A 115,343-nucleotide genomic window follows, 5' to 3' on the forward strand; every position below is an offset into this window, starting at 1 on the left:
CTTTTCAATAATGGAATTATGATATCATCCGCCGTGTTGAACTTTTTTCGTTTTTTTGCCCAAGCGTCGATTGGAAATGTAATCTGTCCTCCCGTATCAATCAAATAATTACCGCGATTGAACGGCAGGATAATTAAAATGGAGTCCCCTTGTCCAACGTCGATGATCTGCACTTCACCAAAAGGTGAGAATCTTTGCAAATTATATTGCAAAAGTAAAAGGACAATTAATATTCCGCACCAGATTTTACTTTTTTCAAAAGATACATCCCAAGTCAGGTATAACCCTAAGAGGGAAATAACAAGTAATGCCATCATGATGAACGGTGGTTTTCCAAACGTAATGGAGGCAAGCGGCAAATCCGATGCTGCATCCGCAGCTTTGTTGCAGAGTATGAAGGTAAAATTCAATATTGATATGAGGGGTTGCCCCAAGGAAGGCAGTAATAAATGAATGAAGAGGGAAATGAGTGAAAATGGCAGCAATATGATGGAGTAAAGAGGAACATACAATACGTTCAGAAACACGCCAAGAAAGGATACTTCAAAAAAGTGAAAAAGCAAAATCGGAAGGGCTGCCAATTGGCAGATGGAACTGATGATGAATAGCTGCATCGTTTTCTTCGGGTATTGCAAGAAAATGCTTGAAGACATGATGATGGAGAAAGTGACCGCGAACGAAAGCTGAAAACCTATATCATAGAGCATATTAGGCCGAAAAAACAAAAGTGCCATATAAGCCGATCCGATTGCAGTACCCGCCGAGATCCGCTTCTTGAATAGCAGGAGCAGAAAGAAAAGCATGGCCATTAAACAGGACCTCACCACTGATGGACTGGCACCTGAAAGTAACATGTAAACCGGAAGGAAGATTAAGATGGCCACCATCATTCTTTCCCGTGTAATCCCAAGCCTGATGCCGAAGTAAAATAGCATCCCCGTTAAAAAGCTGACATGAAGACCTGAAATCGCCAGTAAATGAACCAGACCGAGACTCTGATAATTAGTAAGGTCGCCTTCATCTATATATGTCTGGTCTCCGAATATGAGGGCTGTGACAAAACCGCTCGATTCTTCCGGAAAGTGTTCTCTAATATACGTAATCCCCTTCAGGCGCAAATTAAGTATCGAAACTAGAATCGGTTTTCCAACCTCTTTACATTCTTGAAATGAAATGGAATCCGCTTTGAATATCCAATGGGTTCCTTGGCGCAGAAGATAACGCTGATAATCGAAACTGTTTTCATTCCTGTTTTTGTCGGGAATTTGCAATGTCCCTTCGGCAGGACATGATAAACCGATTCGCAGAAACTGACCCAGCTTTTCCTGTTCCAGTTCAGTGGTGATTTTATAACGAAGCACTAACCGTTCGCCTTTCTCACTGGCAACGAATCCTTTTAATGAATTTCCATCTATATTCGGTTGATCGGTAAATGTGATGGTAAATTGGTTTTCCGTTCCATGATAGGCAGTTTGGTTGCGGTGATCGGTGAAGGAGGCGGCCCCAAAAAATATCCCCATGATCATCAAATGAAAACTAAGGGCCTTCACACTTAATCCCACCGAAAAATAAAGAAAACAGAGAAAAATAACGATAATGATCAGCAGCCTTATATTAAAAAAAGAATGGGCCGTAACACCAAATGTGGCCGAAACGGCTAATAAGATAAGGTGTCGAGCCATGCCTGCCCCCCGTCCTATTTAATTTTCAAATATCTGATTGGCCTGCTTTTCCAGCTCCGATAAAGCTTCTTTTCCCAGGCCAGTTTGTTCAAGTTGAGCTAACAATGAGAATACAAAGTCCTTTTTTTGTTTTCCATTAACATCGATGGCCCCTTTTGCTTCAACCTTCTCGGTCTTGACACCAGCCTGTTTAAATAATTCCAGAGCATATGGATGATTTTTGTAATCCTCCGCATAATAAACAGCCTTAATGCCAGCTTGGATTAGTGATTTACAGCACTGAAGACACGGAAAATGCGTCACATATATTTCTGCCCCATCAGTAGGCACCCCAAATTTCGCGCATTGTAAAAGTGCATTCATTTCTGCATGTATCGTTCTGACACAATGATTATCAATTACATAACAGCCGTCATCAATACAATGCGTACCTCCCGCAATGGACCCATTATATCCCCCCGCAATGATTCGGTTGTCCCTGACGATCGTCGCCCCTACAGTGAGGCGTGTACATGTACTTCTTAAGGCTAATAAATGGCTTTGCGCCATGAAATATTGATCCCAACTAATTCTGTTCATGTTGTATCCCCTTACCACTAGAATGATTTTCTTCAATTTTACCCTCTTCCTGTCCATTTGTGTAGCATATTCAATCATTCATTTCACCGAAATGGAATCACGTAACCTTTCAAACGTTTTATCGCCGATTCCCGTTACCTTCTTCAATTCATCGACCTCCTTGAATTTCCCTACCGTTTCCCTGTATTCCAGAATCGCATTCGCTTTGGATGGTCCAATTCCCGTCAAGGTTTCCAAATCTTCCTGTGTAGTTGTATTCAAGTTCACCAGTCCTACTGACGTCCCCTTAGCGGGGGCATCACCTGACGACCCGACTTGTACATTCTCCAGGTTCCCCGTGACTTCTTCACCGATTTCCGGAACATAAATGACCATTTGGTCTTCGACGATTTGGGCAAAATTCACTTTATCCTTATCGGCCTTGTCCGTAAAATCGCCTGCAGCCGAAATTAAATCAATCACCCGGTCACCTGCCTGTGCAGTAAATATGCCTGGGGACTTGACCGCTCCTTTAACGTCTACTTTAATGATCACAGGTTCGGCAGCCGTTTCATTTTCACTTTGTTCGATTTCAGCTTCTTTTTCAGTAATGGAAAATATATCTTCCGTATCAGTTGGATCCTCCCCTTGTTGCAAAAAAAAGTAAATGCCCGCCGCAACAAATGCCACGGCAACGGTAATCATCGTCATTTTCCTTTTTAAAATTTCATCCATTTTCTTTTCCTCCTTGTTGGATTTTGCACGATACATTGTCATAGGACAGATTAAAAATACATAGTGTTTTTAGGAGAATCAATCGCTTTAAGTGAGAGGAGTTGATCGGAATTGAAGAAAATCGGTGTTATTGGAACCGGAAATATGGGTACCATTTTAATCGAGGCATGGCTGGAGGCAAAAATATTGAATCCGGCAGATCTAATCATTACAAATCGTACGCTTTCCAAAGCATTGGCGTTGAAAGAAAAACATCCTGGTATCAAGGTTGCGGAAAGCGCAGCCGAAATCGTCCAACAAGCGGACTTTATCTTTCTCTGTGTAAAACCATTACAAATTAACAGCCTATTACAAGGCATCAAACATCATATAAAAAGGGATCAGCTGGTCATTTCCATCACAAGCCCGCTTTCAGTCTCCCAGCTTGAATCGGCAGTGAATGCCCCCTGTGCCCGTTTTATACCGAGCATAACGAACCGTGTCGGTTCAGGGGTATCGTTACTGAGTTTCAGCAAGAGCTGCAGTAAGGAGAAAGTGTCAGCTTTATATGATTTGGCCTCCGCCATATCGGCACCGGTCATCATTGAAAATGATATCACCCGGGTAGCTTCCGATATCGTCAGCTGCGGTCCTGCCTTCTTCAGCTATTTAGCACAAGCTTTTATTGACGCGGCTTGCCAAACGACGAAGATAGATAAAGAAACGGCCACGACTTTGACTGAGAATATGCTGGTTGGCTTAGGGGAACTTCTTGGTAAAGGGGTTTATACATTGCCGACCTTGCAGGAAAAGGTTTGTGTAAAGGGTGGAATAACGGGTGAGGGGATCAAGGTTTTAGAAGCTGAAACAGGGGAAATGTTCCATCATCTTTTTCAGGCGACACATGAAAAGTTTGCAGAGGACCTTCACGAGGTTGAAAAACAGTTCGGCCATCCTTATTAATATTCGTAATCAATATCTCAATTCCTTCTAAAATTAAAAAAAGAAGAGGTCAGACCTCCACTCGTACAGTAGGATGTACGAACGGGGATTCTGACCTCTTTATCATTTACTGGCTACAAACAAGATTCTTTCGGTTTCCGTTACGAGCGGTGCTTCTTCAAGATCCGCCAGAATTTCAGAAACCGTAAAGCCTGCTTGCTCCAACCACCTTTTATATTGTTCAACCGGATAGGTCCGTTGATAATGCAACTCATCAAAACGGTCATACAGACCGCTTTCATCGTCCCTTACGAAAAAACTTAAATCATGCTCAACACTGTAAGGTTCTGCACCCGGGAAGCAGTCCCATATATAGGATACTTCTTCACCATTGACAGCAAACGTATTATCCCGAAAGATTTCTTCCATTTTATAAATGGAATGGATATCAAACAAGAATAATCCGCCATCCTTCAAATGCTCATGAACCCGGCTGAACGTCTTGACTATATCCTCCTCATCGCGAAGGTAGTTCAGCGAATCACAAAAAATCGTGACACAATCAAATTGGCCAAGTCCCTCGAGTTCTGCCATATTCTGTTGGAAAAGCGGAATTGATAATCCAAGCTTAACCGCTTTTTCATTGGCAACAAGAAGCATTTCATCAGATAAATCCACGCCGGTGACTTCGAATCCGTGTTGCGCCAATTCAACGGTCATTTCCCCGGTTCCACACGCTAAATCCAGGACTTTCCTTCCATCAATTCCATACTGTTCCAGCTTCGCCGTAAGGATCATCAGCCATTTTTCATAAGGTGCGTCCTTCATCAATTCATCGTATACATAGGCAAAGCGTTCGTAAGTCATGAAGTCAGTTCACTCTCTAGATCTTCAAAAGGTGCATCTCCCCATAAACGTTCGAGGTTATAGTAGTTTCTTTCATCTTTATGGAAAATGTGGGCCACTACATCGCCAAGATCCACAAGCACCCATTTCGCCTCGTCAAAACCTTCAAGACGTTTTACATTGATTCCTGATTCATCAGCTTTGCTCTTCATTTCACGAGCTATTGCTTGTACTTGTTTTTCAGAATTACCGTGACAGATCAAAAAGTAATCCGCTACAAGGGAAATCCCCTGCATGTTAAGAGCCACGATATCCTCCGCTCTTTTATCATCCGCCGCTTTTGCTGCAATTACAAGAAGTTCACGTTCAGTCATTACATCTTCTCCTTCAAATTCATGATCAAATCATTATATGTCTTAAATGTGTCAGGGTAAATTGCCTGATTTCTTTTCATTAAAAAAACAACTGTATTCCTTAAAGCCTGGATCACAGCATGATCCAAATTTTGCTTTGCTGTCTGCCTGACTTCGTCGACACCGGGAAAAGAACGTCCCGGCTCAATATAGTCGGCAAGGTATACAACTTTATCCAAAAGGCTCATGCCTACCCTGCCAGACGTGTGATAGGCAATCGCATCCAAGATTTCAGCGTCCTGAATGCCAGCTTCCTTTTTCACCAGGTAAGCCCCGACAGGAGCGTGCCACAGCTCCATATTGTATTCAAGTAACGCCGGGTCCATTTTTTCAGCGATTATAATTTGCTCCATTTCCTCTTTTGGACGGAATTTTGCATAATCATGGAAAATGGCTGCCAGTTCAGCTTTTTTGACGTCGGCACCATACCGTTCAGCAAGTTCAATCGCTGACTCGACCACACCCAAGGTATGAATGTACCTGCGCTCGGTGATTTGTTCTTTGACAAGCGCCAATGCTTCCTCACGATTCATATAAACCATTCCCTTTAATATACTTCACCACTGGATCTGCTATTAAATATTTAACGGTTTTCCCCGTTCTTAACTTCCTTCGTATCATGGAAGACGAAATGAACATCTGGGGGACTTTCACCATCGTGATTGGGTATACGGTTTTTTCATTATAGCCAGGGCGCTTCACCCCGACGAAATTAACCATATGCACCAGCTCGTCGATACGGTGCCAATTCGGTAAGTACTCAATCATATCTGCGCCAATGATGAAATAGAACTCATTGGTTGGCTCAAGCTCTTTCAGCAATTTTATCGTGTCATACGTATAAGATGTGCCTTTTCTTTCTATTTCAATACCCTCAATATAAAAAGATGGGTTTCCGGCTATCGCGTTTTCCAACATAGCCAGCCTGTCCATATCTGTTACTTCCTCCGATTTTTCCTTATGTGGAGGAACGTGATTTGGCATGAATCTGATTTCATCTAGCTCAAGGGCATCCAGCACTTCATTCGCTATAATCAAATGCCCGATATGCGGAGGATTGAATGTACCGCCAAGAATTCCAATTTTTTTCATAGATAGGTTCCTTAAGGTAATTTAAGTTGTTTGTTTTCTTTTGATTCTTTATACAGCACAATTATGTTGCCGATAATCTGAACCAATTCCGCCCGTGCACCTTTTGATAAAGAAAGTCCCACATCTTCGCGGTCCTCTTCACAGTTTTGCAGGATGCTGACCTTGATTAATTCACGTACTTCAAGCGCCTCACCAATTTGCTTGATGAGATTATCATTGACGCCGCCTTTACCAACTTGAAAAATTGGATTGAGGTGATGGGCCTTTGATCGTAAAAATCTTTTCTGTTTACCTGTTAACATGTGTTACCTCCTAGTTTGTTCAAGACAATATCTGTCATTCTTGCTGTATCCGGCATAATGCCTGTCCATATCTCAAATGCGAGCGCGGCCTGGTTGATGAACATCCCCAGCCCATTTTGCGTTTCCGCCCCTTTTTCCCCCGCTTCACGCAGCAGCTTGGTTTGCAGAGGGTTATAGATGATATCACTGATAATGGCACCGGTTTTAAGCTGGTCGACCTTCAACGGTGAATGATCCAATTCCGGACTCATTCCAGAAGAAGTCGTTTGGATGATTAAATCATATTGTGATAAGCTTTCTTCCGCTTCGATAATCGAGAGTGCCTTCGATACTTTATCATATGGGCAATCAGAAACAAGCTGGGCCGCCCTTTCCTTTGTCCGGTTTGCAATATCAATTTGCTTTACCCCTTCTTTTACGAGGGTAAAATAAATCGCACGCGCAGCACCGCCCGCTCCGATCACTAACGTTTTTTTAGCCTTGATGTCACCTGATATTTCATCGCATAAAGATTTGAAAAATCCTTTTCCGTCTGTATTATACCCTATAAACCGACCATTTTTGTTAACAACCGTATTTACAGCCCCGATTGCAAGGGCCAGTTCATCCACTTCATCAAGGAAAGGGATGATTGAAGTCTTATGAGGAATCGTGATGTTAAACCCTTCTACACCAAGGGCTTTCATGCCTTTTACGGCATCGTTCAAACCTTCTTTCGTCACATGGAAATGATGATAAACCGCTTCTATATTTTCTTTTTCAAATGCATCATTATGAATGTCAGGTGACATCGAATGTGCAATTGGATCTCCCATTACCCCATATATCTTTTTCATAGACTAGACGACCCCTATATTTAGATTAATGATTTGCGAACGATCACATTGACGCCCTTTGGAACATGTGCAACGATTTTCGCTCCTGGCTCATTGACCGTCACCCAGCCAAGACCGGAAAACACAATATCCATTTTACCATCTTTCAAGGAGAATTCATGTGGAATCAGCTTCGGAAACTCCTCGATTTGTTCAGGCCGTGGGGGCGTCAATAATTCCCCGGCATGGTTTTTATACAATTCATCGGCATTTTCCAGTTTCGTACGGTGAATATTCAATTCATTCGAAAGGTAGCAAGTCAATGAACGCCTACCGCCTGAGACATAGTCCAGCCGGGCCAGCCCTCCGAAAAATAGCGTCTGTCCTTCATTCAGCTGGTAAACCCTCGGCTTGATTTCCTTTTTCGGCATAATCACCTTGAAGTCCCGTTTGTCCACATAATGAGCCATTTGATGATGATTAATGATTCCTGGTGTATCGATCAATGCCTGATCATCATCCAAAGGAATTTCAATCATATCCAAGGTTGTTCCAGGGAAGTGGGAAGTGGTGATGATATCACTTTCACCGCTCACTTCTTTTATAAGACGGTTGATGAAAGTAGATTTACCTACATTCGTACAGCCCACCACATAGACATCTTTACCTTTGCGATACCGCTCAATCGCATCAGCCGCTTCCAGTATGTGCTTTCCTTTTTCCGCACTGACAAGAAGGACATCAACCGGGTTAAGACCCAATTCCTTGGACGATTGCTTCATCCAATTGATCAACTTGTTCGGTTTTACGGATTTAGGCAATAAATCGACCTTATTGCCGATCAGAAGAACATCATTTCTTCCTACAAATCGATGAAGGCCAGGCAGCCAGCTTCCATTGAAATCAAAAATATCGACGATTTTGACGATCAAAGAGTCGGTTTCGCCTACTTTATTCAAGATTTTCAAGAAGTCATCGTCTGTTAAGGATACATCCTGAACTTCGTTATAATGTTTCAATTTAAAGCAGCGCTGACAAACGATTGTCTCTTTTTCCAGAGCTGATTTAGGGGCAAAGCCCAACTCCTTCGGATCTTCAGTCTGGACCTTCACACCGCAGCCGATGCACACTAATTCTTGATGATTGTTCAATTGTGATCCTCCCATTCTATCATTCCTTTTCGTTTAAAAAACGCCATGATCTTTCTTTCGAAATAACGATTGATCCTTGTTCTGAATTCGTCGGTTTGTGCGACAGGGAGCACTAAGATCGTATGAAACCCGCCTCTGTTCCCTCCCAATACATCCGTCAATAACTGATCGCCGATTACCACCGTTTCTTCCAATTTCAATCCCATTGACTTACGGGCTTTATGGAAAGCTCTTGCCATCGGTTTTCTGGCCTGGAAGATAAACGGAATGTGAAGCGGATCGGAAAAAGCCCGAACCCGATTTTCATTATTATTGGACACAATCGTCACTAAAATCCCATGATCCCGCATATTGTCGAACCATTTGATTAAATCGGGGGTGGCAGTTGGCCTGTCCCATTCAACGAGAGTATTATCCAAATCGGTAATGACTCCCTTGATCCCTCTTTTTTTCAATTCTTGAGGATCTATATTAAAAATGCTTTTAACATGTTCACTCGGCAAAAATAATTTAAGCATATTGACACCTCTATATTTTCATTAAAATTTACCGTCTCCATCATATCGAATTTTCAGCTCACTTTCAAAAAAATTAGGAAAGAAGGGCTGACGGTAAAGAAATATCATAATGTATGTTTTCTGATATGGAAAGGCATTTTTTATTAAATAATGGGAAATTTGCAGGCAGACCAGAACCAAAGAACTAATTATTCATAAAAGATTTCGACAAAAATTTCATTTATTCAACCTGTGGATAACTTTACTAACATTTTCCATACTGATGTGCACCATTTCGTCTACCTTGTAAACAACTTAACCACAGGTTATCCACTTTCAACTGTGGATAACAGAACGATTGTTCTCCACGTTTATTTCTGATACAGTAGGGGTACATCAAGGATGACTTATCAATATATGTAAGTAAATACCAAATTATTCCTCGCAATCCCTACTGGAGGTGAGCAGCCGTAAGTGGCGTTCTGATGCAAAAACTATCTGATGACCTGTTGCTTGAATCCTATTTTAAAGCACAGAATTTAAAGTTGAGTACCGATTTCATCCGCCTCATAGAAACGGAAATTCATCGAAGATCCCTAACACATAAAATCCGATCCATATTTTAATATGAAATACATAGGCTGACATCAAATGTCAGCCTCTTATTTTCATTTGAAGTTAGACGGCTCTCATGAATCCGATCGTTTCACCTACACGGACATCTGCGGGAATGGATATGTTTCCTGCAGGTTCAAAACTGCCTTTTTCAAAAAGAAGCACCACTGTCGATCCGAAGCTGAAATAAGAAAATTCCTGCCCTTTTTCCAATTCATCAGATTCATCAGTAATGACGATCGAATTTATGAACATGGCCCCGACTTTCACCATCGCCAGACTTCCCGCTTCATTTTGCAGTTCAGTTATTGTCCGATAGTTTTTTGATAAAGGCTCTTTTCCATATTTCATCCCCCATTTATTGACTGGGTACGATTTCCTTCCAAGGGTCCAGCGTTTGACTACAGAACCCTTGATTGGTGAATGGATCCTATGGTAATGACTCGGGCTTAAGTATAGCACGAGATATTTGCCGCCTAAGTACTTTTCCAAAAAAAGCTCATCCCCGAGCATTTCCTCCATTGAATATACCTTTCCCTTAACGACGATCTTTTTATCAGCGCGTATCTCCCCTGAATCCTCGAGAACACCGTCCACAGGACAAGCTACCGCAGAAGGAACTGCCGTAATTGGCCTGGCGTCCTCCTTTAATTGCCTTGTAAATAGCTCGTGCAGATTGGTATAAGCTTTTAACTCCTTACCAAATTCTTGTTGATTAAGGTTGAATGTTTTTACATAAAATAAAATTAAGGGCCTGCTCCAACGAGATTGGCTAAAATGCTTTAATAATCCTGATGAATACTGACCATTCGTCAGTTCAATAAGAATGCGATACAAAGACTGAAACAAATAAAACCACTCCAAATTGTAAAATTATTCTAAAATTCCCTTGCATAAATTGTGTTAAGTAAAATATTATTATATAATAAATACTTATGTTTACTATATTATGTTTTAATTTGTTTCATTTGAAAGGAGTGAAAAGATGTTTTTATTACACGCCCTCGATCAAACCATTAAAAAATTGAAAGCACAAACAGCAAATATACTTACACTAATGAACTTATCCCTTGGTGGATTTGCGATAATTGCCGTGATGCACGGCCAATTGAATTTAAGCCTGCTTTTAATCTTCCTGGCTGCCCTTGCAGATCGCTTTGATGGTATGGTTGCACGGAAGTTCAACATTGAATCGGAATTGGGTAAGCAACTTGATTCCATGTGTGACATCATATCCTTTGGCGTCGCACCAGCTCTATTATTATACCAAGGAATATTGATAGAATTCGGAGCACCTGGCACACTCTTCACGGTTTTCTACATTGGCTGTGGCGCATTTCGTCTCGCCCGCTTCAATATAAGTGAAAGCAATGGATATTTTACAGGAGTGCCAATTACGGTTGCGGGCTGCATCGCTACTTTAAGTTATCTCGCCATTCCGTATTTCCATCCGGTCTTTTTCTTATCCCTCATGATTATATTATCATTACTTATGGTCAGTCCATTTAAACTGAAGAAAGTTTAAATAAGAAAGCGGATGTCCTAAACCGGACATCCGCTTTTTTTCGTTCATATTCAGCCTAAAACCCATCTTATGCTTTTCGGACTAAGGGGTCGGTCAGACGCATGAATTCTTCAACATCCTCCATACAGGCATTGACCGCTTCTTCCCAAAAATCCCGGGTTTTCAAATCGACGCCTAAATGTTTCTCCGCCAGGTCCTCGACCTTCATGGAGCCGGTATCCTTTAATAGGGCGATATATTTTTCTTCGAATCCTGCAGGTTCTTTCAGGGCATTCGCATATATGCCTAATGAGAATAAGTAACCGAATGTGTACGGAAAATTATAAAATGGTACACCTGTAATATAAAAATGGAGCTTTGAAGCCCAGAACGTTGGATTATAATCACTTAAAGCATCGCCATAAGCTTCTTTTTGTGCATCGACCATCAGTTCATTCAACCGTTCGGCACTGACATACCCTTGTTTCCTCTCATCATAAAACCTTGTCTCGAATAAGTAGCGGGCATGGATATTCATCAATAATGCCACGGAACGCTGAATTTTGTCTTCTAAAAGCGCAAGCTTTTCTTCCTCACTGGCCGCTTCCTTCACAGCGGCATCCGCTACGACCATTTCAGCAAAGGTAGAGGCGGTTTCTGCCACATTCATGGCATATGACCGATTCAATGGATGGATATCCCTCATTGCATAAGAATGGAATGCATGTCCCAATTCATGAGCCAATGTCGATACATTGGATGGGGTGCCGGAATACGTCATGAAAATCCTTGACTGCTTATTTAATGGAAAGCCGGTGCAAAAACCGCCTGGTCTCTTACCTGGTCTGTCCTCAGCTTCAATCCAGCTGTCTTCAAAAGCTTTTTGGGTGAAGCTTGCTAATTGAGAACCGAACTTAGAGAATTGCTGTATGATGAAGTCAGCACCTTCTTGATAATCCATTACTTTGGACTGTGCTGTAACAGCAAGCGGTGCATCCAAATCCGCCCAACTTAATTTATCCAAATCCAATAACTCCGCTTTCCTTTGTAAAAACCTCACAAGCGGCTCCTTATGATCGGCAATTACATTCCACATGCTTTCGAGGGTTTCTTTTTTCATCCTCCCTATTTCAAGAGGCTCTTTCAAAATATCATCCCAGCCCCTTTTTTCATTTACACTGAGACGGAATCCAGCCAAGTGGTTCAAAGTCCTGGCAAAAAGGTCACTTTTTTCCTCCCAAGCCTGTTCCCACGCAGTAAATAATTCTTTCCGGGACCTTTCATCAGGATCAGAAAATTTATTCGCCGCTTGGCCTACAGAAAGCCTTTCACCCTTATAAGGGATGGTCATTGAACCGACGATCGTATCATACATTTGGCTCCAACCTTCGAAACCGTCCATGGCCAATTGGGTGATCAATGATTCTTCCTTCACGGAAAGCTTTTCCTTTGCCTTTTCCCGACGTTCATTCAATACGAATTTCAATTCATTCAATGGTTCTTTTTCGAGGATTTTTTTAAAAAACGCATCATCTAGCTGTATCAACTTTTCATCCAGCTTGCTTAACACCATTTTTAGTGAAGCGACTATCTTCATTTGTTTGATCCGCAGCTGACCAGCCTTTTTATCCTGCGCATTTTGAGCTTCCAGGCATCCAATGTACGCACTGGCCTGTGACGATTTCATATTTGTATTTTTATAAAGATCAAATGCCTGGATTAAACTTCTTTCATCATTTCCTTCTGGATTGATATTGCTTACAAGCCGGTCTAATTCTTTTACCTCTTCGTTAATTTCTTCTAAAAAAGTCAGGAACTCGTTAGAAGAGCTTCCTCCTTTAAAAAAAATATCCAAATCCCACGTCAAAGAATATCCCATCCTGCATTGCCCCCTTTTTATCACTAATCCCATTATAGAGGTAAATTCAATATTTTTCTAATTAAAAGGAATTTTCAGTATTTTTTCAGAACATTTTTCTATATCCCAGATTAAAAGCATGTTATGATGAATATATTCTTGGGAAAGGGGTGGTTGATTCATATGAAATTCTTTATTCACATGTCTGCCATCATCCTGCTCCTTTGGACGCTGCCCATACAGTTCCATCATCATGCACAGCAGCTAACCATTGAAGAACATACCGATGTTCACCATTGGGATAAGGCCGACAAGAAACAGCCTTTCGTGCCTTCCTTCAATTCCTGGCAGTCACTTATCATTATTCTCATTTTCGAATTTTCCATTTTGAGTTTTCTTTATTTTCACTCAAATCTTCGCCGACGATATCTCAGTCCGGTTTTTTTCCAGGCGAATTACGTAGCCTTACGCTCTGACATTTTATAAAAAAATAAAATGGAGGAGTGATTCATATGTGGTTCCGACTAATTATGATAGGGGTCTTTTCTTTAACCGCTTCACGACTGTTCCTTTTTCAGGGAATCGAGATTTATCATGCATTTACAGATTTGATCCGAAATAAATATTAAAAAAAGAGTGCGGGGAAATTTCCCCGCACTCTCTTTGACTTTATCATTCCTATCCTTTAGCTTTCTTTTCCTTCTCTTTTTCTGCCCTGTAAAATTCGTGGAACATCTTCATCAAGGCACGTTTTTCGATCCTTGATACATAACTGCGGGAAATGCCAAGCTCCTTAGCGATTTCCCTCTGGGTTTTTTCCTTTTTCAAATCCAATCCGAACCTGCCTACAATGACTTCCTTTTCGCGTTCATCCAAAATATCAATATACTTTTTCACTTTTTCAATTTCCATATTGAGCTGAATCGTATCGATGACATCTTCCGATTCCGATTTCAGTACATCGATTAAACTGATTTCATTTCCTTCTTTATCCTGACCGATCGGATCATGCAGGGAAATATCTTTCTTCGTTTTCTTTGTCGCTCGTAAATGCATCAAGATCTCATTCTCAATGCATCGCGCAGCATATGTGGCCAGCTTCGTACCCTTCCCATCCGAATAACTCTCAATGGCCTTTATCAAACCAATTGTCCCAATCGAAATCAAATCCTCTGTATCTTCGCCCGTATTCTCAAATTTCTTGACGATATGGGCAACAAGCCTGAGATTATGCTCGATCAGGATGTTACGGGCATCACCATCACCCTCACTCATAAGCTTCAAATATTTCTTTTCATCCTGAGATGACAGAGGCTGGGGAAAAGCGTTGTTTTTCACATAGGAAACGAATAAGTAAAATTCTTTGATAATATAACCGACAACTGTAAGTATTCCGGGCATTGGTTTCATCCCCCGTTTCTTTGGTTTCCCTATTCATACCTATGCAGCAGTGGGCTTGTTCGTGTCTGTCCCACTAAAAGAAATCATGAAAGCATTAATTGTTTCAAACCAGCCTGGATGAATTCCCAAACGAACGAAGGCAAATGTTCATATAATGATAGGGAATTTTTTAGGGAAAGGGGGTTTTTACGATGGGATATAACTATGGACCATACGGATGCAGCTATGGTTATCCGGATCCTGCGCCTTGCTATGCAGGATCCGGTTACGGCTTTGGTTATGGCCTGTTTATCATCCTCTTGATTTTATTGCTCATTTTCGGGTTTTGGTGGTTGCCGGGATGTGGATTTGGTTATGGAGGATCAGGTCCGTGCTGCTGATTCAGGCAAAGAAAAAACTCGGCCCGAGTGCCGAGTTTCCCCTTTTACATATTCATTTCTACCATTGGTTCTGCACCGGCAAATCCGTTAGCCGGTATCCTTCTCCTGCCAATAGCAACGCTTCTCCCCTTTTACGTATAACAAGTTCAACATGTTAACCTCCACCTTTCTTAAAATTTATTTTAATGAACGGGATACCGACCTCGTATGTTTTTAGATAAAAGGACGATGCTTCATCGCTTTATCTAGATGTTCTTCTCGAATCTTGTGGATTCTCTCCTGTTGCAAACATTCCTCGGCAGTCATTTTTTTCATTTTAATCGTGATTGTGAAAAAAAGCATATTCAGTGTCATAATATCACCTCCTTTAAGGGAGCGGCCCAACAAAAAGGCATAAAAAGGCCGCAGAAAGTTACGTCCTCCTGCGGGTTCTTTTAGAAAATATAAAAAGGCCGCAGGATAAAACACTTCTCCCTGCGGCCGCTATGTCTGAATGATTAATAAAGCCAAATTGCTTTAGAAATATTCCGCTTGGCACAGGTCGAATGGTATGTGATTGTCATTTGAAACGTACCGGCTAATAGTGACGACTCCAGACAGATACAATGTCATTTTCTTCGACCTCCTTTGGAATATTTTTTATTACTTGGTAAGTATATCCATAAATTCGATTTTTGTAAACGGTTTTTGCCTATTTTTTTGAAATTTCCATCTTTTCTCCCACTTTCAAGATCAATTCTCACCCAAAGTAGGCATGTAGCATGATAAAGCTGCCCTATCCGGGATATAACGATAGAAAAACAAAAAAACCTGATTCCTTTAAAGAATCAGGTTTGCTTCTATTGTTTTAAAGAGTCCTGGTCATCCATATCGGCCAAGATCTTTTTATATTTTTTGGATAATGAGAAAAATACTATGGATATGCCCAGGAACATTATTGTCGCTCCCATATAGACATATGTGTCAATCATCGCTTTGTCGCCAGAGGGAAGGATGGTTCCTATATAGAAGAACGAACCCACACATAACAAAGTGATCGCAAATTGTTTAAAATCGACCATTTTCGAACGAAGCATTGCCGCCGTTTGTTTTTTGCGGTTTTTCATGCCATTCCACCTTCTTTCAAGCTAATAAGATATCGATATCTCATTCTACCATATTTATTCCAAATGACAGGGTGTAAATAATGGCAGCCAGCTTGGAAGCGGCACCTCTCCAATTATCCTTGCAGCGCTTGTTCCAGGTCTTCCAACAAGTCTTCAACATCTTCCAGGCCAACTGAAATGCGAATCAACCCATCGGTTATTCCAAGCTCTGCACGGCGCTCAGCCGGAATGGAGGCATGTGTCATCAAGGCTGGAACCGAAATTAAGCTCTCCACTGCTCCCAGACTTTCCGCAAGTGTAAAGAATCTCACTTTATTCAAAACGGATGCGGCTTTTTCGGCACTGCCGACATCAAATGAAACCATACCACCGAATCCACGCGATTGTTTTTTGGCAATATCATGATTTGGGTGGTTTTCCAGACCTGGGTAATAGATTTTCGAAACGTCTTTATGCCCGGATAGGAAGCGGACGATTTCGGATGTATTTTTTTCATGTTCTTCCATCCGGATACCCAGCGTTTTAATGCCTCGCATCAGCAGCCATGAATCCTGGGGCCCTAGCACGCCTCCTGTAGAGTTTTGGATGAAATGAAGGTCATTGCCGAGTTTTTCATCATTCACGACGACAAGACCCGCTACAACATCGCTGTGTCCCCCCAGGTACTTCGTAGCGCTATGAAGCACGACATCGGCTCCAAGTGTAAGTGGATTTTGCCAGTACGGCGTACTGAAGGTATTATCCACAATGGTCAGGATGCCGTTTTCTTTAGCTATTTTTGATACTTCTTCCAGATCGGTGATTTTCAATAATGGATTCGTCGGGGTTTCGATGAACAGTGCCTTCGTATTGTCCTTTATCTCTTTTTCGATCGAGTGTATGTCACTCGTATTGATGAACGTAGCTTCCACCCCGAAGCGATTAAGCACTTTAGTGATGACCCGGAAAGACCCTCCATAAACGTCATCGGTCATCAGTACATGATCACCTTGATTGAATAGCATCATAACCGCGGTCATCGCCGCCATTCCCGATCCGAAGGCGAAACCTCTTTTCCCTTCTTCGAGATCCTTGATCAGCTCTTCAAGGGCATGGCGGGTTGGGTTGCCTGTACGGGAATATTCATATCCCCGGTGATTCCCCGGTCCATCCTGTTTATAGGTGCTCACTTGATAAATCGGCACCGAAACCGCTCCTGTTTTTTCATCACCAAAAATGCCGCCATGGATCAATTGTGTTTTTTTTCTCATTTTTATATACCTCCCTGATAAATGTTTTTGCTTAAGTATCGTTCACTGGAATCCGGAAATATGACGACGATATTCGCCCCACGGGAAGCCTTGGCTGCTTCTTTCATGGCCGCTGCAAATGCCGCGCCCGAAGAACTGCCGACAAGGAGGCCTTCTTTAACCGCCAATTCCCTTACCATATGGAAAGCGTCACGATCGCTTATCGTATGGATTTGATCAAAATACGTTTCATCCATATAGGCAGGCAAAAATTCCATCCCGATGCCCTCTGTTTTATGGGGTCCTGCTTTGCCACCGTTTAAAATCGATCCTTCTGGTTCGACAATGACCGTTTTGACAGCAGCGTTCTTTTCTTTTATATATCGCGATGTTCCCATGAATGTCCCGCCCGTCCCGGCACCGGCAACAAACACATCCACATCGCCTTCCATCTGTTCCCATATTTCAGGTCCCAGCGTTTTATAATATGCATCAGGATTGGATGGGTTGGCGAACTGCTGAGGACAATAAGACCCCGGAATTTCAGCCAGCAGCGCCTTAGCCTTGGCGATTGCTCCTGTCATTCCTTCCTCTGTCGGGGTCTGGATCACATTCGCTCCAAGGGCACGCATCAATTCCTGCTTCTCGGCACTGAATTTCTCCGGAACGCAAAAAATCACGTCCACTCCACTGTTTATCGCAGCCAACGCCAAGCCAATTCCAGTATTTCCGGCAGTCGGTTCGATGATCGTCCCGCCCTTTTTCACCTTCCCTGTCTGTAGCGCTTGGGCTAACAGTTCTTGACCAAGCCGATCCTTCACACTGCCTCCCGGATTAAAGTATTCCAGTTTGGCAAAGATACGGACTTCATCCGGAAGCCGGAAATGGGTGATTTCCAGCATCGGTGTTTCCCCTATCAACTCATGAATGCTTTGAAAGACTTTCATATTCGGACATCCTTTCATAGTTATCCTACCAATTTAATAGGAATTATGCAATAAAGATTGATCAGCGGAAAAAGGCATCCGCTGATCACTTACCATTCATTTCATTTTTTCGACCATTTTCAAAATCAGTGCCGCTGAATGTAGAGCCGCAGTTTCCAGGAATTTATCAAAGGAAATATTGGACTCCTTACCTGCGATATCCGAAAGGGAACGAATGATGACAAACGGTGTTTTGAATTGGAAGGCTACCTGTGCAATGGCTGCCGCTTCCATTTCCACCGCGTATAAATCTGAGAATTTCCCTCTGACGAATTCAACCCTGACAGGATCATTCATGAAAGAATCCCCCGTAACGATCAACCCTTTCGCCACTTGAATATCCTCGATTTCTTTTGCTGCTTCTTCTGCAATTGCAAGAAGCTTTTCATCCGGGATGAAAGCTGCCGGAAGCTGAGGGACTTGACCGTACTCATATCCGAAAATCGTCACATCGACATCATGGTGGCGAACTTCCGTGGATATGACCACATCCCCTACATTAAGTGCTGGATGGTAACCGCCGGCAGAGCCAGTATTGATGACTGCATCCGGTTTGAATTTTTCTAACAGGATCGTTGTGGACATTGCCGCATTCACTTTACCGATTCCCGATTTAAGCAAAATGACCTCGACACCATTCAGTGTTCCTGTATTGAACTCGGAACCGGCAATGGTCACCCGCTCCAAACCTTCCAATTTATCACGTAAAATCGTAACTTCTTCTTCCATTGCTCCGATTATGGCTACCTTCATTAGTAAAAACCTCTTCCTATAATTTTTCCGCCTCCATAATCCAGACAAATTGATTGCAGCGCTCGAAGTTCACTTTGTATCCATTTGCTTCAAGTGCTTTTTCCAAAAAAGGAATCGTAGTATAATATTCCGTTTGCAAATCGTTCGCCAAATTATGAAAGCCTGCCTGCCTTGCATCTTGAATCGCTCGTTCATGCGCTTCCCTTGATTGATACATCGTATCCGCAAACACTATTTTACCACCAGTATTCAGTAACTTTCCATAGTTGGCTATCGCTTTTTCTTTTTCTTCATCGGTTAAATGATGAAACGCATACGTGCTCACGATCGAATCAACCTGTTCCGGCTTCGGAAAATCGATAAAATCCCCATCTGTAATTTCTGTTTTTCCATACAGCTTGCTTACCGCTATTTCCCTCATCGCAGGTGAAGGTTCTATTCCCGATACCTTTAGGCCTTTCCTTAGAAGCCTTTCCGTCAAGTTCCCGGTACCTACACCGAACTCCAGCACATGACCATGAGCCCGATCCGTGACGCTATCCAATATCCTATCATAATGTTTAAAAACCTCTTGATACTCAATATCGTGTCCACTAACCGTATCATCATACGATTTCGACCATTCTTCAAATAAATCGATAAATTCTCTGCCCATTTTTAATCACCTTTTTATGATAAGATAATAAAACCTATAAGCATAATATGAAATAAACACAGAAACAGTTCTTGTTTTTTAGGCAAATCCATCATTCGGTTCAGATTCGGAGAAAATGGTGTTAAACTAACAGTATCTAAATGTTGGAGGGGAACAGTCATGAGTTTTCAACTTGACTTAAACTTATTCGAAGATAAAATAGAATTTTTCGAGGCAGAAAGTATCAAGAATCTTGAAGAAAGAATCCAATCACAAATTGAAATCAATAAAGCGATCATGCTTCAGGTAGAATCCGTGTCACACCAAATGTATGTTAGTGAGGAAGGCAGACGTTTTTATAGTGCAGTCGTCCACTTTAAAGCAAAAAAGTGATCACGATGAAAAACCCCCGAAAAGCGGAATACCTTTCGGGGGTTTTTCGTTTATAATTTGAACATTACCTTTTATCGTTTGTCTTCAGCTCTTCGACTTTTACAGGTTTCCAACCTGATCCGTCCACCCATTCAATATAAACACGGAAGGTTTTAGGATTATCTCCTTCGGAAACGGTTCCGATTGCCGTGTTGGGCGAACCGCCGTTTTGCAGCCACCATAGTCTCATGCTGCCTTCTTCGATTCCGGCTCCACTTGCAATGGCTTTACTCATTTCATTCCAATCGACCGAGCCCTTTTCGAAGCTTGTAGTGTGCTCCCCGGATTGCTCAGTTCCTACTGGTTCCCAGCCCTCACTTGTATATGTAGCCGCAACATTGCCATCTCCGCTGCCTTCCACTTCCACAAGTTCGGCATCCCCTGCTTTTTCTGGATCTGTACCATCTTCTGCCTTTTCTTCTGAATCTTCCTCTGTTGCTTTACTATCTTCTTCTACTGCATCTTTTTCTGTTTCTTCACTATCTCCTACTGCGTCTTCCTTCTCAGAATCCAATTCTTCCTCTTTGCCAGCAGGCTTGTCCGCTACTTTCCCCGAATCTGTATCGGCGATTTGCTTTGGTTCAGTCGTGGCTTTTTTTGTTTCGGTGCCATCATCACTTAAGAAAATCGTGACTGCGACAATGACGATTAAAACGGAAACGATGGTGATTGCAATATTATATATTTTATTTACTTTTCTTTTTTGATCTCTCTGATTAAAACGTGAGCCCAAGGTCCATTCCTCCCTTACCTTTTCTTACTGCCTCATTTTAACATGATTTAGCTTAAGATAGAAGGGAAGGGTTTCCTACACTTTTCGTCAATTCTCGCTTTTGTCCTGGTCCTTGGAGTACAGGACTTTTACAATATCTGAAAAAAGAGGCGTCATGCTGGAACTGTTTTCCTTCGTTTCAAAACTTACGGTAACAAGAGCATATTTGGGATCTTTATATGGAAAGTAGCCTGCAAACCATTTATTGAGCTCCCCTTTTTCGATATTGGTCTGAGCTGTTCCAGACTTGCCGGCGACCTCCACAGGCAAATTTCTCAAGTAAGCGCCCGTCCCTTTCTCTTCCGTCACGACCTTCCTAAGAAGATGCTGCATCTTCATCGCAGTATATGGAGACAGTGTCTCGCCGCCAATACTTTGATTGGGAAAATCGACTACGGTCGTACTGTTGTTAAATTCGACCTTTGAAACGGCTTTGACCTGTTCCTTCTTGCCGCCGCGTGCAATCGTAGCCATCATATTCGCTATCGCGAGCGGTGTCGTTTGGACATCCTGCTGGCCAATGGCTGTTTTGGCAATCATTTTGGGATCTTTTTTTAAATCGTCATCATGCCAGACCTTACCGGTTTGTTCATGATGCAACTGAGTGACTTCAGTGTGATATACGTCCCCTTGCCAGCCCGTTTCACCAACCAGCCCTAACATTTTAGCATATTTCTCCAAAAAGTCCGGATCCTTCTCAGCTATTTCCTGTGACAATTCGGCAAACGTCCTGTTGCAGCTTTGGGCAAAGCTATTTTCAAAATTAAGAATGCCCAGTTCCCTCTGTTTATCCGTTTTCCCGTCTATCGTCAAATTACAATTAAATGTCCGGGTGGGGCTAGCGGCATCATAATCGATGGCAGCTGCTGCCGTTACCGTTTTGAAGACGGAACCCGGCGTTTTTTGAGTAAGCATCATATTGACGGCCCCTTCGCCATTCGGATCTTTTATATTAAGCGCCGGACGTGATACCATTGCGACGATTTCACTTTTTTCGATATCGATCAGTACGAGACCGCCTTTTTTTATCCCGCGTTCATCGACGAGCTTCTCCGCTTTTTCCTGAATTTCTTTATCGATCGTCGTCACGACCTTCACCGGGTAAAGCGGATTTGCAGGTTCCACATATTTAACATCGACACCGAACATTGGTCCTCCACTGGCGTCCACGTGAAAAACGAGCTTTGATTCCCCAGCGGAAAGCAAGAACTCATCGAAGGTCCTTTGCAATCCCGTATTGCCTATTTTCGTTTCAGGAGATAAATTCATGTCCGGATAACGTTTTTTCTTTTCCGCATCCGATATATTCGTCGTGCCGATCAATTGCGCTGCAGGGGTTTGATCATGATATAATTTCTCGTTCACGGCAAAGACCCCGGGAATCTTCAATTCATTGATTGCCTTCGATTGGCTGGACGTCAACTCTATCGGTTCATCCCCGCCAAATACGAATGGCTCCTCCGCTTGTTCTATCGCCCGTTTTAACTCCGCTTCCGATTTGCCTATTATCGAGGCCACTTCATCTATAGGCCATGTCATTTTTTTCAAAAAAGGAAATAGGACGAGCGTCGGGATTTCTTCATGTGCCAGCGGTTCCCCATTTCTGTCATAAAACTTTCCGCGTCCATCATCAATCTTTAATATCTGTGAACGCTGATTCACGCTTGCTTCTAACAGGTTCACATCATGCTTTGAAAAAGATTCTGTCGATACAAGTTGGATGTAGGCAAGCCTGCCTATCAGCATCAGCATACAAGCGGTCAAAAAAAGAGCCAGCAACCTCATTCGTTTCTTTTTCATAAAATACACCTCGTAACCATTGTTGACGAGGTGCGAATTTTTAAACAATTATGAACAAATTTAACGAGCCATTTTTCCGATTAAAAAGAGGATGCCCCCATGGACATCCTCTTTGGCATTTAATTAGTCGATGGATACAATCTTGACGCTCATTTCGCCGCCAGGTGTCATGATCGATACCTTGTCGCCGACCCTTTTCCCTATCAGGCTTTTCGCGATCGGGGAGTCATTGGAGATTTTCCCTTCGAATGGATCCGCTTCAACGCTTCCTACGATCGAATATGTTTCTTCGTCACCATTTGGAAGTTCGACGAATGTTACCGACTTTCCAAGTGAAACTGTATCTGTATTCGAATCATTGCCTTCAATGATTTTTGCATTACGGATCATGTTTTCGATTGTTGTAATACGTCCTTCAACGAAAGCCTGCTCTTCTTTTGCGGAATCGTACTCTGAGTTCTCGGAAAGGTCCCCAAAACTGCGGGCGATTTTGATTCTTTCCACCACTTCTTTACGTTTAACCGTTTTTAACTGTTCCAGTTCCTGTTCAAGCTTTAACTTACCTTCAATAGTCATTGGATATTCTTTTTCAATTGCCAAAACCCTTCACTCCTTCAAATTCTTTACAGCAAGCATTCGCTGTGACAAGTTTATGTACTATATAGTGCTTAACCCTGAAATCGAGTCAGAATATATAATTGCGCGCCTTAAAAAGTACGCGCTTCGATACTAAGAAACAATCCGTTCCTTAGTATATAAACCGACTGCTGTGAGCAGCCGGTTCGTTCTGTATCAAGAATAGAGTATTGCGTTTTCCAACATTTGTCCAGTCTTTCCCAATAAATAAATGGGATTATTTAAATAAACGGAGGAAAATGGCACCTATCATTATTTATGCTATGTTATTACAAAAAAGACTTTTGTTCAAGGATTGTTTGAATTTTTGTCACCATGAGGTCAATCGCCACATGGTTCTGACCGCCTTCTGGAATGATGATGTCGGCATACCGCTTCGTCGGTTCTATGAACTGATTATGCATCGGACGGACGACACTGATGTATTGTTCGATGACGGAATCTATGGAACGGCCGCGTTCTTTAATATCACGGGTCATCCGACGAAGGATCCGCAAGTCTGCGTCCGTATCAACATATAGCTTCATATCCATCAGGTCTCGTAGGCGCTCATCCTCCAGCACAAGAATCCCTTCAAGGATGATGACATCCTGGGGCTCAACTGTGATGACTTCTTCTGAACGCGTATGGATTGAATAATCATAAACCGGTTTTTCTATCGTTTCATAGCGCAGCAATGCGTTAATGTGATCGATTAGCAAATCATTATCAAATGCAAGCGGATGATCATAGTTCGTTTTCAAGCGCTCTTCAAAAGGCAGATGACTTTGATCTTTATAGTAATAATCTTGTTCGATCATCAAGATGGAATGTCCTTGAAAGAATTCAAAAATGGAACGGGTAACACTTGTTTTACCTGATCCAGACCCTCCGGTAACTCCGATGACCACTGGTTTCTTTCTTGTCATGTCAATTCTCCTTCCGCATCATATTGTTCACATAAACCCTATTATCTACTTGAATGCGGACAATTTGAAGCGGATGGCGGGCTGCCTCCAGCTCCTTACCTGACTCATCCCAGATCGTACCGATTTTTTGAGTGAAGTTTTCGATTTCCGGTCCAAAAAACTCCACTTCATCTCCAGGCTTGAAGAAGTTACGTTGCTGCATTGTTGCGATTTTAGTTTCCTCGTCGTAATCAAGCACCAACCCAGCGAAGTCGAAGCGAGTCTTTACGGTATGATTCCCGAACATTTGCTGTTTATACCCAGGAATTTCCCCTTCCATGAACGATGATGCCGTCTCACGGTTCGCACACTTATCAAGCTCTTCCAGCCATTCTTGTTTAATCTTGAAATTGTCCGGATCGGCACAATACGCATCAATCACTTTACGATAGACGCTGACAACTGTAGCAATATAATGAATGGACTTCATTCTTCCTTCGACTTTTAAGCTGTCTATGCCAATTTCAATCATGCCTGGCAGTGATTCAATCAGCTTCAAGTCTTTTGGACTCATTGCGAATGGAGCATCTTCTTTATCGAATAAAGCCTTTTCCCCGTCTTGATCCAACTCATATAAATCATAATCCCATCGGCAAGACTGACAGCAGCCGCCGCGGTTCGAATCACGCGCAGTCATATGGTTCGAAAGGGTGCAGCGTCCAGAATAGGCAATGCACATGGCCCCGTGAACGAAAGCCTCGATTTCGATATCGACCTTCTCCTTCATTTCACGGATTTCATCAGCACTAGTTTCTCGTGCCAAAACAACCCGCTCCAATCCTTCCTCTTTCCAATACTGAACAGCCTTCCAGTTCGATAGCGATTGCTGTGTGCTTAAATGGATCTCGACGTTCGGAGCGACCCGTTTACAGGTTTCGATGATTAATGGATCGGCGACGATGATACCATGAACCCCAGCCTCCTGAAGTCCTTCCAGGTATTCATCCAGGCCATCGATATTTTCATTATGCGCGAAAATGTTTGTCGTTACATAGACTTTAGCGCCATAATTTTTCGCGAATTCGACGCCTTCCTTCATTTCCTCAAACGTGAAGTTGCCGGCATTGGAACGAAGACCATATTCCTGACCGCCAATGAACACGGCATCCGCGCCGTAATGAACGGCAATTTTTAATTTTTCCAGGTTGCCGGCCGGAGCCAGCAATTCCGGTTTTTTTACAATGACTCTCTTTCCATCAACGATCTTGGAAATTTTATCAGCAATAGCATTCAAGGCTATTCCTCCTCTTTCTCTTACCCTTTTCTTTAATAAACCGATTCTTTAAAGAAGAACCCGGTATCCAACTCACGGTTATCCGGCTGAACCGCCTTGACTTTTTCAAAGAGCCCCGACTTCATATCATCATAGCGATCAGGGTCTTCAGCACATACGTCAATCGCTTCCCGATATAGCTTTGTCATTTCAATGATATATTCCGGTGTTTGTAATAACCCTTCGATTTTCAATGAATCAATTTCCGCTTCAATCAATTCCTGAAGTTCATCAATCATGCACATATCATTCGGACTCATGATATGTGTACCATTTTCATCTTCATAAATCGGATATTTATTTTCACGTTCCTTATCATGCAAGAACATATTTCTATTTTCCTTCCGATTTTCCACTTCCAATGCCTTACCTTGGTATTCAAAGTAATTACCTAGAAGCGTACGCTTCGATTGGAACATGCATGTCATGCCGTGCACTTGCACCTCAATCTCCACTTCGGCATTTTCCTTCATTTCCACTATCTCGTCCAGACTTATCTCACGGGCAGCCACGGCACGGACAGCACCGCGTTTCCCCCAATAATTACATGTGTACCAGTTAGTTACCGTCATCTCTGTATTCCAGTGCAGGGGCATATCAGGTGCCACGGCACGGACAGCCATTAAGACTGCGGGATCACCGAATATGATCCGGTCGGCACCAGCCTCTTTAAGGAAAGTGACATACCCTTCAAGCTCGTCCACTTTTTCATTATGAAATATGGCGTTCATGGATACGTACACTTTCTTGCCCGCGGCATGTGCAAGCTCAATCGCCTTCTCGACATCTTCACGTTTGAACTCCCCTGCCAGCCTTAGCGCATAACGCTGTTCGCCAATGACGAAGGCGTCAGCACCAGCATCGATGAGTTCTGTTATATGATCGACACTTGTCGGAGTCACGAGTAATTCAGGCTTTTTCATTTTTGTCACCTCTATGTTTACTTATGGCCACACCATCACCAATTGGTAAAATTACGGTATCGAAATTTGGATGGTCATGTAACCAGATGTTAAAGTCTCTGATTTTTTTGATGAGAGCTCGCTTTCTTCTCGTCATTTCCATTTCTTCAATGTTTTCGGCAACCAGGCCTTTGAATAAAACATTATCAGTAATGATGATCCCAGCATCAGCAAGGAATGGTTCAAACAGTTCAAAGAATCGCTTGTACTGCCCTTTAGCTGCATCAACGAAGATGATATCAAACGGACCATGTTCCATGACTTTCGGTCCCGCTTCAAGGGCATCCCCTTCAATGAGGGTGATCCTTTCCGACAGTCCCGCCTTCTTGAAGTTAGCTCTTGCCTGCTCAATACGGGCTTCATTCCGTTCAAGTGTGACGATTCGAGCTTCCGGAAGGGTCTCGGCCATCCTTATGGCCGAATAGCCAATCGCCGAACCTACCTCCAATATCGCCTTAGGCTGATGAAGCCTTAAAATCTGTAGCAGCACCTCAATGCCTTCGGGCTCCATGATCGGCACATTATTTTCCATCGCAAAATCTTCCAACTCCTTAAGCAAACCCGTACGCTCCGGAATTAAGGAATGAAGATATTGTTCTATTTTTCCGTTCAAAACGTTTCCTCCAATTATAAGGAAAACAAAAGCGCTTGGTCAGTAACATGAAGAAATTGATTGGTCAATTTCTTCACAAGGAGCAGCTGAAACAAGCATGCTTGACGATCTACATTTCCTTATCTTTCAAAATAAAACCCGGCATTCGCCGAGTTACGTCACCGATAGGAACCGGATCTAAAATTCACTTGTACTATTCTATCATAAAAACAAGGGGAAAGTAATATCTCTCCCCCCTCGGTCTCATTGCATTTTTTTATTTATTTATTGGAAATATGCTCTGCCTTTTTGATATTGTGGTCATCCAAGGTCTTCGAGTAAAGGACTTCCCCTTCAGGTGTTGCCAAAAAGTATAGGTAATCCGTTTTCTCAGGTTTCAGTACCGCATCGATCGATGTCGTTCCGGCATTTGCAATCGGCCCTGGAGGCAGCCCCTTGTTCTTGTACGTATTATAAGGGGATTTCACCTCAAGGTCTTTATAATACACCCTGCTCTTATGTGAACCTTTCGCATACAAAACGGTCGGATCCGTTTGAAGCGGCATATCTTCCTCAATACGATTGAAAAAGACGGAAGCTATTTTTCCGCGATCGACCTGTGCCGTCGCCTCTTCTTCAACAAGCGAAGCGAAGGTCAGCATCTCGTGTACGGAATAATCGTTTTTGTCCATCTGGGTCTCGTATACCTGCAATGTCTCTTCGGTTTTCTTCAGCATCTCGATGACGATCGATTCCAGGGTTGGCTTTTCCTCATAAAAGTCATAAGTAGCTGGGAAAAGGTATCCTTCAAGCGGATATAAAACCTTTTCATTTTCAATTTCCGACGTCAAGAGCTGCGGAAATTTCTCTTGCATGGAATTAACGAATTTCTTATCATTCAATTTCTTAAAAACCTTTTTCGGATCTTCACCCGTCTTCACTGCGATGATATCGGCAATTTGGATAAGCTGCTTTCCTTCAGGAATCGTTATCTTCATGGCAGCTTCCTTCATGAGTTTTCCGGTTTTGATGCTTGTGACGATATCTTCAATTGACATGGAAGGTGATAATTTATACTCACCTGCCTGAAAACCGGATTCATTGCGGAATTTAATATAATATTTGAATACACGTGCGTCCTTGATTATCCCCTGCTCTTCAAGCAGTGTTGAAATTCCGTTAACGGAAGAACCGATTGGGATTTTCACTTTCTTGATGGTGTCATCATCGGGATCGACCGGTTTCATGGCTGAGTTGATATATAAAAAGCCCACAAGACCAACTATACCAATTAGTACAATAAGCGAAGCTATCGTAATCATGATGATTTTACGAACCAGCTTGGCTTCTCCTTGCTGTTCTAACAATTTCATTCGGATATGTTCCTTTTTAGATAAATTTTTATCTTTTTCATCCATTTTCATTCCCCCTGCAAACTCCACACCAACTACAGAATGGTTTCTAGATGATGCTTTCTCTAATTAAGCTTTGCTTCGAACATTATACTAAAATCAACAAATAATTACATGTTTTTTGCAAAACTACATTCATCACTACTCTATTTATGGCAAAAAGGCACTAGTTTTGTCAATATACAGGTCTTATTTTATAGGAAAATAGTGATATCTTTGTCTACAGTTTTTTGAGGGTTGTAGTTAATTTACACTCCAGGCACTCGCTTCCGCGGGGCGGTCCGCCTTCGGCCCTTTGCGCCTGCTGGGTCTCCCCTTGGACGCTCTTTCCCCGCAGGAGTCTCGTACACCTGTTCCAATCAAATTTGTTTTGAAATTTAGATGGAACCTCTTTTGTAACTGTCTTGAATCGAATGTTGATTTTTCCACTCCAGGCACTCGCTTTCCGTGGGCGGTCCGGGAGCCTCCTCGGCGCCTTGCGCCTGCGGGGTCTCCCCTCGACGCGCTTTTTCCCGCAGGAGTCTCGCACACCCGCTCCAATCAACTTTGTTTTGAAATTTTAGGTAAAACCCCTTTTGTCAACAAACTCAAACCCTATGAAATTATGGTGCACAGGGTTTTTTTGTATGAAGAAGAGTAAAGCTGACTACCTTTATTAATTGGCATGTTCTTTCTCTTCTTGTTTTTTGGTCATTTTACTTGGCCAAAAGGCATGGCGGCCAAGCAGGGCGGTGATCGCAGGAACAAGGAACGGGCGCACAATGAATGTGTCCATTAACACACCAATAGCAGTAATGAGCCCGAATTGAACCAATACTTGAATCGGAAGTGTGGCTAGAACGGAAAAAGTGGCCGCCAAGATTATTCCGGCGGAAGTGATGACACCGCTAGTTTCGGCAACGCCTTTTCTGATGGCCTGCTTGATTGGCATCGTTTCTTTCTTACGCCAAATGCTTGAAACCATGAAAATATTATAATCTTCTCCAAGTGCAACAAGAAATACGAAAGAATAAAGTGGGATTGTCCCCTCTATGGCATCGACACCCATTAAATAGTGCAGGATTATCCAACCTAAGCCCATAGCAGCAAAGAATGAGAGAATCACTGTTCCCATTAAATACACCATGGCTGTCACAGATCGCAAGTAGGCTAAAAGGAGCAAGGAAATCAGGACGATGATGATCGGGATGATCATGAATTCATCGGCTTTTACGGTATCCCTTTTATCGAATTGTGTCGCAGTTTGCCCGCCGATCCAAACCTTATCTTCGACGGAAGATATATTGGCGGCCTTCAATTCTTTCTCCGCCATTATGCGGTTTTCCGGAATGGAATCAATTGCCTCGATATCATATGGATTGATGTTGAATGTGACCTCATAGGATTGCAGATTTATTGGATTTACTTGTGACTGGATCGGCAACACCTTCAACAATATTCATACCTTCTAATGCCGGCGTTAAATCGATATCTTCACCATCCGTGTCGACAACGACTGTGGCCGGTGCCAGTTCGCCCGGTGAGTACGAGTCGGAAATGACAGAATAGCCTTCACGGGAGTTCATATCTTCAGGGAAGGAAGAGAGAATATCATATGAATATTTTATTTGTGAAGAATATCCAGCTAATACACTGAAGATGATCAAGCATGTAAGAATGACGGTCCAAGGCTTGGTTGTAACGATATGACCAATCCAGTTACCGATGCGGCCTTCTTTATGCTTTTTGACGGCTGTTCCCTTTTTCTTGGCCCGTGTTTCTTCCATTTCTAGTGTACGCGGAACGATTGGGAAGAAGGAGGCCCTTCCGAATACAGAAAGCAATGCGGGTACAAGTGTTAAAGCTGCCAGCATCATGATTAAAATGGACAAGCCGAATGGTACAGCGAAACGGTGGTAGGCACCGTATTTGGCTACAAGCAATGTTAGCAGGGAGATGACGATCGTAAGTCCGCTCATCGCAATGGCGCCTGATGAATCTTTAAATGCGGCGATCATGGCTTTCCGTTTGCTTTCATGATTTCTTAATTCACTTCTGTAGTGAGAAATTAAAAATTGACAATAATCCGTACCGGCACCGAATAATAATACGGTCATGATTGAAATGGCCTGTGAATCGACTGTAATCCAACCATGATCTGCCATGAATCCAAGGATCGGGCTTGTGACAATATAGGCGAAGCCTACTCCGATTAAAGGAATGATGGCTAAAAGCGGGGAGCGGTAAATGAGTAATAACACGACAAGTACAAGTATTACTGTCGCTAATAGCAATTTGAAATCAGCACCTGAAAATAATCCCGTTGCATCGACGGATATCCCTACAGGGCCTGTTACTCGAAGGGATAATTCATCTGAATCTGTCGGGACCTTGAATGGGTCCGATCCAATCCGTTCCGATACTGTTTCATTAATGCTTTCAAGATTTTTTTCGAGAATTTCCGTCTCGGTCTTTTCTTTAAAGAAAAGCGGCTGTACGAAAGTCGTTCCATCTTCTGAAACCGATCCTTGAAGAGCAGGCAACGGAATTTCATGAAGCGGCGGTAAAAAAGATTGCTGTGTCAATGGGTTATCTGTCAGTTCTTTGGAAAGGTACTGTATTTCGCCCAAGTCGGCCTCTGTCAGTCCACCTTCCCGATGCCATGTAAGCAGGGCAGGTAATCCAGAGGTATTTGGAAACTCTTCTTTAATAAGTTCATCAGCCACGACAGAAGGTGAGTCTTCAGGTAAGTCAACGGCATTATTTGCTGTTCGATCATTAACGGCAGGCAATGTGATGGTTAATAGGATTGCTGCAATTATCCATGCAGCAATGACAACCCAACGACTGATTGTTCCGGTCATCATCCTGCCAAGTCTTCCTAATATTGATTCGTCCAATGACGGCACCCCGCTTTTTGAATTTTTTATCCTTAGTTCATTATAATGGTGTGCTGTTGACATATACAAAAATGGGTATACTCACTCCATGTTTCCACTAAATGCTTCAAGGCTTTCTTATCATTATATGATTCAGACTAGTTGTTCATGGCATGAATATATGCTCATCGATAGATAGGGGAAAAGTACTTATTTAAATAATTTCTATTAAATTTGAAGATTGAAGAGTGAAATATAGGGAATAGGGGAAAGTATAGTAGTATTGTGGCTTTTATTAACAGAGGAGGGATTTTTTTGTCTGATAAATCCAAAAAAACAAATGAAGAATCGGAAGAAACTTTAACGAACAGGCAAGGGCACCCGGTAACGAATAACCAGAGTATTAGAACTGTAGGGAACAGAGGTCCTAGTACACTTGAGAACTATGATTTCCTGGAAAAGATCAGCCACTTCGATAGGGAGCGCATTCCTGAGCGGGTCGTGCATGCCCGCGGTGCAGGTGCACATGGTTATTTCGTTCCGACCGGTAAAGCGGGGGACGAGCCGATTTCAAAATATACGAGAGCGAAGGTTTTTCAGGAAGAAGGTAAAAAGACCCCGGTATTCGTGAGATTCTCATCCGTTATTCATGGAGGGACGTCCCCGGAAACGTTACGTGACCCGAGAGGATTTGCCGTTAAATTTTATACGGAAGATGGTAACTGGGACCTTGTAGGCAATAACTTGAAAATTTTCTTTATCCGTGATGCCATGAAATTCCCGGATTTGATTCATGCCTTCAAACCGGATCCGGTCACGAATATTCAGGACGGCAGGAGGATTTTCGATTTTTGCGCGAGTTCGCCTGAAACATTCCATATGGTTACCTTTGTGTTTTCCCCATGGGGCATTCCAGCTAACTACCGCATGATGCAGGGGTCAGGGGTCAATACTTATAAATGGGTGAATGAGGAAGGGAAAGCAGTGCTTGTCAAGTATCATTGGGAACCGAAACAAGGGATCAAGAACCTGACACAGCAAGAGGCCAATGAAATTCAAGCTACGAATTTCAATCATGCCACACAGGATCTATATGAAGCGATCGAACGCGGGGATTATCCTGAATGGGATCTCAACGTACAAATCATGAGTGATGATGATCATCCTGAGTTGGATTTCGATCCGCTGGATGATACGAAGATCTGGCCGAAAGATGAGTTCCCATGGCTGCATGTCGGTACCATGGTATTGAATAAAAACCCTGAAGACTACTTCACTGAAGTCGAACAGGCTGCATTCGGCACTGGTGTCCTAGTGGATGGACTGGACTTTTCTGATGACAAGATGTTACAGGGGCGTACATTCTCTTATTCCGATACACAACGTCACCGTGTTGGAGCGAATTATCTGCAATTGCCGATCAATGCTCCAAAGAAACGAACAGCCACGAATCAGACTGGCGGACAGATGCAATATGAAGTTGGCAGAGGCAGTCAAAGCCCCCACATCAACTACGAACCATCTACTATCGGCGGCTTGAAGGAAGCCAAGCAGACGGGCAAGGAGCATACACCTATGGTGGAGGGGAAACTTGTTCGTGAGACGATCGATCGCCAAAACAATACGAAACAGGCCGGGGAAACATTCCGTGAATTCGAGGATTGGGAAAAAGATGATTTAATTTCCAATTTAGTGGCGGCATTGGCTCCTGCCGACAAGCGCATTCAGGAAAAAATGATAGCACTTGCCGAGGAGGCCGATGAAGAGTATGGCCGCAGATTGAAAGAGGGACTGGCCTCGGCTTCTGAACATACAGACTCTTCAAAACCTCTGGGTGGGACGGATAACCCTGAGGACGCCGTTAGAAAAGGACATGAAGCGGATCCATATTGATTGGACTGAAAAAGAGGCAAACTTTCCTTTAAAGGGGTTTGCCTCTTTTTTTAATGGGCATAATTGATGGATGTGTGGAATGTTCTTCTGATGATGCCTTGAAAATCAAGTGGGAATACATTGGCAAAAAACATGATAATCATTTAAACTGAAACTACTCTATTTTTCTCTTATAAAGGAGATGAAAAAATGATTAAAATTCTTTCTGCCCTTTTCCTTCCTTGTCTACTTGTCATGCTATTTTCAAGAGTCACCTATAACAATGTCGTGGGCCTTGTTTTAACTGTTGCCTTGATTACAGCTTCCGCATATAAAGGTTATACGCATACAAACTTATTGATCATCGTCGATGCCTTATCCCTTACTGTGGGATTTTGGTTATCAAAAAGAATGATGAAACGTACATCCAAGAGCGCCTGACATCAAAGGTGCTTTTTTTGTACCCAGCCTTGTCATTCCCCTCAACACACCATGAAGTCCATAAAACAAAAATAGAATGGATGTTCGCTTATTGCTGGTTTGTTTTAAGGCTATTGTGGTAGAATGTGTATATATACTTTATCAAACCGGAATAAATAGAAGGGATATAGGCATGTCCCGTTTTCATATAAAAATATTTCAATAGGAGGCTATGCTTGGTGAAGGATAAGTTTGAGTTAGTCTCAAAATACTCTCCTCAAGGAGATCAACCGGCAGCAATTGAAATGCTGGTCGAAGGGATTAAGGAAGGCAAGGAAATGCAGACGTTATTGGGGGCAACGGGGACAGGGAAAACGTTCACCGTTTCCAATGTGATTCAACAAATCAATAAACCGACTCTTGTCATTGCCCACAATAAAACGTTGGCAGGGCAGCTTTACAGTGAGTTTAAAGAGTTTTTCCCTAATAATGCCGTCGAATACTTCGTTAGCTATTATGATTACTACCAGCCAGAGGCTTATGTTCCATCCACGGATACATTCATCGAAAAGGATGCAAGCATCAATGATGAAATCGATAAACTGCGTCACTCGGCGACCTCGTCTTTGTTCGAAAGGAAAGATGTCATCATCATTGCCAGTGTTTCGTGCATATATGGACTCGGTTCTCCAGAAGAATACCGGGAGATGGTCGTTTCCCTCCGAACAGGCATGGAAATAGACCGGAATGCCTTGCTGCACAGACTCGTTGATATTCAATATGAACGAAATGATATTGCTTTCCAACGGGGGACCTTCCGCGTTCGCGGCGACGTGGTCGAAATTTTCCCGGCCTCACGTGATGAACATTGCGTACGGGTCGAGTTTTTCGGGGATGAGATTGACCGTATCCGTGAAGTCGATGCCCTGACTGGTGAAATTACCGGTGAACGTGAACATATCGCCATTTTCCCGGCTTCCCACTTCGTAACCCGCGAAGAGAAAATGCGGATAGCCATTCAAAATATCGAAACGGAACTGGAAGAGCGATTGAAGGAATTAAGGGAAGATGAAAAACTCCTTGAAGCACAGCGCTTGGAGCAGCGGACCCGTTATGATTTGGAAATGATGCGGGAAATGGGCTTTTGTTCAGGGATCGAGAACTATTCCCGCCATTTGACACTTCGTCCCTCAGGTGCGACACCATACACTTTAATCGATTACTTTCCAGAGGACTTCCTATTGGTCGTGGATGAATCACATGTAACCCTTTCGCAAATCCGCGGAATGTTCAATGGAGATCAGGCGCGTAAGCAAGTGCTCGTCGATCATGGCTTCCGTCTGCCGTCTGCAAAAGATAACCGCCCGTTAAGATTTGAAGAATTTGAAAAAAAGGTCCATCAATCCATATTCGTTTCGGCAACTCCGGGACCATATGAACTCGAACATACGCCAGAAATGGTTCAGCAGATCATCCGTCCTACCGGATTGCTGGATCCGACGGTAGAAGTGCGGCCGATTGAAGGGCAGATAGATGACTTGATCGGTGAAATACAGGAGCGCGTCAAAAAGAACGAACGTGTGCTCATTACGACCTTGACGAAAAAGATGTCTGAGGATTTAACTGATTATTTAAAGGAAATCGGCATCAAGGTCCAATACCTTCATTCGGAAGTTAAGACCTTGGAAAGGATAGAAATCATCCGGGAACTTCGAATGGGCAAATATGATGTACTCGTTGGAATCAATCTTTTAAGGGAAGGCCTGGATATTCCGGAAGTGTCGTTAGTGACCATTCTGGATGCCGATAAAGAAGGGTTCCTTCGCTCGGAACGTTCTCTTATTCAAACGATGGGCCGTGCAGCCCGTAATGCCAACGGCCACGTCATCATGTATGCAGACCGCATCACAAATTCGATGGAACTTGCCATCAATGAAACGAGGCGGCGCCGCGAAATCCAGGAAAATTATAATGAAGAGCATGGAATAATGCCTCAAACCATTCAAAAGGATATCCGTGACTCCATAAGGGCGACTCATGTAGCCGAAGAAAGCGAAGAGTATAAGGAAGACCTTGCACCAAGCCTCGCGAAGCTTCCTAAAAAAGAGCGTTTAAAAGTGATGGCAAGCATGGAAAAAGAAATGAAGGAAGCGGCAAAGGCACTGGATTTCGAGCGAGCTGCCGAGCTGCGTGATTTATTACTAGAGTTAAAAGCGGAAGGGTGACGAAACATGGCAATGGATAAAATTGTGATAAAAGGCGCCAGGGCCAACAATTTAAAGAATATTGATATCACGATACCGAGAGACAAACTTGTTGTGCTGACCGGATTATCCGGATCTGGAAAGTCTTCCTTGGCTTTTGATACGATTTATGCAGAAGGGCAAAGACGTTATGTAGAATCACTGTCCGCTTATGCTCGTCAATTCTTAGGCCAAGTGGATAAACCGGATGTCGATGCGATCGAAGGTTTGTCACCAGCCATTTCCATAGACCAGAAAACGACCAGTCGAAATCCTCGTTCAACCGTAGGGACTGTTACGGAGATCTATGATTATTTAAGGCTGTTATTTGCACGGGTGGGCAGGCCGACCTGTCCGATCCATAATATTGAAATCACCTCACAAACGATTGAGCAAATGGTGGACCGCATTCTTGATTACCCTGAACGAACCAAGCTTCAGGTATTGGCACCGCTTGTCTCAGGCCGAAAAGGGACACATGCAAAAGTTTTGGAGGAAGTTAAGAAACAAGGATATGTCCGCATTCGTGTGAACGGGGAAATGCATGATCTCAGTGAGGAAATCACTCTCGAAAAAAATAAAAAACATTCGATTGAAGTCATCATAGACCGGATTGTCATTAAAGAGGGTATCATGGCCCGGCTTGCAGATTCATTGGAAAGTGCTTTGCAGCTTGGCGAAGGCAAAGTCATCATTGACGTCATGGGTGAGGAAGAGCTGCTGTTCAGTGAACATCATGCTTGTCCATACTGCGGATTTTCGGTTGAAGAATTAGAGCCGAGGATGTTCTCCTTCAATAGCCCGTTTGGAGCCTGCCCGGATTGTGATGGCTTGGGGGCGAGGCTTGAGGTGGATCGTGATCTGGTCATCCCCAATCACGATTTAAGCCTCCGTCAACATGCGATTGCGCCATGGGAGCCGACGAGTTCTCAATATTATCCGCAGCTCCTTGAAGCGGTAGCCAACCATTATGGGATAGATATGGATGTGCCAGTTAAAGAGTTGCCGGAAGAGAAGATGGATAAGATCTTGCTTGGTTCAGGTAAAGATAAGATATATTTCCGTTATAAAAATGATTTTGGAAGAGTGCAAGAAGGATATATTCCTTTTGAAGGAGTTTTGAGAAACATTGAAAGGCGCTTCAAGGAGACGAGTTCAGATTATATTCGTGAGCAAATGCAGAAATATATGTCAGAACATCACTGTCCAACTTGTAAGGGTCATCGATTGAAAAAAGAGAGTCTTTCCGTGCTCATTCAAGGGGTCCATATAAGTGAAACGACAGCTTTATCAGTGGAAGAAGCGTTAGTATTTTTCGATGAGCTTGATTTGACTGAAAAGGAAGCTGCAATTGCGAGATTGATTTTACGTGAAATTCGTGAGCGTCTCGGTTTCCTGGCTAATGTAGGTTTGGAATATTTGACGTTGAGCAGGGCAGCAGGAACATTATCAGGCGGTGAAGCGCAGCGAATAAGATTGGCGACGCAGATCGGTTCCCGATTGACGGGAGTTCTCTATATTTTGGATGAACCTTCAATAGGGCTGCATCAGAGGGATAACGATCGATTGATCGAAACATTGAAGAATATGCGCGAAATCGGCAACACACTGATTGTTGTCGAGCACGATGAAGATACGATGATTGCTGCGGATTATTTGATCGATGTTGGTCCTGGAGCAGGAGCGCATGGAGGGGAAATAGTGGCCGCTGGAACTCCGGAAGAGGTCATGAATAATCCTAAATCCTTAACGGGCCAATATTTAGCAGGGAAGAAATTTATTCCATTGCCATTGGAACGCCGGAAAAATGATGGTCGTGTCATCGAGATAAAAGGTGCCAAGGAAAATAATTTGAAAAACGTTAATGTGAAATTCCCACTTGGGGTCTTTACGGCCGTAACAGGAGTCTCGGGGTCAGGGAAAAGTACATTAGTGAATGAGATCCTCCATAAATCATTGGCTCAAAAGCTGAATCGGGCAAAAGCCAGACCAGGCGATTTCCGTGAGATCAAGGGAATTGAGCATTTAGATAAAGTCATTGATATTGACCAATCACCGATTGGCAGAACCCCACGATCGAATCCAGCTACCTATACGGGTGTATTCGATGATGTTCGTGACGTGTTTGCCTCGACTAATGAAGCGAAAATCCGCGGTTATAAAAAAGGGAGGTTCAGCTTCAATGTAAAGGGCGGCCGCTGTGAAGCATGCCGAGGTGATGGCATTATCAAGATAGAAATGCATTTTCTCCCTGATGTCTATGTCCCGTGTGAAATCTGTCATGGGAAACGTTATAACAGGGAAACTCTTGAAGTGAAATATAAAGGGAAAAATATATCCGACATTCTCGATATGACAGTCGAGGAAGGCGTTAGTTTCTTTGAAAATATCCCAAAAATCAAACGGAAGCTACAAACGATTTTTGACGTTGGTTTAGGTTATATTAAGCTTGGACAGCCTGCTACCACTTTATCAGGCGGTGAAGCGCAAAGGGTGAAACTTGCTTCTGAATTGCATCGCCGTTCCACTGGGCGCTCCTTTTATATCCTGGATGAACCAACTACCGGACTTCATGTCCACGATATAGCAAGGCTGCTCAAGGTTCTGCAGCGGCTGGTTGACAATGGGGATACGGTTTTGGTGATCGAGCATAATCTGGATGTCATCAAGACGGCGGACCATATTATTGACCTGGGACCGGAAGGCGGAGATAAGGGCGGTACGATCGTCACTTATGGAACACCAGAAAAAATATGTGAAGTTTCCGAATCGTACACGGGAAAATACTTAAAACCTGTACTTACCCGTGATCAAATTCGCATGGAAAATTGGATTGAAGAAAAGGAAACGGAGCATGAACATGCTTAAAGAAACAAGCCATCAGGCTTGTTTTTTTGTAGAAAGATGACGGTGTGCATTTAATCAATCATTTGATTAAAGAATCGGAAAAGGAGATATTTCCAGGGAAATCATACATCTTCCGCTTCGGAAATTGTCATTTTCCTTTGTCGAATGATGGGAAAAACGGTATTTATGAAACTTTTTAGATATCTAGGCGTATGTATGAATAAAATGATAGAAGAAAGCGAGGAATGTTCATGCAGGAGGAAAGAAAGAAAATTTTAGAAATGATTCAGGATGGAAAGTTATCAGCGGAAGAAGCCATGGGCCTTTTGGAAGAATTAGATAAAGCCAGTCAGGAAAGTGAAGCTAAAGAGCAGAAATTGCAAAATGAATTATCGACGGTAGTCGTGGATAAGAAAAGCGAAGGAAGCACACAGGATACGTTTAAAAAGAATATCCAGTCATCGAAAGAAAAGATTTTTGATTTCGTTGAAAGTGCTTTTAAGAAAATCAAAGAAACGGACCTTGATTTCAATTTCGGGAAATCTGTGGAGGTCAGTCATATTTTCCAGCATGATCATGATCTCCTGAATGAAGTTGATGTAGATATAGCAAATGGGAAAATAAAAATCGCCGCATGGGACCATAATGATGTCCGGGTTGAATGCCAAGCAAGGGTATACCGTGTGGAGGATATAGAAGAAGCCAGGAAAAACTTTTTAGAAGAAGTTGATTTCACGATTGAAAATGGAAAATTGAAGTTCAAGGTTCGTGAAAAATCCATAAAGGTTGATACGGTCATGTACATTCCAAGGAAGGAATATGAGGACATACATGTAAGGTTGTTCAATGGAGCAATCACGACTGAATCATTGAAATCAGAGAACCTTAAAGCAAAAACGGCGAATGGTGCCATTCATATCATACAGGGTACGGGGGATTCGTGTGAGCTTGAAACAGGTAATGGGATGATCACCATTTCAGATACCAACTTTAATGACTTGGAAGCCGAGACCCTGAATGGAGCGATTAATGCCGATGGATACTTCAAGAAATTGGATGTCCAAACTTTCAATGGGGAAATCATCTGTACGAATTCAGGAATGGATTGCGATTCGATCCATGCTAAGTCAGTCACTGGAAAAGTCCAGCTGACCCTGCCACCAGGCAAGGCGATTGAAGGAGAGTTGAAATCGAATTTAGGAAACTTTAATGTAACTTTGGAAGGGATGACCATCATCGAAGAGAAAAGTGATGTGGTTCAGAAGGTCCTAAAGTTTAAGACGGTTAAAGAAGAGGTTCCTGTGCTTCATGTTTTTGCAGAAACCAAGACTGCAGCGATAACGGTTTCCTGAAGAATAGAAAGACCGCTGTATATAACCGGTGGGCTCAGAATGCAGGTAAACTCGATGAAAATCGAGTTTGCCTGCATTTTTATTATGGTTTGTTCTAAATTTAATAACAAAGTTGATTGGAGAGGAAGGTACGAGGCTCCTGCGGGAAAAGCGCGTCTAGGGGAGACCCCGCGGGCGCAAGCCGAGGAGGCTATTTGACCGCCCGCGGAAAGCGAGTGCCTGGAGCGGAAATCAACATCTTGTATAGAAGCCAACCTTTAGGAGTTGATTCGGGAACATTAATTGATGAAAGATACGTTTTCCGAACCCCTTTTCCCTACAAAGTGAGCCCGCCAGTAAAAAAAGCAAGCATTCTTTTATTTTGGTATAAGAATTCATGTATGTTCCTCTCTTCTCTTTCCTCTTCACGGGGACCTTCCCGCTGCCATCATGCGGGAGGAGTGAATAAAAAAACGGTAAATCGATAATGCTTTGTTTGGTTATTAACAGAAAAATGCTAAAATAGAAAAAGTATCTCAAAAAATAGCATCGCTCCAAAAGGAGGAAAGATATATGGCAAAAGTCCGTACAAAGGATATAGTAGAAGCGTTCGGTCTAGAACTTATCAGTGGGGAAGAAGGAATTAACCGACCAATCGTCACGAGTGATTTATCTCGTCCCGGACTTGAAATAGCCGGTTTTTTTGATTATTATCCCGCAGATCGAGTACAGCTTTTAGGCATGACGGAGATGTCCTTTTTTAATCGGCTGAATGAACCGGATCGAGTACAGAGGATGGAAGAGTTATGCAGGGACTTTACTCCAGGCATCATCATTACGCGTGGTCAGGAAGTGCCGATAGAATTGATCGAAGCTTCTGAGCGGGAATCCGTTCCTGTGATGAGATCTAATATGAAGACAACAAGGTTATACAGCCGCCTGACCAATTTCCTTGAAAGCAGGTTGGCACCAACTACTGCTGTTCATGGTGTATTGGTGGATATCTATGGGTTAGGTGTGTTGATCACCGGCAAAAGCGGCGTCGGTAAAAGTGAGACAGCCCTCGAATTAGTGAAACGGGGTCATCGTCTCGTAGCCGATGACTGCGTCGAAATCAGGCAGGAAGATCAAGATACGCTGGTCGGGAATGCCCCGGATTTAATCGAACACCTTCTAGAAATAAGAGGATTGGGAATCATTAATGTAATGACACTTTTTGGAGCTGGTGCAGTCCGGAGCAATAAAAAGATTTCAATCGTCATCAATCTGGAACTATGGGAAAAAAACAAGCAGTATGACCGGGTTGGTCTTGATGAAGAAAAAATGAAAATCATCGATACGGAAGTGACGAAAATTACCGTACCTGTCCGTCCAGGGCGAAATTTAGCTGTCATCATTGAAGTGGCGGCCATGAATTACCGCCTGAAGCGAATGGGAGTAAATGCTGCAGAACAGTTTTCAGATCGCTTGAACCATGCCATTGCAGATCCGGAACATGATGAATTTTAAAAGGTTATAGGAAATGAGGGGACAAAATGGAACAAGGAATACAGCCGCTGAATCCAATAGCGATAGATCTAGGTCCCATCCAGGTACATTGGTATGGACTAATCATCGGTTTCGGTGTGTTATTGGGTCTTATTATCGCTTTAAGGGAATCTGAGCGAAGAGGTCTTGATAAGGAAATATTTACTGACATGATTTTGTTTGCTGTCCCGATCGCGATCATTAGTGCCCGTATTTATTATGTGATCTTCCAATGGGAGTACTATTCACAAAACCCGGGAGATATCATAAAAATATGGAATGGCGGAATTGCCATACATGGTGCGTTGATTGGGTCGGTGCTGACTGCAATCGTTTTTGCCAAGGTCAAGAAAGTCTCATTTTGGAAGCTGGTGGATATTGCTGCACCGAGCTTATTGTTGGGGCAGGCGATTGGCCGTTGGGGTAATTTCATGAATCAGGAAGCGCATGGTGGAGAAGTAACAAGGTCATTCCTGGAAAATATGCATTTGCCTGAATTCATCATTAATCAAATGTACATAAACGGTACGTATTATCACCCAACCTTTTTGTATGAATCGATTTGGAATATCGTCGGTGTCATTATTCTCTTAAGTTTACGGAAAGTGAACTTGCGCAGGGGGGAACTATTTTTAACCTATGTAATATGGTATTCCATCGGCCGTTATTACATTGAAGGATTGCGGACGGATAGTTTGATGCTGACGGAATCACTGCGTATCGCACAAGTGATCTCGATTGTGTTGGTAGCGGTAGCCATTGCTTTAGTGGTCTATAGAAGGGTCAGTGGGCATGCAGACAAAAGATATTTAGATGCATAGGGAATATGTGTAAAGGGAGAGGGCATAGTGTTAGTAGATTCGGTTAAAAAGGGACTTCTTTCAGGTTTGAATACAACTTGGTCTTTGGGAAAAGTGATATTTCCAGTTACTTTGATCGTCACTGTGCTTCAATATACGCCTGTATTGCCATTCATCATTAACTTGATAGCGCCTTTGATGAATCTCATCGGTCTTCCAGGGGATGCGGCAATTCCGCTCGTGTTAGGGAATTTCCTGAATTTGTACGCAGCGATCGCTGGCATATTAACGCTTGATTTGACTGTGAAAGAAGTTTTTATTATCGCTATGATGCTATCTTTTTCACATAATTTATTGATCGAGTCAGGTGTGGCGATGAAAACCGGTGTCAAGCTGTGGATCATCCTAACAGTACGGATCGGGCTTGCGCTTTTATCAGCGATCGTCATCAATCTTGTGTGGCAGGGCGGATCTGAAATGGCCCAAGGAGTGGCTATCGGGGAGGCTGCAGAGATTAATGGAGCGGGTGCAATCCTTTTGCATGGGGTCATCCAGGCCCTTTCAGGAATCGGCCAGCTGGCAATCATCGTTATTCCGCTCATGGTGGCGGTTCAAATCATGAAAGATCTAAAATGGCTGGAAGCCTTTTCGAAAGCCCTTGCTCCCTTCATGAAGGTCCTGGGGATGAAGCCGAATGCTTCCATGCCTTTCGTTACAGGCCTGACTCTCGGTTTGGCATATGGGGCAGGCGTAATGATTCAAGCGGCTAAAGAGGATAATGTTTCAAAGAAGGATATGACGATTGCATTCATCTTTTTAGTTGCCTGCCATGCTGTTGTAGAAGACACACTGATTTTTATTCCGCTGGGGATTCCTGTCTTGCCGTTGTTACTTATTCGGCTACTCACTGCCATTATTTTAACGATGGCCGTTGCGTATATATGGAATCGGGCTGACAGGGTACAGAGAAAGGGAGCTGTATATGAACAGTAACATAACTACATTATTATTTGATCTTGATGGGACGTTGATCAATACAAATGAATTGATCATCGCCTCTTTTACAGAAACTTTAAACCACTTTTGTCCTGGAAAGTTCAATCGGGAAGATATCATTCCATTTATCGGACCGACTTTGGTTGATACTTTCACTTCCATTGATCCAAAACGAGTGGATGAAATGATCGCTTACTATCGGGAGCATAATTGGAAAAACCATGATTTGCTTGTGACACAATTTGACGGGGTGTTCGAAACCGTTCAAACATTGAAGCAGAGCGGTTATAAATTGGCAGTCGTTACGACAAAGAAGCGTGATGTCGTCGAAAAGGGCCTGCGTTTAAGCAAACTGGATCAATTCTTTGAAGTGGTGGTCACGCTGGATGAGGTGGAAAAAGCAAAGCCGGATCCAGAGCCTTTGGTAAAAGCTTTAAATCAACTCGGTTCGGTTCCTGAAGAAGCGATCATGATTGGCGACAGTTATCATGATATTCTGGGCGGGAAGAACACAGGTACAAAAACGGCAGGGGTCTCATGGTCCATTAAAGGCCGTGAATTCTTGGAAAGTTATCACCCTGATTATATGCTTGAGCAGATGGCAGATTTATTGAATATCGTTGAGGTTGAAAAGCTCACGGAGGCCAGAAAATGAGACGCACGTCCCGCTATCCAGTTGAAGGGGCTAATTCACTATGGCATGTATATAAGACCGTTCCATTCTGGAAAGTCGTAAAGAATTTTGTGGTGATACAGCTAGCGCGTTATACGCCTTTTCTGGGCATGAAGAATTGGCTATACAGGACTTTTTTACATATGAAAGTCGGGAAGCATACTTCGTTTGCCTTGATGGTCATGCCGGATGTGATGTTTCCGGAAAAAATATCGGTTGGAATAAATACTGTCATTGGCTATAATACGACGATTCTTGCTCATGAATATTTGATTCATGAATATCGTTTAGGTGATGTAGTCATTGGGGATGAAGTATTGATTGGAGCCAATTCTACCATTCTTCCAGGACTTTCAATTGGAAATGGGGCGATTGTCTCTGCCGGCACGCTTGTTCATAAGGATGTTCCGGAGGGAGCTTTCGTTGGGGGAAATCCAATGAAAATCATATATACCAAAGAAGAAATGCTTGAAAGGGAGCAGCAAACTTCCTTATGAAAAAAGGACTTGCCCGTATATGTGGCAGGTCCTTTTTAATGGCATTTTTGGTATAACGGAGTCAGTTCATTCTTTAGATGCTCTATCACTTCGTTGATTGATATATTTTCCCGGTTCACCGTCGCTTCATACGTTTCTTTTAAAATACGAAAAAACCTTTCCTGTGCCTGTTTATCCATATTGAGCTTGTCCTCCTATCACCTATTAAAGATTTATGAAGAGGGGGCTGAACAACTTCAGCCCCCTATCTCATTTATCTATTTCCGAATTCAATAAATCGGCAACCAATACGGTGCACTACAATATATGAAAAAGGATAGCAGGTTGTTACTGTAAGTGCGGCTTTAGGCTTGGGAACGATCACGGTACGGTCATCTGCATCGACGATACGAACCTTCCTCACTTTATATGTAAACGTACCGGCTTCTGTCTCGGCAATCAGAAAGTCACCCTTGCCGACTTCGCCTAGATCTCTGAAAATTTTATCTCGATGACGGGATAAAACGGAATTATCCTTTTCACCTGAGAGGACGGAGCCTGCATAATGACCGACGCCCTTTTCGAGTTCATCTTCGTCCGTTCCATGGTAAATTGGGAGTGTTGCCTCGATTTTTGGAATATTGAGCTCACCCATCAAATCACCTGTCTCTGGCCGTTCTTCATATAGTTCAAGCCCATCGGGAATATCTGCCTTCGTCTTCCGGTTCGGGGAGCTTAGCCGTCGCTTCCGTTGTATCAGATTCATTCCATTTATACAGGGCATAGCCTTTTAACAGTGTATAGGCGTTTGAATAACAATGAATGGCTAAAGACAGGAAGAATCGTCTGGGGAAAAGGTATAATTCCTTGTATTTGGATCTAAACCAATCATGAAGAATATCGAAAACAGCCTTGGTTTGAAGTAATGGGATCAGGCATATTTTCCTTGACGTAACGTGGGGGCAGGGGTAAACTATTAATAACTTCAACCTGCTACCATATTAGCGAACTAAAGTGTTTTATTAGATTATTGTGAGTATTTATATGATTATGTCACTTTATTTGATACTATTTTTATATGTTATCCGAAATTTGGATTTAAGCTTGAAACATTGGAAAGATAAAGGGGTAAGAAAAAAAGGAATAGTAAATCGGTTTTGCCAATAGGCGGATCGATTGGATATAGATAGTAATCAATATTTCAAAAGGATGTGCAGTCGTGACAAAGCCATTTATGTTTGAAAAACCGTTAGGCATGAGAGATACATTGCCTGTGCTGTATGAAACGAAAGTGTCGGCCAGAAATAAAATGAGTGATGAAATCAAGAAGTGGGGCTATCAATTTATTGAAACGCCTGCTTTGGAATATTATGAAACAATTGGCGAGGCTTCGGCAATATTGGATCAACAGTTATTTAAACTTCTTGATTCCCAGGGGCATACGCTCGTACTCCGTCCCGAGATGACAGCCCCCATTGCACGGGTCGCAGCATCCAAACTGTTAAAACAGCAAATTCCGCTTCGCCTGGCCTATTCCGCGAATGTATACCGGGCACAGCAGCGTGAAGGAGGCAGGCCGGCAGAATTCGAACAGATTGGTATTGAGTGTATCGGAAATAAGTCTATAAATGCCGATGCTGAAATGATTGCCCTGCTTGCGGATGCTCTAAAGGCTGCCGGGCTTCAGGAATTTAAGATTTCCATTGGACATATTGGATTTCTGCAAGAATTTTTCTTGAGCATTCTAGGTACGGAGGAAAGAGCCTCTATATTAAGGAAGTTTTTGTATGAAAAGAATTATGTTGGCTATCGCGAGCATGTTAAATCACTGCCGCTTTCATCCATTGATAAACAACGGCTTATCGAATTTACCTCCTTACGTGGCAGTGAAGGGACCCTGAAAAAGGCGCTAGGGTTGGTTGAAAATAATAAAGGGCAGGATTCTTTGGCTGAACTGAAGGAATTGTCTGCGCAGCTGAAAGAATTTGGCGTTGAACAATATGTGAGCTTCGACTTAACATTGGTCAGTCATATGAGCTATTACACGGGAACCTTATTTGAAGTGTATGCCGGACAAGTCGGTTCGCCAATCGGCAATGGCGGCCGGTATGATAATCTGCTGGAGAAGTTCGGCTGGAATGCTTCGGCCACAGGTTTTGCAATCCGGGTGGATCGTCTTGCAGAAGCTCTTGGGGAGCCGATCCAGCCTGTTGCGCCAGAATGTATTTTATATAGTCCCGAACGGAGATTGGAAGCAATTGAATTTGCAAGAATAAAACGTTCCGAAGGAAAATTGGTAACGATTCAAGATATTACAGTCGTCCAAAATGTCGATGCTTTTACACGGACATTTTCAGAAGTGCATTTATTCGTAGGGAATGGGGGGAATGGAAAAGATGAATAATAGCTTTTTAACGATTGCCATGCCGAAAGGGAGAATTTTTGAAGAAGCGGCAGAGCTATTAAGAAGTGCAGGTTTTCGTCTCCCTCCCGAGTTTGATGATTCCCGAAAATTGATCCTTGAAGTGGAAGAGGAGAATCTGAGGTTCATTTTAGCTAAACCGACGGATGTCGTAACCTATGTGGAACACGGCGTCGCTGACATTGGAATTGCAGGAAAGGATGTCATGCTAGAGGAAGAACGTGATGTCTATGAGTTACTTGATTTGAAAATCAGTGCCTGCTATTTAGCTGTAGCTGGTCTGCCTGGTACGAAAATGAGTGACATCGCCCCCAAAATAGCCAGTAAATATCCGAATGTTGCCTCCAGTTATTTTCGCGAGCAGGGGGAGCAAGTCGAGATCATTAAGTTGAATGGGTCTATTGAGTTAGCACCGTTAATTGGTTTAGCTGAACGAATCGTCGATATCGTTTCAACCGGGCGGACATTGAAGGAAAACGGTCTTGTGGAATATGCAAAAATCGCCAATGTGACTTCGAGGCTGGTAGCAAACCCTGTCAGCTATCGAATTAAAGAAACAAGGATTACAGAAATCGTGGAACGTCTAGCAGAAATTATTGAATAGAAAGAATCGCTAATGAGGTGAAGGTATGAAAATAGAACGGTTTGCTGAAGGGATTTCACTGAAACGCTCGGTTGACGCAGGTACTGCCGATCAAAGAAAAGCGGTCCAGGATATTATTTATGATGTCAGGAAAAGCGGAAACGCCGCTTTACATACTTATACCGAACGTTTCGATGGCGTCAGTACAGGGGAATTGCTTGTATCGGAGCAGGAAATGGAAGAAGCGACAGCGACCTTAACTGCTGAGCAGCTTGATATTATACAAGAAGCCGCGAATAATATTCGAATGTTTCACGAGAAACAAATTCGGAATTCATGGTTTACGACTGATGATACGGGAACGATGCTAGGACAAAAATTGACACCACTTGATGCTGTAGGTGTTTATGTACCTGGAGGCACAGCGGCATATCCTTCGTCAGTGCTGATGAATGCGTTACCTGCGAAGGCCGCGGGGGTGGAACGGATCGTTATGGTGTCTCCGCCAGGGAAGGATGGAAAATTATCGCCAGCGGTTTTGGCAGCTGCCAAAATTGCCGGAGTTAAGGAAATCTATAAAGTTGGCGGGGCTCAGGCCATAGCTGCCCTAGCTTATGGGACGGAAACAATTAAGAAAGTGGATAAAATAGTGGGTCCGGGAAATATATACGTGGCGTTAGCGAAGCGCGAAGTATTCGGAGATGTCGCCATTGATATGATAGCTGGTCCAAGTGAAATAGCGATATTGGCGGACGAAACCGCCATCGCTGCAGAAGTTGCGGCAGACTTGCTGTCACAGGCGGAGCATGATGCTCGTGCTTGCAGTGTTTTGGTCACGACGTCAACGTCTCTTGCAGAAGAAGTGGCAGCAGAAGTGACCAAGCAGGTGGCGTTACTTCCACGCCATGATATTGCTGCAGCATCCATAAGGGATTATGGAAGAATCGTTGTATGCGGGAATATGGCGGAAGCTGTTGAGGCGATTAATGAACTTGCACCGGAACATTTGGAAATTGTGGCCAATGATGCACTTGAAATCATGGCTAAAATCCGGCATGCCGGGGCAATCTTCATTGGCCGCTTTAGTTCGGAGCCCGTAGGGGATTACTTTGCAGGTCCCAATCATGTGCTGCCTACCAATGGAACCGCCCGTTTTTCCAGCCCACTGAATGTGGATGATTTCCAAAAGAAATCGAGCGTCATCATGTATAGTGAAACGGCCTTCCGCAAAAATGCAGAAAAAATCGCAGCATTTGCCCGAATGGAAGGACTTGAGGCTCACGCCCGTGCCATTGAATCACGTGGTGTGAATGAATGCGGGAAATAATCCTGAATTATTAAAATACGTGAAATCACTGATATAAAGACTTTTGACATGCTTTTACATCTTGGGAAAAGGGGTCTTACCCCGTTGAGGAGGAGTTGTAATGGAACGTTTTGCTAGTGTGGAGCGAAAGACGAATGAAACGGAAATAAGTTTGAGGTTTGGCGTGGATGGGGAAGGTAATTCGTCCATTAAGACGGGCGTTCCGTTCATGACGCATATGCTGGATTTGTTCACGAAACACGGAAAGTTTGATTTGACCGTAGATGCAAACGGAGATACAGACGTGGATGATCACCATACAACTGAAGATATTGGCATTTGCTTAGGTCAGACGTTATTGGAGGCCCTTGGAGACAAGCGCGGGATAAAGCGTTACGGAAATGCTTTCGTACCTATGGATGAAGCACTCGCCCAGGTTGTCATCGATTTAAGCAATCGTCCGCATCTAGAGTTCCGGGCTGAGTTTCCTTCGCAAAAGGTCGGTACTTTCGATACTGAACTGGTGCACGAGTTTCTTTGGAAATTCGCCCTTGAAGCCAGGATGAACCTGCATGTAGTCGTTCATTACGGTCACAACACACATCATATGATCGAAGCAATATTCAAAGCGATGGGACGTGCATTGGATGAAGCTACGACCATCGATCCACGTGTCAAAGGCATCCCTTCGACGAAAGGAATGTTGTAAATGATCGGGATCGTCGATTATGGCATGGGGAATTTATTTTCTGTAAGTAAAGGGCTTGAGCGCCTTGGTGCCGATTCATTCATTTCCGATGACCCAAAAGAACTTTCAAAATCGAAAGGAATCATACTTCCCGGTGTTGGCTCTTTCAGGGATGCCATGAGTCTCTTGGAAAAACAAAAGCTGGATGAATTCCTGAGGGAATATGTAGCCGATGGAGGACATCTATTAGGCATCTGCCTTGGTATGCAGCTTCTCTTTGATGAAAGTGAGGAAAATGGACCGGCAAAAGGATTATCCCTCATCCCGGGAAAAGTCGTTCGTTTTAAGGGAGTGGATGCGAATGACAAGGTTTATAAAGTGCCGCACATGGGCTGGAATCGTCTTGAATTTAAACACACGTCACCAGTGAACGAGGGTCTGGAAGAGGAACATGTTTATTTCGTCCATTCCTACTATGTCGATACGGATGAATCATTCATTACCGCTTCGGCGAGGTATGATGTGGAAGTTCCGGCAATCGTCGGTAAAGGGAATGTGTTCGGCATGCAGTTCCATCCGGAAAAAAGCGGGAAGATGGGCATGTCACTCTTAAGAAATTATCTGTCATTAGTAGAAGGGAAGGAAGAAGCATGAGCAACTTTACTATTTACCCGGCGATTGATATGCGCGGAGGCAAATGCGTCCGCTTAATCCAGGGAGATTACAATCAGGAAACCGTTTATGGCGATTCCCCCTTCGATATGGCTAAAAGCTTTGCGGACCAAGGAGCCGATTGGATTCATATGGTTGACCTTGACGGAGCTAAAGAGGGCGTACGCATCAATGATTCATACGTAATTAAAGCTGCAAGTGAGTTAGGAGCCCGCATTCAAATCGGCGGCGGCATCCGTACGGAACGGGATATAGCCCATTACTTGGATAATGGGGTGGAACGTGTCATTCTAGGCAGTACGGCCGTTTCAGACCCTGATTTCACTAAAGATATGATTAGGAAATATGGAAGTCATATCGCAATCGGGATCGATGCGAAGGATGGCAGGGTTGCCACTCATGGTTGGCTTCAAACGTCTGGGACCCTTGCGATAGATCTTGGCAAATTACTGGCCGATGCTGGTGCCGAGACCTTTATCGTGACGGATATCGCGACGGATGGGATGCTTTCAGGTCCGAATGTGAAAGGTATATTGGCCATGGCGGAGGCAACCGGTAAAAACGTGATTGCTTCGGGCGGCATTAGTTCACTCGAAGACCTTATCACCCTCAAGGAGTATGAAGCCCAAGGCATTGCAGGGGCAATCATTGGCAAGGCGCTTTATACCAATCGCTTTACTGTAGAAGAAGCGCTAGAAAAGGTGCGTGGTTAAATGCTCACTAAACGAATTATTCCATGTCTCGATGTAAAGGATGGACGCGTAGTCAAAGGCATACAATTTGTTTCCCTTAGGGATGCTGGAGACCCGGTCGAACTTGCAGCGTTTTACGACCAAGAAGGTGCAGATGAGCTTGTATTCCTGGATATTTCCGCATCACATGAAGGCAGGGAAACGATCGTCGACGTCGTTCAAGCGGTAGCGGGCAGCTTGGCAATCCCGTTCACGGTGGGCGGCGGCATTAATTCATTGGCGGATATGAAGAAGATCCTACGAGCTGGCGCCGATAAGGTATCCTTAAATACAGCAGCCATTCTGCGCCCTGATTTAATTAATGAAGGTGCTGATTATTTTGGTTCACAATGTATCGTGGTCGCCATAGACGCCCGATATGAAGAAGAGCTTGGGTCATGGCGCGTCTATACCCATGGCGGTCGGAAACCGACTGAATGGGAAGTGATCGAGTGGGCGAAGGAAGCCGTAATCCGCGGTGCAGGTGAAATACTATTGACAAGCATGGATTGTGACGGCGAGAAACAAGGGTTTAATATCGCTTTGACAAAAGCGGTATCTGAAGCCGTTTCGGTGCCGGTCATCGCCTCAGGCGGGGCTGGTAACGCTGAACATTTCCAGGAAGCCTTCCAAGAAGGTAAAGCCGACGCAGCATTAGCCGCATCGATTTTTCATTATAAAGAAACATCCGTCAAAGAAGTCAAAGCGTTTCTCAAACAACAAGGAGTGGTTGTACGATGAATCTTGAAACTATTAAATACGACGAAAAAGGCCTGATACCGGCAATTATTCAAGATGCAGGAACCGGCGAAGTGCTGACCCTTGCTTATATGAATCAAGAATCACTGCAATTGTCGATTGAAAAAGGTGAAACGGTTTTCTTCAGCCGTTCGCGCAATGAATTATGGCATAAAGGAGCAACCAGCGGTAATACCCAGAAAATCATCGAAATGAAGTATGACTGCGATCAAGATGCATTGGTCGTTCGGGTCGTTCCTGCAGGTCCTGCGTGCCATACAGGGGCAACAAGCTGTTTTAACGAAACGATTTATCAAAACAGTGAAGCCGGACAAGACGTGAAGGCGAATGTGACTTTCTTGACGGAATTAGAAAACTTGATTAAAAAAAGAAAATCGGAAATGCCTGAAGGTTCATATACTACCTACCTATTCGATAAGGGTGTTGATAAGATCCTGAAAAAAGTCGGTGAAGAAGCCGCAGAAGTGATCATTGCTGCTAAGAACCGCGATGCAGAGGAACTTTCGATGGAAAGTGCCGATCTTCTCTATCACTTATTCGTTCTTCTTCAGGAGCAGGAGTTGCCTTTCCAAGCAGTTCTTGATGTATTGAAGGCTAGACATGCCGATAAGGATGAACCGAAAGAAACTGAATGAATGGTGAAAGCCCTCCGTCAATTGGAGGGCTCAGACTGAAGACAAACTCGATGAAAATCAAGTTTGTCTTTAGTTTTTTTATGGCTTGTACAATTTGGACGTTGATTTCCGCTCCAGGCACTCGCTTTCCACGGGCGGTCCGGGAGCCTCCTCGGCTTGTGCCTGCGGGTCTCCCCTAGACGCGCTTTTCCCGCAGGAGTCTCGCACCTTCCTCTCCAATCAACTTCTGCTACAAAATTTTGGTAGAAACCATACCTGAGATTTGAAGGTGTTGCTTTGTTCGGGACATCAATGATGAAAGAGATATTTTCCAAACCCCTTTTGTCTACTAACTGTGCCCTCCGTTAATAGGTGTGTATTTACGACTATAAGCGGCAATCTTACTCCCCATCTAACTAGGAATATCCTTCAATTTTTTCTTGAAGAAAGCATGGTAATTCATATTTTCCATTTTCTTGAATTGTTCGGCAAATTTACTCTCATATGTTATAATACTATGGTTAATCAACTTGAAGATGGAGGATTACATGAGTAAAGACTCTAAATTTGGCCAACAGGCAAAAATTCTAACTTTTCACCCAACAGGTGAGTATTATTTCACCAAGGGTTTAAAAGCTTATCATAGACGAGAACTACCTAAATCAAAAAAATACCTGGAACGTGCGCTGGAACTTGAACCTGCTGAACCGATGATAGCCTGTCAATTGGCAATCACTTGCTCGGAAATCGGTGAATATAATTATTCAAACAATCTCTTGGAAAACATCTTGGATGTGATGGATCCCTATATGTCGGAATGTCATTACTTCCTGGCGAATAATTATGCTCACTTAGGCATGTTCAAGGAGGCTTATCGTCACGCAAGTGCTTATCTTGATAAAGAAGAAGACGGGGAGTTCAGCGATGACGCAGAGGATTTGCTTGAACTGATAACTTTTGAGTCGGATGAGTCAGAAGAGAATCCCTTTAAGCATGATGGGCTCATTACCAAACAGGAACAAGCCCGTGAGTACCTGGAATCAGGCAATTTCCCGAAGGCAATCGAAGTGCTTAAAGAAACGATTGCCGAATACGAGGATTACTGGTCCGCTTATAATAACCTGGCACTTGCCTATTTCTATCTTGGTCAAGTAAATGAAGCTTTTGAAACACTTGATGAGGTATTGGAAAAAAGTCCGGGAAACCTGCATGCGCTTTGTAACCTTGTTGTTTTCCATCATTATCAACAGGATGAAGCAAAAGTTGAAGAGCTCATACAGATGCTGGAGAAAATTCGGCCGATGCTATCCGAACATCGTTTCAAGCTTGGAGCGACCTTCGCTTTGATCGGAAACTATGCTTCTGCATATAATTGGCTGAAAGTACTCCAAAAGCAAGGGTTCGAGGGAGATGGAACCTTCTACTATTGGCTAACCATTTCCGCTTACCACTTAGGCCATGAACAGGCTGCAAAAAAGGCATGGAAAAAGGTCGTGGAAATGAACCCGGAAAAGGAAGGCATGGAGCCTTGGGGAGATATGAATGCAACTTCAGATGGTTTTGAACATCATTTTCCTTCTATTATAAAAAGGCTGGAAAGTGAATTCATCGAAGAAAGGCTGTTTGCCATTTTCCTTCTGAAACATTCGGTTCATAAACAGAAGCTATTGAAAAACCAGGTCCTCAACCTAAATCAGAATTTCACTGATTTGGAACGTGATTATGCCGAACTTGTTCAAGCTCCTGCTAAAGATCGCCAATTAACACCGATTGATTTTGCCGATCGCACAGCTGAGTTATTATATCAGCATTTCCAACCGATACAATTAAATGAAGCCGGGCTCTATTTAATGTGGTTTTCCGTCTTCATCGAAGCTGTGAAATCCGAGCAGAAGTTAAATAATCCAGCAGGATGGGCATCTGCGGTGGAGTACGTGTGGAATCAGCTTAAAAACGAGAAGGCGAGCAAACAGGCAATCGCAGACAAACATTTCATATCGGTGTCCACCTTATCGAAGTACGTAAAGTTGGTTCAAACCTTGCTTGGATGAGCAGATATTTGGACGAAAAATTATTTGTTATATAGGATAATAGGTAGGGAACACTAACCGTAGTGAAGGTTCCATTCGTAATGGAATATGGAGGAGTGAAAACATGTCTGAAAAAATTTATGACGTTGTTATTATTGGAGCTGGTCCTGCAGGGATGACAGCGGCTGTCTATACATCACGTGCGAACCTTTCAACATTGATGTTAGAACGCGGAGTGCCGGGCGGGCAAATGGCCAATACAGAGGAAGTTGAAAATTATCCTGGATTCGACACTATACTCGGACCTGAACTTTCAACGAAAATGTTTGATCATGCAAAGAAATTCGGTGCGGAGTATGCCTATGGGGATGTTAAGGAAATCATTGACGGTGAAGAGTATAAAACGATCAAAGCCGGTTCCAAGGAATTCAAAGCACGTTCAATCATCATTTCATCCGGTGCCGAATACAAGAAAATCGGCGTTCCTGGCGAAAAAGAATTGGGCGGCCGCGGTGTATCGTATTGTGCAGTTTGTGATGGTGCATTCTTCAAGCAAAAAGAACTATTCGTTATCGGCGGCGGAGACTCTGCCGTTGAAGAGGGTGTGTACTTAACCCGCTTTGCTTCAAAAGTGACGATCGTTCACAGACGTGACGAACTTCGTGCTCAAAAGATTCTTCAAGATCGTGCATTTGCCAATGAGAAAATTAACTTCATCTGGAATCATACTTTGAAGGAAATCAATGAAAAAGGCGGAAAAGTCGGCGGTGTCACTCTAGTTTCCACTGAAAATGGAGAAGAGACAGTGATGGACGCTGACGGTGTATTCATTTATATCGGAATGCTTCCGCTAACTAAACCATTTGAGAGCTTGGGCATCTTGAATTCCACAGGCTATATTGAAACGAATGATCGGATGGAAACACGTGTCCCTGGTATTTTTGCTGCTGGTGACGTTCGGGAAAAAACATTGCGCCAAATCGTTACAGCAACAGGCGATGGAAGCATTGCCGCTCAATCCGCTCAGCATTTTGTTGAGGAACTTCAAGAAAAATTGCAACCTAAGGCTTGATTTCACTAGAATATACAACCGTAATTCCGTTTTAACGATGTTGTAACACGCGTGAAATAATGATTGGGTATAGTATGGGTAGAAGTTGACCCCCTTTAATTATAAACGTTTAAGGACACAGATTAAGTTTCTGTGTCCTTTTTTTGTCTGCTTAAAGACTATATCTTTAGTTCCAATTTTTAGGGTGTTTCCGAATGGTTTTTAATGTGAAGTAAGCCCACCCTTTGCATTTAGGCAGCGAAAGTGGAGAAGAATAGGAGTTAAGCAGGATAAAGGCTTATCTCCGTGATTCCTTGCGAATGAATATTCCCCCAATGCAGGAAGTTTACTTTATTGTTAGCTCATTTCAAAAATAGTATAATGATAAGATATACTAAACATATATATATCTTTCATAATGGTAAGAAGATGGAAAATACAACTTGTTTGAACTATTAGCATTTGTAAATCGCCAAATGGATATCTAGCGGCGGTTTAAGGATATAAACTGAATCTCTTCAACACGGGGGTGAAGGTTTCTATAGTCGAGCAGAGCCAATTGAGGTGAAGAACGTGCAACGTGTCACAAACTGTGTATTGATCAGGGATAATCAAATCCTCTTATTGAAAAAGCCTAGACGCGGATGGTGGGTGGCTCCAGGCGGAAAGATGGAGCCTGGGGAATCTGTACGCGATGCTTGTATCAGGGAATATCGTGAAGAAACGGGCGTGTATTTAAAAAACCCTTCCATCAAAGGTATTTTCACCTTCATTATGAAGGATGGAGATAAGGTATTGTCGGAATGGATGATGTTCACTTTCTTTGCAACGGATTCCGATGGTGTAAATGTGGATGTTTGTGAAGAAGGGGAACTTAGCTGGCATCCGGTCGAAGATGTTAAAAAGCTGATGATGGCTGAAGGTGATTTTCACATCCTGGACTATATGGTTCATGGAAGTGGGATCATTTATGGAACCTTTACCTATACGCCTGAGTTTAAACTGCTTTCTTACCGATTGGATCCAGGTTAATTTTCAAATATAAAAAAGATTGCTATACATGGGGGCGGAGAAACTATGAGTACAGGGCAGATGAGTGAAACGCAATTGGTCATCATTACCGGAATGTCCGGAGCGGGTAAGACAGTGGCGGTTCAAAGTTTTGAAGACCTCGGCTTTTTTTGCGTCGATAATTTGCCGCCCACGCTATTGCCAAAGTTTTTGGAGTTAATGAAGGACTCAGGGAATAAGATGAATAAAGTGGCTCTTGTCATGGATTTGAGGGGGAGGGAGTTTTTTGATTCCTTATTTCTTGCACTGGATAATTTAACGGATTCAGCTGCAGTATCACCAAGAATCCTTTTTCTTGAAGCTGATGACGATTCCTTGGTTCGCAGATATAAGGAAACGAGAAGGACCCATCCGCTTGCTCCATTAGGCCGGCCATTGGAAGGCATTAAAATGGAACGGGAACTATTGGACGAATTGAAGGGAAGGGCTCAGTTGATCTTTAATACTTCCCAACTGAAACCGCGCGAATTGAGGGAAAAAATCGCTTCGGAGTTTTCTGCCGATAAAAGTGTCGGTTTTACAGTCAATGTCATGTCGTTCGGGTTTAAACATGGTCTGCCCATAGATGCCGACCTTGTGTTTGATGTACGTTTCCTGCCTAATCCATATTATATTGACCATATGAGGCCAAGGACTGGCTTGGAACAGGAAGTGTCAAGTTACGTATTAAAATGGAGTGAGACGCAAAAATTCTTGGAAAAAGTGACCGATCTGCTTGCATTCATGCTTCCATATTATAAACGTGAAGGGAAAGCACAGCTTGTTGTTGCGATTGGGTGTACAGGCGGTCAGCACCGTTCTGTAGCATTGACGGAGTATATTTCAAACCACTTCAAAAAGGATTACAGGGTTCAAGTATCACATCGCGATATCGAAAAAAGTAAGGGGAAAGCAGATGTTAGATAAAAAGAAACAACCTAAGGTTGTGATCATTGGAGGGGGAACCGGCCTTCCCGTTTTGTTGAGAGGGTTAAAGAAGCATCCGGTTGATATAACGGCAATCGTAACGGTAGCTGATGATGGTGGAAGTTCAGGCCGCCTTCGCGAGGATATGGATATTCCCGCTCCGGGTGATATTCGTAACGTGCTGGCTGCGTTATCGGATGTAGAGCCCCTTGTTGAACAAATGTTTCAACATCGCTTTCAGAGTAAAAATGAGCTGTCCGGGCATTCGCTGGGGAATTTGATACTGGCGGCAATGACATCACTGACCGGGGATTTCGTCCATGCGATCCAGGAAATGAGTAAATTTCTTAATGTCCGCGGTAAAGTGCTTCCGGCTGCCAACCAAAGTGTGGTTCTCCATGCGGAAATGGATGACGGAACGATTGTTACAGGAGAATCCAAGATCCCCTTCTCAGGAAAGAAAATAAAAAAAGTATTTCTGTCTCCTCATCATATAAAGCCGCTCAGTGAAACTCTCCAGGAAATCAAGCAGGCAGATCTTATTGTCATAGGTCCAGGGAGTCTATATACCAGCATTCTGCCTAACTTGCTTGTTCCTGGTTTAGGAGAAGAGGTTGCCCGTTCGAAGGCGAAGAAGGTGTACATTTGCAATTTGATGACACAAGCCGGCGAGACGCTGGATTATAGCGCGAGCGATCATATAAAAGCGATATATGACCATATGGGAAATGCATATATCGACAGGATACTTGTTAATAATGAGGAAATACCGACCGAAATTCAGCAACGCTATCAAGCTGAATATGCCAAACCGGTCATGTATGATGTGGAAGGTTTAAAAATGATGGGGCTTGAAATCATACAAGAACGCATTTTCAGCTATGAAGGGAATGTAATACGCCATGACACGAAAAAAGTGGCGGATTTGCTTTATAATATGCTTGTAAATGAAACAAAAAGCCACATTGCACCGTAGATATAAGCGGGGACGGTTTTTTGATTGATGAAAATAGATTACCTGCGTTCGATTGGGGGTGAAATGGATGTCTTTTGCTTCAGAAACGAAAAAAGAGCTTACTACATTAGAGGGAAAGGATTGCTGCGGTAAAGCGGAATTGTGTGCGCTTATCCGGATGAACGGATCCCTTTCATTTTCTAATCGGAAGCTTGTTGTGGATATTCAAACTGAGAATGCTGCGATTGCCAGAAGGATTTATACGCTGCTGAAAAAAAGTTATGAGGTCCAGGTCGAGCTGTTGGTCCGTAAAAAGATGAAGCTTAAAAAGAATAATGTTTATATTGTCAGGATGTCATCCGGAGGGCAGCGGGTTTTAACGGATTTGGAAATTTTAGGCGATGGCTTTGAAATTCTCCATGCTATATCCGATACTATTGTTGGGAAGAAATGCTGTAAGCGTTCTTACCTAAGAGGTGCATTTCTTGCGGGGGGCTCGGTAAATAATCCGGAAACGTCTTCCTATCACCTTGAAATTTTCTCACTTTATAAAGAGCACAATGATGCCCTTTGTGAGCTAATGAATAAGTTTGGCTTGAAGGCCAAGACGCTTGAACGCAAGAAAGGGTACATCATTTATTTGAAGGAAGCCGAAAAGATTGCCGAGTTTTTAAGTATAGTTGGCGCCCATTCAGCTTTATTAAGGTTCGAAGATGTACGGATTGTACGTGATATGCGTAATTCAGTGAATCGGCTTGTGAATTGTGAAACAGCCAATTTGAACAAAACGATCGGGGCCTCATTGCGCCAGGTTGAAAATATCCATTATATCGAGGATACGGTAGGATTAAGCATTTTACCGGATAAGCTGCGGGAAATTGCGGAGCTTAGGATAGCGTTTCAGGATATAACCTTAAAGGAACTTGGGGAAATGGTATCCGGGGGAACCATCAGTAAGTCCGGGATTAATCACCGATTACGAAAGATTGATGAAATAGCTGACAGGCTCCGTGGGGGAGAGGCTATTGCTGCGAAAAAATAAAGCTAACAGGGGAGATCAAGATGGTGGAAAAACAAGTTGAGGTAAAATTGAAAACGGGTTTGCAAGCGCGGCCGGCGGCTCTTTTTGTACAAGAAGCTAACCGCTTTCATTCAGATGTTTTTCTTGAAAAAGAAGGAAAGAAAGTGAATGCAAAAAGTATAATGGGGTTAATGAGCCTTGCCATCAGTTCTGGCGTGACCGTGAAGTTAATCGTCGAAGGACGCGATGAAAAAGAAGCGTTAGAGGCATTGGAAGAGTTTGTTCAGCAAGAGGGTTAAAAGAAAAGGATGCCTAAATGTGCATCCTTTTCTTTCTTTCATTAAGTAAAAAAGCTCCGGAAGTCGCTTAAGGCGATCTCCGGAGCTTTTTGTTGCATGATTATTTAGAGTCTTTTTTATCATCAAGGATGCTGCGCGTGATGACTTTGTCGATCAAGCCATATTCAAGGGCTCTTTCGGAAGTCATGAAGTTATCACGTTCCGTATCTCTTTGAAGGACTTCAATAGGTTGACCAGTACGTTCTGCCAAGATTTGGTTCAGTTTATCTTTCAAGTGAAGGATACGGCGGGCAGCGATTTCAATTTCCGTAGCTTGACCTTGAGCTCCTCCAAGTGGTTGGTGAATCATGACTTCACTGTTTGGCAACGCATAACGTTTGCCTTTTTCGCCAGCGGCCAAAAGGAAAGCGCCCATGGAAGCGGCCATACCGATGCATACTGTGGATACATTAGGTTTGATATATTGCATAGTATCGTAAATGGCCATACCGGAAGTGATGCTTCCACCAGGGCTGTTGATGTATAGAGTGATATCTTTTTCAGGATTTTCCGCTTCTAAAAATAGTAATTGAGCAACAATGGAGTTGGAAACATTATCGTCAATTGCGCTTCCTAGCATAATGATCCGGTCTTTTAATAAACGGGAGTAAATATCGTAGGCACGCTCCCCACGACTTGTTTGTTCGATAACTGTAGGAATTAAATTCATGTTCATTTCCTCCTTCGATTAAGAGAATCATTTAAATTCTTTATGTATGTATGATACACTTTTTGGTCAATTTAGGTCAAACAAAACAAACCCTATAATGGATAATTTGTTCGACAATTTTCTGGCTAAGGCTCCTTCCCGATAGATTGCTTTATATATTATGCCGTACAGGGATGAATTTCCACATTACCCATAATACCCAAATGACGAAGTTTTAAACCTGATAACCCTTGCAAAGGAGGGGAATCTATCATATAATGAAGTCTGTTGAAAAAATATTTTCTATTACGCCCTCGTAGTGCAACGGATAGAACGCAAGCCTCCGAAGCTTGAAATGCAGGTTCGATTCCTGCCGAGGGCATTACCAATCTTCTGCTTAATAAAGTGGGGGATTTTTTATTGGTCATTTTTAGGAAGGTCACTAAGATTTTTGGTGAATTCACTCGATTTCCGTAATATTCCATCGAATCCTGTAATGTCAGTCCTGTCTTGAAAATATTTGCCCACACTATTGAAAAATGGTGATTTTTCAATAAAAGTAGTTGTTAAATTTGGATTTCTAACATATAGTATTTAAAACAAATAAACTATTCAGAAAAAAATCGTAAGCGTTTTCATGGGTTTTTGTGTAGAATTTTCTCCTGATAATGTAAAATGGAGTGGGGGAGGGATGAATCGATGAGTATGAATATGAAAGCAGGACTTTTTCAACAGCAAACATTAAAGATGGCAATGACCCAGGAGCTTATGCAAGCTATTACATTGCTGCAATACTCCTCGCAGGAGCTATCGGCTTTTTTAGAAAATAAAATGGTGGAGAATCCATTACTGTCCATAGATCAGCCAACATCGGCTTTATTTCAGCCAACTTTTGACCGGAAAAAGGGGAAACGGACTCTTAAGAATACGTATGATGCCAACTATTGGATTGAACAGATCAGTGAAGATACTATATCGCTTGAACAGCATATCATGTCCCAGGTGAATCACCAGCAGCTTACCGGTGAGCAGCAGAAGGCATTGCTGCTATTAATTCATAACCTCGATGAAAACGGTTACTTGAGGACTGAGCTGGATGATATATGTATCCCAGGCATATCTCCGGTCGTTTTGGAAGAAAGCCTCTCGATTTTACAGGAACTCGAGCCGCATGGAATTGGAGCGAGAAATCTCCAAGAGTGCCTTTTGCTTCAGGTGCAAGCAGAAGGGGTGAATGAGCTTGCAGAATCGATCATTGAAAACCATTTCCTCGATTTTGCTGAAAAGCGCTGGAAAGACCTAAGTAAGAAAATCGGTGTTACAATGAAGGAGATTCAAGAAGTATTTGATTATGTCCAGACATTGAACCCGCGACCGGCTTCACTCTTTTTTCAGGAAAAACCTTCTTATATAGTGCCGGATGTGGTCGTGGAAGTTCGGGATGGCATGCTGCTTGTCGGGAATTATGATGGTAACACACCCAATCTTAATGTGGATAAAGGGTATCTAAACCGAATGAAGAGCCATAAGGATCAGGGGGTTCAACGGTTTATCCAGGATAAGTGGCAGGAATACCAATGGATTTCCAGAGGGATCCAACAGAGAAAAGAAACGATATTGAAGGTCATTCAATGCATCGTCGAAAAACAGCCGGCGTGCTTTCATCATGGCCTGAACTATTTGAAGCCGATGACGATGAAAGAAGTCGCCGACGAGATTGGTATACATGAGTCCACAGTAAGCCGGGCTGTTAAAGGGAAATACGTGCAGACACCATTTGGCACGATAGAGATGCGGATATTTTTCACTACTTCTTTACAGTCAGTCGGCCTTGATGAGGATATGTCGGGCATGCAGGCAAAAAAGAGCCTACAGGCAGCCATCAATGGGGAAAATAAACAAAAGCCGCTTTCGGATCAAGACCTGGCAGAACGGTTGAAAGAGGAGCATGGAGTTATCCTGGCACGTCGAACCGTTGCCAAATACCGGGAACAATTAGGGATCCCATCTTCATCTAAACGAAAAAGATATGATTGAAAAGGATGAGTAGTTTGGAATCGAAAGCGTTTGTTTTATATAGTAGGGATAAATGCCCGTTATGTGATAAAGCCAAGCAGGTGCTTGAAGAAGTGAAAGTGGAATCAGGCATAGGCTATAAGGAAATCGATATCCATACCGATGATGATTTGCTTGAGAAATTCGGGCTGATGATTCCTGTCGTAGAATGGAAAGATGATATCGTTCAATTCGGAAATGTTGATAAATCAGCTCTAAATAGGCTTTTGGAAAAATAATTTTTCAAATCATTTGAAGAAACATTCCGTTCCTGCTAGAATAAAATATGTAGCAGGAATATTTTTTTGTTTTAAGTGGGACAGAAAATGACTACGCGGGACATTAAATGTCCATCTTAACTTTTTAGGAGTTTTAAATATGCGTACATTACTCGAGGTACAAAGAAAATTATTACCTGATTTCCTTATGGTTATGCAAAAAAGATATGATATCCTGCGTTATATCAAAATGATGCAGCCGGTTGGAAGGCGCAGTCTGTCCGTGAGCCTTAATTTGACAGAGCGGACGCTTAGAGGCGAGGTTGATTTTCTGAAAAGTCAGAACCTGGTTAACATATTCAGCTCTGGCATGACGCTGACTGATGAAGGGATTGAAATCCTGGATAAGTTAGAAGGAATAATGCGTGAAGTAATGGGTATAGACATAATGGAACGGCAATTGCAGGATTTGTTACAAGTGGATGAGGTCATTATTGTCTCAGGAAATTGTGATGAAACCCCATGGGTGAAAAAAGAATTGGGTAAAGCTTGTGCAAACCGTATGAAACGAGAATGGAAATCAAAGAATATCATAGCGGTTACTGGTGGATCGACAATGGCCGAAGTGGCTGATTCGTTGTCACCTGATGAAGCGTCGAAGAAATTGACATTTGTCCCAGCCCGCGGGGGAATTGGTGAAGCAGTGCAGAATCAGGCCAATACGATTGTCGAAAAAATGGCACAGAAGGCACAGGCCTCATACAGAGTGTTATATGTACCCGATCAATTAAGCGGTGAGGTCTATGCTTCATTTCAGAAGGAACCTGCAATTAAAGAAGTGATTTCCCAAATCAAATCTGCCGATATGATCATTCATGGAATCGGTGATGCCATGGCGATGGCAGAAAGAAGAAATTCTCCGCCAGAAATGTTAAAGAAGCTGTTAGATGGAAATGCTGTAGGAGAGGCATTCGGTTATTATTACGATGAAAACGGCAAAGTTGTTCATAAAGTTTTGACAGTCGGCATCCAGTTAGATGATCTTAGCCCTGAAAAGCGAGTGATAACTGTGGCAGGTGGTAAAACTAAAGCAAAGGCTATCCGTTCCTACATGAAAGGCGCACCTTCATCAACCGTTTTGATCACGGATGAAGCGGCGGCACAAGAGTTAATTCAGGGGAATTACACCCCTTAATATATTTGCGAACTTAAAAGGAGGAATTTTTCATGGCAGTAAAAGTTGGTATTAATGGTTTTGGACGTATTGGACGTAATGTATTTCGTGCAGCATTGAGTAATCCTGGGGTAGAGATTGTTGCTATTAACGACTTAACGGATGCTAATATGTTAGCGCACCTTCTTCAATACGATACAATTCATGGTTCTCTTAATGAAAAAGTAACAGTTGATGGGGATTACCTTGTTGTTGATGGTCATAAAGTCAAAGTATTGGCTGAACGTGATCCTGCACAATTAGCATGGGGAGAACTAGGAGTAGAAGTAGTAGTAGAATCTACAGGACGTTTCACGAAACGTGCAGATGCAGCTAAGCATTTAGAAGCTGGCGCGAAAAAAGTAATCATCTCTGCTCCTGCATCTGATGAAGATATTACAATCGTCATGGGTGTAAACGAAGACAAATATGATGCAGCTAACCACCATGTAATCTCTAATGCTTCTTGTACAACGAACTGCTTGGCTCCATTTGCTAAAGTGCTTCATGAACAATTTGGAATCAAACGCGGTATGATGACTACTGTTCACTCATATACAAATGATCAGCAAATCCTTGATTTGCCTCATAAAGATTACCGCCGTGCACGTGCAGCTGCCGAGAATATCATTCCTACAACGACTGGGGCAGCAAAAGCTGTAGCACTTGTTCTTCCTGAACTTAAAGGGAAATTGAATGGTATGGCTATGCGCGTACCAACTCCAAACGTGTCTGTTGTCGACCTTGTTGCAGAGCTTGAAAAAGACACAACTGTTGAAGAAGTTAATGCAGCATTCAAAAAGGCTTCTGAAGGCGAATTAAAAGGAATTCTTGAGTACAGCGAACTTCCGCTAGTATCAACTGACTATAACGGTAACCCATCATCATCTACAATTGATGCCCTTTCCACAATGGTAATGGAAGGAAACATGGTTAAAGTATTATCTTGGTATGATAATGAAACAGGATACTCTAGCCGTGTTGTTGATTTAATCGACTATTTGGCAAAAAAAGGATTGTAATTAGATAATAAAAAACCTCACCAAGGTGAGGTTTTTTTTATCACACCTCTAAAAAAACTTGGCAGAAGATGATATTATTAGTAAGTCATTAATCAGTCAAGCGTTTACATTTCTTGTTTTTGGATAATTTCCTGGAAACCGACTATAATGAAAAAGAGAAAAGGGGAGTTGGGAAATTTACCCTCTCCCTTTTTGACTAAAAGAATCAAAAATATGATAACAATATCTAAGGAGGTTCTTGGATTATGAATAAAAAGTCGATTAAAGATATTGAATTAAAGGGGAAACGCGTATTTTGCCGCGTTGATTTCAATGTGCCGATGCAGGACGGAAAGATTTCGGATGATACGAGAATCAAAGCTGCATTGCCGACGATTTCCTATCTGACAGAACAAGGCGCTAAAGTCATCTTAGCCAGCCACCTTGGCCGTCCTAAAGGACAAGTCGTTGAAGAATTGCGTTTAGCACCTGTTGCGGAAAGACTAAGCGAACTTAGTGGCAAGGATGTGCAAAAGGCAGAAGAAGCTTACGGTGAGACCGTTCAATCAATCATTGATAACATGCAAAATGGCGAGATCCTGTTGTTGGAAAACGTTCGTTTCTATCCAGGGGAAGAAAAGAACGATCAAGAATTGGCGAAGTCATTTGCTGCATTGGCTGATGTCTATGTTAACGATGCCTTCGGAGCTGCGCATCGTGCACATGCTTCAACTGAAGGAATAGCACACCATCTCCCAGCCGTTGCCGGATTGCTGATGGAAAAAGAGCTTTCTGTACTGGGAAAAGCACTATCCAACCCAGAACGTCCTTTTACAGCTATAATTGGCGGAGCAAAAGTAAAGGATAAGATAGGCGTTATCGAAAACCTTTTGGAAAAAGTCGATAACTTGATCATTGGCGGCGGACTGGGTTATACATTCATTAAAGCGCAAGGTCATGAAATCGGTAATTCTTTATTGGAAGAAGACAAAATTGAATTGGCGAAATCTTTCATCGAAAGTGCAAAAGAAAAAGGCGTAAAGCTTCATTTGCCTATCGATGCAGTCGTAACTGCTGAATTTTCACCTGATGCAGAGACAGAGAATGTCGATATCGATGCTATTCCAAATGATAAAATGGCCCTTGATATCGGTCCAAAAACAAGTGAATTATTTGCGGATGTAATCAAAAGTTCCAAACTTGTCATTTGGAATGGACCAATGGGTGTATTTGAATTCGATAAATTTGCGAATGGAACGAGAACGGTTGCTAGATCCTTGGCGGAAGCAAAAGATACGTACAGCATTGTAGGCGGAGGGGATTCAGCCGCTGCTGCAGAAAAGTTTGGCTTGGCAGAAAAGATGTCCCATATTTCAACTGGCGGCGGTGCATCTCTTGAGTTCATGGAAGGCAAAGAGTTGCCTGGCGTTTTGGCCTTGAACGATAAATAAGATTAAACCGTTACATATTTCAACTTTAGAAGGGATGAGAAACCAAATGCGTAAACCGATTATTGCAGGAAACTGGAAAATGAATAAAACACTATCTGAAGCGAAAGCCTTTTTAGAAGAAGTGAGCAATTTGATTCCGAAGCAAGATGTAATCGATACGGTTGTATGTGCTCCAGCTTTATTTTTGGATCAGCTTGTTCAAGCTGCAAAAGGAACCGATGTAAAAATCGGGGCGCAGAACATGCACTTTGAAGAAAGCGGTGCTTTCACAGGAGAAATCTCCCCAATCGCATTGGCTGATCTTGGTGTATCCTACGTCATACTTGGTCATTCTGAGCGTCGGGAAATGTTCAATGAAACGGATGAAGCCGTTAATAAAAAAGCTCATGCCGCTTTTGCCCATCAGTTGACCCCGATCGTTTGCTGCGGTGAAACACTTGAGCAAAGGGAAGCTGGCGAAACGAATGATTTTGTAGGCAGCCAGATTGAAAAAGGCCTGGCAGGACTATCTGACGATCAATTGAAACAAACCGTCATTGCTTATGAGCCGATTTGGGCGATTGGAACAGGAAAATCGTCATCTGCTCAAGATGCAAATGAAGTTTGTGCGCATATCCGCTCAGTTGTTGCCGATAAATTTTCAAATGAAGCAGCTGCAGCCATCCGCATTCAGTACGGTGGCAGTGTAAAACCTGAGAATATTAAAGAGTACATGGCACAACCTGATATAGACGGTGCGTTGGTTGGCGGTGCAAGCTTGAAAACCGATTCGTTTTTACAATTGCTGGAGGCTGGTCACTATGAGTAAGTCGCCTGTGGCACTTATCATCTTAGACGGTTTTGGCTGCCGTAACGAAGAGAAGGGAAATGCTGTTTTTCATGCGAAAAAACCGAATTTTGACCGTTATTGGGAGCAGTATCCGCATTCCCATTTAACTGCAAGCGGGGAAGCGGTCGGCTTGCCTGCCGGTCAAATGGGGAACTCGGAAGTGGGGCATTTGAATATCGGGGCAGGACGGATCGTTTATCAAAGTCTGACCCGTGTGAACCTGGCTATCCGTGAAGGCGAGTTTGCCCAAAACCCAACCTTGGTCGATGCCATGAGCCATACCAAGAAAAAAGGCACGGACCTTCATCTTTTCGGTCTTCTTTCAGATGGCGGCGTGCACAGTCATATTGAACATATGTACGCCCTGCTGAAATTGGCCGCTAAAGAAGGAGTTAAAAATGTATATGTACATGCATTTTTAGATGGTCGGGATGTCGGACCGAAAACAGCGCAGGGTTATATTAAGGAAGCGGAAGCGAAAATGAAGGAAATCGGTGTTGGTCAGTTTGCGACCATATCCGGAAGATATTATTCGATGGACCGTGATAAGCGCTGGGAACGTGTGGAAAAATCCTACCGTTCGATGGTGTATGGTGATGGCCCTGCTTACTCTTCTGCGATGGAATGTGTCGAGGATTCCTACGAACATGGTATTTTTGACGAGTTCGTGATACCTTCAGTCATAACGGCGGAAGACGATAAACCGGTGGCAACGATTAAAAATGATGATGCCGTAATCTTTTATAACTTCCGGCCAGACCGGGCAATTCAGATTTCCAATACGTTCACGAATGAGGATTTTCGCTCATTTGACCGCGGTCCTGGACATCCGAAGCATCTCCATTTTGTCTGCTTGACACATTTTTCAGAAACAGTTGACGGATATGTTGCATTTAATCCGACAAATCTTGATAATACATTAGGGGAAGTACTTTCCCAAAACCAGCTTACCCAGCTTCGTATCGCTGAAACTGAAAAATATCCGCATGTGACGTTTTTCATGAGCGGCGGACGTGAAGAGAAGTTTCCTGGTGAAGAGAGGATTTTAATTAATTCTCCGAAAGTCGCTACATATGATTTACAACCGGAAATGAGTGCTTATGAAGTGACGGATGCATTGGTGGAACAAATTGAGGCTGATCGCTTTGATGCCATTCTCTTGAATTTTGCCAACCCGGATATGGTTGGTCATTCAGGGATGCTTGAGCCTACCATTAAAGCGATTGAAACAGTGGATGAATGCCTAGGCAGGATTGTCGATTTAATCGTCTCAAAAGGCGGTACAGCAATCATTACCGCTGACCATGGGAATGCTGATGAAGTCGTAACACTTGAAGGCAACCCCATGACAGCCCATACTACGAATCCCGTGCCTGTCATTATCACTAAAAATCAGGTAACATTAAGAACAGGTGGTATCCTAGGTGATTTAGCTCCAACGATGCTTGATTTGCTTGGAGTCGAAAAACCTGTTGAAATGACAGGGAAATCCCTATTATCTAAATAAAATTGTGAATAGGAAAAGGAGAGATTTATAATGCCGTACATCGAACATGTATATGCACGCGAAGTGCTAGATTCCCGTGGTAATCCAACAATAGAAGTAGAAATCCAAACAGAGTCCGGATACTTCGGACGTGCAATCGTACCATCAGGTGCTTCAACAGGAGAACACGAAGCGGTTGAGCTTCGTGACGGAGATAAATCTCGTTACCTGGGTAAAGGGGTACAAAAAGCAGTCGATAATGTAAATGATATCATTGCTGATGCTGTCATAGGTTTGGATGTAACGAACCAAGCAGGCCTTGACCTTACTATGATTGAATTGGATGGCACTGAAAACAAAGGGAACCTGGGCGCTAATGCAATCCTTGGTGTATCAATGGCTGCTGCCCATGCCGCTGCGGAATTTTCAGGTCTACCATTGTATCGTTACCTTGGAGGGTTCAATGCGAAACAACTTCCAACACCAATGATGAACATCATTAACGGCGGATCACATGCCGATAACAATGTTGACTTCCAGGAATTCATGATCCTTCCTGTAGGCGCTCCTAGCTTCAAAGAAGCAGTTCGTATGGGTGCAGAAGTATTCCATGCGTTGAAATCTGTGCTTTCTGCCAAAGGCTTGAATACGGCAGTCGGCGATGAAGGCGGCTTTGCGCCAAACCTTGGTTCAAACCGTGAAGCGCTGCAAGTCATCATCGAGGCAATTGAAAAAGCAGGCTACAAAGCAGGCGAAGATATCTACCTTGGCATGGACGTAGCATCATCTGAATTCTATAACAAAGAAACAGGCAAATATGATCTTGCAGGCGAAGGCCGCAATGGCGTGACATCCGAAGAAATGGTTGCTTTCTATGAAGAGCTAGTGAATGAATTCCCTATTCTCTCCATCGAAGACGGCCTGGATGAAAATGACTGGGATGGCCACAAGCTTTTAACTGAACGCATCGGTTCTAAAGTTCAGCTTGTTGGTGACGATCTTTTCGTAACAAATACGAAAAAATTGGCTGAAGGCATCGAAAAAGGCATCGGTAACTCCATCCTGATCAAAGTGAACCAAATTGGTACACTGACTGAAACGTTTGATGCAATTGAAATGGCTAAACGCGCTGGCTACACTGCAGTCGTTTCCCACCGTTCCGGTGAAACGGAAGATGCAACGATCGCCGATATCGCCGTTGCAACAAACGCAGGACAAATCAAAACAGGTTCCATGTCCCGTACGGACCGTATCGCTAAATACAACCAACTTCTTCGCATCGAAGACCAGCTTGGTGACTTGGCTGTATATGGCGGCTTGAAATCTTTCTATAACTTGAAGAAGTAATCTTTGCTTCTGACTAGAAGATGGATTACAGTAACTTCTCCTCCTATTTAATGTGGCCATCCATATTGAATAGGAGGTTTTTTATGCCTATAAACTAGTCACTGATTCTAGCTTATTAGCAGATGAATGGATTTAATCAAACGTTTGATTAATAAAAAAAAGGTGCCGCATCCGGGCACCTTTTTTTTAATTATTCGATACAGCTTCCACTGGTACCGCATTATAGTATTCTTCCAATGTGATCTTCGCTTCAAAGATTTCAGTTGCGGTATCGACACCAACATAGCGGATATGCCAAGGTTCGTATTTATAACCTGTGATGTTTTCCTTGCCTTCAGGGTAGCGGATGATAAATCCGTATTCATGTGCATGTTCAGCAAGCCAGGCCGCTTCATTCGTATCACCGAAACAGTCTTGGGCAGCGCATGCACCATCGTGGGTCGTGACATCAATCGCTAGGCCCGTTTCATGCTCGCTTGTCCCAGGCATTGCACTGTAGGTTTTCGCTTTTTCTTCCCCGTCCTTAGCCACATAGTTATTAAAGACCGTGATTTGTGTTTGGTGTGAGCGGTAAGCGGAAACGCCGGCAAAGTGCATATTATCTTTTTCGGCAGCTTGGAACATTAATTCAAGAGCCTTTCCCGCTTCTTCCCGCATCATTCTTTTTTCGATTTTATCTTCAAAGATGAAATCCACTTTTGGGTAGATAAGGTCATCAGGTTTGTAATCTTCAGGCAGGCTGTATTGCTTATTTACAAGTACAGGTATGCTTTCCGGGTGGGCTAACGTCTGAAGGCCAGCCTGAGCGGGTTTAGACGTTTCATCAACCTCCACCTGGCGTTGGGCCGGTTCTTTTGAATCATCATTCTTGTCTGTTTCTGTCTCCGTTTCCTGGGAGCTCGGTTGTTCTTCTTTTTGCTCTTTTTCATGCTCGCTTGTCAGGTCGGATGAACAGCCAGCCATCAGAATGAAAGATGATAGAGCAGTTGCTGCAATTATAGGTTTTAACATATGAAAGGCCCCTTGCTTTTAATATAAGATTTCCAATAAAGGTAGTTTTGTGAAACTATCGTGATAAGTAATCCCTTGTTAATTCACTTTGATATTTATCAAGAAATAAGCCAATCCAGACGACCATCAATAAAAATGGATAATCATTACGGACTGCTATTTCCACGACGGGATCAGACCAAAAGCTCGAAAGGAAACCAGATGACATCCTGATTGTCTCGAATGTGATAAGGGCGTGAAGCGATAACCAAAGAATCGTAAGAGTATTGGTCCCAAACCCAATGACCGCTGCTATGACGCTCAGCAAGGCGGCTGCTGCCCCGATCAGGAGGACATTGAAGCTTGATTGAAAAAAATCGGTACCGCTATTGGAAAGTCCATTATAAATAATAGCAGTAAAATAAATGGTTGTCGTTATATATGCAGCAAATAATAAGTATCGATTTCCGTGATACTTTGCCAGCAGCAATAAAAGCGGTGATAGGATGATTAATAGGACACTGATAAAATTGCTTCCGCCTGTCCATAAAGAATAGCCGGCAACCGCCGAGAATAGGATGGTCAGGAGATCAAGAATCCGGAGTATGGACTTAAACATGTTGACACCTCTTTCTCTATTTATGCAAATTATCTCAAACTTTGATTCAAAAAGAAATAAATGACTATGGGTTTTTAGGAATTCTTACCATCATAGTATAACAAAGATTGTGGATATTTATTGGGTGTGGTAAAGTTAAAGTAATTGTTTATTGGTTCTTCAGGAGGTGTAATTGCATGCATGCATTTCTCATAACGCTTTTAGTGATTGTCAGTATCGCCCTCATTGTGACGGTATTGCTTCAATCAGGTAAGAGTGCAGGTTTATCAGGTGCGATTGCCGGCGGTGCCGAGCAGCTATTCGGAAAGCAAAAGGCACGAGGTTTGGACCTGGTTTTACATCGTGCAACAATAGTATTGGCGATTTTATTCTTTGCTTTAACTTTACTTGTTGCATACTTTGATGTGTAATGGATCAAAAATGAGTCTAGCTAAATAGCTAGGCTTTTTTCTTTGCACAATAGTTGCATGAATAGATATAGTGATTTTAGTACTTAATTATAGGATAGGGATTTTTAAAAATTCTATTTACTGATAAAGGAGCTTAAAGTCATGAAAATAAAGCTGCAGCAGCCCTTTACTTTTGAAGGCGGAAAAAGAGCTGTCTTACTTTTACATGGATTTATGGGGAATTCCGCGGATGTACGGATGCTTGGCCGTTACTTGGAGAAACAGGGATACACCTGCCATGCCCCGCACTATAAAGGACATGGCGTACCGCCAGAGGAGCTGGTGAAAACGGGTCCTGAAGATTGGTGGAAAGATGTCATGATGGCCTACGATTTCCTGAAAAGCAAAGGCCATGAAGAAATTGCTGTTGCCGGACTATCATTAGGAGGCGTATTTTCTCTTAAATTAGGTTACACTGTACCTATAAAGGGTATCGTATCAATGTGTGCGCCTATGTATATCAAAAGTGAAGAGATGATGTTTAAAGGAGTATTGGAGTACGCCAGAGAATTTAAGAAGTATGAAGGAAAAACTCAAGAGCAAATAGAGCTTGAAATGGACCTCCTTGCCGATAAACCGATGAATACATTGAAAGCCCTTCAGGGATTGATAACGGATGTGCGGGAGCACGTCGACCTTATTTACGCGCCGACATTTGTCGTGCAGGGCCGGCATGATGATGTTATCAATCCAAAAAGTGCCGATATTATTATTGATTCCATTGAATCACCGGTCAAACAAATCAAGTGGTATGAAGAATCCGGTCATGTCATAACTCTTGATAAAGAAAAAGACCAGCTGCATGAAGATGTTTTGGAATTTTTAGAAAGCCTGGATTGGTCCGAATAACAAAAATATACCCTGAATAGGAGGGTTTTCATGGAAGATAACATTCAAGAACATATTAATAAGCTTCTGACATACATGACGGATGAAGCGTATAAGCCGTTGACGGTACAAGAACTGGAAGAGGCTTTGAAAATCGAAGACTCGGCAGATTTCAAGAATTTCGTCAAGGCTTTAGTAAAGATGGAAGAAAAGGGATTGGTGGTCAGAACGAGGAGCAATCGTTACGGCCTGCCGCAAAAAATGAATTTGTTCCGCGGTAAATTAACGGGACATGCAAAGGGATTCGCCTTTGTCACACCTGAAGATAACCCAGGAATGGATGATATTTTCATTCCGCCAAATGAAACGGGTACAGCGATGCATGGAGATGTCGTCATGGTACGGGTATCTTCGGAAACATCGGGCTCAAGGCAAGAAGGCACGGTCATCAGAATTCTTGAACGCGGAATTACACAAGTGGTCGGTACATACTCCGAAAGTAAAAGTTTTGGTTTCGTCATCCCTGATGATAAAAAGATCGCAAACGATATCTTCATTCCGCAGCATGCTTCACATGGAGCAGTAGAGGGCCATAAGGTTGTCGTCAAGCTTACTTCTTATCCTGAAGGACGCATAAGTGCTGAAGGCGAAGTCATTGAAATTCTTGGGCATAAGAATGATCCTGGTGTAGATATTCTTTCCGTGATCCATAAATATGGTTTGCCGATGGAGTTCCCGGATGACGTCATGGAGCAAGCCAATGCCGTTTCGGATACCATTCAAGAAAGTGAAATCGGCAGCCGCAGGGATTTGCGCAATGATGTTTTGGTCACGATTGATGGGGCGGATGCAAAGGACCTGGATGATGCCGTCACCGTTTCCAAACTTGAAAATGGCAATTACAAGCTGGGTGTTCATATTGCTGATGTCAGCCATTATGTGAAGGAAGGATCACCAATCGATAAGGAAGCCTTGGAAAGAGGGACGAGCGTGTATTTGGTGGACAGGGTCATCCCGATGATCCCGCATCGTTTATCGAATGGCATTTGTTCCTTGAACCCACAAGTCGATCGTTTTACACTCTCTTGTGAAATGGAAATCACGCCAGATGGCAAAGTCGTCAACCATGAGATTTTTGAAAGTGTCATTAAGACGACGGAACGTATGACATATGGTAATGTGAACAAAATCCTTGTGGATAAAGATGAAGAACAGCTCGAACGCTATGAAGCGTTGGTGCCGATGTTCCAGGACATGGAGAAATTAGCTGCCATCCTTCGCAAGAACCGGATGAACCGCGGAGCGATCGACTTTGATTTCAATGAAGCAAGAGTCATCGTTGATGAAGAGGGCCATCCGACTGATGTGGTTTTACGTGAAAGGTCGGTTGCGGAAAAGCTGATTGAAGAGTTCATGCTTGCAGCAAATGAAACCGTTGCAGAGCACTTCCACCGTCTTGACGTTCCGTTCATATACCGTATTCATGAAGATCCCAAGCCGGAAAAACTGCAGCGTTTCTTCGAATTCATTACGAATTTCGGATATATTGTGCGAGGATCGGCCAATGACGTTCATCCTAAGGCGTTACAGGAAATCATTGAGGCAGTTGCCGGTAAACCGGAAGAAACGGTCATTTCAACCGTCATGCTTCGTTCCATGCAACAGGCGAAGTATGATCCGGAGAGTTTAGGCCACTTTGGTTTATCTGCTGAGTTTTATACACATTTCACATCGCCGATTCGCCGTTACCCGGATTTGATCGTGCACAGGCTGATCAGGACCTACTTGGTGGAAGGTAAACTGGATGAAGCTACGAAGGAGAAATGGAATGCCATTTTACCTGAGATTGCCGATCATACATCGAAACGTGAACGTCGTTCAGTCGATGCTGAACGGGAAACGGATGATCTGAAGAAAGCGGAATATATGCTGGATAAAATTGGCGAAGAATATACCGGGATCATTGGTTCGGTCACGAATTTCGGGATGTTCGTCGAGCTGCCGAACACCATAGAAGGACTTGTCCATGTCAGCTTCATGACGGATGATTATTACCGCTTCGATGAGCGTCAGCTTGCAATGATCGGGGAACGTACCGGCAATGTGTTCCGGATTGGCGATGAAATCGACGTACGTGTTTCCAACGTCAATAAAGAGGAGCGCGCCATCGATTTTGAAATTATTGGCATGAAGGTAAGCCGCCCGCGTCCATCTGGCGAGAAGAAAATATTCAAAGCCAATTCAGGTGAACGTAAACGCGGCCGTGGCGGCAACGGGGGACGTAATGAAGGAAAAGGCGGAGGCCGTCAAGGAGATTCGCCTTCTTCTGGAAAAAAATCGAAAAAGAAGAAAAAATTCTTTGAAAATGCGCCAGCTGCCAAGCGCAAGAGAAAACCAAAAAAGAGATAAAGATTGAGGCGGGAGGATGATCAGTTCATCCTCTTGCCGCGATTGGATGTAAAAAGGGGAGAGTTAGATGCCAAAAGGCTCAGGTAAACAACTTGCACAAAATAAAAAGGCTTATCATGATTTCTTTATTGAACAAACTTTTGAAGCGGGAATCGTTTTAAAAGGGACCGAAATCAAAGCAATCCGTGCCGCTCGAGTGAATTTGAAGGATGCCTTTGCTAAAATAGAAAATGGTGAAATTTATCTTCATAATATGCATGTCAGCCCGTATGAGCAGGGAAACCAGTTTAACCATGACCCGTTGCGGACACGGAAGCTTCTTTTGCATAAGAAAGAAATCAGTAAACTGATCGGTGAAACAAAGGAAACAGGTTACACCATCGTCCCATTGAAAATGTATTTAAAGAATGGCTTTGCCAAAGTTTTAATCGGACTTGGAAAAGGGAAGAAACAATATGACAAGCGCGAAGACCTGAAGAAGAAGGAAGCGAAACGTGATATCGAACGGGCTTTCCGTGATCGGCAGAAGATGTAGAACTGCCAAGACCTTACAATTGATTTTTTGAACCAATCTGTTATAATTAATCCTGTACCGATGACAATTGAATATCAGCCAACATGCTGACTATTCTTCTCTCGTACGCTCCATTTCTATCATGGGGACGTTACGGATTCGACAGGGATAGTTCGAGCTTAAGTTGCGAGTCGAGGGGATCGGCCTCGTTAAAACGTCAACGCCTATAACTGGCAAACAAAACAACAACCTAGCTTTCGCTGCTTAATAACAGTCGATAGCTGTTCCTCCCTCCATGGCCCACGTGGTAGGGTAAGGGACTCACTCTAAGTGGGATACGCCGGAATCCACCGTCTGAGGATGAAGGAAGAGACCAATCAGACTAGCTGCTCTGCCGCCTGTCGATAGGCTAATGAGTTCGCGAAATGCGAATATATCGACTACACTCGTAGAAGCTTAAGTGCCGTTATGTCTGGACGTGGGTTCGACTCCCACCGTCTCCACCAATACATATATTGGTGGTTTTTTATTTGTTTTTTAGTTATATTTTGTCGAAAAATCGATAAATCGTATAATTCGCAGATAAATCAGGAGTTTTCGTTGATATATCTCCATTTTCGAAGATATATTCCCGATTTCGCAGATAAATTGTACAATCGCTATCAATTAAAGGAATATTCCCTATTGCTGTAGAATCCTTTGGGAGAAACCAAGATTGGAGCGATAAAGTTGATTGTAAAAAAGCGAAAAGTTCCTCTTGCCATCCGCAAATTACGTGCATTAGCGTGCAGACTTCCTCCGAATCACCCTAAAGTTCCCTTAATCATGAACGATCTCAAAAAAAGGGAAGCGGGCTATAAAGGGGAATGTTCGATTGATTTTCCATTAAGCTTTCTTGAACCGAAAAGCTATTTCATCTTCCACGATTTAAGGCTGCAGGATCAATCCCGATTTTTTCAGCTGGATACCTTATTAGTCACCAAGAAATATGCGCTTATCATTGAAGTGAAGAACATGGCAGGGTCGCTTTATTTTGATCCTCATTTCTATCAGCTCATTCGAACGATAGAAGGAAAAGAAAGAGCATTTCCAGATCCAATCATACAAGTCAGCCGCCAGGAATCACAGTTGACCAATTGGTTCTTTAAAAACGGTTTTCCCTCACTGCCCATCCTTTCATTGATTGTCATCAGTAATCCCCAAACAATCATCCGTACAGCTCCTGAAAACCATGAACTCCACTATAAAGTTATCCATCGCGATACACTTCCTGCTAAAATTAAGCAAATGGAGCATTCCATAACAGAATCCAGTTTTAGTGAAAAACATTTGAAGAAAGCAGTCCGTGTAATCAATAAACAACATATCGATGCGGACTTTTCCATCTTGGAACGATACAATCTTACCGATAAGGACCTAATAAAAGGAGTGATATGTGAGAATTGCAAGGGGAATCAGTTATTTAGAAGGCATGGCACATGGCTTTGCAATCAATGCCAACAATCCAGTAAAACAGCACATATCCATGCTTTACGAGATTATTTTTATCTAATTGGCTCGACTATAACGAATCGGCAGTTGAGGGATTTTTTAAGCATTTCCTCTTCATCCAGTGCAACACGGATTTTGCAATCATTGAATCTGACAAGCACCGGTGCGAATAAGGGAAGGGTGTACAGCCTGAATTTTGATGAGTGATATCTGGGTGATCAGGCCCTCATCAGACTAATTGTTTTAAACTATTCTTTAATTTTGCATTATTAAATTTCGTAATACATGATAAAAAAAGACTCAAAAGAAGCATGAACTTCTCTTAAGTCTTTGTCCCGATTCTACTCTTTCAATTCCTTGCCCATTCCCTTTAGGAAGTGAACGCCAAAGCCGATCGCCCGGTTTATGTCTGGATCATTCAATGTTTTCATTAAATCCAAAACTCCGATCTTCTTATCGGCCTGAAGGAATTTGTTTCCTTCATCGATTCCAGCAAGTGCACTGTTAAGCAGTTTCGTGGATTGTGCGGCATCGGCGTTCATCAAGGCTCCTGTTGCCCCCATAAGGGTATTGATCAGGTTTGTGACGGGTTGCCTTGTGATTTGTTGAAGAGCGATTTTGGCAATTTGTTCTTTTCCTTGAAGCATGGAGGTCGCGGCTTCGAATACTCCCGAGTCATTCAGTTCATTGACGATTTTAAACATATTGTTCAATGCATCTTCATTATCGGTGATCAACGTTTTCAGTTCTTCCAGTTTTTGCAGCTTTATTTCTTCCTCAGTAATGGGATTATGGATTTCCGTAATAGGAGCTGCCATGATCTTCACCCTCCTTGTTTATTTATCCGTTAAGTGAACATAGCCTGGACGGGCCCACTTACGTTCAACCTCGACACCATTTTGAGGATGACGTTTTTTGTTCCGTGGATTGGTATCCGGTAATGGGATGTCTCCGCTTGCGCTTAATACTTCCATGCGGACCATCGTCTGTTTGTAAGCAGGCGTGCTTGTGCGCCGATCATATATAGGACCAGTCAGGAAGTTAATGGCAGAGTCTTTATCGACGGAGTTCATCGGTAAAAATAGTTCATTATTTTTTACACGGTCCGTGATCAGGGCTTTTAATTTAACGGCCCCGAATGGAGACACTAAGCGAACGAGTCCGCCATCACTGACTTTGCGTTCTTGGGCAAGTTCAGGTGAAACCTCAACGAAAATATCAGGTACTTTCGATTGGATTCCATTGGATTTGTTCGTCATATTGCCTTCATGGAAATGCTCCAGCATGCGTCCATTATTGACATGAAGGTCATATTCTTCCGGGAATTTATGAGGTTCCACCCAGTCAGCCAGTGCAAAGCGCGCTTTCTTATCAGGGAAATTGAAGCCATCCACATAAAGAAGCGGCGTGCTTGATCCATCAAGGCTTCCCCAAAGGAAGCTGTTCCATCCTTCCAGCACCTCGTAATTCGCTTGGCTGAATATCGGTGAAAGGCTTGCCATTTCATCATAGATTTCACCAGGATGTTCGTAGTTCCAATTCGCACCTAAGCGGTTGGCGATCTCCTGGGTGATCTCCCAGTCCGCCTTAGAATCTCCCATAGTGGGAAGGGCTTTATATAAACGCTGTACACGGCGCTCTGTATTGGTGAACGTTCCGTCTTTTTCAAGGGATGGAGCTCCGGGTAATACCACGTCGGCATATTGGGCTGTCCTTGAAAGGAAAATATCCTGGACAACAAAGAAATCCAATCCGGATAGCACTTTATCAACATGGTTTGCATCCGCATCAACAAGTGCCATATCTTCACCTACAAGATACATCGCCTTCATGTCGCCTTTTTCTATCGCTTTAAGCATTTCAATATTATTCAAGCCTGGTTTGCCATCGATTTTCACTCCATAAGCTTTTTCGAATTTAGCACGTGCTACATCATCGGTAACATGCTGATATCCTGGAAGCCATGTTGGAAGGGTGCCCATATCGCAAGCGCCCTGTACATTGTTATGGCCGCGAAGCGGATAAGCTCCCGCTCCCGGGCGACGGTAGTTACCTGTAGCTAATAGTAGGTTGGAAATTGCAGCCGAAGTATCGGAAGCACCAGTGTTTTGTGTAACGCCCATTCCCCAGAGGATGCAAGTTCCGTCAGCATCGCGAATGGCTTCAGCTATTTGGATCAATGTTTCTCTTGAAATGCCTGTGTGTGTTTCTGCATATCCCAGGGTATATTTTTCAAGTACTTCTTTATAATCGTCGAAGAAGTTAACATTCTCATTGATGAATTCTTGATCATGCCAGCCTTGATCGATCATATATTTTGTAACCGCCATCAACCAAACTTGATCCGTTCCTTGTTTTGGACTTATATGGATGTCGGAACGCTCGGCCATTTCGTTTTTGCGGATGTCAGCTACGATCAGTTTTTGTCCGTGAAGCTTGTGAGCCCGTTTAACGCGTGTCGCCAGTACGGGATGGCCTTCTGCCGGGTTAGCACCAACGATGATGACAAGACCTGCTGCGGCGATATCTTTGATCGTACCAGCATCTCCGCCCATGCCGACTGTACGGAACAGTCCGTCTGTTGCTGGCGATTGACAGTAACGGGAGCAATTGTCGACGTTATTCGTTTCGAATATTTGCCGTGCCAGCTTTTGAATTACATAGTTTTCTTCATTCGTGATCTTGGAAGAGGAAATGAAGCCAACTGAATTTCCGCCGTATTGCTGTTTGATCGACCCCAGTCTGGATGCAACCAAATCAAGTGCTTCATCCCAGCTTGATTCAACGAATCTTCCATTTTTCCGAATCAGGGGCTTTGTCAACCGTTTTTCCGAGTTTACGAAGTCCCAACCGAATTTCCCTTTGACACAAGTGGATATCGCATTGACGGGTGCTTCATGAGTAGGTTGGACTTTAAGGATTTTACGGCCTTTTGTCCAGACTTCGAATGAACATCCTACCCCACAGAACGTACAGACCGTTTTTGTCTTCTTCGTCCGTGTATCACGCATTGCCGCTTCAATTTCCGAAATGGCAAAAATCCCGCTGTATCCAGGTTCCACTTCCTTGACAAGGTCAATCATTGGTTCAAGCATATCGTTTTTCAAACCTGACATGAAACCAGCCTCACCGAGCATCGATTTTTCCATTAGTGCATTACATGGACAAATTGTTACACACTGTCCGCAGCCTACACAAGATGAGTTATTGATTTCCGTTCCTTCATCCCAGATTACCCGAGGGCGTTCCGCTTCCCAGTCGATGGACAGCGTCTCGTTGACCTGAAGGTTTTGGCAGACTTCGACACATTGACCGCATGCGATGCATTGATTGGCATCATAGCGGTAAAATGGATGGGACATATCGACGGCACCCAATTCCACTTTCGGCGTGTAAGGATATTTTTGGTGTTCAATTTCCATTAATTCCGCTGTGTTATGCAGTTTGCAATTTCCGTTATTATTATCACATACAGTACAGTATAAAGAATGGTTTTCAAGGATCCGGTCCATGGCTTCGGTTTGGGCTTCTTTTGCCTTGCTTGAGTCCAAGGCTATATCCATGCCGCTCACTGCTTTTGTCGAACATGATCGGATGAGTTTCCCATTAACTTCGACGATGCATGTGTCGCATGTTTGGATCGGATCCACTTCAGGAACATAACAAATCTGTGGATGAGCTATCTCATTTTGGTTGATGACCTCCAGAATTGTCGCTCCTTCATTAGCGGTATAACCCTTCCCATTGATTTTGATGGTGATGTTTGAATCGCTCATTATATTTCCCCCTTTTATAGCCAAAAACACGAAAAAAAACCACCATGATCACACCTCCGGCTCTGAACGGAAATGTAGGTCATGGTGGAATAGTTTAATAGCAAAGCTTGCCAATATACCAATCCATACCATAATGGATAATTTTTAAAAAAGATAGGACACAACAGTACACTATTATGCTCCCAACTTTCCTCCTTGATATTATACCTTTAATTTTAACAAGAAACAATCCTGGAAAGAGGGTATCATTACCAAATTTCTTTCGTTTTTCCTCGCGTTGATTTATGATAAGAAAATTGAGAACTTAATTTTCTTGAATTGGAGTGACGTAACGGTGTCAAAAGTTATCCATGAATTCAATGATATGATTCGAAAGCTGCGCAAGGAACTATTCGGTAAAGGACCAGAACGGATACACACAGTTTTCGTGGAAAATATGGCCGTTTCTACGTTATATGGGAATTTGACTCCTACGGAAATGTTTATATCAAGATCGGAGGAAGGAAGGGATATGGTCCATTCAGCACGAACCAAAATGGTTCAGGATGTGTATTCGGAGAGTCCTCCTGATGGAATGGAAGAACTGGTTGGAGCTAAACTTGTCCATTTGTTTTCAGACATCAAAATCAAAGAGAACATAGCGATTTCCGTATTCGTATTCGATAAGAATATAGCGGACAAACTCAACGGGCATTGACCATGTTCCTTACATATTGGTCAATTGGCTCCTGGATAGTAAAAGGAGTGGGAACATGAAAGCGATTGAAAAGAAGAGGGACATCATCAGGATAGCCAAAGGCAACATCGAGCGGACGGAAGATACGATCGTAACGGAGCATCCCGTTACTGTCAAAATAAATGGCCAGGAATTCGTCACGATGGTTTGTACACCGGAGCACATCGAGGATATGGTGATTGGTTATTTGGCCTCGGAAGGCATCATCAAAAAATATGATGAGATAAAAGAAATCTGGGTCCAGGAAAAAGAAGGCTTTGTTCATGTGAAGACAGATAAAGTGAATCCTTACTTCCAGGACTTTCAAAATAAGCGGTATATTACATCTTGCTGCGGAATGAGCAGACAAGGTTTCGTCTTTGTGAATGATGCATTGACTGCCAAGAAAATGGATCATGTTTCGGTGAAACTGACTCCTGATGACTGCTTTCGCTTGATGAAGGATTTACAAAATTCTGCCGTCACCTTCCAGAACACAGGCGGAGTCCACAATGCCGCCTTATGTGACGTCGATGGCCTCGTATTAAGCAGGATGGACATCGGTCGGCATAATGCCTTGGACAAAATATACGGTCATTGCTTGAAAAATGGTATTTCGATAGAAGGGAAAGCTATCGTGTTCAGCGGCCGGATTTCATCGGAAATTCTCTTGAAGGTGGCAAAAATCGGGTGTGAACTGATACTCTCGAAATCAGCTCCAACCGAATTGGCTTTGGAGTTGGCTGAAGGATTGGGAATCACAACGGTCGGTTTCATTCGTAATGATTCACTGAATATCTATACATGCCCTGAAAGAATTCTATTGAAAGACTGAGCATCCCTCGCTTAAAAGGTGCTTATGGGAAGGTCCTTGCCAACATGGCTTGGGCTTTTTTGTACTTGGATATATCCAACAGGCCTTTTGTGGTACAGTTTGGATAAAACATTCAAGGAAAAGCGTATCGGGGGAAGGGTTATGAACGAACGGGATTGGCATATTTTAAAGGTGTTGCATGAGCATAAGAACATTACTAAAACGGCGCAAAGTCTATATATATCGCAACCTTCTTTAACGAAACGAATTCAACAAATAGAGAAGGAATTCAACCTAAAGATTGTGGAGCGGGGAACAAGGGGAGTGCAGTTCACCCCTCAAGGAGAATATTTGGCCAACTGTGCAGATGAGATGCTGATCAGGCTCCGGCAGATAAAAGAGACAGCGTTCAATATGGGTCAGGAGATCAGTGGGACATTACGGCTGGGTGTTTCCAACTATATCACGCTCCATAAATTGCCTGGCCTGTTGAGATTATTTCGTGAGCGATATCCTAAAGTGGATTTCCATGTGACCACTGGTTGGAGTAAAGAAGTGCTGAACCTCATTTACAAGGAAGAAGTGCATGTGGGGATCGTTCGGGGGGACTATCAATGGTCAGGATCAAGGCACCATCTTTTTGAGGAAACGATTTGTATTGCTTCCAAGGAAAAAATCGAAGTCAGGAACCTGCCTTTCCTGCCGAGGATCGATTATGGGACAGATGCTCTTTTGAAAACCATGATCGATAATTGGTGGAGAGACAATTTTTCAGGACCGCCTTTGGTTGGGATGGAAGTGGACAAAGGTGATACATGTAAAGAAATGGTAAGGAATGGCCTTGGCTATGGCATCCTCCCCAGTGTTTTATTGGAGAAGGACCAAAATCTCTGTCAAATGGACCTTAAGGATAAGCAAGGTAATCCCCTTATCAGGAATACGTGGATGTTATATCATGAAAAGTCGCTGGAATTAAAACTGGTCAAAGCGTTTGTCGAATTTGTCAAAGACGTCGATTTCATGAGTGATATTTAACTGGAAGCGCAGAAATCTCTGTGCTTTTTTTGTCATTCCTTTTTTGAATGGATAACGATAATTTATTGGTATTTTAACTATGGTTATCACGGCATTATGATAGATGGGAGATGTTAATCATCAGGAATTGCCTAAGGAATGGAGAGGAAGTCAAGTGAGTGTCCTGTTTCTGATCGTATTGAATGTCATTGTGCCGGTCTTTTTCCTAATAGGGGCTGGGGCCATCCTGCATCGTAAATTCAAGTTGGATATGAATACGCTGTCTAAATTGAATCACTTCCTGCTCATGCCTGCCATTAGCTTTGTCAATATATATCAGAGTAAAATGGGCGGGGGAATGATTGTCCAGATATTCAGCTTCCTTGCTCTTCAAGCAGTAAGCCTCATCATCGTGAGTACAGTGATTGCTAAACTTGCCAGGTTTGATCAAAGTCTTTCTGCCACGTTTAAAAATAGTGTAGTCCTGAATAACTCAGCCAATTTCGGGTTACCCGTCAGTCAGATGGTTTTTAATGGAAATCCTCTTGGCCTGTCGATCCAAGTCATCGTGATCATTTTTCAAAACCTGTTGACCTATACCTATGGATTGATGAATTCCGTTTCCGTCCATTCAAAAAGTACGAAGGGCGCCATTCGCGAGTTCTTGAAGAATCCAGTCATTTATGCTTTATTACTCGGTTTTCTATTACATTCTGCTTCTTTCGACATTCCGCTGTTCTTATGGACCCCGATTGAAAATATCGCGAGTGCCTTCATAGCCATTGCCTTGATTACCTTGGGTGCACAGAGTGCCTATTTGAAAATGACGCAATTTCCGCTTCCGCTTATCCTTAGCTTGATTGGCCGGTTAATACTCTCGCCATCCATCGCCTTCCTTATCATCCTCCTGCTGGGCCTGGAAGGAACTGTCGCTCAGGGATTATTTATCGCAAGTTCATTTCCCACATCGAGAAACAGCGCATTATTCGCTTTGGAATATGACAACCATCCGGAGTATGCGGCACAGGCAGTCTTGATGTCGACTTTATTCAGCAGTATAACGGTAACGATGGTCGTTTATCTATCAAAAATATTATTCTAGCAGGGCTCCTCTTTGTGGGCGGGCCTTTTCCCCATGTCTCCCGATAAAACTTTATGAACATTATAGAGGTTATGGAATTTATGCATCTTAGGTTAATAATCAAAGAAAACGAAGATATTTTTGTAGAATTAAGAAAACGCTTTCAAAAGGGGGATTATCATGTTTTCTCGTAAAAAGATTTCAGCGGTCATATTGGCGGGTTCGTTAGCTTTAAGTTTAGGTGCATGCAGCAGTTCGGGTACATCAGGAGAAAAGAAAGAAAGTACAGGTTATCCGAAAAAAGCCATAACGGTCGTTGCTCCATCGGGCGCAGGCGGTGGATGGGATTTAACGGCCCGTTCATTTACAAAGGTCTTGAGTGAGACAAAACTGGTGAACCAGCCATTGACCGTCGAAAACAAACCCGGTGGCGGGGGCGCAGTCTTCATGGCGGATTATGCAACACAGCAAGTGGATAATAATGACATGCTTTTCGTGAATTCACCGCCTGTCATCATCAATAACCTTAAAAAAGAAGGCAACAGTCCTTATGGATATAAAAATACGACTCCTTTGGCGCAGCTGACAAAGGATTATGGGGCGATAGTGGTAAAGGCAGATTCTGAATTCAAGGATTTGAAATCAGTGCTGGAAGCGGTGAAGAAAGATCCGCGTAAGTTGACCTTTGCAGGAGGATCGGCTCCGGGATCCATGGATCATTTGATTTCCATTCTTCCAGCCTATGAATATGGCTTGAATCCAACTGAACTTAAATACGTTTCGTACGACGGTGGCGGGGAAGCGATTACGGCATTGCTTGGCGGAAATGCGGATGTGATCGGAACGGATGCATCCAGTGTCAGGGAATTTTTAAAAGCAGGAAAGATTAGAGTGTTGGCCGTAACCTCGACTGAACGTTTAGGTGGAGATTTAAAAGACATACCGACGGCAAAGGAACAGGGTGTTGATGCTGAATTCACGATTTGGAGAGGTGTTTTTGGACCTCAGAATATGTCTGGTGAAGCGAAAACCTTTTGGGACGGAACCATTGAGAAGCTAGTTGAAACTTCTGAATGGAAAAAGGAAGTGGAAGTTCAAGGATGGGAACAAGAATATAAAAATAGTGAAGAATTCAGCAAGTTTTTAGAAGAACAGGAGAAACAGGTTCAGCAATTATTGGAAGCTTTAGGCATGGAAAAATAATCGAGAAGAAGGGGGTGCTTTCACCTTCTTCTTATTTTCTGAAATGGAGGGATTGTGATGGATGTTAAATTTGATCGCTTTGCATCTGTAGCCTTTCTGGCAGTCGGGGTGCTGTTCATGATAGGAAGCAGGAAGCTGGCCAGTTCTTCATATGGAAGTTCGGTAGGACCGGACATTTTCCCTTTTGTATTGGGGCTCGTTCTTGCTGTTTTAAGTATTCGCCTGTTCTATGAGGCATTTCGGGCCAAGGTGCAGGAATCGGGTAAGGAAAAGCTGGAATATAAACCTTTTATCATCATTCTGCTCTCCACCTTGATTTATATTTTGACATTGGAAACGATAGGATATGTCATTACGACCTTTCTCTTTTTGTTTGTTTGCTTTCAAACGATGGAACGAAATAAGTGGGTGACATCGCTCATCATTTCCGCAGGATTTTCCGGAATCATCTATTATTTGTTCGTGAATGTTTTAAAGGGAACACTGCCGGGTTGGCCAATCTGGTTTTCATAAAAGGAAGGGGGATGTGAAGTGGGCACTTTTGATTATTTAATGCATGGTTTTGAAACGGCACTAACTTGGTATAACATACTTTTTGCATTTGTCGGGGTATTGATCGGTACGGCTGTCGGCGTTTTGCCGGGGATCGGGCCGATGAGCGGTGTTGCTCTTTTAATTCCGGTAACCGCTTCGATTACAGGGGGACTTCCGCCAGAGCAAGCGGCAACAAGCGCCATCATTTTACTTGCAGGTGTTTATTATGGAGCTATGTATGGAGGGTCGACAACATCTATCCTATTGAATACACCTGGTGAATCCTCTTCTGTCGTCACCACACTGGATGGCTACCAAATGGCGAAGAAGGGAAGAGCCGGGAGTGCTTTATCCATTTCGGCAATCGGTTCCTTCGTCGGAGGGATTGTCACCCTTATCGCCATGATTGCCTTGGCTCAGCCATTATCGACGATTGCCATTAAATTCGGTCCGGCTGAGTATTTTTCGCTCATGCTTCTAGGGTTGGCGGCAGTCAGCGGCCTTGCGGGAAAATCCGTAACCAAGGCACTGATCATGACTGTTTGCGGTTTGTTGATCGGGACGATAGGCATTGATAATGTATCCGGGATCGCCCGTTTTTCATTCGACATTCCTTGGCTGTATCAAGGGGTCGAATTCCTGACGATCGCAGTTGGTCTATTCGCCCTTGGAGAAGTATTCAAGACAATCTTGGAAAAAGAAGAGGATGATGGGGAAATTGCAAAGATCAATAATTTGCTTCCTTCCAAAGAAGAATTCAAGGAATCCGCGGGTCCCATTGCGAGGGGGTCGCTCTTAGGATTCTTTGTAGGGATCCTGCCGGGTGCAGGGGCCACTCTGGCTTCTTTCTTCTCATACCTTATGGAAAAACGGATTTCAAAAAAACCCGGGAGATTTGGTACAGGGGCGATCGCTGGAGTGGCTGGACCTGAAACGGCCAATAACGCGGCGTCTGGCGGAGCGATGATTCCATTATTGACGCTGGGAATTCCGGGTTCCGGTACAACGGCGATTTTAATGGGTGCGCTCATGATGTACAATGTTCAGCCAGGTCCATTATTATTCGAGGACCATCCTCAGGTGGCTTGGGGACTTATCGCCAGTATGTTCATCGGAAATCTGATGCTGCTGATCCTTAATCTCCCGCTCGTTAAGGTTTTTGCGAAAATCATTGAAACGCCAAAGAAATATTTGATTCCGATCATCATCGCGATTTCCATTTTTGGAGTTTATGCGGTACAAGTATCGACATATGATTTATTGCTATTATTAGGATGCGGGGTCTTGGGATATTTCTTAAGTAAAAATGATTATCCGATTGCCCCATTGGTATTAGGACTGGTTTTAGGACCGATGATAGAAAATAATATGCGCAGGGCCCTGACGATATCCGATGGGGATTACAGTTTGTTTTTCACTCGGCCGCTTTCCCTGACATTCCTGATCATAACGGCATTATGGCTGCTCATTCCGGTTTTACTTAAGAAGAGAGGGAAGGATGTTGTCATCAATATTGAAGGTTAACCTGTATTTTCTGAATGTTATGAAAAAACCCCTTTTTTAAAGGGGTTTTTTTTTATATGATGTAAGTAGAGGTGATTGAATGCGTTTACACACCAAGTTGATGCTGGGCATCTGTACGTTAATCATCTTAATGGGTGGAATCTTTGAAGTTATTTTCATAAATATCCTGGAAAATAACCTGAAGCAGGAAACAGGGGAAAAAGCATTGTCGGTTGCCCAGACCATTTCATTGCTGCCTGAAATTAAACAAGCTTTTGGAACGGATAATCCTTCTGTAATCATCCAGCCCATCGCGGAAAGAGTTCGCAGGCAGATCAATGCGGAATTCATAGTAATAGGAGATGAGAATGAAACACGGCTGTCCCATCCAAATCCCAGTTTGATCGGGAAGAAAATGGTAGGGGGAGATAACGCCGAGGTGTGGGATGGGAAATCCATCATCACGGAGTCCACTGGGACATTGGGTCCTTCCATAAGGGGGAAATCCCCGATAATCGCCAATGAAAAGGTCATTGGTGTTGTCTCCGTTGGCTACCTTCAGGATGATATTGAAAAAGAAGTGTTCAGTATACAAAGAAAGATCGTCTGGATCATCTCTTTTATATTAATCGGAGGTTTGTTGGTAGCCTTTTTCATTTCATTCAATATAAAAAAGGCGATATTGGGTCTGGAGCCGAAAGAGATCGCCTGGATGTTTCAAGAGAAGCATGCCATTTTGGAATCCATTCATGAAGGCATCATTGCCATTGATGTACATGGGAAAATCACGGTCGTCAATGAAACGGCGCATAAAATCCTTCATATTCCTAAAGACGTCGTTCTTCGAGGGAAAAAAATCGAAGAAGTCATAACGCATACACATTTGCTTGATGTAGTCAGCACGGCACGGGCCGAGTATGATCAGGAATTCATGATTGACGGTGAAGTTTTTTTGGCAAGCCGGATTCCCATTTTGAATGGACAGGGTGAAATCATCGGTGCAGTTGCAAGTTTGAGAAATAAATCGGAACTATCCAATCTCCTTCAGGAACTGTCACATGTAAAGGCGTATGCAGAAGGGCTGAGGGCCCAGACACATGAATATTCGAATCGGCTATATACACTGCTAGGCTTGATTCAACTCGGTTCATATAAAGAAGCGATGGATTTCATATCGAAGGAAGTCGATGTCACCCAAGGCTTCATTCACTTTCTAATGAAGGAAGTACCTGATCCGATTATTGCTGGGTTCATCTTAGGGAAGGTAAGTTTAGCAAGCGAGCTGAAAATTGATTTTACTATTGATAGAGAAAGCAGTTTTAAAGATATTCCGTCCGAAATAGATCGGGATTTATTAGTGACGGTCATCGGCAATCTCATCAATAATGCCTTCGAAGCTGTACGGGAAAACGAAAGGGAGGAAAAAAGGGTATCGTTGTTCGTCACGGACTTGGGTAAAGAGTTGATCATCGAGGTTGAAGATAATGGAAAAGGGATGAACCCAGATGTTACCGAACTGATTTTCCAGAACGGTTTTACGACGAAAAGCCATCAAACCAATTCAGGTATAGGTTTGAGCCTTGTTCAGGAAGCGATTGATGGATTAGGGGGATATATCACTTTTTCGACGAAGGAAGGGGAATATACGATTTTTACTGTTGCCATACCAAAAAACAGAGGGGGGATTAAATGATGGCCAGTCGCGATATAGAAGTTTTAATCGTAGAAGATGACCTGCGGATTGCCGAGATACAAAAGCTATTCATCGAAAAGCTTGAGGGGTTTCAAACGATCGGGATCGCCTCAAGCTATGACGAAGCTAAAAGCTTCATTAAAATCATGCAGCCGAATCTATTGCTGCTCGATATGTATTTTCCGGATATGAATGGGCTCGATATCCTGAAAGAAATCAAGCAGCAAAGCAAACAAATGGATGTCATCATGATAACGGCGGCTAAAGAAATCGAAAAAGTCCAGGAAGCCATCAAGATCGGCATATTTGATTATATTATCAAGCCTGTCGCATTTGAACGTTTCAAGCAGTCCTTACTTCGATATCAAGAGTATCACATTAAATTGTCTGAATTGGAAAAGGGCAATTTTCCCGTAACACAGCAACAGGTGGATAAGCTTTTGCGAAAGGAAATGAAAGAAAAAGAGAGGGAACAGTCTTCACTGCCAAAAGGGATCGATCGGATGACTTTGGAGAAGGTGATGGTTGTGTTGGGGAAATCCTCCCCTGGGTTAACTGCCGAAATAGTGGCAAAGGAGATCGGGGTGAGCAGGACAACGGCAAGGCGTTATCTTGAGCACTTGATGTCAGAGGAAAAAATTGATGCCGATTTAACATATGGCACGGTTGGACGTCCTGAACGGGTTTATGCGATCAAGTTATAAAGGGTTCGCCAAACGGCGGATTTTTTTTTATTTGATCGCATAAATGTCAGGCATATATGGAACCAGATTGATTGGAATTCATCGTTTTTTGAAGTGTAAAAATGGTGAAAGAGGAAAAAATACGTGTGAAAGGTGTTGAATCAGACAAGTATATGACAAGTGTCATGGCAGTGAATTGACGTTTATGACTATAGAAAATCGGTTATAATTCCTATACTTAAAGAAGAGATGTAAGCATAACCAATCCATTCCTATATATTATGAGGAGGAAATCATGAATAATCATAATCATAATCAAAAACAATTGAGAAAAGATATTGCCCCTTTTGAAAAATCCAATACTAAATCAAGCGTGAAACAGCTCATAAATACATTTCCGCCATTTTTCCTGTTATGGTTTTTAGCTTATCAAAGCTTAACCATTTCATACTGGCTGACCCTTGCATTTGCTGTCCTGGCTTCAGGATTCGTAGTCAGGATTTTCATCATTTTCCATGATTGCTGTCATCAATCGTTTTTCAAAAGCAGGAAAGCGAATAGCATCCTGGGTACAATCAGTGGAATCGTTACATTATTTCCGTATGAGCAATGGAAGCATAGCCACTCCATACACCATGCAACAAGCAGTAATTTAAACAAACGCGGTACAGGAGATATTTGGATCATGACCGTTGATGAATATATCGCCGCTTCATTCTGGGGGCGTCTGGCTTACCGTTTATATAGGAATCCGATCGTCATGTTTGGATTAGGTCCATTTTATCTATTTCTTGTATCGAACCGTCTGAATAAAAAGGGCGCTAAAAAGAAAGAACGGATGAATACGTATTTGACAAATGCCGCAATCGTGGCAATTTATGGTCTTTTATGCTTGGCTATCGGATGGCAGGCATTCCTGATGATTCAGGTACCGATGCTTTTTGTAACGGGATCGCTGGGCATCTGGCTGTTTTATGTACAGCATCAGTTCGAAGATTCTTATTTCGAAGAGGAATCGGAATGGGATTACGTGAAGGCTGCCATTGATGGAAGTTCTTATTATAAACTTCCAAAGGTTTTGCAATGGGTAACTGGTAATATCGGTTTTCACCACGTGCATCATCTTAGTCCAAGAGTGCCAAACTATAATCTGGAAAAAGTCCATGATTCCACCCTGCCTTTGCAGCAGGCTACGACAATCACCATTAGTTCAAGTTTAAAATCACTTCGCTTCCGCCTATATGATGGAGAAAACAAGACGTTTGTAAGTTTTAAAGAGATTAAGGAACGTCTAAATGAAACAAAATCTAAGGTGGAAATCAATAATAAACGTCCAAGTCTTCAAGAAAAATAAATAGTTCATCAAAAAACCATTCAATTTCCATTGGGTGGTTTTTTGATGAAACTCCTTAGTATATACTAGGATAAAAAGAAATAGAGGCGGCGCCATGCAAAGTTGGTATCATATCTTTCCGAAAAACACAGGGCTGAGCCCTTATGTCTGGATCATTTTTTGTATCCTTCCTTTTTACTTCATCTTCAAATCTTCTTCGATGTTGGAGATTGTCTTTGGAATCGTCATGATCATTTTGTTTTTCATATCATATGGTCTCTCATTCGTTTCGAAGGGATGGCCCGTATACGTATGGACGGCGATACAAATAATCATATCCATATCGATGACCATATTTTTCAGCTACATTTACTTTTCACTTTTTTTAGCATTCTTTATTGGGAATGTTCAAAATAAGGTTGGCTTTTTCGTATTATATTCGATCCAGCTATTAGCTACCATCGTGTCTGTCAATATTGGCTTCATCATGAAAGACCCTACCTTCTTTTCGCAATTTCCGTTTATGCTCATTTGTGTGGTAGGCGTGATCCTTCTCCCTTTCAATACGTATAATCGGAATAAACGGGGTAGGCTGGAAGAACAATTGGAGGACGCTCATAAAAGAATATCAGAGCTTGGCAAAATGGAAGAACGTCAGCGGATTGCCCGTGACTTACATGATACACTTGGACAAAAGCTGTCTTTGATTGGCTTGAAAAGTGATCTTGCAGGGAAATTGATCGATTTGAAACCGGAGACGGCCAAGAAGGAAATCAAGGATATCCGTCAAACGGCGAGGACGGCACTCAAGGAAGTACGTGAAATGGTGTCGGAAATGCGTGGGGCCAAGCTAAGCGATGAAATCATCCGGGTCAAGCAAATATTGAAAGCGGCAGAGATAGATTTTAATTTGGATGGCACCACGGAATTGCAAGATACCCCATTGCTTGTTGAAACGGTTTTGAGCATGTGCTTGAAGGAAGCCGTGACCAATATCGTCAAACATAGCGGTGCCGACTGCTGTAATATCGTCATCGAAGAATTACAAACAGGAGTGACGATCATAGTACAGGATAATGGAGTGGGGCTTTCACATAGATCAGAGTATATTAAAGGCAATGGGCTTCAAGGAATGAAAGAAAGGCTCGAATTCGTTAATGGCAGCCTGGATATTAAATCAAAAGATGGAACGACACTTTATATAAGGGTTCCGAATGCGATAAAAAATAATGGATAGGTGGGATTAACCTTGATTCGAATCGTAATTGCCGAAGATCAGCGGATGCTGCTTGGCGCGCTAGGTTCCATCCTTGATTTGGAAAGTGATATGGAAGTTGTAGGAAAAGCGAGCAATGGGGAAGAAGCAATGAATCTGGTCAATCAATTAAAGCCGGATATCTGCATAACCGATATTGAAATGCCAGTTAAAACCGGGCTCGATGTAGCGGAGGAAATCAAGGATCAGGGCCACCAATGCAAAGTCATCATTTTAACCACCTTTGCACGTCCTGGGTATTTTGAAAGAGCGAGAAAGGCCGAGGTAGGTGGATATCTTCTGAAGGATAGCCCAAGTGAGGAACTGGCGAACTCGATCCGTGTCATCATGGATGGGCGGCGCATTTATGCTCCTGAGCTGGTGGATATGGCTTTCGAAGAAGAAAACCCTTTGACTGAACGCGAGTGCCAAGTGCTCAAATTGATTGCAGATGGTAAGACCACAAAGGAAATCGCAAGCCAGCTTTATCTGACCAACGGAACGGTTCGTAATTACATTTCGGTCATCCTTGATAAATTGGATGTAAGCAACCGTGTTGAAGCGATTGTAAGATTCAAGGAAAAAGGCTGGTCAAAGGATTGATCAAAGCGTAAATCCATGGCGGCTTCGCAAATCAAAAAAGCATAGTGTCAGGATTGGAATATGGTATATTAATTTTTATTACATAGTAGGAAGGGGATGACCATTATGCAAAAGGCCACATTTGCTGGAGGCTGTTTCTGGTGCATGGTGACACCATTTGAAGAACAACCGGGGATTGGGGGGATCGTATCAGGTTATACGGGAGGACATGTTGAAAACCCGACTTACGAGGAAGTGAAGACAGGAACTACGGGACATTATGAAGTCGTGGAAATCACTTTCGATCCTCAGTTATTTCCTTATGAAAGATTGCTGGAGCTATATTGGCAGCAAATCGATCCAACCGACGATGGCGGTCAATTCCATGACAGAGGAAGCCAATATCGGACGGCCATCTTCTATCATGATGAAGCTCAAGAGAAACTGGCTCATGAAGCGAAAGAAAAGGTAGCGGCCAGCGGGAAGTTCCAGAAACCCATCGTAACGGAAATCCTTCCGGCCCAAACCTTTTATCCTGCCGAAGAATACCATCAAGGCTATCATAAAAAAAACAAAGATGATTATAAAGCGGACCGTGCGAAATCGGGACGCGATGAATTCATTGACCAGCATTGGAACGGTTAATGAAATGGATCGGATGTGATTCACATCCGGTTCTTTTTATTGTCTTTTAAAGGCACAAAAAATAATGTCATTATTTCATGGGATTTTTAAGCGGAGTGTTCAATTTCTCATGATATTTTCATATTTCTTCAGTAAACTAAGGGGTAGGTGGTGATGATCATGAATAAAAGAATTTTAATAATAGAAGATGAAGAAAAAATTGCGAGGGTTCTCCAGCTGGAACTTAATCATGAGGGTTATCAAACTGAATCGGCTTTTACCGGAAAGACAGGTCTGGAAAGGGCAGAAGCCGAAGAGTGGGATTTAATCTTATTGGATGTAATGCTGCCCGAGCTGAATGGCATAGAAGTACTTAGGCGTTACCGGAAAAAGAATGAATCGACACCAGTCATCCTCCTGACCGCAAGGGATGCTGTACCAGACAAAGTGAATGGCCTGGACCATGGTGCAAATGATTATGTAACGAAACCGTTTGAAATTGAAGAGCTGCTGGCACGGATCCGTGCTTGTTTTCGTACTAATGTACGGGAGAGCCAATCAGAAGGGGAAGTGGATGAACTAAAGATTCATGATCTGAAGTTGAACCTTGGAACAAGGGACATTCACAGGCAAGGCAAAAGGATTGAGCTGACTTCCCGCGAGTTCGATTTGCTGGTTTATCTTTTGCAAAATAAAAATCAAGTACTTTCGAGGGAGCAGATCCTGACCCATGTATGGGGATATGACTTTGCAGGCGATACGAATGTGGTTGATGTGTATATTCGTTATTTACGCAAAAAAATAGATTATCCGTTTGAGTTGCAGCTTATCCATACTTACCGCGGTGTAGGTTACAGCTTGAAGGAGCCAGTATGAAGATTCGGACGAAAATCCAATCGTATTCCAGTCTTTTTTTAAGCGTCATGCTTATATTGTTGAGTATCATCGTTTTAATCGCCTTTCTTTGGATATCTGTAGAGAGGGAACGGGATCTGCTTGAAGACCAAGCTTCATTAATCGAAGAAAATATCCTTACGAAAGATTTGATTTCCGGTGACTCCGATTTAATGGAGCCGTATATCCCGGACGATGGAATGGTGCGGATATTTGACACAGATGGAAGATTGGTAAAATCATTTACGGATGAAGAGGACCTTGAGGGGATGGCGGTTAAAGCCATTAATGAGAAAGGATATGATTTTACCAAAGCTGACGGGGAATATGTATTGACCTACCGTTACCCTTATCCCGATGAAGGAAAAAAGCTAGGGATGATCGAGGTCACACAGCCGCAGGATACCCTCCTTGATAATTTATCGACGCTTGCCCTCGTTTTAGGCGGTGCATCCCTTTTTGTCATTCTTTTATCCATTCTTGCCGGTAAATGGCTGGCCAATCTGATCCTTAAACCGATATCGATCATGAGCGGAACGATGAAGGATATTGAGAAAAGCGGAGAATTCAAACGGATACCGCTTACGGATCAATCAAAGGACGAGCTGCAGGTGATGGGAGTGGCATTCAACAGGATGATGGAAAGGCTGGAGCGGAATTATAACCAACAGCAGCAATTCCTTTCAGATGCTTCACATGAATTGAAAACACCGATTACGGTCATAGAAAGCTACTCCTCTCTATTGAAACGCTGGGGAATGAAGGATGAGGCGATCCAGGAAGAGGCAGTGGAGGCAATCCATCATGAAGCCGTCCGGATGAAAAAGCTGACGGAACATCTACTGCAGTCAGCTTCCCAAACGGAACCATCGGCAGATGTGGAAGGGAAAATAGAACTTATTTCGTTTTGTGAAGGGATTGCCCAAACATTCAGAAGGACGGGGAATCGAGAAATAAAGATAGAATCAGAGTTTAAGGAAATATATGCAATGACCATTTCCAGTAAGCTTGAACAGGTTATTGTCATCCTATTGGATAATGCAATGAAATATAGTGAATCAAGTATAAAGATCATGATAAAACGGCAGGATAATGAAATTCTCATTGGTGTGAAAGATCAAGGCGCAGGGATTCCACCAGAACATCTCCCACATGTATTTGAACGTTTTTATCGCGTGGATTCATCGAGGGCAAGGAAAACGGGAGGCAATGGACTCGGGCTTTCCATCGCCCGGAAGCTTGTAGAGTCATTCGACGGTAAATTGGAGATTCAAAGCGAAGTGGGAGAGGGAACGTTGGTGACGATCACTCTTTCTCATCAAATTCTAATCTAACGTTCATGTTCGTTTCATGAAGGATGCTTATTATTAAGGTAACAACTTAAAGGAGGAATTCATTCATGAAAAAACAGTGGAGTACGATCAAAGAAGGTATCATTCAAAAGAAAAAGGTAATAATGACGGTGTCCATAGCCTCTGTATTGCTTTTCGGCGGTGCAGCTGGAACGGCGGTATATGCAGTCAATAAGGGGAACCTATCCGAGGATGAGGCTGTCAAAATGATTTCAGAAAAACTAGGCGGGGAAGTTACTCAATTTGAAAAGGATTGGGACCAGCCGATGACCTATGAGATGACCGTTAAAACGAAAGAAGGCTATCAAGACGTTGACGTTGATGCTGAAAAAGGAGAGATTCTTTCTCAGGAGATGGAAGACGGTGACGATGAGGATATGAGCACACAACAAGCCGTGGAAACTGCAAAAGTCAGCAGTGATCAAGCTGAAAAGATTGCCTTGAAAGCAGTGGATGGTCAAGTAACGGATATGGAGCTGGATTCGGAGAATGGCACACTTGTGTACGAGCTGGAAATAAAACAAGGACAAAAGGAATATGATGTAGTGGTGGATGCCAACACGGGAAAAATATTGAAAAACCAGTTGGATGATTAATCAATATCTCATGTCGATAGTAATATGTGATAATTGAACTGAAATATATGAAAGGATTTGCCAAGTGGCAGATCCTTTTTTTAATAGCCATTATGAATCTAAAGCGAAATTAGGGGAAATGTAGAGGCGGATGGGTGGAAGAAACCACCATGTAGCTGACCATACTCTGAAATTAACTGCGGTTATAAAGGAATTAAAATGAAGAAACGCGAATAGAGGCAATAAGGAATTTTTTTCAATGGAGGATTGATTATGGGAAGTTTGGAAGAGGCACTGTCATTAAGGGGAAAGAAAGAATTCGAAAAATCCAATCGATTATTGATGGAGCTGGCAAAGCAAAACCCCGGCGATGCAGTCATACAGTATCATTGTGCCTGGAGTTTGGATATTCTCGGATTTGAGGTAAAGGCGGTGCCTTATTATGAAGCGGCACTCAAATTGGGTTTGCCAAAGGAGGATGAAAAAGGGGCCTTCCTAGGGTTGGGGAGCACATATCGAACCATAGGGGAATATGAAAAATCAAGACAGACATTGGAAACTGGGCTGGCGCAGTTTCCTGAGGATAAGGCTTTATTGGTATTCAGGGCCATGGCATTTTATAATTTGGGCCAACATGATCTTGCAATGGAGTCTCTATTGAAGATAATTGCCGAAACTTCTAAGGATCAAGAAATACAATCTTATGCCAAGGCCATAGAATTTTATAGTGATAAACTGGATAAAGTTTTCACATAATAGTGATCATCCCCAAACTATCCACAAAGCCTGTATAAAACAAGTCATTCCTACATATCCGAAATGAATTAATCAACAAAAATGACAGAAAATTTCTTGTGTTTAGCACTTTTACGGTTAAATGAATGTGGATAACCTCGGATTGTGGATAACTTTCCGGTGTTATTCACTACTTTTCCACAGGTAATCCACATATTCACCTTTTAATGATAATAAACACTGTTGTTTAAGTCTTCAGGAATTTTTTATTATAATGACTTAAGGCTAAAAGGGGGTAAATATAGCGATAGCTATGATAATGGATATACAAAAAATCTGCCATTCCCTGGCCTGCAGGATAATCATTGGTCCAGCTATCTTGTTGACCTGCACGGATGAGATAGGCAATGCCTTTTTCGATTTCGGCTGTCGGCTTTTCGGATGCAGATATCAACGCATCCACAGCCCAAGCTGTATGTGTCAGGGTACTTGCTCCGAGGGGGATATATCGTTGCTTGATATCACTGTAACAAGATTCACCCCAGCCACCATCTTCATTTTGAATTTTCTTCAACCAAGTTAAGGCTTTTTGGATGGATGGATGTCCAGTGGCTTGCCCCGCTGCCTTCATGCCGGTCAGTGCAGACCATGTGCCATATAGATAGCAGATGCCCCAGCGCCCATACCAGGAACCATCATGCTTCTGGTCCTCCAATAGCCAATCCACAGCTCTTTTACTGACTTCTTCCGGCTTCTTCATTTTTGTATAGTTCCCCAGGAATTCAAGCGTTCTTCCTGTCAGATCAGCGGTAGAAGGGTCAGTCAGGAGATATTTCGAACTCTCTATAGGAAGAAGGTGCAGCCATTTATGGTCGTTATTCCGTTCGAAGGCTGGAAATCCACCATCATCATTTTGCATAGATATCGTGAAAGAGACACCTCGCTGCCAACTGTCCCGATTATCCGGTTTTGCCTGCAGTTGCTTTGCCAGGGCCCGCAGTGAGGCAGTCGTATCATCGACATCAGGATTCATGGTATTGAAATCAGAGAACCCCCAGCCTCCTGGAATAGCGTTAGGATTATGAATCAGCCAATCTCCATACATATAATGCTGGCGTGACAGTAAGTACTGGTTGGCGTCCTTAACCGTTGGGTCATTGGAAGGTATGCCCGCTTCTTGAAGGGCGTAGCTTATTAAGGAGGTATTCCAAACATGGGGCGTCGTGAACTGGATATGTGTGTGTCCCTCAATGGAGCAGGCCATTCCCTTCAGACCGGCAACGGCCTTTAGAATCACTGGATCTCTTTTCGAATATCCAATTGAAAGGAGGGCAAAGATCATGAAAAAGGTAGAACCGAAATAATTGTACAGTGTCCCGTCTGGTTCCAGCCTGTCGAGCATGAACCTTTTCGTTGAATCCAAGGCTAAGGAATGCAAATAATCCGGATAACCAATCAAAGCTTTGACGCCTGTTTGAAGTTTGGAGAAAAAGGAACGATATTCCTCGGTGCGATACTCTTCCCACATATGCTCTTCGGATCGGTCCTCCCTTGTTTGAAATAAATTTTTTAGACTTGGCGTGTCCGGGGTCTTGATCTGAAACCTTTTATGACCAAGCAATAGCAATGGAATCATGTTGACCCGCCCATATACGGAAAGGTCATAAATGCTGACGAAAAAGGTCGGGGGCAGTAAGACTACTTCGAGAGGAATGGGGAATAGGCGCGGCCACTGATATTGTCCGGTGACAGTAAGCATCATTTTCGTTAACATTTTGGCCTGTTTGATGCCGCCCTTGGAAAGGATGAATTTTTTGGCTTTCCTCATATGGGGATCGTTCTTATTGCGGAGTCCGCTAAAAAGAAGGCCATAGTAAGCCTCAATCGTTACCGTAACATTGCCATCCTTCTCGTCTTGGAAAAGTTTCCATGAACCGTTATCCGTTTGCTTGCTTTCGATTCTTTTTACTAAAGCCTCTATAAGAGGAGCATCTTCCATATCTAAAATTTTTAATAATATGATCATATAGGCATCTGCCGTTATCCCGGTGTCAAAGGGATAATTCCACGAACCATCAGCGGATTGGTCTTGTTTCAAGCGATGAACAAGGCGATTGATTTCCAATTGTACATGTTGGTTCAATGACTTTCCTCCTCTTAAAACACATTTCCGTTTATATGTATATTCAAAACTTGTCGTTGCATTCAAGAAAGGAGGGAGGAAACTAAAAACGCTTTGGCAGCGAAAGCTGCCAAAGCGTCATTTTAGATACTATGCATCATTTAACGGGTAAGGAAGATGGCTGCATATAGCGGTAAATCGGAAGTTCTTTTCCTTTGTCAGCCGGGATGAAATTGAACGTCACATAGCTGTCTATGCCTTCAGGTTCTAGGGCAAGGGAGATGAAGTTGGCATCGGGCTGGGCCATGTCGAAAACAAAGCTTCCTTTTGGGAAATCCCGAGTTTTTGAAGTAACCGTGGTCGTGACTTCCCTTGTGGAGTGTCCGCTTTCCAGTTCAGCGGGAACTTTTAAATCCTTGACCCTATAGCTTTCAACAGCTACTTTCATAGGTTTTTTTAATTTTTTCACTTCCACTCCCAATAGCTGAAGTTTCTTGGCGATATTTTTATATTCAGGTGGAAGGATATAAGCTGTCGGACGATCTCTAACAAGGGTAGGGTAGGCATCGGTAGAATCCAGCCAATCGATGGAGGCATTGACCATTTTAGCTTTCGCTAAATCGACTACTGTCAATTTTTGATCCTTAACCAATTTATTTTCGCTGGTGATGACAATTTTGTCGTTATCATTTGCTTTTCGCCCTTTTTGCACGACTTCAGTTTCTGCCTGGTTAACGGCCTTTTTAATTTTACTGGCCTGATCAGCTGCCGTTTTGATGAATGCTGCCTGTGCTGTAGCTTGTGCAAAAACACGTCTCTTGAAATCCGTACGGCCGATATTGATTCCCCTTGTTTCAATTAAATAGGTCATTGTATTTTTCAAACCGAGGGCGTTTCGGCCAATCCGGGCTTCTGTGCTTCCTTCTGTGGCGGTAAGGACTCCATCATCAGAATTAGCCAGAGTATAGTAATCGTGATAGGAAAGCTTTTCTTTTTCCAATGTTTTAAAAACATTAGGCAAAAGCAGTTCATCGGAAGCTTTTCGAAGCTGTTCGGGAATATTTAAATTCTTGGCTGAGGAGATGAGTAAATCATAGGAAGCGATCGATCCATTTGCTCCCACCTTTTTCAGGGGAGCGGGATTCACTGTATATTCATGTACATCCAGAATGACTTCTGGTTCATAAACATCGATTGAATGATGAATCGTCTGTACTTCAGGATATTCCACTTTTAAGTAGTCCCTATTCGCATCCATGTCATTTGCGGTATATCGTTTGAAATAATAAGAGCCATCAGGATTCACGCGTGGAACGATGGCAACATTCACTTTATCGAGGACATCACCAAGCTTGCCTTCAGCCAGCCATTGTGCAAGGACTAATGTGGATTCACCTGAAGCGGGTTCATTGCCATGGATCTGACCTTGAATCCAAATCAATGGTTTATGGGAATTCTTACTCGGCCTTTTTGAATCCTTGCTGAAAAGAAGCATCGGGATGTCGCGTCCTTCTGTCGATTTACCTATTGTCTTGACCTGGGTGTTTTTGTTTTTATGGGAGAGGGAATTGATAAAATTCAACATTTCTTCCTGGCTCGTAAAGGCGATCTTGTTTTGTTTAAAGGCAGGGGTCTTGAAAGAAACATTAGGGTCAGGGAAAAGGTGGGAGAGGTTATCTGGTTGAATGTAGCTTGGACCATTTCCATAATAAGGGGTGAATTCTTCCGCTTCGGCTTTGGGGCCAGGCAATCCAGTGACAAGACCTAGTGTTACGACTGTTACGATGGTAGGAATGATTTTTTTCATGGACGTCCTCCTGTCTATCTTTTTCCATAAATTATCATGTTTTAAGCTATTTATACAGTAAAAACGTAGGAAATAGTGAAAAACAGGAAGTAACGACTAGATTAATGATTCCATGGCAAATTCGCAATTCCTTTTATTAGATGTTCATCACCTGTATTCTGTATAATTACAGGTGGAAAGTCAAATTGACACGGATCAAGCAATTGGCTTGGCCCGTATCATTTCAATTCATCATGTAACCGATTTAAAAGATCCTGTGAATCTTCGCCACTCATAATCTGGCCATTCACTTTCGCATAGGGGGTTTTCAAACAAAGTTTACACTCACTCAAACATTCATATTCCTTATATTGAATCCTTGGATTCGCTAAGAACTTGCCATAGTCGGCAACTGTTTGTTCATTAAGGAAGCGGTCAAGATTATTTTGGCAAAATTCAATCTGGATTTTCGCCTTTTTTGAGAACACTTTGGATAGCAAGTTTTTCATCATATCGCTTCTTTCATTAAAAGAGTAAATATTTGTTAGTTTGATTTTAGCACTTCCTGTAACGAAATGCATGATTGGTTCATCCCAATTCATTACAATCTGACTATCCGGAGTTTATCAAAGTAATTCCCTTGTATATATTGACACATGTCAAAGAAATGATAGAATAAGAATAACTGATATTGATAATGAATCTCATTATCACGAATGGAAAAACCTTGTAACTATTGCAACCTCATGATTTCCATTTCAATAGGTGACTTTGCGATAGTCTTTATTCAAATATATTTAATTACAAATATTATCGCTGTATTATCTGAGATAGGAAGAGTAGGAAATGTAGATGAAGATAAGATATTTAGTCATGGCGTTAATTGTTTTATCATTTACGTCATTATTCATTGGCGTAAAAGATATTACCCCCCTGGATTTATTGGATCTAAGTGATGATAAAGTGCAAATCATGCTGCAAAGCCGTTTCCCTAGAATGGTGACCATAGTCATTGCCGGTATCGTGATGAGTATAAGCGGTCTGATCATGCAGCAATTGAGCCGTAATAAATTTGTATCCCCGACGACTGCCGGAACCATGGATTCTGCAAGGCTTGGACTTCTTCTTGCCATTATCATTTTTCCATCGGCAGCACTTATTGAGAAAATGGCATTCGCTTTCATATTCGCTTTGGCAGGTACATTCTTGTTCATGAAAATTCTTGATCAAGTGAAATATAAGGATACGATTTTCATTCCATTGGTTGGTTTGATGTTTGGTAATATCGTCGGATCCATCTCGACTTTCTTTGCCTATAAATATGATTTGATTCAAAGCCTCAACACATGGATGAATGGGGACTTCTCGATGATCATGTCGGGAAGGTATGAACTTATATATGTAAGTATCCCTCTAGTCATTCTCGCATACTTCTTTGCCAATAAATTCACTGTGGCAGGGATGGGTGAGGAGTTTGCTATCAATCTAGGACTCAATTATAAGCTTATAGTCAATTTTGGATTGATCATCGTGGCATTATCCTCCACTGTCGTTTTGTTAACGGTGGGAACGATACCTTTCATAGGATTGATCGTACCAAATATTGTATCCCTTTACCTTGGTGACAATTTGAAAAAGAGTCTTTCTCATACAGCATTGCTAGGGGCAGTATTCCTATTGATCTGCGATATTCTGGGCAGGATCCTCATATATCCATTTGAAATCCCGATCGGACTCGTCGTTGGTGTCATAGGAAGCGCCGTATTTATCTATCTGATACTGAGGAGAAAGGCATATGAATAATAAAAGTAGGATCATTATATTGGCTGTTCTTGCAGCAGCTTTAACGGCAGGTTATATCTTTTGGGACCTTGGCCCGAATTGGGATTATGCACTGCCGAGAAGGGTTATAAAAATCATAGCCATCATCGTGGTTGGCTGTGCAATAGCTTTTTCAACAGTGATTTTCCAGACGGTCACGAATAATAAAATCCTGACACCAAGCATTTTAGGGTTGGACTCCATGTATATGCTGATCCAAACGGGAGTGATTTTCCTCTTCGGATCAACGCATATCATGATCATGAATAAAAATCTCAATTTCCTGATTACACTTGCGGCCATGCTTATTTTTTCCAGCCTGCTGTTCAAGTTCATGTTCAAGAAAAACCGTAATATTTACTTCCTATTGCTGATCGGTATCATCTTCGGAACCTTATTCGGCAGCATGTCTTCATTCATGCAGGTATTGATTGACCCGAATGAATTTCAAATCATTCAAAATAAAATGTTCGCCAGCTTCAATAATGTCAACACGGACCTGTTAACGTTAGCTATTATCCTCATGATAGCGGCAATGATATATTTCATGAGATTTTTGAAGTATTTAGATGTCATGTCCCTGGGGAGGGACCAAGCCATAAACTTGGGTGTGGATTATGATTTTGTCACGAAGCGGGTTTTAATCGTCGTTACGGTTTTAATCTCCATTTCGACTGCCCTGATCGGTCCGATCACGTTCCTCGGATTGCTGGTTGCAAATGTGGCTTATCAATTCATTAAGTCCTATCAGCATAAACATATCATCCCCGGTGCAATGCTGATCAGTGTGGTTGCCTTGGTCGGCGGCCAATTCATTGTGGAGAGGATATTTACGTTCACCACCACCTTAAGTGTCATCATCAACTTTGTCGGCGGTGTCTATTTCATCTATCTTCTATTAAAGGAGAATAAATCATGGTAGAAGTGAAAAATTTATTCAAAAAATATAATAGTAAAACGGTTGTCGAGGATGTTTCCATTGAAATTATGAAAGGGAAAATCACATCCTTCATCGGTCCCAATGGAGCCGGGAAAAGTACCGTCCTTTCGATGATCAGCCGTCTCATTACCCGGGATTCAGGAGAAGTCCTGATCGAGGGTAAGGATATGGGGAAGTTCAATAGCAATGAACTTGCGAAAAAGATTGCCATCTTAAAGCAGGCTAACCACATCAATATCCGTTTAACGATTCGTGAACTCGTCGCCTTTGGCCGTTTTCCTTATTCACAAGGCAAGCTGACTAAAGAGGATTGGAAATACGTCGATGAAGCGATTGAATATATGGAACTTGCCGACATGCAGGATAAGTTTCTTGACCAGCTTAGCGGCGGGCAGCAACAGCGGGCATTCATTGCCATGGTTATTGCTCAGAACACGGAGTATGTACTTCTTGATGAACCCCTGAACAATCTTGACATGAAGCATTCCGTCCAAATCATGAAGGTATTGAGGAGATTGGCCGATGAATTAGGCAAAACGGTCATTATCGTCATTCATGACATTAATTTTGCATCCTGTTATTCCGACTATATTGTCGCATTGAAGGATGGCAAGGTTGTTCACAATGGACCTACTGAACAAGTCATCAATTCCAATGTATTAAAGGAAATCTATGATATGGATATTGAAATCCAAAGCATCAATGACAATAAGATCTGTGTGTACTTCACGTAAGACAATTCCATTTGGTTTTAAATTACTTCAGTATTCGTAGCCGTCCCAGAAATCACCACATACGCTTCTTAGGCTGGTAAGAGTTGGCGGGCGCCCAAGATTATAGCCGCCTCCTGTTCATATGGCAGGGAAAGTGATGAAGGTGAATTCTGTGAAGGTGAGGACTCAATATGTAATTTTAAATAAAAAAATTTTTCGAGGTGACCATAATGATTAAGAAATTATCTTTATTTCTTTTGATTGCAATGCTGGCTGTAGTGGCTGTAGCTTGTGGATCAGATAAGGAAAAAGAAGAATCAAGCGCGAAAAAAGAAAGTGCTAAAAGCGAAGAAATTACGGTTAAGCACCAACTAGGCGAAACGAAAGTAAAAACCAACCCTGAAAAAGTCGTTGTATTCGATATGGGTGCTCTTGATACTCTTGATAAATTTGGTGTGGAAGTGGTAGCTGTCCCTCATGATGGCCTTCCAGAATACCTATCTAAATATGAAGGTACAACCGAAAATGCCGGCGGATTAAAAGAGCCTGACTTCGAAAAAATCAACGAGATTGCTCCTGACTTAATCCTTATTTCTGGCCGTCAATCTGAAGCATACAAAGAATTAAGCAAAATTGCCCCTACTGTTTTTGTGGGTGTGGATACAACAAAATATATGGAATCCTTTGAAGAAAACGTAACACTTTTGGGTAAGATCTTCGATAAAGAAGACGAAGCAGCTAAAGAATTGGCAAGTGTTGAAGAAAACATTAATGCTTTGAAAGAAAAAGCTCCAACTGACAAAACTGGTTTAATCGTTCTTGCCAGCGGTGGAAAAGTAAGTGCTTACGGACCGGATTCAAGATTTGGAATCATACATGATGTATTCGGAGTACCTGCAGTAGATGATAAATTGGAAGTATCGACACATGGTCAAAGTATTTCTTTCGAATACATTGCTGAAAAGAATCCTGACTACCTATTCGTTGTAGACAGAGATGCGGTTGCCGGTGATGGAGCTGCAGCAAAAGAAACTGTTGAAAATGACATTGTGAAAAATACAAAAGCATTTAAAGAAGGCAACATCATTTATCTAGACCCTAACTACTGGTACTTATCAGGCGGCGGTATAGAGTCTGTTAACGCTATGGTTAAAGAAGTTTCAGAAGGCATTAAGTAATATAAATATAGTTAAAGAAATCCTGTCCTCGATCGAGGGCAGGATTTTTTTATTTTTTATAATAAAGCTGGATGAAACAAATATACTAACAAAGGGGACGAAAAGAATTCACTTGTAAAGGTACCCATCAAAACACAGGTGAGCTTATAAGGCCCCCACAACCCAATTAAGGGGAATGGAAAAGGACAAGGCACATATTCGCGCCTCTTGCTGTTTACGGCTCATAGGAGCTGCTTTCGAAAGAATATGACCCTTCAGCCAATATGAAATAATTCAGTTTCTTCCTATTATAATATCAAAACAATGGATACTTGAGACTTTCCGGTTCCAGAAGGGGTTTTTAAATTGTAATTTAAGTGAATTTTGGTAAAACGAATCTTTTATGGAAGATAAAAATTATCTTCGAGAGTAAAAATATAAAAATAATATGATCATCATTTCAGGAAAATTATTCAAAAAAAGCTAATCAATTAAGCCGGAGAGGAATGATGTCGATATTACACGAAATCCAATTGTTAGTTTATGGGATTTTAAAGGGACAGGATGCAATAATATATTTGTCAAACTTTTGCAGGCTTGGATTTTGGATGGGGTACAAAAGTGCGGAGGAGAGATGAATCCATGTAACCGGCAATCCATTTTTAACTGTCGAATTATCGGGGAATAAATCCTGGAAATTTAAGATAGCCTCCAATAATTGAAGATTAATACCTTTACATATTTTGTAATGCACTGGTTTTTTTATAAAGAGTCGTTTATAATGGAAAAGGCTCAAGGACATGAAACTAAACAGTGACTGTCATCCGCAGTCACCCCAAAAATTACGGTAATATTTATTGGATTAAGACATGGAGTTCCTATATATTTATTATAGGTGCGCTGAACATTCGAGACGGGCGAAACTCTGTTATTTTTTCAAAGGCTTGTTCATAAGCTTAAGAAGTGTTCTGGATATAGGAGTTATGGATGTGACAAAAGGTGGTTTTCACAATCTTGACTATCCAAGTGAAAGAATGCTATTATAAGGTTTCCGATTTTCCGTCTTTTGTAAGTTTGTAAAAATTTATATAAATAAACCACTAGATTAATAGAGGTGAAAGCATGAATAATTTTCTTAAAAAAAGCCGGCATTTATTTGCAGATAACATACTAGGCTTTTTCTTTATTGCGGTAGTCTTGTTTTGGATAAAAACTTATATTGGATATCGAATTGAATTCAACTTAGGTCTTGAAAATGGCTTGCAACAGTTCTTGCTGTTCATTAACCCGATTAGTTCAGCCATTTTATTCTTTGGTCTGGCACTATTGGCTAGAGGCAAAAAATCGTTTAAATGGATCATCAGGTTGAACTTATTGATGTCACTATGGTTATTCTTCAATATTGTATACTACAGGTCATTTACCGATTTCATTACATTGCCAACCTTGACGCAAGTGCAAAATGCCGGGGATTTGGGACCGAGTATTTTAGAATTATTTAAAGGCCATGACGTATTTTATTTCCTTGATACGGTTCTTTTGATCGTGTTGTACAGATTCAAAGACTTTAAATTGGAAGACTTCAAAGTCAAACGCCGTACAGTCGGAATGGTTTACCTAGCGGGACTTGCAATTTTCGCAATTAATTTAGGACTTGCTGAAAAGGATCGCCCGCAATTATTATCAAGAACATTCGACCGGAACTATATCGTCAAATATTTGGGCATGTTCAACTATACGGTTTATGATGCCGTTCAGAATACTAAAACATACGCTCAGCGTGCGACTGCGAACAGCACGGATATCGCCGAGGTCGTCAACTATACGAAGGCAACAAGTGCTGAACCGAACCCGAAGTATTTTGGAGCAGCCAAAGGTAAGAATGTCATCTACCTGCATTTGGAATCGATGCAGAATTTCCTGATCGATTATAAGCTGAATGGGGAAGAAGTAACTCCATTTTTGAACTCACTTGCAGCAGATAAGTCAGATTTCATGCACTTTGATAATTTCTTCCATCAAGTGGGCCAAGGTAAAACGGCGGATGCCGAGTTCATGCTCGAAAATTCCCTGTTCGGTTTACCACAGGGGGCAGCATTCACAAACCGTTCCCAAAATACGTATCAAGCAGCACCTGCGATTTTAGGACAACAAGGATACACATCTGCTGTGTTCCATGGTAATTACAAATCTTTCTGGAACCGGGATAATATGTATAAGTCTCTTGGTTTTAATCAGTTCTTCGATGCAAACCATTATAATATGGAAAATAAAGAGGAAGTACTAAGTTATGGATTAATGGATAAGCCTTTCTTTAAGGAATCGATTCCAATGTTAGAAACGCTTAAACAGCCTTTCTATACAAAATTCATCACGGTATCACATCATTTCCCATATTCCATGGACCAGGAAAAAGCGACAATCGGTAAGCATACGACAGGCGATGCTTCCGTTGATAGTTACTTCCAAACTGCACGCTATGCCGATGAGGCGCTTAAAGAGTTTTTCGATTACCTGAAGGAATCAGGTCTATATGATAATTCGGTAATCGTTATGTATGGTGATCACTATGGTATTTCCGAAAACCATAAAGAAGCCATGTCAAAAGTGCTTGGCGAGGATGTTGGCGCATTTGAGAATGCCCAATTGCAACGTGTACCATTATTGATTCATGTTCCAGGTGTTGAAGGCGGGGAAATGCACCAATACGGAGGACAGATTGACCTTCTCCCGACTTTATTGCATCTGTTAGGAATTGAATCTAAAGATTATGTACAATTCGGTTCCGATTTATTGTCAAAAGATCATAATGAAGTAGTACCTTTCAGGAACGGTGATTTTGTAACACCGGATGTCACCTCCATAAAAGGTAAATACTACGATACTAAAACAGGAGAATTGGTCGAGGAAAATGATGACATCCTCAATTATAAAACGAGAGCTGAAACGATGCTCAATTTATCAGACCAAGTAGTGAATGGTGACTTACTCCGTTTCTATACTCCAAATGGTTTTAAACCGATAGACCCTACTGATTATGATTACACATATGATGAAGAGGCTTCAAAGGAAGATAAGCCCGATAAATAAGGCTAATGAAAAAACAGGCAGGAAGCCCTCGCTTCCTGCCTGTTTTTTATATGCGTTAGATCATTCCTTATTGGTCATCATGGCTATATATTTTCTTATTTCATCAGGCTTCCCCGCATATTGTTCAGCACGACGTTCATCTTTCATGAATTTATCCTTTGCTTTTATCAGGATTTCTTCGCCCAAGGCTTGCGGTACGACCACCACTCCATCCATGTCCCCTATGATGATGTCACCTGGAAATACGGTGACACCTCCACAGGAAATGGGGATATTGGTTTGGCCTACACCTGCCTTGCCGCTTGAGGCAACCGTCGTCCCTTTACTGAAAACAGGGAAATTCATTTCTTTAATTGCTTCAAGATCGCGAATGGCTCCATCGACAACGAGGCCGCCAACCTCCATGGTCTGCATCATGCCGACAACAAAGTCTCCAGCTATAGCCCGGTATGTATCACCCTTACTGTCAACGACTATTACATCCCCAGGTTTTGCTTCACCGATTGCTTTTAACACGGCTGAATTATCACCCACAGGCATCTGTACGGTCAAAGCTCGTCCTGCCAGACGAAATTCTTCCTTTAAGGGTTTAATGGATTCCAGATTGCTTAACCCTTCCATTGCATCAGAAATGGCCGTGGTGGGCAAATTCCTGAACTGTTGAATGAGAGTATCCATGATTATGATTCCTCCTTAAAAATAATGAATATAGCCTAATTATACACAAATTTTGTAATTTTCTAATAGTTTCATCTTTTGAAAAATGGTAATGTGGTGTAATCATTAAATGAAGGGGGAGGGAAGTTCTCTGTCACAAGGACTTCAAGGCATTTAATCAATCGATTGATTAAACTTTATATGTAATGGTTTTGAAGGGATTTGAAGCACCAATGGTAAAATCGAAGTGCGCGCATTAAACTGCTGTCTTAAACGGAAATCCCCATTATTTCAGATGAGTGAATATAGGGAGTAAATCATGTATCCCATTTATCATTGATAGAGTTTACTTGTGAGGCCCGTTGCCCGCTTGATTCCGTATATACTTCTATATGATAGTGTCACAAATGCTGTAGGCTTTTTCATATCCGATATGGCGTTTTGATAGCCATCCTGACTGACTCCAGACCATGTCGAGTCTCCATGGCAGGTCCCTTTCTGATGTTTGAATGATCAATGGATGGCCACCGCTCCGTGCAGGAACGGTCTTCTAAGGAAGAGAAGAATGTTGTTGTATATCCTCGGTGTTTTCCTGATCTGGATGTCGATTTTAGCTAAGAAAGCCATAACTCAACAAGCGTTGCTAAAGGTCACTAATGGGGCGCAACATTCTTCAAAGCAGGAGCAGAATCAAGACGGAGGTTGCCAATGTAAGCCAAAGGGGGCTGAAAACTTCTGGATGAATGATTAAAAAAATGATTCCTGCAATAGTGGCCGCCTGCTGTATGGTCATATGTCTGATGAAGTGTATTCCAGCTTTAAAACAGGCTTTAAGCAGAGGCATTTGATTCATTTTCATTCCTCCTTTTACTTCAATAATATGACCAGGCATAAAAGAAAATACATGGGGATTCGTTTTCTGCTCAATTATTACGGGTATAGTAAAGGTAAAATAAAAGGAGGAATCTAGGTGGTCATTGTATATATTAGTCTTGCCCTCTTTATCGGATCGATTATCTATTTAGCGTTTTTTGCTTTTAAAACATTTAAGGATTCCAAACCGACAATTGACAATGTGAATGAAACCGTTACACGCATCCAGGCCAAAACGGACCAGATTAAATCGGAGACGGATCAACTCGCCATGACACAGCAAGAAATCACTGAAGATGTTCAATATAAAAAAGAGGCCGTACAATATACGGTTGATGCGGCTAAAGAAATACCTGAACCCTTTAAAAATATTTGGTTTTCAATAAAAGGTGACAAGTGGAAGCTTAGAAACAGAAGCGATGCATAAGTGTTTGACCGATTTGAAATGTACATGATATAGTATGGAAATAATAAGTTTCTAGGGTTCCTCGGTTGAATTTTACCGGAATGGTCCAAGAGAAACGCGCAGGAATCTGCGTACACGGAGGGAAAAAAGCCCGGGAGGTTATGATTTATGACCTTTCGGGCTTTTTCTGTAATTGGAGGGAAAAAAGATGGCTTGGATTCAATTGGTGATTGCAGGATTATTTGAAGTGGTATGGGCGACAAGTTTAAAGTATACCGAGGGTTTTACGAAATTATTACCTTCCATCATAACGATTGCTGGTATGGTTATTAGTTTTTATTTTTTATCATCGGCGATAAAAACCTTGCCTATGGGAACAGCGTATGCAATTTGGACCGGAATAGGGGCTCTTGGAGCTGTTCTGGTAGGAATCATCGTATTTAACGAGCCTAAGGATGCGATGCGTTTGGTATTCGTCGGTTTAATTTTGGTGGGGATTATCGGCTTGAAGGTCACTTCTTCTGAATAATCCATGCACTCCTCGCGAATAGTAATGTTAAACGATTTTAGAGGAGTGAAGAATATGAATTATAAAGCGATAGTATCAAGTGCGATGATGGCTTTAGTGATTACAGGTTGTTCACCTAATGATAATGAAGGTGCCAGTGAAAATCTTGGCCTGAATCGTACCCATCAAGATAATTTAGATAATCCGATGAATGTAAGCGACACAAGACAAAATGCTAATAATAACAATAATGCTAATAATAACAACAATAATGATAATGGCATAAACGATATGAGGGTCTCCGAGGATATCTCAAATCGAGTCGAAGCCATGAACGAAGTAAGTAACGCAAGAGTCATCGTCACTGATAATAATGCTTATGTAGGGGCAGTATTAAAAGATGGCGGGGATAAGGATATCTCGAATGACCTTAAAGAAAGGGTTGCTGATACAGTAAGGGGAGCCGATCCATCGGTAGACCAGGTTTATGTGTCTACAAACCCGGACTTTGTTCAAAGAATGGATGGGTATGCGAATGATATCGAGAATGGAAAACCTGTTGCAGGATTCGCTGAAGAGTTCCGTGAACTTGTAACACGAATTTTTCCAAGCCCAAGGTAATCAATAAAGAATTAAGACGTTAAGACTTATCCGGTTGATTCCGGATAGGTCTTTTCCTATTGTAAGAACTGATTCAAACGGGAACAGCTGAATAAAAGTAGAATATTCTGAAGTTTTCCCTTTTATAATAGGGGTATTGGTGTAATGATTATATCAATGCGGCCAAAGAGGGGGAAAGGCATGGACAAAGCATGGTGGAAAGAGGCAGTTGTGTATCAAGTGTATCCAAGGAGTTTTATGGATTGTGATGGCGATGGGATAGGGGATATTAACGGGATCTTGATGAAGCTTGATTATTTACAAGAGCTGGGTGTGAACGTGATATGGCTGTCCCCCGTTTATCAATCTCCCAATGATGACAATGGGTACGATATCAGTGATTATAAATCAATCATGACTGAATTCGGGACCATGGCTGATTTCGAAAGGTTATTGAAGGCGGTACATGAACGTGGAATGAAGATCATGATGGACCTGGTTGTCAACCATTCTTCAGATGAACATCCGTGGTTCAAGGAATCCCGATCGTCAAAAGGTAATCCGAAACGTGATTATTATATTTGGAAACCTGGCAGGAACGGGAAAGAGCCTAATAATTGGGAGTCCATTTTTAAAGGTTCAGCATGGGAATATGATGAGAGAACCGATGAATATTATTTACATTTATTCAGCCGGAAACAACCTGATTTAAATTGGGAGAACCCTAAGCTCCGTGAAGAGATCTACAGCATCATGACATGGTGGCTGGATAAGGGTGTCGATGGCTTCCGGATGGATGTTATCAACTTCCTTTCAAAAGATCAAAGCTATTCAGATGGAGCGGTTCATCATGAGAAGCAATTTGGTGATGGAAGCCCATTTTTCCTGAATGGCCCGCGCATACATGAGTTTTTACAGGAAATCAATCAACGGGCACTTTCCGGATATGACGTGATTACGGTTGGGGAGATGCCAGGCGTCACACCGGAGGACGCGCAATTGTTTACAGGTAAAGATCGTGGTGAGCTACATATGGTCTTTCAATTCGAACACATGGATTTGGGGAGCGGGCCAGAAGGAAAGTGGAGTAATGATAAGTGGAAGCTTACCGATTTAAAGCGAATTCTTTCCAAGTGGCAGACTGGTTTGGAGAGGGATGGCTGGAACAGTTTATACTGGAACAACCATGATCAGCCCCGGGTTGTCTCAAGGTTTGGTCATGATGGAAAGTATCGTATTGAAAGCGCTAAGATGCTTGCCGCTTGTCTTCATATGCTTCAAGGTACACCCTATATATATCAAGGGGAAGAGCTGGGCATGACCAATGTTACCTTTGAAAGCATCGATGAATACCGGGATATCGAAACAGTGAATTCATACGACGAACTCGTCAATTCACATGGCTGGTCGAAAGAGCGGATGATGTCAGCCATCCATGCCCGCAGCAGGGATAATGCGAGGACACCGATTCAGTGGAATGACTCCCGGAACGCGGGATTCACGAAAGGGACTCCTTGGATTAAGGTTAATCCCAATTTTCCCGAGATTAATGCAGAAAAGGCCTACAATGATCCGAATTCCATTTTTCATTTTTATAAAAAGCTTATCCAATTACGCAAGAAACATGAAATCGTCGTGTATGGCCGTTTTGAACTGCTGTTGCCGGATGATGAACGAATATTTGCCTACACGAGATCGTTTGAAGAAGAAAAGCTGTTAGTGCTATGTAACTTTAAAGAGGAGCAGGCTCCCTATACTTTGCCTGAAGAGCTGCATGCTTATTCCGCTACAAAGCTGATCGGCAATTATGATCAGGAGGAAGAAGGGATCTCCAGCAAACCTCTGCGTCCATATGAGTGCCGTGTTTATCATTTGAAATGAAAAAAGGACCTGTTCTTCTCCGTTTTCAGGGAAGAACAGGTCCTTTGCTTATTATTTTGATTTAAGGTCACATTCCTCTAGGGGAATGATTTTCGTTTTATGCTTAATTTTATAGCCGAACCATAGGACGAAAAATAGAATCAAGCCAATGTAGGAAACAATCATTGAATTCCAGTCGATCCCATCGCTGCTGAAAGCTTGGTAGCCTTGTCCGATAATAATGATAATACAAAGGACAAGTGCGAATATAGGCCCGAATGGGAAGCCTTTTGCCCGGAATGGTAAAGCATTCATATCAAGGCCTTGAGCTGCGTAGGCTTTACGGAACCGATAATGGGCAATCGCAATCCCTACCCAGGTGACGAATCCCGCCATGCCTGAAGCATTCAATAACCAGATATAAACGACGCCGTCACCGAAAAACGAAGCTAGGAATGCAACGCAGCCTACTAAAGAAGTCACGATAAGTGCGTTCACGGGTACTCCTCTTTTATCTAACTTGCCTAGGAATTTAGGTGCTTTCCCATCACGTGCCAAGTCCCATAGCATGCGGGTTGAAGCGTACATGCCAGAGTTACCGGCAGAGAGTACGGACGATAGAATGATCGCGTTCATGATGGATGCAGCAAATGCAAGGCCGGCACGTTCGAATACAAGCGTGAATGGACTTACGGCAACATCTTCACTCAACAAACGGGAATCGGTAAACGGAATGATCATTCCAATTACAAAAATGGCTAAAATATAGAATAAGATGATACGCCAGAAAACGGATCTGATCGCTTTTGGGATATTTTTTTCTGGATCCTCACTTTCACCAGCCGTCACTCCAAGCAATTCCGTTCCTTGGAATGAAAAGCCGGCAGCCATGAATACGCCTAGAATCGTGAAGAACCCTCCGTTAAAGGGACCTTCGCCCATTGTGAAATTGGAAAAACCTATTGGGTCATTCCCGCCCATGATTCCGAGAATGATCAGAACACCCGTGATCAAGAAAATGATGACTGTCACGACCTTGATCATGGCAAACCAGAATTCTGTTTCCCCGAAACCTTTGACTGACATGTAATTGATAAGAAACATAATGATTAACGCAATGGCACTCCAGATAATTGAAGGGCTATCCGGGAACCAGAACTTCATAATTAAGACAACGGCTGCCAATTCAGCGGCAATGGTGATTGCCCAGTTATACCAGTAGTTCCAACCAATCGCAAAACCGAAAGACGGATCGACGAATTTGGATGCATAGACACGGAACGAACCGGCCACTGGCATGAACGCTGCCATTTCTGCAAGACTTGTCATTAAGTAATAAACCATGATGCCGATGATCGCGTATGCCACCAAGGCACCGCCTGGACCGGCTGAATGAATGGC

General features: G+C 42.6%; 109 protein-coding genes, 1 tRNA gene, 1 other RNA gene, 2 pseudogenes and 1 riboswitch (2 of these 114 only partly in view). Of the genes and pseudogenes, 71 read left to right on the forward strand and 42 right to left on the reverse strand.

The genetic code is table 11. The annotated features are described in order from the left end of the window. The 3 genes from J7E52_RS04605 to J7E52_RS04615 form a co-directional block, all read right to left on the reverse strand. Positions 1–1,682 carry the 5' portion of a DNA internalization-related competence protein ComEC/Rec2 gene (locus J7E52_RS04605; RefSeq protein ID WP_214743892.1) on the reverse strand. It extends 625 nt beyond the left edge of the window, so only the first 1,682 of its 2,307 coding nucleotides appear in the window; its start codon is at positions 1,680–1,682; the stop codon falls past the left edge of the window. An 18-nt stretch (positions 1,683–1,700) separates the two neighbouring features. Then, on the reverse strand, positions 1,701–2,261 hold the full coding sequence (locus J7E52_RS04610; RefSeq protein WP_214743893.1) for a ComE operon protein 2: 561 nt from the start codon (positions 2,259–2,261) through the stop codon (positions 1,701–1,703). A gap of 78 nt (positions 2,262–2,339) precedes the next feature. Next, positions 2,340–2,975: a helix-hairpin-helix domain-containing protein gene (locus J7E52_RS04615; protein ID WP_214743894.1), complete on the reverse strand. Its 636-nt coding sequence runs from the start codon at positions 2,973–2,975 to the stop codon at positions 2,340–2,342. A gap of 111 nt (positions 2,976–3,086) precedes the next feature. Here J7E52_RS04615 and comER point away from each other — a divergent pair, with 111 nt between their 5' ends. Next, the gene (comER, locus tag J7E52_RS04620) at positions 3,087–3,917 is read left to right on the forward strand and encodes a late competence protein ComER (protein WP_286197443.1); all 831 of its coding nucleotides are present in this window, start codon (positions 3,087–3,089) and stop codon (positions 3,915–3,917) included. Between the two features lie 102 nt (positions 3,918–4,019). On the opposite strand, the gene J7E52_RS04625 is transcribed toward comER, so the two are convergent. The 8 genes from J7E52_RS04625 to J7E52_RS04660 are packed head-to-tail and all read right to left on the reverse strand — an operon-like array spanning position 4,020 to position 9,033. Then, on the reverse strand, positions 4,020–4,763 hold the full coding sequence (locus J7E52_RS04625) for a class I SAM-dependent DNA methyltransferase (RefSeq protein ID WP_214743895.1): 744 nt from the start codon (positions 4,761–4,763) through the stop codon (positions 4,020–4,022). Further along, a complete protein-coding gene (gene rsfS / locus J7E52_RS04630; RefSeq protein WP_034308569.1) occupies positions 4,760–5,116 on the reverse strand; it encodes a ribosome silencing factor in 357 nt (118 codons plus the stop codon). The genes J7E52_RS04625 and rsfS overlap by 4 nt, the downstream gene beginning before the upstream one ends. Further along, positions 5,116–5,688, reverse strand: a complete 573-nt coding sequence (yqeK, locus tag J7E52_RS04635) for a bis(5'-nucleosyl)-tetraphosphatase (symmetrical) YqeK (RefSeq protein WP_214743896.1) — start codon at positions 5,686–5,688, stop codon at positions 5,116–5,118. Before yqeK ends, rsfS begins: the two co-directional genes overlap by 1 nt. Next, positions 5,678–6,247, reverse strand: coding sequence for a nicotinate-nucleotide adenylyltransferase (locus tag J7E52_RS04640; RefSeq protein ID WP_098369749.1), 570 nt, complete (start codon positions 6,245–6,247; stop codon positions 5,678–5,680). Before J7E52_RS04640 ends, yqeK begins: the two co-directional genes overlap by 11 nt. Positions 6,248–6,258: 11 nt before the next feature. Further along, on the reverse strand, positions 6,259–6,549 hold the full coding sequence (gene yhbY / locus J7E52_RS04645) for a ribosome assembly RNA-binding protein YhbY (protein WP_214743897.1): 291 nt from the start codon (positions 6,547–6,549) through the stop codon (positions 6,259–6,261). Further along, positions 6,543–7,385 (reverse strand): shikimate dehydrogenase, encoded by an 843-nt coding sequence (aroE, locus tag J7E52_RS04650; RefSeq protein ID WP_214743898.1) that lies wholly within the window; start codon positions 7,383–7,385, stop codon positions 6,543–6,545. Before aroE ends, yhbY begins: the two co-directional genes overlap by 7 nt. A gap of 20 nt (positions 7,386–7,405) precedes the next feature. Then, positions 7,406–8,515: a ribosome biogenesis GTPase YqeH gene (gene yqeH, locus J7E52_RS04655; protein WP_396020242.1), complete on the reverse strand. Its 1,110-nt coding sequence runs from the start codon at positions 8,513–8,515 to the stop codon at positions 7,406–7,408. Next, positions 8,512–9,033: a YqeG family HAD IIIA-type phosphatase gene (locus J7E52_RS04660; RefSeq protein ID WP_214743900.1), complete on the reverse strand. Its 522-nt coding sequence runs from the start codon at positions 9,031–9,033 to the stop codon at positions 8,512–8,514. Before J7E52_RS04660 ends, yqeH begins: the two co-directional genes overlap by 4 nt. 464 nt (positions 9,034–9,497) lie before the next feature. Here J7E52_RS04660 and J7E52_RS04665 point away from each other — a divergent pair, with 464 nt between their 5' ends. After that, on the forward strand, positions 9,498–9,638 hold the full coding sequence (locus J7E52_RS04665; RefSeq protein ID WP_034311351.1) for a sporulation histidine kinase inhibitor Sda: 141 nt from the start codon (positions 9,498–9,500) through the stop codon (positions 9,636–9,638). Between the two features lie 52 nt (positions 9,639–9,690). On the opposite strand, the gene J7E52_RS04670 is transcribed toward J7E52_RS04665, so the two are convergent. Next, on the reverse strand, positions 9,691–10,476 hold the full coding sequence (locus J7E52_RS04670; protein WP_214743901.1) for a phosphatidylserine decarboxylase: 786 nt from the start codon (positions 10,474–10,476) through the stop codon (positions 9,691–9,693). 136 nt (positions 10,477–10,612) lie between these two features. On the opposite strand from J7E52_RS04670, the gene pssA reads away from it, so the two are divergent. Beyond that, on the forward strand, positions 10,613–11,152 hold the full coding sequence (gene pssA, locus J7E52_RS04675; RefSeq protein WP_214743902.1) for a CDP-diacylglycerol--serine O-phosphatidyltransferase: 540 nt from the start codon (positions 10,613–10,615) through the stop codon (positions 11,150–11,152). 67 nt (positions 11,153–11,219) lie between these two features. Here pssA and J7E52_RS04680 read toward each other — a convergent pair whose 3' ends face one another. After that, positions 11,220–13,010, reverse strand: a complete 1,791-nt coding sequence (locus J7E52_RS04680; protein ID WP_214743903.1) for a M3 family oligoendopeptidase — start codon at positions 13,008–13,010, stop codon at positions 11,220–11,222. 657 nt (positions 13,011–13,667) lie between these two features. Then, on the reverse strand, positions 13,668–14,390 hold the full coding sequence (gene sigK, locus J7E52_RS04685) for an RNA polymerase sporulation sigma factor SigK (RefSeq protein ID WP_034308596.1): 723 nt from the start codon (positions 14,388–14,390) through the stop codon (positions 13,668–13,670). Positions 14,391–14,581: 191 nt separating this feature from the next. Between sigK and J7E52_RS04690 the strand changes: the two genes are divergently transcribed. Beyond that, a complete protein-coding gene (locus J7E52_RS04690) occupies positions 14,582–14,770 on the forward strand; it encodes a hypothetical protein (RefSeq protein WP_214743904.1) in 189 nt (62 codons plus the stop codon). Between the two features lie 213 nt (positions 14,771–14,983). Here J7E52_RS04690 and J7E52_RS04695 read toward each other — a convergent pair whose 3' ends face one another. The 6 genes from J7E52_RS04695 to J7E52_RS04720 form a co-directional block, all read right to left on the reverse strand. Continuing rightward, positions 14,984–15,124 carry a YrzI family small protein gene (locus J7E52_RS04695; protein ID WP_214743905.1) on the reverse strand — a complete coding sequence of 47 codons (141 nt, stop codon included), beginning with the start codon at positions 15,122–15,124 and terminating at the stop codon, positions 14,984–14,986. A gap of 485 nt (positions 15,125–15,609) precedes the next feature. Further along, positions 15,610–15,876, reverse strand: coding sequence for a YrhC family protein (locus J7E52_RS04700; RefSeq protein ID WP_286197445.1), 267 nt, complete (start codon positions 15,874–15,876; stop codon positions 15,610–15,612). A 113-nt stretch (positions 15,877–15,989) separates the two neighbouring features. Beyond that, positions 15,990–17,126, reverse strand: coding sequence for a bifunctional cystathionine gamma-lyase/homocysteine desulfhydrase (locus tag J7E52_RS04705; RefSeq protein WP_214743906.1), 1,137 nt, complete (start codon positions 17,124–17,126; stop codon positions 15,990–15,992). Positions 17,127–17,128: 2 nt separating this feature from the next. Continuing rightward, entirely contained in the window at positions 17,129–18,052 is a 924-nt protein-coding gene (locus J7E52_RS04710; protein ID WP_214743907.1) for a PLP-dependent cysteine synthase family protein, read from the reverse strand. 96 nt (positions 18,053–18,148) lie between these two features. Further along, a complete protein-coding gene (gene mtnN / locus J7E52_RS04715) occupies positions 18,149–18,844 on the reverse strand; it encodes a 5'-methylthioadenosine/S-adenosylhomocysteine nucleosidase (protein WP_101222634.1) in 696 nt (231 codons plus the stop codon). 16 nt (positions 18,845–18,860) lie between these two features. Continuing rightward, positions 18,861–19,499: a class I SAM-dependent DNA methyltransferase gene (locus tag J7E52_RS04720; protein ID WP_214743908.1), complete on the reverse strand. Its 639-nt coding sequence runs from the start codon at positions 19,497–19,499 to the stop codon at positions 18,861–18,863. A gap of 159 nt (positions 19,500–19,658) precedes the next feature. Here J7E52_RS04720 and J7E52_RS04725 point away from each other — a divergent pair, with 159 nt between their 5' ends. Beyond that, positions 19,659–19,871, forward strand: a complete 213-nt coding sequence (locus J7E52_RS04725) for a DUF2536 family protein (RefSeq protein ID WP_214743909.1) — start codon at positions 19,659–19,661, stop codon at positions 19,869–19,871. Positions 19,872–19,935: 64 nt separating this feature from the next. Here the strand turns inward: J7E52_RS04725 and J7E52_RS04730 are convergent, their stop codons facing one another. The 9 genes and pseudogenes from J7E52_RS04730 to J7E52_RS04770 form a co-directional block, all read right to left on the reverse strand. After that, positions 19,936–20,643: a YrrS family protein gene (locus J7E52_RS04730; RefSeq protein WP_214743910.1), complete on the reverse strand. Its 708-nt coding sequence runs from the start codon at positions 20,641–20,643 to the stop codon at positions 19,936–19,938. A gap of 87 nt (positions 20,644–20,730) precedes the next feature. After that, a complete protein-coding gene (locus J7E52_RS04735) occupies positions 20,731–22,482 on the reverse strand; it encodes a peptidoglycan D,D-transpeptidase FtsI family protein (RefSeq protein ID WP_214743911.1) in 1,752 nt (583 codons plus the stop codon). A gap of 123 nt (positions 22,483–22,605) precedes the next feature. Further along, entirely contained in the window at positions 22,606–23,082 is a 477-nt protein-coding gene (gene greA / locus J7E52_RS04740; RefSeq protein WP_101222638.1) for a transcription elongation factor GreA, read from the reverse strand. Between the two features lie 305 nt (positions 23,083–23,387). After that, complete coding sequence (udk, locus tag J7E52_RS04745) at positions 23,388–24,026, reverse strand: uridine kinase (protein WP_034308619.1); 639 nt, start codon at positions 24,024–24,026, stop codon at positions 23,388–23,390. Between the two features lies 1 nt (position 24,027). After that, positions 24,028–25,299, reverse strand: coding sequence for a peptidase U32 family protein (locus J7E52_RS04750; protein ID WP_214743912.1), 1,272 nt, complete (start codon positions 25,297–25,299; stop codon positions 24,028–24,030). Between the two features lie 32 nt (positions 25,300–25,331). Then, positions 25,332–26,261 carry a peptidase U32 family protein gene (locus J7E52_RS04755; RefSeq protein WP_214743913.1) on the reverse strand — a complete coding sequence of 310 codons (930 nt, stop codon included), beginning with the start codon at positions 26,259–26,261 and terminating at the stop codon, positions 25,332–25,334. Further along, positions 26,248–26,913 (reverse strand): O-methyltransferase, encoded by a 666-nt coding sequence (locus J7E52_RS04760; RefSeq protein WP_133352886.1) that lies wholly within the window; start codon positions 26,911–26,913, stop codon positions 26,248–26,250. Before J7E52_RS04760 ends, J7E52_RS04755 begins: the two co-directional genes overlap by 14 nt. Positions 26,914–27,173: 260 nt before the next feature. Then, on the reverse strand, positions 27,174–28,310 hold the full coding sequence (gene mltG, locus J7E52_RS04765; protein WP_214743914.1) for an endolytic transglycosylase MltG: 1,137 nt from the start codon (positions 28,308–28,310) through the stop codon (positions 27,174–27,176). Between the two features lie 649 nt (positions 28,311–28,959). Further along, a pseudogene (locus J7E52_RS04770) lies at positions 28,960–31,183 on the reverse strand (MMPL family transporter). 288 nt (positions 31,184–31,471) lie between these two features. Here J7E52_RS04770 and J7E52_RS04775 point away from each other — a divergent pair. The 10 genes from J7E52_RS04775 (at position 31,472) to J7E52_RS04820 (ending at position 44,368) form a co-directional block, all read left to right on the forward strand. After that, positions 31,472–33,055 carry a catalase gene (locus tag J7E52_RS04775; protein WP_396020250.1) on the forward strand — a complete coding sequence of 528 codons (1,584 nt, stop codon included), beginning with the start codon at positions 31,472–31,474 and terminating at the stop codon, positions 33,053–33,055. A 189-nt stretch (positions 33,056–33,244) separates the two neighbouring features. After that, the gene (locus tag J7E52_RS04780; RefSeq protein ID WP_034309928.1) at positions 33,245–33,475 is read left to right on the forward strand and encodes a CsbA family protein; all 231 of its coding nucleotides are present in this window, start codon (positions 33,245–33,247) and stop codon (positions 33,473–33,475) included. 218 nt (positions 33,476–33,693) lie between these two features. Then, on the forward strand, positions 33,694–35,679 hold the full coding sequence (gene uvrB / locus J7E52_RS04785) for an excinuclease ABC subunit UvrB (RefSeq protein WP_214743916.1): 1,986 nt from the start codon (positions 33,694–33,696) through the stop codon (positions 35,677–35,679). A gap of 6 nt (positions 35,680–35,685) precedes the next feature. After that, entirely contained in the window at positions 35,686–38,565 is a 2,880-nt protein-coding gene (uvrA, locus tag J7E52_RS04790) for an excinuclease ABC subunit UvrA (protein ID WP_214743917.1), read from the forward strand. 230 nt (positions 38,566–38,795) lie between these two features. After that, entirely contained in the window at positions 38,796–39,896 is a 1,101-nt protein-coding gene (locus J7E52_RS04795) for a DUF4097 family beta strand repeat-containing protein (RefSeq protein WP_214743918.1), read from the forward strand. A 552-nt stretch (positions 39,897–40,448) separates the two neighbouring features. Next, positions 40,449–41,384: an HPr(Ser) kinase/phosphatase gene (hprK, locus tag J7E52_RS04800; protein WP_137016681.1), complete on the forward strand. Its 936-nt coding sequence runs from the start codon at positions 40,449–40,451 to the stop codon at positions 41,382–41,384. A gap of 26 nt (positions 41,385–41,410) precedes the next feature. Then, positions 41,411–42,223 carry a prolipoprotein diacylglyceryl transferase gene (gene lgt, locus J7E52_RS04805; protein WP_214743919.1) on the forward strand — a complete coding sequence of 271 codons (813 nt, stop codon included), beginning with the start codon at positions 41,411–41,413 and terminating at the stop codon, positions 42,221–42,223. Positions 42,224–42,250: 27 nt separating this feature from the next. Further along, complete coding sequence (locus tag J7E52_RS04810; RefSeq protein ID WP_214743920.1) at positions 42,251–43,195, forward strand: nucleoside recognition domain-containing protein; 945 nt, start codon at positions 42,251–42,253, stop codon at positions 43,193–43,195. Continuing rightward, entirely contained in the window at positions 43,185–43,853 is a 669-nt protein-coding gene (gene ppaX, locus J7E52_RS04815) for a pyrophosphatase PpaX (protein ID WP_214743921.1), read from the forward strand. Before J7E52_RS04810 ends, ppaX begins: the two co-directional genes overlap by 11 nt. After that, positions 43,850–44,368 carry an acyltransferase gene (locus tag J7E52_RS04820; RefSeq protein ID WP_063233944.1) on the forward strand — a complete coding sequence of 173 codons (519 nt, stop codon included), beginning with the start codon at positions 43,850–43,852 and terminating at the stop codon, positions 44,366–44,368. Before ppaX ends, J7E52_RS04820 begins: the two co-directional genes overlap by 4 nt. Before the next feature lie 35 nt (positions 44,369–44,403). Here J7E52_RS04820 and J7E52_RS04825 read toward each other — a convergent pair whose 3' ends face one another. Both J7E52_RS04825 and J7E52_RS04830 read right to left on the reverse strand, forming a co-directional pair. Then, positions 44,404–44,547 carry a YwzD family small protein gene (locus J7E52_RS04825; RefSeq protein WP_214743922.1) on the reverse strand — a complete coding sequence of 48 codons (144 nt, stop codon included), beginning with the start codon at positions 44,545–44,547 and terminating at the stop codon, positions 44,404–44,406. A 74-nt stretch (positions 44,548–44,621) separates the two neighbouring features. Continuing rightward, positions 44,622–45,035 (reverse strand): annotated as a pseudogene (locus tag J7E52_RS04830) (class D sortase); the annotation flags it as partial. Positions 45,036–45,566: 531 nt separating this feature from the next. On the opposite strand from J7E52_RS04830, the gene J7E52_RS04835 reads away from it, so the two are divergent. The 15 genes from J7E52_RS04835 (at position 45,567) to J7E52_RS04905 (ending at position 59,455) form a co-directional block, all read left to right on the forward strand. Continuing rightward, positions 45,567–46,751, forward strand: coding sequence for an ATP phosphoribosyltransferase regulatory subunit (locus J7E52_RS04835; protein WP_214743924.1), 1,185 nt, complete (start codon positions 45,567–45,569; stop codon positions 46,749–46,751). After that, complete coding sequence (hisG, locus tag J7E52_RS04840) at positions 46,744–47,373, forward strand: ATP phosphoribosyltransferase (RefSeq protein ID WP_214743925.1); 630 nt, start codon at positions 46,744–46,746, stop codon at positions 47,371–47,373. The genes J7E52_RS04835 and hisG overlap by 8 nt, the downstream gene beginning before the upstream one ends. A 25-nt stretch (positions 47,374–47,398) precedes the next feature. Continuing rightward, positions 47,399–48,679, forward strand: coding sequence for a histidinol dehydrogenase (hisD, locus tag J7E52_RS04845; RefSeq protein WP_214743926.1), 1,281 nt, complete (start codon positions 47,399–47,401; stop codon positions 48,677–48,679). 100 nt (positions 48,680–48,779) lie between these two features. Then, the gene (gene hisB, locus J7E52_RS04850) at positions 48,780–49,367 is read left to right on the forward strand and encodes an imidazoleglycerol-phosphate dehydratase HisB (protein WP_214743927.1); all 588 of its coding nucleotides are present in this window, start codon (positions 48,780–48,782) and stop codon (positions 49,365–49,367) included. Then, complete coding sequence (gene hisH / locus J7E52_RS04855; protein WP_214743928.1) at positions 49,368–50,000, forward strand: imidazole glycerol phosphate synthase subunit HisH; 633 nt, start codon at positions 49,368–49,370, stop codon at positions 49,998–50,000. After that, positions 49,997–50,731 carry a 1-(5-phosphoribosyl)-5-[(5-phosphoribosylamino)methylideneamino]imidazole-4-carboxamide isomerase gene (hisA, locus tag J7E52_RS04860; RefSeq protein WP_144478118.1) on the forward strand — a complete coding sequence of 245 codons (735 nt, stop codon included), beginning with the start codon at positions 49,997–49,999 and terminating at the stop codon, positions 50,729–50,731. Before hisH ends, hisA begins: the two co-directional genes overlap by 4 nt. Beyond that, positions 50,732–51,490 carry an imidazole glycerol phosphate synthase subunit HisF gene (hisF, locus tag J7E52_RS04865; RefSeq protein ID WP_214743929.1) on the forward strand — a complete coding sequence of 253 codons (759 nt, stop codon included), beginning with the start codon at positions 50,732–50,734 and terminating at the stop codon, positions 51,488–51,490. It abuts the gene before it with no gap. Next, entirely contained in the window at positions 51,487–52,143 is a 657-nt protein-coding gene (gene hisIE, locus J7E52_RS04870) for a bifunctional phosphoribosyl-AMP cyclohydrolase/phosphoribosyl-ATP diphosphatase HisIE (RefSeq protein WP_214743930.1), read from the forward strand. Before hisF ends, hisIE begins: the two co-directional genes overlap by 4 nt. A 527-nt stretch (positions 52,144–52,670) precedes the next feature. Next, a complete protein-coding gene (locus tag J7E52_RS04875) occupies positions 52,671–54,173 on the forward strand; it encodes a tetratricopeptide repeat protein (protein ID WP_214743931.1) in 1,503 nt (500 codons plus the stop codon). A 103-nt stretch (positions 54,174–54,276) separates the two neighbouring features. Beyond that, positions 54,277–55,224: a thioredoxin-disulfide reductase gene (trxB, locus tag J7E52_RS04880; protein WP_214743932.1), complete on the forward strand. Its 948-nt coding sequence runs from the start codon at positions 54,277–54,279 to the stop codon at positions 55,222–55,224. A gap of 552 nt (positions 55,225–55,776) precedes the next feature. Further along, complete coding sequence (locus J7E52_RS04885; protein WP_034309963.1) at positions 55,777–56,235, forward strand: NUDIX hydrolase; 459 nt, start codon at positions 55,777–55,779, stop codon at positions 56,233–56,235. A gap of 45 nt (positions 56,236–56,280) precedes the next feature. After that, the gene (rapZ, locus tag J7E52_RS04890; protein ID WP_214743933.1) at positions 56,281–57,180 is read left to right on the forward strand and encodes an RNase adapter RapZ; all 900 of its coding nucleotides are present in this window, start codon (positions 56,281–56,283) and stop codon (positions 57,178–57,180) included. Beyond that, complete coding sequence (locus tag J7E52_RS04895) at positions 57,170–58,156, forward strand: gluconeogenesis factor YvcK family protein (RefSeq protein WP_214743934.1); 987 nt, start codon at positions 57,170–57,172, stop codon at positions 58,154–58,156. The genes rapZ and J7E52_RS04895 overlap by 11 nt, the downstream gene beginning before the upstream one ends. Before the next feature lie 67 nt (positions 58,157–58,223). Then, positions 58,224–59,177, forward strand: coding sequence for a DNA-binding protein WhiA (whiA, locus tag J7E52_RS04900; RefSeq protein ID WP_214743935.1), 954 nt, complete (start codon positions 58,224–58,226; stop codon positions 59,175–59,177). A 20-nt stretch (positions 59,178–59,197) separates the two neighbouring features. After that, positions 59,198–59,455 (forward strand): HPr family phosphocarrier protein, encoded by a 258-nt coding sequence (locus J7E52_RS04905; protein WP_101223717.1) that lies wholly within the window; start codon positions 59,198–59,200, stop codon positions 59,453–59,455. Positions 59,456–59,555: 100 nt separating this feature from the next. On the opposite strand, the gene clpP is transcribed toward J7E52_RS04905, so the two are convergent. Next, a complete protein-coding gene (gene clpP, locus J7E52_RS04910; protein ID WP_063233960.1) occupies positions 59,556–60,164 on the reverse strand; it encodes an ATP-dependent Clp endopeptidase proteolytic subunit ClpP in 609 nt (202 codons plus the stop codon). 289 nt (positions 60,165–60,453) lie between these two features. Here clpP and J7E52_RS04915 point away from each other — a divergent pair. The 9 genes from J7E52_RS04915 (at position 60,454) to eno (ending at position 69,743) form a co-directional block, all read left to right on the forward strand. Next, positions 60,454–60,525, forward strand: a tRNA-Arg gene (locus tag J7E52_RS04915). A 317-nt stretch (positions 60,526–60,842) separates the two neighbouring features. After that, the gene (rpoN, locus tag J7E52_RS04920) at positions 60,843–62,180 is read left to right on the forward strand and encodes an RNA polymerase factor sigma-54 (protein ID WP_309476851.1); all 1,338 of its coding nucleotides are present in this window, start codon (positions 60,843–60,845) and stop codon (positions 62,178–62,180) included. Between the two features lie 14 nt (positions 62,181–62,194). Further along, entirely contained in the window at positions 62,195–62,437 is a 243-nt protein-coding gene (locus tag J7E52_RS04925) for a glutaredoxin family protein (RefSeq protein ID WP_286197450.1), read from the forward strand. A 139-nt stretch (positions 62,438–62,576) separates the two neighbouring features. Continuing rightward, positions 62,577–63,611: a sugar-binding transcriptional regulator gene (locus tag J7E52_RS04930; protein ID WP_214743937.1), complete on the forward strand. Its 1,035-nt coding sequence runs from the start codon at positions 62,577–62,579 to the stop codon at positions 63,609–63,611. 32 nt (positions 63,612–63,643) lie between these two features. Further along, positions 63,644–64,651 (forward strand): type I glyceraldehyde-3-phosphate dehydrogenase, encoded by a 1,008-nt coding sequence (gene gap, locus J7E52_RS04935; protein WP_076368241.1) that lies wholly within the window; start codon positions 63,644–63,646, stop codon positions 64,649–64,651. 245 nt (positions 64,652–64,896) lie between these two features. Beyond that, positions 64,897–66,081: a phosphoglycerate kinase gene (locus tag J7E52_RS04940; RefSeq protein WP_214743938.1), complete on the forward strand. Its 1,185-nt coding sequence runs from the start codon at positions 64,897–64,899 to the stop codon at positions 66,079–66,081. A 46-nt stretch (positions 66,082–66,127) separates the two neighbouring features. Next, positions 66,128–66,889 (forward strand): triose-phosphate isomerase, encoded by a 762-nt coding sequence (gene tpiA / locus J7E52_RS04945; RefSeq protein WP_214743939.1) that lies wholly within the window; start codon positions 66,128–66,130, stop codon positions 66,887–66,889. Further along, a complete protein-coding gene (gpmI, locus tag J7E52_RS04950) occupies positions 66,882–68,417 on the forward strand; it encodes a 2,3-bisphosphoglycerate-independent phosphoglycerate mutase (RefSeq protein WP_214743940.1) in 1,536 nt (511 codons plus the stop codon). Before tpiA ends, gpmI begins: the two co-directional genes overlap by 8 nt. A 30-nt stretch (positions 68,418–68,447) precedes the next feature. Beyond that, positions 68,448–69,743: a phosphopyruvate hydratase gene (gene eno, locus J7E52_RS04955; protein WP_144478107.1), complete on the forward strand. Its 1,296-nt coding sequence runs from the start codon at positions 68,448–68,450 to the stop codon at positions 69,741–69,743. A 186-nt stretch (positions 69,744–69,929) separates the two neighbouring features. On the opposite strand, the gene J7E52_RS04960 is transcribed toward eno, so the two are convergent. Together J7E52_RS04960 and J7E52_RS04965 are read right to left on the reverse strand one after the other, a co-directional pair. Further along, positions 69,930–70,754 (reverse strand): M15 family metallopeptidase, encoded by an 825-nt coding sequence (locus J7E52_RS04960; protein WP_214743941.1) that lies wholly within the window; start codon positions 70,752–70,754, stop codon positions 69,930–69,932. 55 nt (positions 70,755–70,809) lie between these two features. Continuing rightward, positions 70,810–71,352, reverse strand: coding sequence for a hypothetical protein (locus J7E52_RS04965; protein ID WP_214743942.1), 543 nt, complete (start codon positions 71,350–71,352; stop codon positions 70,810–70,812). A 176-nt stretch (positions 71,353–71,528) separates the two neighbouring features. Here J7E52_RS04965 and secG point away from each other — a divergent pair, with 176 nt between their 5' ends. From secG to J7E52_RS04995, 6 genes are all read left to right on the forward strand, one after another. Beyond that, positions 71,529–71,762 (forward strand): preprotein translocase subunit SecG, encoded by a 234-nt coding sequence (secG, locus tag J7E52_RS04970; RefSeq protein ID WP_034309999.1) that lies wholly within the window; start codon positions 71,529–71,531, stop codon positions 71,760–71,762. A 141-nt stretch (positions 71,763–71,903) separates the two neighbouring features. Then, a complete protein-coding gene (locus J7E52_RS04975) occupies positions 71,904–72,650 on the forward strand; it encodes an alpha/beta hydrolase (protein ID WP_214743943.1) in 747 nt (248 codons plus the stop codon). 30 nt (positions 72,651–72,680) lie between these two features. Further along, positions 72,681–75,038 (forward strand): ribonuclease R, encoded by a 2,358-nt coding sequence (gene rnr, locus J7E52_RS04980; protein ID WP_214743944.1) that lies wholly within the window; start codon positions 72,681–72,683, stop codon positions 75,036–75,038. Positions 75,039–75,105: 67 nt separating this feature from the next. Next, a complete protein-coding gene (gene smpB / locus J7E52_RS04985) occupies positions 75,106–75,573 on the forward strand; it encodes an SsrA-binding protein SmpB (protein WP_214743945.1) in 468 nt (155 codons plus the stop codon). Positions 75,574–75,696: 123 nt separating this feature from the next. Beyond that, positions 75,697–76,058, forward strand: a transfer-messenger RNA (tmRNA) gene (ssrA, locus tag J7E52_RS04990). 223 nt (positions 76,059–76,281) lie between these two features. Further along, positions 76,282–77,250, forward strand: coding sequence for a nuclease-related domain-containing protein (locus J7E52_RS04995; protein WP_214743946.1), 969 nt, complete (start codon positions 76,282–76,284; stop codon positions 77,248–77,250). Positions 77,251–77,384: 134 nt separating this feature from the next. Here J7E52_RS04995 and J7E52_RS05000 read toward each other — a convergent pair whose 3' ends face one another. Continuing rightward, the gene (locus J7E52_RS05000) at positions 77,385–77,861 is read right to left on the reverse strand and encodes a helical membrane plugin domain-containing protein (RefSeq protein ID WP_063595796.1); all 477 of its coding nucleotides are present in this window, start codon (positions 77,859–77,861) and stop codon (positions 77,385–77,387) included. Between the two features lie 18 nt (positions 77,862–77,879). Beyond that, positions 77,880–80,819 (reverse strand): formate dehydrogenase subunit alpha, encoded by a 2,940-nt coding sequence (fdhF, locus tag J7E52_RS05005; protein ID WP_286197454.1) that lies wholly within the window; start codon positions 80,817–80,819, stop codon positions 77,880–77,882. A gap of 334 nt (positions 80,820–81,153) precedes the next feature. Here fdhF and J7E52_RS05010 point away from each other — a divergent pair, with 334 nt between their 5' ends. The 17 genes from J7E52_RS05010 to J7E52_RS05090 all read left to right on the forward strand — a co-directional run bounded on the left by J7E52_RS05010 (position 81,154) and on the right by J7E52_RS05090 (position 97,430). After that, a complete protein-coding gene (locus tag J7E52_RS05010) occupies positions 81,154–81,516 on the forward strand; it encodes a Na-translocating system protein MpsC family protein (RefSeq protein WP_063234138.1) in 363 nt (120 codons plus the stop codon). A gap of 55 nt (positions 81,517–81,571) precedes the next feature. Next, positions 81,572–82,369: a formate dehydrogenase accessory sulfurtransferase FdhD gene (gene fdhD / locus J7E52_RS05015; protein ID WP_214743947.1), complete on the forward strand. Its 798-nt coding sequence runs from the start codon at positions 81,572–81,574 to the stop codon at positions 82,367–82,369. A gap of 141 nt (positions 82,370–82,510) precedes the next feature. Further along, entirely contained in the window at positions 82,511–83,383 is an 873-nt protein-coding gene (locus tag J7E52_RS05020; protein ID WP_214743948.1) for a LysR family transcriptional regulator, read from the forward strand. 154 nt (positions 83,384–83,537) lie between these two features. Beyond that, positions 83,538–84,464, forward strand: coding sequence for an AEC family transporter (locus tag J7E52_RS05025; RefSeq protein ID WP_214743949.1), 927 nt, complete (start codon positions 83,538–83,540; stop codon positions 84,462–84,464). 159 nt (positions 84,465–84,623) lie between these two features. After that, on the forward strand, positions 84,624–85,646 hold the full coding sequence (locus J7E52_RS05030; protein ID WP_214743950.1) for a Bug family tripartite tricarboxylate transporter substrate binding protein: 1,023 nt from the start codon (positions 84,624–84,626) through the stop codon (positions 85,644–85,646). A gap of 57 nt (positions 85,647–85,703) precedes the next feature. Next, complete coding sequence (locus J7E52_RS05035) at positions 85,704–86,159, forward strand: tripartite tricarboxylate transporter TctB family protein (protein ID WP_214743951.1); 456 nt, start codon at positions 85,704–85,706, stop codon at positions 86,157–86,159. An 18-nt stretch (positions 86,160–86,177) separates the two neighbouring features. Beyond that, the gene (locus J7E52_RS05040; protein ID WP_214743952.1) at positions 86,178–87,704 is read left to right on the forward strand and encodes a tripartite tricarboxylate transporter permease; all 1,527 of its coding nucleotides are present in this window, start codon (positions 86,178–86,180) and stop codon (positions 87,702–87,704) included. A gap of 79 nt (positions 87,705–87,783) precedes the next feature. Next, the gene (locus tag J7E52_RS05045) at positions 87,784–89,376 is read left to right on the forward strand and encodes an ATP-binding protein (protein ID WP_214743953.1); all 1,593 of its coding nucleotides are present in this window, start codon (positions 87,784–87,786) and stop codon (positions 89,374–89,376) included. Next, positions 89,373–90,080 carry a response regulator gene (locus tag J7E52_RS05050; RefSeq protein ID WP_214743954.1) on the forward strand — a complete coding sequence of 236 codons (708 nt, stop codon included), beginning with the start codon at positions 89,373–89,375 and terminating at the stop codon, positions 90,078–90,080. The genes J7E52_RS05045 and J7E52_RS05050 overlap by 4 nt, the downstream gene beginning before the upstream one ends. Before the next feature lie 274 nt (positions 90,081–90,354). After that, positions 90,355–91,413, forward strand: coding sequence for a Delta(5) desaturase DesA (desA, locus tag J7E52_RS05055; protein ID WP_214743955.1), 1,059 nt, complete (start codon positions 90,355–90,357; stop codon positions 91,411–91,413). Between the two features lie 94 nt (positions 91,414–91,507). After that, the gene (locus J7E52_RS05060; protein WP_214743956.1) at positions 91,508–92,629 is read left to right on the forward strand and encodes a sensor histidine kinase; all 1,122 of its coding nucleotides are present in this window, start codon (positions 91,508–91,510) and stop codon (positions 92,627–92,629) included. Positions 92,630–92,641: 12 nt separating this feature from the next. Further along, on the forward strand, positions 92,642–93,250 hold the full coding sequence (locus J7E52_RS05065) for a response regulator transcription factor (protein ID WP_057278094.1): 609 nt from the start codon (positions 92,642–92,644) through the stop codon (positions 93,248–93,250). Positions 93,251–93,355: 105 nt separating this feature from the next. Next, a complete protein-coding gene (msrA, locus tag J7E52_RS05070; protein ID WP_214743957.1) occupies positions 93,356–93,874 on the forward strand; it encodes a peptide-methionine (S)-S-oxide reductase MsrA in 519 nt (172 codons plus the stop codon). 159 nt (positions 93,875–94,033) lie between these two features. Continuing rightward, positions 94,034–94,729 (forward strand): response regulator transcription factor, encoded by a 696-nt coding sequence (locus J7E52_RS05075; RefSeq protein ID WP_214743958.1) that lies wholly within the window; start codon positions 94,034–94,036, stop codon positions 94,727–94,729. Then, positions 94,726–96,081, forward strand: coding sequence for a sensor histidine kinase (locus J7E52_RS05080; RefSeq protein ID WP_214743959.1), 1,356 nt, complete (start codon positions 94,726–94,728; stop codon positions 96,079–96,081). The genes J7E52_RS05075 and J7E52_RS05080 overlap by 4 nt, the downstream gene beginning before the upstream one ends. A 65-nt stretch (positions 96,082–96,146) precedes the next feature. Further along, the gene (locus J7E52_RS05085; RefSeq protein WP_214743960.1) at positions 96,147–96,695 is read left to right on the forward strand and encodes a PepSY domain-containing protein; all 549 of its coding nucleotides are present in this window, start codon (positions 96,147–96,149) and stop codon (positions 96,693–96,695) included. Positions 96,696–96,947: 252 nt separating this feature from the next. Further along, a complete protein-coding gene (locus J7E52_RS05090) occupies positions 96,948–97,430 on the forward strand; it encodes a tetratricopeptide repeat protein (RefSeq protein ID WP_286197458.1) in 483 nt (160 codons plus the stop codon). A gap of 226 nt (positions 97,431–97,656) precedes the next feature. Here J7E52_RS05090 and shc read toward each other — a convergent pair whose 3' ends face one another. From shc to J7E52_RS05105, 3 genes are all read right to left on the reverse strand, one after another. Continuing rightward, entirely contained in the window at positions 97,657–99,552 is a 1,896-nt protein-coding gene (shc, locus tag J7E52_RS05095; protein ID WP_214743961.1) for a squalene--hopene cyclase, read from the reverse strand. 136 nt (positions 99,553–99,688) lie between these two features. Then, the gene (locus tag J7E52_RS05100; RefSeq protein WP_214743962.1) at positions 99,689–101,338 is read right to left on the reverse strand and encodes a M14 family metallopeptidase; all 1,650 of its coding nucleotides are present in this window, start codon (positions 101,336–101,338) and stop codon (positions 99,689–99,691) included. Between the two features lie 218 nt (positions 101,339–101,556). Then, on the reverse strand, positions 101,557–101,898 hold the full coding sequence (locus tag J7E52_RS05105) for a DUF1450 domain-containing protein (protein ID WP_214743963.1): 342 nt from the start codon (positions 101,896–101,898) through the stop codon (positions 101,557–101,559). Between the two features lie 271 nt (positions 101,899–102,169). Between J7E52_RS05105 and J7E52_RS05110 the strand changes: the two genes are divergently transcribed. The 5 genes from J7E52_RS05110 to ltaS all read left to right on the forward strand — a co-directional run bounded on the left by J7E52_RS05110 (position 102,170) and on the right by ltaS (position 109,038). Continuing rightward, a complete protein-coding gene (locus tag J7E52_RS05110; protein ID WP_076368205.1) occupies positions 102,170–103,120 on the forward strand; it encodes an ABC transporter permease in 951 nt (316 codons plus the stop codon). After that, on the forward strand, positions 103,113–104,060 hold the full coding sequence (locus J7E52_RS05115) for an iron chelate uptake ABC transporter family permease subunit (protein ID WP_214743964.1): 948 nt from the start codon (positions 103,113–103,115) through the stop codon (positions 104,058–104,060). The genes J7E52_RS05110 and J7E52_RS05115 overlap by 8 nt, the downstream gene beginning before the upstream one ends. Continuing rightward, positions 104,054–104,812, forward strand: coding sequence for an iron ABC transporter ATP-binding protein (locus tag J7E52_RS05120; protein ID WP_137016601.1), 759 nt, complete (start codon positions 104,054–104,056; stop codon positions 104,810–104,812). The genes J7E52_RS05115 and J7E52_RS05120 overlap by 7 nt, the downstream gene beginning before the upstream one ends. Positions 104,813–105,024: 212 nt before the next feature. Beyond that, positions 105,025–105,969: a siderophore ABC transporter substrate-binding protein gene (locus J7E52_RS05125; RefSeq protein WP_214744125.1), complete on the forward strand. Its 945-nt coding sequence runs from the start codon at positions 105,025–105,027 to the stop codon at positions 105,967–105,969. Positions 105,970–107,070: 1,101 nt separating this feature from the next. Then, positions 107,071–109,038 (forward strand): lipoteichoic acid synthase, encoded by a 1,968-nt coding sequence (gene ltaS, locus J7E52_RS05130; RefSeq protein ID WP_214743965.1) that lies wholly within the window; start codon positions 107,071–107,073, stop codon positions 109,036–109,038. Positions 109,039–109,098: 60 nt separating this feature from the next. Here ltaS and J7E52_RS05135 read toward each other — a convergent pair whose 3' ends face one another. Continuing rightward, the gene (locus J7E52_RS05135) at positions 109,099–109,716 is read right to left on the reverse strand and encodes an RraA family protein (RefSeq protein ID WP_214743966.1); all 618 of its coding nucleotides are present in this window, start codon (positions 109,714–109,716) and stop codon (positions 109,099–109,101) included. Positions 109,717–110,368: 652 nt separating this feature from the next. Further along, positions 110,369–110,548: a hypothetical protein gene (locus J7E52_RS05140; protein WP_034310080.1), complete on the reverse strand. Its 180-nt coding sequence runs from the start codon at positions 110,546–110,548 to the stop codon at positions 110,369–110,371. 117 nt (positions 110,549–110,665) lie between these two features. On the opposite strand from J7E52_RS05140, the gene J7E52_RS05145 reads away from it, so the two are divergent. The 4 genes from J7E52_RS05145 (at position 110,666) to J7E52_RS05160 (ending at position 113,963) form a co-directional block, all read left to right on the forward strand. After that, positions 110,666–110,995, forward strand: a complete 330-nt coding sequence (locus tag J7E52_RS05145) for a DUF948 domain-containing protein (protein ID WP_214743967.1) — start codon at positions 110,666–110,668, stop codon at positions 110,993–110,995. 40 nt (positions 110,996–111,035) lie between these two features. Continuing rightward, a riboswitch (guanidine-I (ykkC/yxkD leader) is annotated at positions 111,036–111,134 on the forward strand. Positions 111,135–111,182: 48 nt separating this feature from the next. Continuing rightward, entirely contained in the window at positions 111,183–111,503 is a 321-nt protein-coding gene (sugE, locus tag J7E52_RS05150) for a quaternary ammonium compound efflux SMR transporter SugE (RefSeq protein ID WP_098371657.1), read from the forward strand. A gap of 54 nt (positions 111,504–111,557) precedes the next feature. Next, on the forward strand, positions 111,558–112,103 hold the full coding sequence (locus J7E52_RS05155; RefSeq protein ID WP_214743968.1) for a YhcN/YlaJ family sporulation lipoprotein: 546 nt from the start codon (positions 111,558–111,560) through the stop codon (positions 112,101–112,103). A gap of 180 nt (positions 112,104–112,283) precedes the next feature. Then, on the forward strand, positions 112,284–113,963 hold the full coding sequence (locus tag J7E52_RS05160) for a glycoside hydrolase family 13 protein (RefSeq protein WP_214743969.1): 1,680 nt from the start codon (positions 112,284–112,286) through the stop codon (positions 113,961–113,963). Between the two features lie 51 nt (positions 113,964–114,014). Here J7E52_RS05160 and J7E52_RS05165 read toward each other — a convergent pair whose 3' ends face one another. Next, on the reverse strand, positions 114,015–115,343 hold the 3' portion of the coding sequence (locus J7E52_RS05165) for an amino acid permease (RefSeq protein WP_286197460.1). It continues 123 nt past the right edge of the window; only the last 1,329 of its 1,452 coding nucleotides appear in the window; its start codon lies off the right edge, out of view — the gene reads right to left on this strand; the stop codon is at positions 114,015–114,017.

The sequence above is a fragment of the Bacillus sp. ISL-34 genome (genome assembly GCF_018613325.1).
Lineage (GTDB): Bacteria > Bacillota > Bacilli > Bacillales > DSM-1321 > Peribacillus.

What these genes read in the sequence shown, in the direction of transcription:
- J7E52_RS04610 (WP_214743893.1), bottom strand. Translation starts at nt 2,261, where the DNA reads ATGAACAGAATTAGTTGGGATCAATATTTCATGGCGCAAAGCCATTTA.
- J7E52_RS04615 (WP_214743894.1), bottom strand. Translation starts at nt 2,975, where the DNA reads ATGGATGAAATTTTAAAAAGGAAAATGACGATGATTACCGTTGCCGTG.
- J7E52_RS04625 (WP_214743895.1), bottom strand. Translation starts at nt 4,763, where the DNA reads ATGACTTACGAACGCTTTGCCTATGTATACGATGAATTGATGAAGGAC.
- rsfS (WP_034308569.1), bottom strand. Translation starts at nt 5,116, where the DNA reads ATGACTGAACGTGAACTTCTTGTAATTGCAGCAAAAGCGGCGGATGAT.
- yqeK (WP_214743896.1), bottom strand. Translation starts at nt 5,688, where the DNA reads ATGAATCGTGAGGAAGCATTGGCGCTTGTCAAAGAACAAATCACCGAG.
- J7E52_RS04640 (WP_098369749.1), bottom strand. Translation starts at nt 6,247, where the DNA reads ATGAAAAAAATTGGAATTCTTGGCGGTACATTCAATCCTCCGCATATC.
- yhbY (WP_214743897.1), bottom strand. Translation starts at nt 6,549, where the DNA reads ATGTTAACAGGTAAACAGAAAAGATTTTTACGATCAAAGGCCCATCAC.
- aroE (WP_214743898.1), bottom strand. Translation starts at nt 7,385, where the DNA reads ATGAAAAAGATATATGGGGTAATGGGAGATCCAATTGCACATTCGATG.
- J7E52_RS04660 (WP_214743900.1), bottom strand. Translation starts at nt 9,033, where the DNA reads ATGCTTAAATTATTTTTGCCGAGTGAACATGTTAAAAGCATTTTTAAT.
- J7E52_RS04665 (WP_034311351.1), top strand. Translation starts at nt 9,498, where the DNA reads ATGCAAAAACTATCTGATGACCTGTTGCTTGAATCCTATTTTAAAGCA.
- pssA (WP_214743902.1), top strand. Translation starts at nt 10,613, where the DNA reads ATGTTTTTATTACACGCCCTCGATCAAACCATTAAAAAATTGAAAGCA.
- J7E52_RS04680 (WP_214743903.1), bottom strand. Translation starts at nt 13,010, where the DNA reads ATGGGATATTCTTTGACGTGGGATTTGGATATTTTTTTTAAAGGAGGA.
- sigK (WP_034308596.1), bottom strand. Translation starts at nt 14,390, where the DNA reads ATGCCCGGAATACTTACAGTTGTCGGTTATATTATCAAAGAATTTTAC.
- J7E52_RS04690 (WP_214743904.1), top strand. Translation starts at nt 14,582, where the DNA reads ATGGGATATAACTATGGACCATACGGATGCAGCTATGGTTATCCGGAT.
- J7E52_RS04695 (WP_214743905.1), bottom strand. Translation starts at nt 15,124, where the DNA reads ATGACACTGAATATGCTTTTTTTCACAATCACGATTAAAATGAAAAAA.
- J7E52_RS04700 (WP_286197445.1), bottom strand. Translation starts at nt 15,876, where the DNA reads ATGAAAAACCGCAAAAAACAAACGGCGGCAATGCTTCGTTCGAAAATG.
- J7E52_RS04705 (WP_214743906.1), bottom strand. Translation starts at nt 17,126, where the DNA reads ATGAGAAAAAAAACACAATTGATCCATGGCGGCATTTTTGGTGATGAA.
- J7E52_RS04710 (WP_214743907.1), bottom strand. Translation starts at nt 18,052, where the DNA reads ATGAAAGTCTTTCAAAGCATTCATGAGTTGATAGGGGAAACACCGATG.
- mtnN (WP_101222634.1), bottom strand. Translation starts at nt 18,844, where the DNA reads ATGAAGGTAGCCATAATCGGAGCAATGGAAGAAGAAGTTACGATTTTA.
- J7E52_RS04720 (WP_214743908.1), bottom strand. Translation starts at nt 19,499, where the DNA reads ATGGGCAGAGAATTTATCGATTTATTTGAAGAATGGTCGAAATCGTAT.
- J7E52_RS04725 (WP_214743909.1), top strand. Translation starts at nt 19,659, where the DNA reads ATGAGTTTTCAACTTGACTTAAACTTATTCGAAGATAAAATAGAATTT.
- J7E52_RS04735 (WP_214743911.1), bottom strand. Translation starts at nt 22,482, where the DNA reads ATGAAAAAGAAACGAATGAGGTTGCTGGCTCTTTTTTTGACCGCTTGT.
- udk (WP_034308619.1), bottom strand. Translation starts at nt 24,026, where the DNA reads ATGACAAGAAAGAAACCAGTGGTCATCGGAGTTACCGGAGGGTCTGGA.
- J7E52_RS04755 (WP_214743913.1), bottom strand. Translation starts at nt 26,261, where the DNA reads ATGAAAAAGCCTGAATTACTCGTGACTCCGACAAGTGTCGATCATATA.
- mltG (WP_214743914.1), bottom strand. Translation starts at nt 28,310, where the DNA reads ATGGATGAAAAAGATAAAAATTTATCTAAAAAGGAACATATCCGAATG.
- J7E52_RS04780 (WP_034309928.1), top strand. Translation starts at nt 33,245, where the DNA reads ATGATTAAAATTCTTTCTGCCCTTTTCCTTCCTTGTCTACTTGTCATG.
- uvrA (WP_214743917.1), top strand. Translation starts at nt 35,686, where the DNA reads ATGGCAATGGATAAAATTGTGATAAAAGGCGCCAGGGCCAACAATTTA.
- J7E52_RS04795 (WP_214743918.1), top strand. Translation starts at nt 38,796, where the DNA reads ATGCAGGAGGAAAGAAAGAAAATTTTAGAAATGATTCAGGATGGAAAG.
- hprK (WP_137016681.1), top strand. Translation starts at nt 40,449, where the DNA reads ATGGCAAAAGTCCGTACAAAGGATATAGTAGAAGCGTTCGGTCTAGAA.
- lgt (WP_214743919.1), top strand. Translation starts at nt 41,411, where the DNA reads ATGGAACAAGGAATACAGCCGCTGAATCCAATAGCGATAGATCTAGGT.
- ppaX (WP_214743921.1), top strand. Translation starts at nt 43,185, where the DNA reads ATGAACAGTAACATAACTACATTATTATTTGATCTTGATGGGACGTTG.
- J7E52_RS04820 (WP_063233944.1), top strand. Translation starts at nt 43,850, where the DNA reads ATGAGACGCACGTCCCGCTATCCAGTTGAAGGGGCTAATTCACTATGG.
- J7E52_RS04825 (WP_214743922.1), bottom strand. Translation starts at nt 44,547, where the DNA reads ATGGATAAACAGGCACAGGAAAGGTTTTTTCGTATTTTAAAAGAAACG.
- hisG (WP_214743925.1), top strand. Translation starts at nt 46,744, where the DNA reads ATGAATAATAGCTTTTTAACGATTGCCATGCCGAAAGGGAGAATTTTT.
- hisD (WP_214743926.1), top strand. Translation starts at nt 47,399, where the DNA reads ATGAAAATAGAACGGTTTGCTGAAGGGATTTCACTGAAACGCTCGGTT.
- hisB (WP_214743927.1), top strand. Translation starts at nt 48,780, where the DNA reads ATGGAACGTTTTGCTAGTGTGGAGCGAAAGACGAATGAAACGGAAATA.
- hisH (WP_214743928.1), top strand. Translation starts at nt 49,368, where the DNA reads ATGATCGGGATCGTCGATTATGGCATGGGGAATTTATTTTCTGTAAGT.
- hisA (WP_144478118.1), top strand. Translation starts at nt 49,997, where the DNA reads ATGAGCAACTTTACTATTTACCCGGCGATTGATATGCGCGGAGGCAAA.
- hisF (WP_214743929.1), top strand. Translation starts at nt 50,732, where the DNA reads ATGCTCACTAAACGAATTATTCCATGTCTCGATGTAAAGGATGGACGC.
- hisIE (WP_214743930.1), top strand. Translation starts at nt 51,487, where the DNA reads ATGAATCTTGAAACTATTAAATACGACGAAAAAGGCCTGATACCGGCA.
- J7E52_RS04875 (WP_214743931.1), top strand. Translation starts at nt 52,671, where the DNA reads ATGAGTAAAGACTCTAAATTTGGCCAACAGGCAAAAATTCTAACTTTT.
- trxB (WP_214743932.1), top strand. Translation starts at nt 54,277, where the DNA reads ATGTCTGAAAAAATTTATGACGTTGTTATTATTGGAGCTGGTCCTGCA.
- rapZ (WP_214743933.1), top strand. Translation starts at nt 56,281, where the DNA reads ATGAGTACAGGGCAGATGAGTGAAACGCAATTGGTCATCATTACCGGA.
- J7E52_RS04895 (WP_214743934.1), top strand. Translation starts at nt 57,170, where the DNA reads ATGTTAGATAAAAAGAAACAACCTAAGGTTGTGATCATTGGAGGGGGA.
- whiA (WP_214743935.1), top strand. Translation starts at nt 58,224, where the DNA reads ATGTCTTTTGCTTCAGAAACGAAAAAAGAGCTTACTACATTAGAGGGA.
- J7E52_RS04905 (WP_101223717.1), top strand. Translation starts at nt 59,198, where the DNA reads ATGGTGGAAAAACAAGTTGAGGTAAAATTGAAAACGGGTTTGCAAGCG.
- clpP (WP_063233960.1), bottom strand. Translation starts at nt 60,164, where the DNA reads ATGAATTTAATTCCTACAGTTATCGAACAAACAAGTCGTGGGGAGCGT.
- rpoN (WP_309476851.1), top strand. Translation starts at nt 60,843, where the DNA reads ATGAGTATGAATATGAAAGCAGGACTTTTTCAACAGCAAACATTAAAG.
- J7E52_RS04930 (WP_214743937.1), top strand. Translation starts at nt 62,577, where the DNA reads ATGCGTACATTACTCGAGGTACAAAGAAAATTATTACCTGATTTCCTT.
- gap (WP_076368241.1), top strand. Translation starts at nt 63,644, where the DNA reads ATGGCAGTAAAAGTTGGTATTAATGGTTTTGGACGTATTGGACGTAAT.
- J7E52_RS04940 (WP_214743938.1), top strand. Translation starts at nt 64,897, where the DNA reads ATGAATAAAAAGTCGATTAAAGATATTGAATTAAAGGGGAAACGCGTA.
- tpiA (WP_214743939.1), top strand. Translation starts at nt 66,128, where the DNA reads ATGCGTAAACCGATTATTGCAGGAAACTGGAAAATGAATAAAACACTA.
- gpmI (WP_214743940.1), top strand. Translation starts at nt 66,882, where the DNA reads ATGAGTAAGTCGCCTGTGGCACTTATCATCTTAGACGGTTTTGGCTGC.
- eno (WP_144478107.1), top strand. Translation starts at nt 68,448, where the DNA reads ATGCCGTACATCGAACATGTATATGCACGCGAAGTGCTAGATTCCCGT.
- J7E52_RS04960 (WP_214743941.1), bottom strand. Translation starts at nt 70,754, where the DNA reads ATGTTAAAACCTATAATTGCAGCAACTGCTCTATCATCTTTCATTCTG.
- J7E52_RS04965 (WP_214743942.1), bottom strand. Translation starts at nt 71,352, where the DNA reads ATGTTTAAGTCCATACTCCGGATTCTTGATCTCCTGACCATCCTATTC.
- secG (WP_034309999.1), top strand. Translation starts at nt 71,529, where the DNA reads ATGCATGCATTTCTCATAACGCTTTTAGTGATTGTCAGTATCGCCCTC.
- J7E52_RS04975 (WP_214743943.1), top strand. Translation starts at nt 71,904, where the DNA reads ATGAAAATAAAGCTGCAGCAGCCCTTTACTTTTGAAGGCGGAAAAAGA.
- rnr (WP_214743944.1), top strand. Translation starts at nt 72,681, where the DNA reads ATGGAAGATAACATTCAAGAACATATTAATAAGCTTCTGACATACATG.
- smpB (WP_214743945.1), top strand. Translation starts at nt 75,106, where the DNA reads ATGCCAAAAGGCTCAGGTAAACAACTTGCACAAAATAAAAAGGCTTAT.
- J7E52_RS05000 (WP_063595796.1), bottom strand. Translation starts at nt 77,861, where the DNA reads ATGGCAGCTCCTATTACGGAAATCCATAATCCCATTACTGAGGAAGAA.
- fdhF (WP_286197454.1), bottom strand. Translation starts at nt 80,819, where the DNA reads ATGAGCGATTCAAACATCACCATCAAAATCAATGGGAAGGGTTATACC.
- fdhD (WP_214743947.1), top strand. Translation starts at nt 81,572, where the DNA reads ATGAAAGCGATTGAAAAGAAGAGGGACATCATCAGGATAGCCAAAGGC.
- J7E52_RS05020 (WP_214743948.1), top strand. Translation starts at nt 82,511, where the DNA reads ATGAACGAACGGGATTGGCATATTTTAAAGGTGTTGCATGAGCATAAG.
- J7E52_RS05030 (WP_214743950.1), top strand. Translation starts at nt 84,624, where the DNA reads ATGTTTTCTCGTAAAAAGATTTCAGCGGTCATATTGGCGGGTTCGTTA.
- J7E52_RS05035 (WP_214743951.1), top strand. Translation starts at nt 85,704, where the DNA reads ATGGATGTTAAATTTGATCGCTTTGCATCTGTAGCCTTTCTGGCAGTC.
- J7E52_RS05045 (WP_214743953.1), top strand. Translation starts at nt 87,784, where the DNA reads ATGCGTTTACACACCAAGTTGATGCTGGGCATCTGTACGTTAATCATC.
- J7E52_RS05050 (WP_214743954.1), top strand. Translation starts at nt 89,373, where the DNA reads ATGATGGCCAGTCGCGATATAGAAGTTTTAATCGTAGAAGATGACCTG.
- desA (WP_214743955.1), top strand. Translation starts at nt 90,355, where the DNA reads ATGAATAATCATAATCATAATCAAAAACAATTGAGAAAAGATATTGCC.
- J7E52_RS05060 (WP_214743956.1), top strand. Translation starts at nt 91,508, where the DNA reads ATGCAAAGTTGGTATCATATCTTTCCGAAAAACACAGGGCTGAGCCCT.
- msrA (WP_214743957.1), top strand. Translation starts at nt 93,356, where the DNA reads ATGCAAAAGGCCACATTTGCTGGAGGCTGTTTCTGGTGCATGGTGACA.
- J7E52_RS05075 (WP_214743958.1), top strand. Translation starts at nt 94,034, where the DNA reads ATGAATAAAAGAATTTTAATAATAGAAGATGAAGAAAAAATTGCGAGG.
- J7E52_RS05080 (WP_214743959.1), top strand. Translation starts at nt 94,726, where the DNA reads ATGAAGATTCGGACGAAAATCCAATCGTATTCCAGTCTTTTTTTAAGC.
- J7E52_RS05085 (WP_214743960.1), top strand. Translation starts at nt 96,147, where the DNA reads ATGAAAAAACAGTGGAGTACGATCAAAGAAGGTATCATTCAAAAGAAA.
- J7E52_RS05090 (WP_286197458.1), top strand. Translation starts at nt 96,948, where the DNA reads ATGGGAAGTTTGGAAGAGGCACTGTCATTAAGGGGAAAGAAAGAATTC.
- J7E52_RS05100 (WP_214743962.1), bottom strand. Translation starts at nt 101,338, where the DNA reads ATGAAAAAAATCATTCCTACCATCGTAACAGTCGTAACACTAGGTCTT.
- J7E52_RS05105 (WP_214743963.1), bottom strand. Translation starts at nt 101,898, where the DNA reads ATGCATTTCGTTACAGGAAGTGCTAAAATCAAACTAACAAATATTTAC.
- J7E52_RS05110 (WP_076368205.1), top strand. Translation starts at nt 102,170, where the DNA reads ATGAAGATAAGATATTTAGTCATGGCGTTAATTGTTTTATCATTTACG.
- J7E52_RS05115 (WP_214743964.1), top strand. Translation starts at nt 103,113, where the DNA reads ATGAATAATAAAAGTAGGATCATTATATTGGCTGTTCTTGCAGCAGCT.
- J7E52_RS05120 (WP_137016601.1), top strand. Translation starts at nt 104,054, where the DNA reads ATGGTAGAAGTGAAAAATTTATTCAAAAAATATAATAGTAAAACGGTT.
- ltaS (WP_214743965.1), top strand. Translation starts at nt 107,071, where the DNA reads ATGAATAATTTTCTTAAAAAAAGCCGGCATTTATTTGCAGATAACATA.
- J7E52_RS05135 (WP_214743966.1), bottom strand. Translation starts at nt 109,716, where the DNA reads ATGGATACTCTCATTCAACAGTTCAGGAATTTGCCCACCACGGCCATT.
- J7E52_RS05140 (WP_034310080.1), bottom strand. Translation starts at nt 110,548, where the DNA reads ATGAATCAAATGCCTCTGCTTAAAGCCTGTTTTAAAGCTGGAATACAC.
- sugE (WP_098371657.1), top strand. Translation starts at nt 111,183, where the DNA reads ATGGCTTGGATTCAATTGGTGATTGCAGGATTATTTGAAGTGGTATGG.
- J7E52_RS05155 (WP_214743968.1), top strand. Translation starts at nt 111,558, where the DNA reads ATGAATTATAAAGCGATAGTATCAAGTGCGATGATGGCTTTAGTGATT.
- J7E52_RS05160 (WP_214743969.1), top strand. Translation starts at nt 112,284, where the DNA reads ATGGACAAAGCATGGTGGAAAGAGGCAGTTGTGTATCAAGTGTATCCA.